At 60.4% G+C, this 115343-nt stretch carries 83 protein-coding genes and 2 tRNA genes (1 of these 85 running past the window's edge); 43 read left to right on the top strand and 42 right to left on the bottom strand.

Annotated elements, in window-relative coordinates; all coding sequences use genetic code 11:
- The 4 genes from JIN81_RS02095 to JIN81_RS02110 all read left to right on the top strand — a co-directional run.
- Window positions 1-591, top strand: a 591-nt coding sequence (locus JIN81_RS02095) for a helicase-related protein (RefSeq protein ID WP_234044413.1), incomplete at its 5' end; no start/stop codon positions are given.
- 119 nt (window positions 592-710) lie between these two features.
- On the top strand, window positions 711-926 hold the full coding sequence (locus JIN81_RS02100; protein ID WP_200275830.1) for a hypothetical protein: 216 nt from the start codon (window positions 711-713) through the stop codon (window positions 924-926).
- Window positions 927-1005: 79 nt separating this feature from the next.
- The gene (locus tag JIN81_RS02105) at window positions 1006-2598 is read left to right on the top strand and encodes a c-type cytochrome domain-containing protein (RefSeq protein ID WP_200275832.1); all 1593 of its coding nucleotides are present in this window, start codon (window positions 1006-1008) and stop codon (window positions 2596-2598) included.
- Window positions 2599-2707: 109 nt separating this feature from the next.
- Entirely contained in the window at window positions 2708-4336 is a 1629-nt protein-coding gene (locus tag JIN81_RS02110; RefSeq protein WP_200275834.1) for a peptide chain release factor 3, read from the top strand.
- A gap of 270 nt (window positions 4337-4606) precedes the next feature.
- Here the strand turns inward: JIN81_RS02110 and JIN81_RS02115 are convergent, their stop codons facing one another.
- Window positions 4607-6001, bottom strand: a complete 1395-nt coding sequence (locus JIN81_RS02115) for a FecR family protein (RefSeq protein WP_200275836.1) — start codon at window positions 5999-6001, stop codon at window positions 4607-4609.
- On the bottom strand, window positions 5998-6615 hold the full coding sequence (locus JIN81_RS02120; protein WP_200275838.1) for a sigma-70 family RNA polymerase sigma factor: 618 nt from the start codon (window positions 6613-6615) through the stop codon (window positions 5998-6000). The genes JIN81_RS02115 and JIN81_RS02120 overlap by 4 nt, the downstream gene beginning before the upstream one ends.
- A gap of 129 nt (window positions 6616-6744) precedes the next feature.
- On the opposite strand from JIN81_RS02120, the gene JIN81_RS02125 reads away from it, so the two are divergent.
- Together JIN81_RS02125 and JIN81_RS02130 are read left to right on the top strand one after the other, a co-directional pair.
- The gene (locus tag JIN81_RS02125; RefSeq protein WP_200275840.1) at window positions 6745-9045 is read left to right on the top strand and encodes a sialate O-acetylesterase; all 2301 of its coding nucleotides are present in this window, start codon (window positions 6745-6747) and stop codon (window positions 9043-9045) included.
- 139 nt (window positions 9046-9184) lie between these two features.
- Window positions 9185-9958 (top strand): LamG-like jellyroll fold domain-containing protein, encoded by a 774-nt coding sequence (locus JIN81_RS02130; RefSeq protein ID WP_200275842.1) that lies wholly within the window; start codon window positions 9185-9187, stop codon window positions 9956-9958.
- Between the two features lie 408 nt (window positions 9959-10366).
- Here the strand turns inward: JIN81_RS02130 and JIN81_RS02135 are convergent, their stop codons facing one another.
- From JIN81_RS02135 to JIN81_RS02165, 7 genes are all read right to left on the bottom strand, one after another.
- Window positions 10367-10966, bottom strand: coding sequence for a hypothetical protein (locus tag JIN81_RS02135; RefSeq protein ID WP_200275844.1), 600 nt, complete (start codon window positions 10964-10966; stop codon window positions 10367-10369).
- A gap of 151 nt (window positions 10967-11117) precedes the next feature.
- Window positions 11118-14468, bottom strand: coding sequence for a hypothetical protein (locus tag JIN81_RS02140; RefSeq protein WP_234044414.1), 3351 nt, complete (start codon window positions 14466-14468; stop codon window positions 11118-11120).
- Window positions 14469-14807: 339 nt separating this feature from the next.
- Window positions 14808-15662, bottom strand: a complete 855-nt coding sequence (locus tag JIN81_RS02145) for an alpha-1,2-fucosyltransferase (protein WP_200275849.1) — start codon at window positions 15660-15662, stop codon at window positions 14808-14810.
- Window positions 15659-16825, bottom strand: coding sequence for a hypothetical protein (locus JIN81_RS02150; protein ID WP_200275851.1), 1167 nt, complete (start codon window positions 16823-16825; stop codon window positions 15659-15661). The genes JIN81_RS02145 and JIN81_RS02150 overlap by 4 nt, the downstream gene beginning before the upstream one ends.
- Window positions 16826-16828: 3 nt before the next feature.
- Window positions 16829-18379 carry an MBOAT family O-acyltransferase gene (locus JIN81_RS02155; protein ID WP_200275853.1) on the bottom strand — a complete coding sequence of 517 codons (1551 nt, stop codon included), beginning with the start codon at window positions 18377-18379 and terminating at the stop codon, window positions 16829-16831.
- Window positions 18380-18382: 3 nt separating this feature from the next.
- Complete coding sequence (locus JIN81_RS02160; RefSeq protein WP_200275855.1) at window positions 18383-19258, bottom strand: hypothetical protein; 876 nt, start codon at window positions 19256-19258, stop codon at window positions 18383-18385.
- Window positions 19255-20178 (bottom strand): FkbM family methyltransferase, encoded by a 924-nt coding sequence (locus JIN81_RS02165; protein WP_200275857.1) that lies wholly within the window; start codon window positions 20176-20178, stop codon window positions 19255-19257. Before JIN81_RS02165 ends, JIN81_RS02160 begins: the two co-directional genes overlap by 4 nt.
- A 97-nt stretch (window positions 20179-20275) precedes the next feature.
- On the opposite strand from JIN81_RS02165, the gene JIN81_RS02170 reads away from it, so the two are divergent.
- Window positions 20276-21433, top strand: coding sequence for a metallophosphoesterase family protein (locus JIN81_RS02170; protein ID WP_200275859.1), 1158 nt, complete (start codon window positions 20276-20278; stop codon window positions 21431-21433).
- Between the two features lie 25 nt (window positions 21434-21458).
- Here the strand turns inward: JIN81_RS02170 and JIN81_RS02175 are convergent, their stop codons facing one another.
- Together JIN81_RS02175 and JIN81_RS02180 are read right to left on the bottom strand one after the other, a co-directional pair.
- Window positions 21459-22376, bottom strand: a complete 918-nt coding sequence (locus JIN81_RS02175) for an NAD-dependent epimerase/dehydratase family protein (protein WP_200275861.1) — start codon at window positions 22374-22376, stop codon at window positions 21459-21461.
- 24 nt (window positions 22377-22400) lie between these two features.
- Window positions 22401-23522, bottom strand: a complete 1122-nt coding sequence (locus tag JIN81_RS02180; RefSeq protein ID WP_200275863.1) for a phosphotransferase enzyme family protein — start codon at window positions 23520-23522, stop codon at window positions 22401-22403.
- Window positions 23523-23734: 212 nt separating this feature from the next.
- Between JIN81_RS02180 and JIN81_RS02185 the strand changes: the two genes are divergently transcribed.
- The 3 genes from JIN81_RS02185 to JIN81_RS02195 all read left to right on the top strand — a co-directional run bounded on the left by JIN81_RS02185 (window position 23735) and on the right by JIN81_RS02195 (window position 27192).
- A complete protein-coding gene (locus JIN81_RS02185) occupies window positions 23735-24346 on the top strand; it encodes a helix-turn-helix transcriptional regulator (RefSeq protein WP_200275865.1) in 612 nt (203 codons plus the stop codon).
- A 77-nt stretch (window positions 24347-24423) separates the two neighbouring features.
- The gene (locus tag JIN81_RS02190) at window positions 24424-26676 is read left to right on the top strand and encodes a DUF6600 domain-containing protein (RefSeq protein ID WP_200275867.1); all 2253 of its coding nucleotides are present in this window, start codon (window positions 24424-24426) and stop codon (window positions 26674-26676) included.
- A 54-nt stretch (window positions 26677-26730) separates the two neighbouring features.
- A complete protein-coding gene (locus JIN81_RS02195) occupies window positions 26731-27192 on the top strand; it encodes a peroxiredoxin (RefSeq protein ID WP_200275869.1) in 462 nt (153 codons plus the stop codon).
- Between the two features lie 16 nt (window positions 27193-27208).
- Here JIN81_RS02195 and JIN81_RS02200 read toward each other — a convergent pair whose 3' ends face one another.
- The 10 genes from JIN81_RS02200 to JIN81_RS02245 form a co-directional block, all read right to left on the bottom strand.
- Window positions 27209-27913 carry an esterase/lipase family protein gene (locus JIN81_RS02200; RefSeq protein ID WP_200275871.1) on the bottom strand — a complete coding sequence of 235 codons (705 nt, stop codon included), beginning with the start codon at window positions 27911-27913 and terminating at the stop codon, window positions 27209-27211.
- An 11-nt stretch (window positions 27914-27924) separates the two neighbouring features.
- On the bottom strand, window positions 27925-28275 hold the full coding sequence (locus JIN81_RS02205) for a histidine triad nucleotide-binding protein (RefSeq protein ID WP_200275873.1): 351 nt from the start codon (window positions 28273-28275) through the stop codon (window positions 27925-27927).
- An 81-nt stretch (window positions 28276-28356) separates the two neighbouring features.
- Window positions 28357-30585, bottom strand: a complete 2229-nt coding sequence (locus tag JIN81_RS02210; RefSeq protein WP_200275875.1) for a glycosyl hydrolase — start codon at window positions 30583-30585, stop codon at window positions 28357-28359.
- A gap of 134 nt (window positions 30586-30719) precedes the next feature.
- Window positions 30720-31016, bottom strand: coding sequence for a hypothetical protein (locus JIN81_RS02215; RefSeq protein ID WP_200275877.1), 297 nt, complete (start codon window positions 31014-31016; stop codon window positions 30720-30722).
- Window positions 31017-31095: 79 nt separating this feature from the next.
- Window positions 31096-34917: a PHP domain-containing protein gene (locus JIN81_RS02220; protein WP_200275879.1), complete on the bottom strand. Its 3822-nt coding sequence runs from the start codon at window positions 34915-34917 to the stop codon at window positions 31096-31098.
- Window positions 34918-35121: 204 nt separating this feature from the next.
- Window positions 35122-36669: a Y-family DNA polymerase gene (locus JIN81_RS19235; RefSeq protein ID WP_200275881.1), complete on the bottom strand. Its 1548-nt coding sequence runs from the start codon at window positions 36667-36669 to the stop codon at window positions 35122-35124.
- Window positions 36670-36731: 62 nt separating this feature from the next.
- A complete protein-coding gene (locus JIN81_RS02230; RefSeq protein WP_200275883.1) occupies window positions 36732-37451 on the bottom strand; it encodes a hypothetical protein in 720 nt (239 codons plus the stop codon).
- Window positions 37452-37489: 38 nt separating this feature from the next.
- Complete coding sequence (locus JIN81_RS02235; protein ID WP_200275885.1) at window positions 37490-38266, bottom strand: TatD family hydrolase; 777 nt, start codon at window positions 38264-38266, stop codon at window positions 37490-37492.
- Between the two features lie 311 nt (window positions 38267-38577).
- Complete coding sequence (locus tag JIN81_RS02240) at window positions 38578-41046, bottom strand: DUF5060 domain-containing protein (RefSeq protein ID WP_200275887.1); 2469 nt, start codon at window positions 41044-41046, stop codon at window positions 38578-38580.
- A gap of 277 nt (window positions 41047-41323) precedes the next feature.
- Window positions 41324-41408: transfer RNA gene (locus JIN81_RS02245), tRNA-Leu, on the bottom strand.
- Here JIN81_RS02245 and JIN81_RS02250 point away from each other — a divergent pair.
- Genes JIN81_RS02250 through JIN81_RS02260 form a run of 3 tightly spaced genes read left to right on the top strand, consistent with a single transcriptional unit; the run spans window position 41379 to window position 45776 of the window.
- A complete protein-coding gene (locus tag JIN81_RS02250; protein ID WP_234044415.1) occupies window positions 41379-42617 on the top strand; it encodes an ABC transporter ATP-binding protein in 1239 nt (412 codons plus the stop codon). The genes JIN81_RS02245 and JIN81_RS02250 overlap by 30 nt on opposite strands.
- Window positions 42618-42621: 4 nt before the next feature.
- Window positions 42622-44085 carry an ABC transporter substrate-binding protein gene (locus JIN81_RS02255; RefSeq protein ID WP_200275889.1) on the top strand — a complete coding sequence of 488 codons (1464 nt, stop codon included), beginning with the start codon at window positions 42622-42624 and terminating at the stop codon, window positions 44083-44085.
- Entirely contained in the window at window positions 44082-45776 is a 1695-nt protein-coding gene (locus JIN81_RS02260) for an ABC transporter permease (protein WP_200275891.1), read from the top strand. Before JIN81_RS02255 ends, JIN81_RS02260 begins: the two co-directional genes overlap by 4 nt.
- Here the strand turns inward: JIN81_RS02260 and JIN81_RS02265 are convergent.
- Window positions 45766-47247: a rhamnulokinase gene (locus tag JIN81_RS02265; RefSeq protein ID WP_200275893.1), complete on the bottom strand. Its 1482-nt coding sequence runs from the start codon at window positions 47245-47247 to the stop codon at window positions 45766-45768. The two genes, JIN81_RS02260 and JIN81_RS02265, sit on opposite strands and share 11 nt — an antisense overlap.
- A 28-nt stretch (window positions 47248-47275) precedes the next feature.
- A complete protein-coding gene (locus JIN81_RS02270) occupies window positions 47276-48037 on the bottom strand; it encodes a DeoR/GlpR family DNA-binding transcription regulator (RefSeq protein ID WP_200275895.1) in 762 nt (253 codons plus the stop codon).
- Between the two features lie 103 nt (window positions 48038-48140).
- Here JIN81_RS02270 and pduL point away from each other — a divergent pair, with 103 nt between their 5' ends.
- From pduL to gap, 13 genes are all read left to right on the top strand, one after another.
- Window positions 48141-48815 carry a phosphate propanoyltransferase gene (gene pduL, locus JIN81_RS02275; protein WP_200275897.1) on the top strand — a complete coding sequence of 225 codons (675 nt, stop codon included), beginning with the start codon at window positions 48141-48143 and terminating at the stop codon, window positions 48813-48815.
- Between the two features lie 34 nt (window positions 48816-48849).
- The gene (locus tag JIN81_RS02280) at window positions 48850-49122 is read left to right on the top strand and encodes a BMC domain-containing protein (RefSeq protein WP_200275899.1); all 273 of its coding nucleotides are present in this window, start codon (window positions 48850-48852) and stop codon (window positions 49120-49122) included.
- Between the two features lie 33 nt (window positions 49123-49155).
- Window positions 49156-49431: a BMC domain-containing protein gene (locus tag JIN81_RS02285; protein ID WP_200275901.1), complete on the top strand. Its 276-nt coding sequence runs from the start codon at window positions 49156-49158 to the stop codon at window positions 49429-49431.
- Window positions 49432-49459: 28 nt separating this feature from the next.
- Window positions 49460-50656 (top strand): acetate/propionate family kinase, encoded by a 1197-nt coding sequence (locus JIN81_RS02290; protein ID WP_200275903.1) that lies wholly within the window; start codon window positions 49460-49462, stop codon window positions 50654-50656.
- A 4-nt stretch (window positions 50657-50660) separates the two neighbouring features.
- Complete coding sequence (locus JIN81_RS02295; RefSeq protein ID WP_200275905.1) at window positions 50661-50966, top strand: BMC domain-containing protein; 306 nt, start codon at window positions 50661-50663, stop codon at window positions 50964-50966.
- A gap of 18 nt (window positions 50967-50984) precedes the next feature.
- Window positions 50985-51296, top strand: a complete 312-nt coding sequence (locus JIN81_RS02300) for a EutN/CcmL family microcompartment protein (RefSeq protein ID WP_200275907.1) — start codon at window positions 50985-50987, stop codon at window positions 51294-51296.
- A 9-nt stretch (window positions 51297-51305) separates the two neighbouring features.
- On the top strand, window positions 51306-52793 hold the full coding sequence (locus tag JIN81_RS02305) for an aldehyde dehydrogenase (protein WP_200275909.1): 1488 nt from the start codon (window positions 51306-51308) through the stop codon (window positions 52791-52793).
- Between the two features lie 5 nt (window positions 52794-52798).
- The gene (locus JIN81_RS02310; protein WP_200275911.1) at window positions 52799-53059 is read left to right on the top strand and encodes a EutN/CcmL family microcompartment protein; all 261 of its coding nucleotides are present in this window, start codon (window positions 52799-52801) and stop codon (window positions 53057-53059) included.
- Complete coding sequence (locus JIN81_RS02315) at window positions 53059-53373, top strand: EutN/CcmL family microcompartment protein (RefSeq protein ID WP_200275913.1); 315 nt, start codon at window positions 53059-53061, stop codon at window positions 53371-53373. The genes JIN81_RS02310 and JIN81_RS02315 overlap by 1 nt, the downstream gene beginning before the upstream one ends.
- Before the next feature lie 6 nt (window positions 53374-53379).
- Entirely contained in the window at window positions 53380-54462 is a 1083-nt protein-coding gene (locus JIN81_RS02320) for a class II aldolase/adducin family protein (RefSeq protein ID WP_200275915.1), read from the top strand.
- A 13-nt stretch (window positions 54463-54475) separates the two neighbouring features.
- Window positions 54476-55402 carry a lactate/malate dehydrogenase family protein gene (locus tag JIN81_RS02325; RefSeq protein WP_200275917.1) on the top strand — a complete coding sequence of 309 codons (927 nt, stop codon included), beginning with the start codon at window positions 54476-54478 and terminating at the stop codon, window positions 55400-55402.
- Window positions 55403-55632: 230 nt separating this feature from the next.
- Entirely contained in the window at window positions 55633-56649 is a 1017-nt protein-coding gene (locus JIN81_RS02330; RefSeq protein WP_200275919.1) for a COX15/CtaA family protein, read from the top strand.
- A gap of 120 nt (window positions 56650-56769) precedes the next feature.
- The gene (gap, locus tag JIN81_RS02335) at window positions 56770-57819 is read left to right on the top strand and encodes a type I glyceraldehyde-3-phosphate dehydrogenase (protein ID WP_200275928.1); all 1050 of its coding nucleotides are present in this window, start codon (window positions 56770-56772) and stop codon (window positions 57817-57819) included.
- Window positions 57820-57958: 139 nt separating this feature from the next.
- Here the strand turns inward: gap and JIN81_RS02340 are convergent, their stop codons facing one another.
- The 4 genes from JIN81_RS02340 to JIN81_RS02355 form a co-directional block, all read right to left on the bottom strand.
- On the bottom strand, window positions 57959-58591 hold the full coding sequence (locus tag JIN81_RS02340; RefSeq protein WP_200275931.1) for a hypothetical protein: 633 nt from the start codon (window positions 58589-58591) through the stop codon (window positions 57959-57961).
- A 360-nt stretch (window positions 58592-58951) separates the two neighbouring features.
- Complete coding sequence (locus JIN81_RS02345) at window positions 58952-62149, bottom strand: hypothetical protein (protein ID WP_200275933.1); 3198 nt, start codon at window positions 62147-62149, stop codon at window positions 58952-58954.
- 141 nt (window positions 62150-62290) lie between these two features.
- Entirely contained in the window at window positions 62291-63394 is a 1104-nt protein-coding gene (locus JIN81_RS02350) for a transporter (RefSeq protein ID WP_200275935.1), read from the bottom strand.
- 168 nt (window positions 63395-63562) lie between these two features.
- Window positions 63563-63970, bottom strand: a complete 408-nt coding sequence (locus tag JIN81_RS02355) for a hypothetical protein (protein ID WP_200275937.1) — start codon at window positions 63968-63970, stop codon at window positions 63563-63565.
- A 115-nt stretch (window positions 63971-64085) separates the two neighbouring features.
- On the opposite strand from JIN81_RS02355, the gene JIN81_RS02360 reads away from it, so the two are divergent.
- From JIN81_RS02360 to JIN81_RS02375, 4 genes are all read left to right on the top strand, one after another.
- Complete coding sequence (locus JIN81_RS02360; protein WP_200276891.1) at window positions 64086-64706, top strand: redox-sensing transcriptional repressor Rex; 621 nt, start codon at window positions 64086-64088, stop codon at window positions 64704-64706.
- A 66-nt stretch (window positions 64707-64772) separates the two neighbouring features.
- Entirely contained in the window at window positions 64773-65324 is a 552-nt protein-coding gene (locus JIN81_RS02365; protein WP_200275938.1) for an RNA polymerase sigma factor, read from the top strand.
- A complete protein-coding gene (locus JIN81_RS02370) occupies window positions 65321-66574 on the top strand; it encodes a von Willebrand factor type A domain-containing protein (RefSeq protein ID WP_200275940.1) in 1254 nt (417 codons plus the stop codon). The genes JIN81_RS02365 and JIN81_RS02370 overlap by 4 nt, the downstream gene beginning before the upstream one ends.
- Window positions 66575-66605: 31 nt before the next feature.
- Entirely contained in the window at window positions 66606-67040 is a 435-nt protein-coding gene (locus JIN81_RS02375) for a deoxycytidylate deaminase (protein WP_325100828.1), read from the top strand.
- Between the two features lie 9 nt (window positions 67041-67049).
- On the opposite strand, the gene JIN81_RS02380 is transcribed toward JIN81_RS02375, so the two are convergent.
- The 3 genes from JIN81_RS02380 to JIN81_RS02390 form a co-directional block, all read right to left on the bottom strand.
- On the bottom strand, window positions 67050-67811 hold the full coding sequence (locus JIN81_RS02380) for a tetratricopeptide repeat protein (protein ID WP_200275942.1): 762 nt from the start codon (window positions 67809-67811) through the stop codon (window positions 67050-67052).
- 79 nt (window positions 67812-67890) lie between these two features.
- On the bottom strand, window positions 67891-68469 hold the full coding sequence (gene nadD, locus JIN81_RS02385; RefSeq protein WP_200275944.1) for a nicotinate (nicotinamide) nucleotide adenylyltransferase: 579 nt from the start codon (window positions 68467-68469) through the stop codon (window positions 67891-67893).
- A complete protein-coding gene (locus JIN81_RS02390; RefSeq protein ID WP_200275946.1) occupies window positions 68466-69212 on the bottom strand; it encodes an AraC family transcriptional regulator in 747 nt (248 codons plus the stop codon). The genes nadD and JIN81_RS02390 overlap by 4 nt, the downstream gene beginning before the upstream one ends.
- A 112-nt stretch (window positions 69213-69324) precedes the next feature.
- On the opposite strand from JIN81_RS02390, the gene JIN81_RS02395 reads away from it, so the two are divergent.
- The gene (locus JIN81_RS02395; RefSeq protein WP_234044417.1) at window positions 69325-72846 is read left to right on the top strand and encodes a proline dehydrogenase family protein; all 3522 of its coding nucleotides are present in this window, start codon (window positions 69325-69327) and stop codon (window positions 72844-72846) included.
- 108 nt (window positions 72847-72954) lie between these two features.
- Here JIN81_RS02395 and uxaC read toward each other — a convergent pair whose 3' ends face one another.
- A complete protein-coding gene (gene uxaC, locus JIN81_RS02400; RefSeq protein WP_200275950.1) occupies window positions 72955-74355 on the bottom strand; it encodes a glucuronate isomerase in 1401 nt (466 codons plus the stop codon).
- Between the two features lie 335 nt (window positions 74356-74690).
- Here uxaC and JIN81_RS02405 point away from each other — a divergent pair, with 335 nt between their 5' ends.
- The 7 genes from JIN81_RS02405 to JIN81_RS02435 all read left to right on the top strand — a co-directional run bounded on the left by JIN81_RS02405 (window position 74691) and on the right by JIN81_RS02435 (window position 83031).
- Complete coding sequence (locus tag JIN81_RS02405) at window positions 74691-75728, top strand: DHH family phosphoesterase (RefSeq protein WP_325100829.1); 1038 nt, start codon at window positions 74691-74693, stop codon at window positions 75726-75728.
- Window positions 75725-76459 (top strand): tRNA pseudouridine(55) synthase TruB, encoded by a 735-nt coding sequence (gene truB, locus JIN81_RS02410; protein WP_200275954.1) that lies wholly within the window; start codon window positions 75725-75727, stop codon window positions 76457-76459. The genes JIN81_RS02405 and truB overlap by 4 nt, the downstream gene beginning before the upstream one ends.
- 55 nt (window positions 76460-76514) lie before the next feature.
- Window positions 76515-77432: a bifunctional riboflavin kinase/FAD synthetase gene (locus JIN81_RS02415; RefSeq protein WP_200275956.1), complete on the top strand. Its 918-nt coding sequence runs from the start codon at window positions 76515-76517 to the stop codon at window positions 77430-77432.
- Between the two features lie 116 nt (window positions 77433-77548).
- Window positions 77549-80029, top strand: coding sequence for an Amuc_1098 family type IV pilus outer membrane protein (locus JIN81_RS02420; protein WP_200275958.1), 2481 nt, complete (start codon window positions 77549-77551; stop codon window positions 80027-80029).
- A 44-nt stretch (window positions 80030-80073) separates the two neighbouring features.
- Window positions 80074-81606 carry a hypothetical protein gene (locus tag JIN81_RS02425; RefSeq protein ID WP_200275960.1) on the top strand — a complete coding sequence of 511 codons (1533 nt, stop codon included), beginning with the start codon at window positions 80074-80076 and terminating at the stop codon, window positions 81604-81606.
- Window positions 81607-81681: 75 nt separating this feature from the next.
- Complete coding sequence (locus JIN81_RS02430; protein WP_200275962.1) at window positions 81682-82845, top strand: hypothetical protein; 1164 nt, start codon at window positions 81682-81684, stop codon at window positions 82843-82845.
- Between the two features lie 111 nt (window positions 82846-82956).
- A tRNA-Asn gene (locus JIN81_RS02435) sits at window positions 82957-83031 on the top strand.
- Window positions 83032-83819: 788 nt separating this feature from the next.
- Here JIN81_RS02435 and JIN81_RS02440 read toward each other — a convergent pair.
- From JIN81_RS02440 to JIN81_RS02450, 3 genes are all read right to left on the bottom strand, one after another.
- The gene (locus JIN81_RS02440; protein WP_200275964.1) at window positions 83820-87896 is read right to left on the bottom strand and encodes a hypothetical protein; all 4077 of its coding nucleotides are present in this window, start codon (window positions 87894-87896) and stop codon (window positions 83820-83822) included.
- A 109-nt stretch (window positions 87897-88005) separates the two neighbouring features.
- The gene (locus JIN81_RS02445) at window positions 88006-88740 is read right to left on the bottom strand and encodes a PEP-CTERM sorting domain-containing protein (protein WP_200275966.1); all 735 of its coding nucleotides are present in this window, start codon (window positions 88738-88740) and stop codon (window positions 88006-88008) included.
- Window positions 88741-88769: 29 nt separating this feature from the next.
- Window positions 88770-91805 carry a beta strand repeat-containing protein gene (locus JIN81_RS02450; RefSeq protein WP_200275968.1) on the bottom strand — a complete coding sequence of 1012 codons (3036 nt, stop codon included), beginning with the start codon at window positions 91803-91805 and terminating at the stop codon, window positions 88770-88772.
- Window positions 91806-91945: 140 nt separating this feature from the next.
- Between JIN81_RS02450 and JIN81_RS02455 the strand changes: the two genes are divergently transcribed.
- Window positions 91946-92515 (top strand): RNA polymerase sigma factor, encoded by a 570-nt coding sequence (locus JIN81_RS02455; RefSeq protein WP_200275970.1) that lies wholly within the window; start codon window positions 91946-91948, stop codon window positions 92513-92515.
- Window positions 92512-94077, top strand: coding sequence for a LamG-like jellyroll fold domain-containing protein (locus JIN81_RS02460; RefSeq protein WP_200275972.1), 1566 nt, complete (start codon window positions 92512-92514; stop codon window positions 94075-94077). The genes JIN81_RS02455 and JIN81_RS02460 overlap by 4 nt, the downstream gene beginning before the upstream one ends.
- A gap of 225 nt (window positions 94078-94302) precedes the next feature.
- Here the strand turns inward: JIN81_RS02460 and JIN81_RS02465 are convergent, their stop codons facing one another.
- The gene (locus JIN81_RS02465; protein WP_200275973.1) at window positions 94303-95592 is read right to left on the bottom strand and encodes a Gfo/Idh/MocA family protein; all 1290 of its coding nucleotides are present in this window, start codon (window positions 95590-95592) and stop codon (window positions 94303-94305) included.
- A 609-nt stretch (window positions 95593-96201) separates the two neighbouring features.
- On the opposite strand from JIN81_RS02465, the gene JIN81_RS19240 reads away from it, so the two are divergent.
- Entirely contained in the window at window positions 96202-96924 is a 723-nt protein-coding gene (locus tag JIN81_RS19240; RefSeq protein WP_267907939.1) for a prepilin-type N-terminal cleavage/methylation domain-containing protein, read from the top strand.
- 235 nt (window positions 96925-97159) lie between these two features.
- Here the strand turns inward: JIN81_RS19240 and JIN81_RS02475 are convergent, their stop codons facing one another.
- Genes JIN81_RS02475 through JIN81_RS02505 form a run of 7 tightly spaced genes read right to left on the bottom strand, consistent with a single transcriptional unit; the run spans window position 97160 to window position 111534 of the window.
- Window positions 97160-98611: a sulfatase family protein gene (locus JIN81_RS02475; protein WP_200275974.1), complete on the bottom strand. Its 1452-nt coding sequence runs from the start codon at window positions 98609-98611 to the stop codon at window positions 97160-97162.
- A 37-nt stretch (window positions 98612-98648) separates the two neighbouring features.
- Complete coding sequence (locus JIN81_RS02480) at window positions 98649-100121, bottom strand: sulfatase (RefSeq protein ID WP_200275975.1); 1473 nt, start codon at window positions 100119-100121, stop codon at window positions 98649-98651.
- Between the two features lie 60 nt (window positions 100122-100181).
- On the bottom strand, window positions 100182-101555 hold the full coding sequence (locus JIN81_RS02485; RefSeq protein WP_200275976.1) for a glycoside hydrolase family 99 protein: 1374 nt from the start codon (window positions 101553-101555) through the stop codon (window positions 100182-100184).
- On the bottom strand, window positions 101552-102910 hold the full coding sequence (locus JIN81_RS02490) for a Gfo/Idh/MocA family protein (RefSeq protein WP_200275977.1): 1359 nt from the start codon (window positions 102908-102910) through the stop codon (window positions 101552-101554). The genes JIN81_RS02485 and JIN81_RS02490 overlap by 4 nt, the downstream gene beginning before the upstream one ends.
- A gap of 45 nt (window positions 102911-102955) precedes the next feature.
- The gene (locus JIN81_RS02495; protein WP_200275978.1) at window positions 102956-107956 is read right to left on the bottom strand and encodes a glycosyl hydrolase family 28-related protein; all 5001 of its coding nucleotides are present in this window, start codon (window positions 107954-107956) and stop codon (window positions 102956-102958) included.
- A 58-nt stretch (window positions 107957-108014) separates the two neighbouring features.
- Window positions 108015-109214 carry an alkaline phosphatase D family protein gene (locus JIN81_RS02500; RefSeq protein ID WP_200275979.1) on the bottom strand — a complete coding sequence of 400 codons (1200 nt, stop codon included), beginning with the start codon at window positions 109212-109214 and terminating at the stop codon, window positions 108015-108017.
- Between the two features lie 43 nt (window positions 109215-109257).
- Window positions 109258-111534 carry a glycoside hydrolase family 38 N-terminal domain-containing protein gene (locus JIN81_RS02505; protein WP_200275981.1) on the bottom strand — a complete coding sequence of 759 codons (2277 nt, stop codon included), beginning with the start codon at window positions 111532-111534 and terminating at the stop codon, window positions 109258-109260.
- Between the two features lie 560 nt (window positions 111535-112094).
- On the opposite strand from JIN81_RS02505, the gene JIN81_RS02510 reads away from it, so the two are divergent.
- Both JIN81_RS02510 and JIN81_RS02515 read left to right on the top strand, forming a co-directional pair.
- Entirely contained in the window at window positions 112095-114965 is a 2871-nt protein-coding gene (locus JIN81_RS02510) for a beta strand repeat-containing protein (RefSeq protein ID WP_200275983.1), read from the top strand.
- A 168-nt stretch (window positions 114966-115133) separates the two neighbouring features.
- Window positions 115134-115343, top strand: the beginning of a protein-coding gene (locus tag JIN81_RS02515) for a LacI family DNA-binding transcriptional regulator (protein WP_200275985.1). It continues 816 nt past the right edge of the window; only the first 210 of its 1026 coding nucleotides appear in the window; the start codon lies at window positions 115134-115136; its stop codon lies beyond the right edge, outside the window.

Genomic DNA, 115343 nt, shown 5'->3' on the forward strand with positions numbered 1-115343 from the left:
CTCGAGCTCGAGGCACGTCCCTTCCACTACCTCACCGGCCAGACCAAGGACCGGAAAGGGGAGATCGAAAGCTTCCAGACGAGCAAGGATGCCTCGGTGTTCATGCTTTCGCTGAAGGCGGGCGGTGCGGGGCTGAACCTGACCTCCGCCTCCTACGTGATCCTTTACGATCCATGGTGGAACCCTGCGGTGGAAAACCAGGCGATCGACCGGACGCACCGGATTGGTCAGAAGAACAAGGTCATTGCATACCGCCTCCTTACCCGCGACACCGTCGAGGAGAAGATCCGGATCCTCCAGCACCAGAAGACGCAGTTGGTGACGAACGTGCTCGGCGACGAGGGCTTCGCCTCGAACCTCGGTCTCGACGACCTGCACTTCATTCTCAGCCACGGCGGAGAGGAAGACGAGGATGTCGCTGGTGAGCAGAAGAAGAAGGCGAAGGCCGAGGAACCTGCGGTGAGCGGTCTGCTCGACGAGATTCCAGCGGCTCCAGCCAAGAAACTTCCAAAGAAGCTGCCCAAGAAGATCGCGAAGAAGGTAGCCAAGAAGGTGGCCAAAAAGGCCGCGAAGAAGTCGGACAGCAAGTAGCCATTCCGGTCCCCGCAAGGGAAGGGGAACGAATTTGAAGGGGGGCGTCGATCGTAAGGTCGACGCCCCTGCTTTTACCGGCATGATTGATTTTTGGCCGGGGCCGCGTATCCTGCGGCATGAAAAAGGCACTTGCTCTGGTTCTCGCGACGGCGTCCGGGATTGTTTTGTTCATTCCGGATCCGATTCCGTTGATCGATGAGGCGACGGCGCTGCTGATCTTCGTGAGTTCCCTGGGTGCTTTGGGAATCAATGTTTCCCGCTTCCTTCCGTTCTTGGGGAAGAAGGTTCCGAAAACCAAGGGTCCCAAGGAAGGTCCCGTGGTGGACGTGTGACTCAAGGGACAGGAATGGCCGGATTTCCTCTCCATTTCTGCGAAACATCCCTGCGGTGCCTACGTAATGATCCGCATCCATGTCTGACCAAGAAGCTCCCTCCGCCAAACCGGCGATTTTCCTTACTGTCGTCGGTCTTTTGACCATCGTCGGCATGGTGGCCATGCCTTTGCTGGCGGGCGAACCCGACGGACAGACGGCCACCCAGTGGGTCCGCTATCTGGGACGTTACCATTTCATCATCCTCCACCTGCCGATCGGCATGCTGTCGTTGGTGATCCTGATGGAGCTGGGCAAGCTGTTCCGTTCGGAGAAAGGGAGTTCGACCTTGGTGCCGGCATTCTTCACCGCGGTTTCGGCGGTCGTGGCCGTCGTCGTAGGCTTCCTTCTCTACCAAAGTGGCGATGACAACTCCGAGCTGATCCAGAACCACATGTGGTGGGGCATCGGATTCGCTTCGGCCACGATCGTGGCGTTCTGCGTGAAGAACTGGGTCGACCTCGCCGGTGGCAAAGGGGGCTTCGTCTACTTCCTGAGTCTGCTCGCCAGCGCCGGCGTGATGACGGTGGCCAGCCACGATGGCGGTGAAAGCGTGCATGGGAAGGGGTATTTGCGGAAGGAAGAGCCACCAGCTCTTCGCGAATGGATCAATCAGCTCCCCGGCGCCGAGAAGTTGCCGATTGAGGAGGACGGGTCTTCGGACGAGCCGGCTGAGGGTTCTGGGGCCACCCAGGAACCGGTCGGCGTTCCGCTCGAAGAGCAAGTCGTTTACACCCATCTCATCCAGCCGATCTTCGATCAGAAATGCGTGTCCTGCCACGGTGAGGACAAGCAGAAAGGCAAGTTGCGGATGGATACCTACGAACTGACCCTCGCAGGAGGGAAGGAGGGCGATGGCTTCGAACCGGGGAATGCCGAGGACAGCAACATCGTCTATCGAATCCACCTGCCGTTGGATGACGACGAGCACATGCCGCCGGAGGACAAGAAGCAGATGGAGGATCATGAGATCGCCGTGCTTGAGTGGTGGATCAATGCGGGTGCCTCGCCGGACCTGAAGGTGGTTGACGCCGAGATGCCTGCTGAGGTGAAGGAAGCGGTTTCGAAGCTGGTTCCGCCTGAAGTTGCCGCAGCGGAAGCGGCTGCAGCCACCTCGGCGCAGGAGGAAGAGGCCAAGGCGCGCGAGGCTCTGGCAGCGGAAGTCGAGAAACTCCAGGAGGTGTTCCCATCGGCCTTGAATTTCGAGTCGCAGCAGTCAAGTGGCGTGACCTTCACCGCCGTCAGCATGCGCAAGAATTTCGGCGATGAGGAATTGGCCAAGCTGGCGCCCTTGGCACCTGCCTTGGTGTCGGTGGACCTGTCTGCGACCCAGGTCACGGATGCGGGGCTCCTCTCACTGGCCGATGCGTCGAAGCTGAAGATGCTTCGGCTGTCGGAGACCCAGGTCACCGACGCTGCACTCGAGGCGGTCGCTGGCATGGTGGCGCTGGAGTCATTGAACCTTTACGGTACGAAGGTGACCAACGAGGGCGTGCTGAAGCTGGTCGACCTGCCGAACCTGAAACGTCTCTACCTCTGGCAGACCGCGGTGGATGCGGCTGGCGCGGATGCGGTCCGTGCCAAGATGCCGGACTGCGAAGTGATCCTCGGCGTGGAGGTCGGTGGAGAGTGAACCTGGCTTTGCCCGCCACCGTGACCGTGGGGCTTGAGTCTCCGTTCGTGGCGGCTGGCAAAGGTCGTCATTGAATTCTGTGCCGGGGCACCCTACGCCCTCGGGCCGCATGTCCTCAGTCCCTGCCTCCGAACTCAAACGCGAAGTTTCACGTCGCCGGTCCTTTGCCATCATTTCCCACCCGGATGCCGGCAAGACGACGCTGACCGAGAAGTTCCTGCTCTACGGTGGTGCCCTCAATCTGGCGGGTAGCGTGACGGCGCGGAAGAATCAGCGGGCGACGACTTCGGACTGGATGGAACTGGAGAAGCAGCGGGGGATTTCGATCAGTTCGACCGTCCTGCAGTTCGAGTACAAGGACTGCGTGGTGAACATCCTTGATACCCCCGGGCACAAAGACTTCTCCGAGGATACCTATCGAGTGCTGACGGCGGTGGATGCGGCCATCATGGTCGTGGATGCGGGTAAGGGGATCGAGAGTCAGACCCGGAAGCTCTTCGAGGTGTGCCGCAAGCGCGGTGTGCCGATCTTCACTTTCATGAACAAGCTCGACCGGCCGGCGAAGCCATCGCTCGACCTCCTCGATGAACTTGAGAGTGTCCTCGGCATCGCAGCCTATCCGCTCAACTGGCCGCTCGGCGATGGTCCGCGCTTCCGTGGCGTCTACGACCGTGAGAAGGGTGAGGTCCACCTGTTCGAGAAGACGCCGGGAGGGGCCTTCAAAGCGCCTGAAGAGGTCAGCGATATTTCCGATCCGCGCGTGAGGGAGAAGCTTGATTCCGATGTCTACGAGCAGGTGAGCGAGGAACTTGAGTTGTTGGATGGCGCGGGTGCGGACTTCGACCTCGATGCCGTCTCATCCGGCGAACTGACGCCGGTGTTCTTCGGCAGTGCCGCGAACAATTTCGGGGTGCAGCTTCTGTTGGAGCGCTTCATCGACCTGGCCCCACCGCCGGCCGCGCGCCTCAGTGATGGCGACCGGATCGAGCCGACTTCTCCGGAGTTCTCCGCCTTCGTCTTCAAGATCCAGGCGAACATGAACCCGAAGCACCGCGACCGGGTCAGCTTCATCCGGATTGTCAGCGGCAAATTCGAGCGGGACATGAACGTGATCCACACCCGCACCGGACAGAAGGTCCGCCTCTCGAATTCCATGAGCCTCTTCGGTCAGGACCGCGAGACCGTGGATGATGCCTATGCCGGGGATGTGGCCGGGTTGGTCGGCAACCATGATTTCCTGATCGGAGACACCCTGTCCTCAAAGAAGAACCTGAGCTTCGACGAGATTCCGCGTTTCGCCCCCGAGTGCTTTGCTTATCTCCACAACTCGAGCACCGCGAAGTTCAAGCGCTTCCGCTCCGGCCTTCAGCAGATGCTCAAGGAAGGGGTGGTGACGGAGTTCAAGCCGCTCGATACCACCGGTGCCTATGTCCCCCTTCTTGGGGCTGTGGGGCCGCTGCAGTTTGAAGTGATGCAGCACCGCTTGCAGGGCGAGTATGATGCCGAGACCCGGATCGAGCCAGCCTCGTGGAGCTACGCCCGCTGGATGCGCAAGAAGGAGGGTGAAACCACCCCGGAGGATCTCCCTGAGCTATCGATGGATGTCCGCCTGGTTCGTGATGCGCATGGGCACCTGGTGGCATTGATTCCCAGCGAGTGGACGCTTCGCACCTTCACCGAGAAGAACGAGGATTGGGAGGTCAGTGAGTCTCCGTTCTCGGCGCCTGCGGCAGAATAACACGTTGGCAAAAGGAAAGAGTCGGTCAGGACCCCATACACAGGCTCCCCACAGACAGCGGGTTGCGGAATCGTTCGCCGATGGACCAAGGTCCGAACGTTGCCAGAAAATCCGAATGGCTTCAGTTTTACTCCTTTTGGTAAACCCCGTCCGGCTGCCTGATCATCAGTCTGCCCGGACTTCGCAGGGTCAAGATGGGCGAGTTCAATCTGATCTCGAAAATCGGACCCTCTGTGTCAGCAACCAACTCGTGGCGAATTGATGCGACCTCTATTGTTGCCCAGTCAAGTGACCAAATACATCGATCTCTCGCCAAACAAAGGCGTTGTCAACGGAACCCTCCACGTGACTGGCGGTGAATCTTATGAACTCGATCCCGCCAGCCAGCACGCCATCCTTGTGCGTCAGGGTGACTTTGGTCGCCCCTCCGCCGTTAAGCGCCTGCAGATTGAGCGGGTGAAAGCTCACGGTGTGAAGAATACGGTAGTCACCACCGACGGGCTTGACCTCCACAGTCCATGCTTGGTTCCCGAAACCGGCATTGTTCCAGGAGGCGATCGACTGAATCGAAGTAATATCATAGCCCCGTCCGGTCGCACCTCGTCCAAGCTCGTATTCCGCAACGGCGCCAACCGTGGTCCACGCACCCTGAACCCTGTCACCGGGTACGACATCATTGTGATCTCCATGCACACCATCCGTGAGTTCAAGAGGTGAGGCATCGTTCTTCTGGTTCCAGCCAAAGGTGCGGGCTTTCAGGCCATGCAGGAGGTCAGAATTGCTGACGTCATCGACAAAGGCAAACTGTGCATAGCTCGATTGTTCATGGGTCAGCACCTCAGGCTGGGTTTCAGTGATCGGAAGCTCATTTAGGAAGTGGTCGGGGCGAATGGGTATTTCTTTCCATCTTCCCGCCAGACCAGCGAATCGGGCCTGACCTTCTGTAAGCAACTCTTTGGTCATCAGCCCACTGCGGTTCTGGACTTCGACCATGCCGCTGAAGACATGAACCTCATCAAGAAAATTGGGAGCCGAGACGATTCCGAACTCAGTGCCGAGATCGGTGAGGAGTAAGTCTGGAGTGTTGACCTTGAAGCCAATCGCCTTGGCTGGCACCTCAAACCAAGCAGTCCCACTGGAGAACTCCAGGAGATCCTCCCGCTGAAGCGTCAGATCGGCCGGACCTCGGACAATTCCGCGAACCCCCGACGTGAAATCGAGCTCCACCGTGCCACTTTTCAGCTGAAGACGGGACCCTGGCTCCAGCACAAGCCCGTTGGGAGCTTCATCTCCGAGTCTTTCATGACCAATCGTGAAATCGGTGCCCGGACTCGCTGCAACGGACAGGGTTGGGGCGGGCGCCCGTGTCAGGATCAGTGCCATGGTCACTCCAACCAGAACGAGCAGCGCGGCTGCCGCCAGGCCGGCCTGCCGCAGCGTCCGGCGCTGCCCTCGTTCGATCACACGATCCATCGGCACCACGTTGAGTAGGTCCACCCCTGAACTGCGGAACTTCAGGGAATGATGGAGATGAAGATACTCCCGGTAGGCCTCGCGAGCTGATGTATCCTTTCTCAGAGCAGTCTGGAGTTCTTCGAACGGAGCGCCTGTAAGTCGCCCTTCGAACAAGTCCTGCAGATGAATCTCAAGCTCTCGACGGTTCATGATTGGGCGCGGTAAAGCATCATTTCGCCGCTAATGCACTTCTTCAAGCCAGCTCTTACCCGGTAGAGTGTCACACGTAGGGTTTCAAGCGACTGACCTCGCACTGCGGCGAACTCATCAAGGTTGGCATCCGAAAAGTATCGATGCTCCACCAGGCTCCGCTCCCGTTCCCCCAATCTCCCCATACACTTCTCCAGGGCTCTCAGGCGAAAATCGAACTCGGCAGGTTCAGCGGCGCACTCCGTCGCGAGCTGCTCAGCCAATTCATCGTCAAACATCTGAAAACCAAGCTTGGCGAGCTTCCGCCGATGTCCCATCACCTTGAAACGCGCGATCGCACAAGCCCACGCCCGGAAATTCGAGCCCTGTTCGAAGGAAGTACGCTTTCCCCACAGGACCAGGTTGGTTTCCTGAAGAACATCGTCGACCCCATCCATTCCCGGCATCAAGGAAACAATGTATGCATGTAGGGCAGCCTGGTGGCGGGCGATCTGGCTTACAAACTCAGCTTGTTGGGCGGCGTCTAGCTCCATATCAATGCTAATGTATTCTGGAAACTGGCGACCGTTAACGACAATCTTTGAGAATTCTTCGGAGTCTTGGGCGGAGCTCATCTAGCTCAAAGGTGAGCCGGTAGGCACTTATGTCTGCCAAATGAACAAATCAGACGAAAGTTGTTAACGCGACTCGCTGAGGGCGGATTGATCAGTAGCTCGATTGCCCGAGACCTGATTCGGACAACGATGGTTTACTTATTCGCACTGCCAGTGAACGCCAGCTCGCCAACGTCTATGAAACACCGTTCTTTACTTTTGCTCCTCATCTCCTGTTCGACGAACGCTTGGGGAGCCTTCCTCTATCACGACAGCGCATCTACGAATGGAGGGGAATTCAGTTCTGACTACCCGATTGAGAACCTCAAAAACGGTGGATATAGTTCGGCCGCCGACACCGAGAACGCCTCCATTCGGGCTGGAACCCGCTCATACGCCACGACATCTCCTCCAGCAGGTGGATACCCGGTGACAATCACCTTTGAGTTCGATGTAGCCGTGTCCCTTGATGCCTTTCATCTATGGAATCATAGCAATGGTGCTAGCGCCGCCGCCAACCAAGGTGTGAATGCCTTTACCCTGACATTCTATGACGGGCCCAACGGCACCGGAAGTCAGATCGGATCACCCTACAGCAACAATGCGGCGAAGGCTCCGGCTTCCGGTTTGTATCCAGCCGAGACTTTCAATTTCGGAACGAGCTACAAGGGAGTTCGCTCAGTGACGCTTACGGCCGATAACCACAATCCGGGTTCGCTTTTTGTAGGAATCCGGGAAGCTGCCTTCGAAGGCTCCCAGAGTTTCCTCTATCATAGCAGCGCTTCTACGGATGGCGGGGTGTTTGTCAGTGGCAACGGGCCCTTTCCTTTGGAAGATCTGAAGAATGCCAATCATTCCTCACCCCAGGACCTTGAGGACGCAGCCCTCGCCGGTGAGTCATATGCCACGACCGATCCTCCCCTCGGTGGGTTCCCCGTGAACATCATGCTGGAATTCGATTCTCCAGCAATCCTGGAAGCGTTCCACCTATGGAATCACACGAACGGAAATGCGGTCGCAGCTCCCGGCAATGGTGTTGGGGATTTTTCCCTTACCTTCTACGACGGCCCTGGCGGGACAGGAAATCAAATTGGGTCGCCATTCAATGGGAGTGCCTCTGCTGCCCCGGCGACGGGATCTTCCCCCGCACAAACCTTCGGCTTCGGAGCTGGCTACGAGGGTGTGAGGTCAGTGCTATTCCAGATCACCGACAAAGCGAACAACACCACTGAGGGGTTTGTTGCCATGCGAGAGATTGGATTCGGCGGTTCGACCGTCCTAGTTCCACCAGCCAACCCGGACAGGGTCGTCGTGTATCTAGTGGGAGGTCAATCGAATGCGGACGGATACGGAGTCACAAGCGAACTTTCCGGCGGGCTTGAACTGATCCAGTCGGATATTGATCTCTTCCATGGCAATGGGGGCGGCAACAGTATGCTCCCGGCGAACCAGTTGATCCGCTTGCAGCCCGGAAGTGGTTCAATGACTGGTAATGCCGGTGGCTTTGGGCCTGAACTCAGCTTTGGTGTCGACATTCACGATGCCCTCGGCTCCGAAAGGGCCCGCATCGCTATTATCAAGCATACTCTCGGTGGCACCAGCCTCCACAGCAACTGGTTCCCTGGTGGTGACGGCACCACTGCAGGTGATGGATCGATCTATCAGAACTTCCAGACCACTGTTTCAAGTGGTCTTGCCGCTCTCGCCTCCGTCTACCCTGGGGCTGCCATCGAAATTGAAGGAATGATTTGGCATCAGGGCGAAGCTGACGCAGGGAGCAGCACCAATGCCGGCAACTACCAGACTAACCTGACCAACTTCATCGCTGACGTCCGGTCCACCTACGATAGCGATCTCAAATTTGGTATCGTCCAGCTCTCCGACAATCAAACGGCGCTTGATCCGGTCAACCGCGCGACAGTGAAGGCGGCGCAAGCTGCGGTGGCCAATTCCGATGTGCTAAGTTATCTCGTCGAAACGGATGATCAGTCGATGGGCGGGTCCAGTAGTATCCATTTCGGAACCAGCGGAAACCTGGCAATTGGATCGCGGCTCGCTACCGGAATGCAACAGGTCGCAATCAAGGATGTTGAGGAGAATGGTCTCGATGACGACTGGGAGGAGCTTTACTGGGGAATTGGGAATACCGGTCAGGATCCGGCCGGGGATGATGACAAGGACGGTCTGAGTAACTTGGAGGAGTTTCTTTGGCTCACCAATCCTTTGGTTTCCAACGTGGTTGTGTCGCAGTTGCAGACTTCACCGGTTACGACCCTGACGTGGCCGTCGTCCCCGGATCGCCGATACCTGATCGAGGTCAGTTCGGACATGCAGGGGTGGACGCGACTCGATTCCTTCATCCCGGCAGGCATCGGCCCAAGCACCAGCTATTTACTTCCAGAAGATCCGGTTGAAACTCGACGATTCTTCAGAGTTGGCGTGCATCGATAGTCTTCTCCGAATCGCGTCGAGAGGCATTTGAATGGTCCTGAATTCAAGACCCAATGGGTGCTCCTCGACGTAAATCTCCTCCTATCTGTCTCCCGTCCCGCGAGGGATCAATCACAACAAATACATACGAAATAATACCATGAAGATTGAGTGCATACTAATGATTATGGGCCTGACCGGTTTGGCCTCTCACGCAGCGGTGCTGAGTCACTACTCGTTCGATTCCGATTATACTGATGGTTCTGGTAATGGAAACGACGCCACGCTGACGGACGTCGGCACCGTTGGTAACTCAGGGATTACGACAACCATCGGAGAGTCTGTGTTTGGTGGTGGAGCGATGGAGTTCAGCACGGATCGGGATTATCTGGCATTTTCTGCCCAAGCTTTGAATGGCGATTATACCATCAGCTTCTGGGCACAGCAAGATGACGCCGCGAGGGGGTGGAACATGGCCATTGGCGAGCGTGATACCAATGTCAGCTTCATCAGTTTGAGAGGGACGGGCGATGACGTCGTCCGGTGGCGTGGTTCAGAATGGGTGAATACAAGTCCGGCTTCGTCCCAAGAGGAGTTTGCCTCCGTTTCCGACACCGCGTGGCATCACTACGCGGTTGTCGGGGCCGGTACTACCATCAGTCTCTATCGAGATGGCACCCTTGTGAATACCGTCGCGGGGGAGAATACAGATTTCACCGTTGATACGATTGGCGCGGCTTTCTTTTCTGCGAATGACTTCGACTTTGAAGGACGCATCGACGAAGTCTGGATACTGGACGAGGCTGCAGATGCCACCACAGTCTCAAATCTCTACACGACGAATACCCTGAACGGAGTGCCGGAACCAAGGACAGCCATGCTTGCGTCTGTTGCGGTTCTTTTTCTTGCTCGTCGTAGAAGGAAGTCAGTCTGAACCAGGCGTTTCTTGGCGCATCTGGCTGAAGGGAGGCCGCCGACCACCTCATCTGCCGTGCGCTGGGGATTTCATCTCAAAAGGGTTTGGTAGTTGTGCCGCCTCATCAAGCAACCATGTTCCTTCCGAGTGGTGGCGTGTTGGGTCTTTGAAAAGTTCTGATAATCAGTCATTTCAGAGTTGAAAACACGTCATTTCCCTCCGCTCCGGGCGTATTGAATGGCCAACTGGGCACCTGGTGGCATCAAGGGTCGTGCCGCCAAGGGTTGATCCCCCAGTACGTTTCACAGGCTGGAGCAAACTCGTGCTGTTCTAGGTGCTACCTCGAAAGACTTCCACGTTCAAGAAGGGTTGTGTCTGTCACCCGGCAGTCTTCCTTGCTGGCCGAGCTCGGCGCCATCATTCGTCTCACGGGAACGGAGCATATTCCCGGAAGGATAGATATCCAACCGAGTTTCGATTGGGGTCGGGAACAAAGAATAGGTAGATCCGGGCACTGCGTGAGATCGGCCAACGTGTGTCGTTGAAGATTCGAGCCTTCCCCTCGAATTGGAAGTAGAAGCGGCTTTGGTAGACCCGTGCTCCCGAGGGGGCTGGCAGGGGTGTGACGATTTCCGATGCATTCGGTGACAGGTTGAACTTGGCTGTGCCGAGAAGCCCTCCGATCTGAAGTGACGTAAGGTTGGAGAGATAAAGGTCAGAGACGCCGAACCTCTGATCGTCGGTACGGATGAGCCTGTAGAGATAAGGTTGCTCTCTCTTGCCCCCAGGCGCGGGAAAGAGCACGAGAACAAAGCGTTTGCCAGATTCCGGGATCTTCAGATCAAGCACCGGAGCAACACCACTCTCGGTTTCCGAAGGTTCTTCTCGAGTGATCAGCAGATTGCCGCGTGCAATGGGTAGGGGGTCACTTGTGAGGGGCGCCGATAGGTCGAGTTCGTGCAGAATCTTCTTGCCTTGAATGATCTTGAGTTCGCTCGCGCCATTCACCCCTTGTTTGCACATCACCCTCAAGAGAATCGCTCCGTCGTTTCTGGCTTGCGCTTGTTCTGGTTTCTCCTGACATCGTCCTGAATCGGCAACTGTCAGAAGAGCGACCACAGTCGCCAAAAGGCAGGGCAGGCTCCTGAAGTTGCGAAGATTCATTGGGTTCTCAATCTTAGATTTCATCAGAAGTCAGCCAGCGGAAGCCAACCAGGTCCAGCTTCCTGCCGAAGACGCGGTTTGCTGCCGAACTCAGCAAAGACTGGGATGTGCCCGGTGCGTCGGTCCCTTCGATGTAGTCCGGGACTCTTTGAACGATGGCCTCGCACCAAGCCCGGGCGATGACAGCGCCATTGTTGTCTGTGGCACTGCCGTATGCGCGAATCGTGAAGGTGTCCGACCTTGCCTGTAACGTAGGTCCTAGCGGGGTAAGCAGGTCGGCCTGCCCGATATAGCCCGGCATCCCAGCTGCTTTGGAGCCCTTGCCGGCATCGGGGAAGGGCACTGAGGCTAGTGGTCCCGTTGTCCGAGTTCCTTCTTCGAGCTCCTGATTGATGCCTGAGCGTTCGATGGCAGCCTGCAGGGTGCCTTGGCGGGCAAAGGCAGTGTTGCGCCCTGGACGCCGATTGATGAAGTCAGACAGACATAGAAATGGACCACGAAGTTTGATTTCTTCGACGAGGGACTCTGCAAGTTCACCGATCTCACGATCGTCGAGAGTCCGGAATCCTGTCCACTGGTTTGGCTCTTGGGGGTCACCTGACGGCTTGGAATATGGGCCGTTGGCAATGATCAAGCCGTTCACCACGGTTTCGGCATATGAACCGGATTCAAGCCTGACGCTGCGGTCACCACGATCACGCCGCACCGCATTGTGGCCGCGCAAACTTCCCAGGATTGCCTTCCACGCGGTAACAGAGGTTGAGTTGACGTTGAAGGCTCCATCAACCATCAAGTGACCGGCGACCTGGCGATAGGCGTCATCGGAAGCTATGCTGTTGCGAATCAGCTCTTGGGGATCCTGGTTCATCGTTCGGTACGGACGCATACGGGCTGAAGGCAGTGGGACAGGCTGTTTCTCGGCAGTGTCAGTGAAGAAGTCGTCGAAGACCTGTTGCAGATCACGCCGATTGTCGCCGTAGGCTTCCACCGTCTGGGGAGCGAGAGAGGAAAAGTACCATGAGTCCCAGAGTGCAGCGTTTGCGAGGTAGGCGTGGTCGGCGATCGTATGATTGCGTGCGGCTGAGGAATTCTTATCGCCGAGATGAGCGAATAATTCGCCATCCGTGCGATCCTCCGCGATCAGTGGGTGGGCAAACGAATTGCCGATCGCCTTTGAGACTTTTGGTGCCAGATACTGGTATCCGTCCAGGCTCTCCGCATCCTGTGGGAATGTGCCGGGTCCGCCAGTGCTGATTGGGCTGTCTTTCCAATAGCGGCGGAAACCATTCGCGCAAGAGTGCTGTAGGGCAGCGAGTGATAGCGGAGGCGTGAGCGGGATACTGCGATGGGTGAAGAATGGGACGCCGAAGTCGGCTCTCACACCACCGCCCCAGTATGCCTGGTTGTCTGGGGTTACCTGCACATAGGGGTTCTCCCATGTGTCGATCCCTACCACCTTCATCTCGAACTGACGATGAACTCGACTCGAGATCGAGCCATCGGCCGGCCAGCGGTAGACAATGGCGGGATTGTTCCAGATCCAAGGTCGAGACGCCGTTTCGGTGTCGTTCTCGGGGCGAAGGTAGTAGCTGAACAGCATGAGTGGCACCTTTTCCTCGTTTGTGATCGTTGATACGCTGTAAGCCTGAGGTGTTATGATCTCGGGTAGTGTCTTGCCGATCACCATATCCTGCCAGAGGGAGATCGTACCTGCCTGAAGCGCTGGGTCCGGCGAGCGCGGTCCGAACCAGTAGGTGATGTAATCTTGTCTTGTGGACGCCACAGGCTTCAACGTGACTTTGACCCGGTCCTGGGAACTCAAACCTGTCGGGAAGGTCGAGTCAGAGAATAGTGCGCCAGTTGTGAAATCCCAGCCCGACTCCAGATCCACGGTGATGGACTTGCCTCCTGTCTTGTCTGCCGCAGGCGAGAATACACGACTCTCGCCAGGTCCGAGCACGATGCGGTGCGCCTTCCCGACTTGTGCGGCCACTCCATTCACGGTGGAGAAAAAGTTGCTGAATGGAACGGCGGTCGTTTTCGAGCCTGCGCTACTGCTCACTTCGAACACACACTCATACGGCAGTGAAGAGAACCCGACGGTCGAGTAGCCGCCGACCTGATACTCAAGTGCCACGTTATTGGGGTTCCACAGCACAACGACCGGATCCACGGAGATTCGCAAATCATACTTACCCTGTTCCACACTGCTCGGAACAGTGGCGAGGGAGAGGATGTACTTCACTTGTGAGAAGATTTTCCTCTTGTAGATGTAGAATCGGTCGCGAATCACATCGTCGCGGGAGTTTGGCGAAAGCAGGGTCGGGTAAGCTGCGGGAAGTACTCCGACCTTCATGTCCTCACTGGAAGGGCGACTATACGCAACCTCCCGATAGAGGTTGTAGTACAACCAGAGCTCCTCCATCGTGATGCCCGAATGTTCGTCGAGCGTATCCCAAAGGCTGGCATCTTCGGAATCGGGTGAAAAATTCACGGTTGAACCACTTTGGACGTCGTAGAGCGGTTGGCGCAGGCGCCTATCAAATTCTCGCCCTAGATAGAGCGAGAGGTCGCGTTTCAGGCCTCCGACCCGAACGTCCGTGAGCACCCCGAATGACTCAGTGGTAATGTCATGGAAGTTGCTTCCGACATTGCCATTGCCCCCTGATAGAAGATCAGCCGAACCAAAGGACACAACCTTGGATCGCAAGTTGTCGCCCAGGTCCCAATCTGCCCTTCCTGTTCCGTTGACGCCGGCGAGAGAATCGACCAATTGGAAGCCCGTCCCCGGCGCAGATTGGGCAGCATGCTGGGCGAGCAATTCAGGGCCGACCTCTTCGGGCACACGCTGCCCTGCCGTAATCTTGGCCTTCGAATTTTCATCGCCGACCCACCACGCATATTGCCCGACTTTTTCGCCGTCGTCATTCGTCATCGGAATTAGCCCAGCCACAACCTGTTTGTGTGGCTCCGGAGTTCCGAGAGTTCCACTTGAGACCAGTTCAATCGACTCACCCGTCAGCTGTTTGGCGGCGGCATCCCGCTCATGCATTCCTTCTCCTGATACCAGGTAGCCGCGGAACTGATTATCCAATTCCGGGCGCTCCGATTGATCGGAATTCCATGCATCGTAGACGCCAAGCCAATTGCCCTGGCCTGAGAGGGCCAGGCCGTCGATTCCGCTTTGGCAGTTGATTCTCCGGTCTGGGCCCAGCTCTCGTTGTAGTTCGCCAACAGCCAGAAGCAGAGCAAGTCTTGCATTTGATCTCGCCTCTGCCGCCGCCTTGCCCGCTGTTGTTCCTCGGAGAGAAATGCTTGAGAGCGAGAGCAGTCCTACGGCGAGTAGGACCAGAATCACCATCATCAAGATCGTCGCCACCAAGGCAAAGCCGCCAGAATGAGGTTCACAATTTCGCCCTCGCGATCCGATGTTCACCGTTCGAGTTGGTATGAAGGTAACGAGATTCTTGTCACACATTCTTACCTACATATCTTCGTCGCACGTTCCACGTTAACGGAAATTCGAGCCTCGGTGTGCCAGATCGCCACTAGATCTTTGATTGTCCCGTAATCCCGGACGCAATGAAACGTAGAAAGGCCGTTTGAGCGAAAGGTCTCAATAGGGCGCGGGGATCGTTTCTTATGTGGGGTCAGTCGGGGTGTGAGTGGTGAGAGGTCACCTGCTCTCGGTCGCAACCGAAAGCTAGCGAATCAGGTCCTCATGAGGAACCGCCATCCAGCCGGCAGCGGGTTTGACCGGCCAGCCGGGGTCGGCGGGCGTGCACACGATCTTTTCCTGATCGGGGCGGATCCATGCCGCCCACCAGCTGAATGAACTGTTGGCGACGATGGCGTGTCGACACGAGGACATCAGTCGGTAGTCGCGGAGTTCGTCCGAGTCCTCGCTGTCGTGAAAACGGACGTCGTGCTCACCGAAGTCCAATGCCCTGCGGGCCCACCCGATGTCATCTCCGAAGACCTCGAATCGGGGGCGGCCGAGCTTGTCCGCCATCATGGAGATACTGGATTGATAGTAGTCGACCGGCAGGGCGGGGGAATAGCGCACCCGGCGGACGTGGACGAAAACCGATGGACTGAGGGCGAGCTCGGCTTCCAGCACTGGGTCGCAGACCGGTGGCGTCAATTCATCCCGGATGATTCGGGCGTGGTCCTTGAAGTATTCCTCGGATTGCCAGTAGCCGTTCAGGTGGACAGCGGGGGCGGTGGAATCGAAGTCCAGCAGTTGCTCGGCCCCCTTGTCCGGGCATTCGCGCAGGTAGCTGCGGCGCTTTCCGGGGAGACACTTGTTCCAGGTTCGGGTCCACTTGTGGTGGATCGCCTTGGGGTCCCCGAGGCGCAGCTTGGCCGGTGCTGGCTTGGCCGAAATGGGAAAATGGTTGAGTCGGAAACTCCGGCCATATCCGTCCCGCAGGAAGCCTGAATCGTCGTCGATGAAGAGCTCGCGGCCGCTCCGCTCGGCGAAGGCGCGGGCGGCGGCATAGGAAAAGAGCTGGTTGCCCAGTCCTCCCTTGATGATGGCGACGACACACGGGTTCATGGTTTCGGGCGGTAGCGGTCGAGGGATTTCTGCAGGAAGGCGACATCCTCGGGTCGGGTTTCCCGGTAGGCTGCAAGGCCAGCGCGGATGTCCTCAAGGCGGGCGTCGATGGTGTCGGTGGTCAGCCTGACACCGAAGTCGCCGGGTTCGCCTGCAATGCGATCAAGCATGAGGTTTCCCACCTCGGGAGTGGCGTGGAACAGGTCGATCCAGTAGCGGAGGTGAGCACTCGATGGTTCGGCGGGCGGCAGGGGCTCCGAGTTGATGGGGTGGGCATCGAGGAAGTCCCAGACTTCCACCCCGTGGGTGGCTCGCTCCGCCAGCGCGCGGCGGTCGGCTTCGAAGATGGGGTCGGGATCGCCGAGTTCCTCGTAGCTGAGTTGGAAGAGTCCGTGATTGGGAGTGAGGAGAATGACGAGCCGGCAGTCTTCCGTCCGACACCTTTCGATGACGTCATCGAGCAGGTCCAACTTGGTCGGATCGAGTTGGCCGTATCGGGTGCGCCCTTTCACCATGCGCACGGTGGTGGCGAGGTAGAGGCCGGCGATGAGTTGGCGTTGGTTGTCGGGGAATGGGGCGTCGCGCCGGAAGCCCTGCGGAGTGTGCTCGGCGGGTTTGTGCTGAAGTCGGCGCTGGATGGTGTCGAAGGAAGCAGCGAGGGTCGAGATGCCTTCGCGGTAGCGGAGTTCCCGCTCGATCGGATCGGCGTCGGGATTCAGCGGGGACAGCGAGAAATCTGTCAGGTTGAAAGTTGAATGGGGTGTGGTGAGGTCGCCGGGGTCGATGGCGAAGACGAGCAACTCGGGATCGTGGTGATCCATGAAGTAGCTGAAGATCCGGTGGTTTTCGGAGATGCTGGCGGCGTTCAGGCCGAGGTTGGCGCAGTTCCTTCCCTCGAACAGTGAGTGCTCGGGGTCGAAGGCGATGTCGACCCGGGATGAACCGAACAGGGCGGCGTCCCAGTCGCCGGATGCGGCCAGGCCTGCCTTGGCGGTGCGGTTCCATTCATTGTCGATGGCCCGGTAGTCATCGAAGGCGGCCGACGACCAGGCGGTCGGGGTCACTCGCCATGGATTGACCCAGGTATTGAGCGCGTAGCCGAGCACCGCCGTGCCCATCACGAGGATGAGCAGGAATTGTTGGTAACGGAGCAGGGCCTTCACGGATCAGAATTGGAAATAGATGAATTCGCTGACCTTGTCGAACTGGCGCCCGATGACGACCAGAAGGACGACGGTCGCAAGCGCGTAGGGAAGGGTGGGGCGCCATTGCCACCACGCCGGTGAGGGTCGCGTGAAGCGGGTGATGGTGGGGCGGTAGCGGGCGAAGATCTGTTGGGTGTTCGGCAGGATCCAGCAGGCGATGGCCGGGATCAGGATGAGCAGCGGATCGCGGCTGGCGATGACCCTTTGGGCCTTGTCAGGCAGTCCTTCGAAACCGTGGAAGCCGAACATGGAGGAGAAGATCGAGCGGCTGGCGCGCAGGGCGTCGCCGGTCGTGCCGGCGGGATCGAGTTCGAAGTTCCCTGCGCGGAAAGGAACCCATGCGATGACGACCGCGATGAAGGTGAGACCGATGGCGACCGGTTTGGGCAGGCTTCTGAGCTGGAACTTTTTCTTCAGGTGGATCCAGCCGTGGTTGATGCAGAGGTAGGCTCCGTGCAGGCCGCCCCACAGGACGTAGGTCCAGCCGGCGCCGTGCCAGAGACCGCCGAGAAGCATGGTGGCCATCAGATTGAGATAGCGCCGCGAGGGACCGCGTCGGCTGCCTCCCAGGGGGATGTAGAGGTAGTCCCGGAGGAATCGGGAGAGCGTCATGTGCCAGCGGCGCCAGAAGTCGATGATGGAGGTGGCCTTGTAGGGGGAGTGGAAGTTGAGCGGCAGGCGGATGCCGAACAGCCGGGCGGCACCGATGGCCATGTCCGAGTAGCCGGAGAAGTCGAAGTAGATCTGCATGGAGTAGGCCACGCCTGCGGTCCACGCCTCGCCCATGGTCAGCTCCCTTCCGCCCTCGGCTGCGGCGGTGGCGAAGAGCGCGTTGGCGATCACCGCGGAGGGGTCGGCCACGACGACCTTCTTGAACAGCCCGATGGCGAAGATGCCGAATCCGATGGGGAGATGACGGTGCCAGCCGATGCCGCCGCGCATCCTGAACTGGGGCATCATCTCCTTGTGGTGGACGATGGGGCCGGCGATCAGCTGGGGGAAGAAGGAGACGAACAGCAGGTAGTCGCTGAAGTGATACTCCTCGGTTTCGCCGCGGGCGGCGTCGATCAGGTAGGCGATCTGCTGGAAGGTGAAGAAGGAGATGCCAAGCGGGAGAATGAACCCGGGTGCTGGAATTCCCGTGGCCCCCAGCCACTCCGCGGTTTTGGCGAACAGGCCGGCATACTTGAAGATTCCCAGCAGGGTGAGGTTGGCGATGACGCCGAGGATCAGCAGGGGAGGCTTGCCGGAGGGCGGGTGCGTGCGGCGGGAGGCATGACGTGCGAGATGCCTTCCGATCAGGAAGTTGAAGACGCAGGAGCCGAGGATGAGGCCCAGCCACTGAGGTGACCACGGGGCGCCGGGATCGGGATTCCAGTATCCGTAGTAGGCGAGGCTGGCGAGGCCGAGCCAGACCACGGTGAGTCGATACGATGAGCGCCGTAGTAAGAGGAATCCACCGAGGGCGAGCGGCAGGAAGAGGAGCAGGAACGTGTAGGAATTGAACAGCATGGCCTACACGGGCACGCAACCTGGCGGCAGATAGCCGATCTCGGCCAGCTCCCGCAATGCCAGGGGCATCAGTCTCTGGGAGAGGTGGGTTCCATCGTGGAAGAAGCTGGTGTCGGGTTTGGCATCCCTCGGGTGGTATTTCCCGGCCAGCGCGACAAACGGGATTCCGCTGATGTTGCAGCGGTTCCGGAGCTGCTCGATGTATGAGTAGGTGATGTCCCGGCGCATTTCCCAAGGACCGACGAAGGGAAAGGACTCCGCTTGGTTCTCGTCGTTCGGAATGATCTGGGGTGGTCCCCAGACCAGCGGGCGGTAGCCGATCGACTGGATCCACTGGGGAAGCCGGATGAACTTGTCGGCGGTGGCCGCGGTCACTCCCTCGATCTTGCGCCCGCCCTTCACGGCGCGGGCCATGTGGATCCGGCAATCGATTTCGCCAAAGGACAGGATGACCTTGGAGCCGCGTGGAACGTCCCGCTTGAAGAGGATCTCAAGCTTCTCACGCGACCGGGTCGAGGATCCGGGGTCACCTGCTTTCCAGGCGGTGGCGGGGCCGACATGGAACACGCGGAAAACGGGAAGCAGGTCCAGACCGCGGTTGATCCAGTTTGGTTTCAGCAGGGCGCTGCGGCGGTAGCGGATGAAGCGAAGCCGCTCCGAGCCGGCGAAGAACATGGTGTTGCTGTCGCCGATGCAGTTGATGGGCTTCAGATCGGCGGGCGGGGTGTCCTCGAGGTATTTTCCCAGCAGGAGACGACGTCGGTCTTCGAGCTCGGGCGCACCCTGACGCGGACGCTTCGTCAGAACGGCGTCGAGATCGTCGGAAAGGCTGTCAATCTCCGCACGCAGGGCGTCGGAGAGCGGGGGATACGCGTTCATGTGGCGATCGTCCATTCGGGTGCCAGCCAACCGTCGGGTGTCTGCTTGGCCACGAGGATGAGGTCGACGTGGACGCGGTTGGCATCGCCGTGAAGTTTCGGGATTTCCTCGAAGCGGTCGACGGCGCGGATCGTCTTGCTCTTGATCGAGACGAGGCGGTAGGTGTGAAAACGTTCCTGGAGCCAATCGAGGTAGTCATTCGGATCCTCGCCGGCCCAGCGGATGTACTGGCCGTCGAACTCGATGAATCCGATCGCTCCGGCGGCCTGCTCGATGCAGCGGGTGAATCCCTTGAGCGCCCGGCTCTCGTAGCCCTCGATGTCCATCTTGAAAAGGATGGTGGCGTCCTTGGCGAGCTCCTCCGGGACGATGGAGTCGACGGTCTTGGCGGTCAGCTTGAACTCGATGGTGCGAGGTCGGTCATTCAGCTCCCTCACGGCGGATGAGCTGCCGCTCCAGTCGGGATTGACGAGAAAGGGCACGTCCTCGGCCGGGCTGTCGGAGACGAGGCAGTTGGTGAGGGTCATGCGGTCTCCGGCAGGGTGACCGTCGCGGCTCTTCTCGAGGTGGGGGATGAGGCGGGGATTCGCTTCGAATCCGAAGAACCGCACCTTGTCGGCGTAGTCGCAGCCGAACAGGCATTCGCCGTAGTTCAGCCCGACATCGACGATCAGGTCCGGGTCGAGGTGGCGGTTGAAATCGCGCCAGAAGATGAGGTTGTCGGAAACCTTTCGACGGAGGGGTTCGTGCACGACTTTCTTGATCGCGCAGGGGTCCTCCGGGTCGATGTAGATCCAGTGCTCGCTGCCGTGGAGGCGGGCACGGTCGGGCTTCAACGTGCCGTAGCGCAGGAGAGTGAGGGGCGTCAGATAGGCTTCCTTGAAGGCCTTCTCGAATCGCTTGTAAGGGGAAACGTTCATCCAGAGGTGCTGGAGGGATGCTGGACGAGGATCGCCTGTCTTGTCGACCCTTCATGCGGGCGATAGGGGGACCGGGGGAGGTGCGTAGGGGACCAGCATGAAATCGTTGGAATCGCTCCCTCGCGAGCTGGATCGCCGTGAGTTTCTGGGGCTTTGTGCCGGGGCTGTGGTTGGTTCAGGGGGGATCGCCAGCGGTCTTGAGGAGGTGGATGATTTCCCGGATCCTGCGACTGGCCCGGGTGAGGGCTGGTCGATGGTGGTTTTTCCAGACACTCAGAATTATGCGAAGTTTGCGAAGAATCAGGCCAATTTCAAATTGATGACGCGTTGGGTGGCCGATCACGTCGGGGCTTGGAACCTCAAGCTAGGTTTGCATGTCGGCGATTTTGTGGAGCAGAACGACATTGCGGTTGGTGGTGGGCGCGGTTGGGGAGACCAGAATAGTGCTGAGCAATGGGCGTCGGCAAAGCGGGCGATGTCGGTCTTGGACGGGGTGTTGCCGGTGGTGTGTGCGACGGGGAACCATGACTACGGCGAGCGCAATGCGGAGGATCGCAGGACTCGTTTCAACAACCATTTCGGTCTGACGGACAACCCGCTGGTCTGCGATGGCCAGGGTGGTGGGATCTGGAGAGAGAGCCCGCCGAACGTTCGCGGGGCGAGGACGCTTGAGAATGCGGCTTATGTGGTTGATGTCCCGGGCAAGCGGAAGCTCTTGGTGATTTCTCTCGAGTGGGGGCCTCGCAAGGCGGTGGTGGACTGGGCTCGTGAGCTGTTGACGCGGCCGGAGTTCAGCGGGCACTTGGGATTATTGCTGGTGCATTCTTACATGCATGATGACAACCGCCGTGAGGGTCAGCGCGACCGACCGGGGAATCCTCACCATTATGGGACGGGCAAAGGGGGAGATACGCACGACGGCGAGGATTTGTGGAAGGCGTTGGTTCAGCCATCCAAGCAGATCAAGCTGGTCATCAGCGGGCACGTCATGGGCAGGCATGTGGGGTACCGGGTGGACACGAATACGAGGGGAACGGAGGTGCACCAGATGCTGTTCAATGCTCAGGGGCTTGGTGGAGGGTCCGACGAGAAGGGCAATGGCGGCGATGGATGGTTGCGTCTGATTACCTTCTTGCCCGATGGGCAGAGTATTCAGGTGCGCACCTTTTCGCCGCTACGGCTTGCGCAGGGAAAGGATCCGTGGCTCCGCGGCCCGGGTCACGCATTTCGCATCCGGCTCGGCTCGCGAGAGTGAGATCCCTCAATCCGCGGTCGAAGAGCTACTTCGAACTGAAGAACTCGAGCGTCGTGGCGAGTGCTTCATCAAGCTCGTGCTTGGGCGTCCAGCCGGCCGCGCGGAGCTTGTCGGCGCTGGCGCGGGAATGGCGGACGTCGCCGGGGCGTTCCTCGGCGTGAAGCACCTTCGAGGTGGAGCCGGCGGCTTGGATGATGTGGTTGGCGAGATCGTTGATGGTGATCTGGCCGCCGTAGCCGGCATTGAAGACGCCGGTGACGCCGGGGGTTTCCACCGCGAAGGTGAGGGCTCCGACGATGTCCTTGACGAAGATGAAGTCGCGGGTCTGGCCACCGTCACCGAAGACGGTGATGTCCTCGCCCTTGAGTGCCTTCTCGATGAAGATCGGCACGGCAGCGGCGTAGGCTCCTTTGGGATCCTGGCGGGGACCGAAGACGTTGAAGAAGCGGATGGCAGCGGTCTCGAGGCCGCGCTCCCGGCAGAAGAGATCGAGGTAGTATTCGCCGTCGAGCTTGGTGATGGCGTACGGGCTCTTGGGCTCCGGGGTCATCGTTTCCAGCTTGGGAACGGTTGGGTTGTCTCCGTAGATGGCTGCGGAAGAGGCGAGGACCACCTTTTTGGCGCCCGTGGCGGCAGCGGCTTCCAGCACGTTGAGCAGGCCATGGACGTTGATGTCGACGCACTCGCCGGGCTTGCTCATGGACTCGGGAACGCTGACCAGTGCGGCCATGTGGAAGATGTAATCCACTCCTTCCGCCGCCTTCTCAACCAGGGTGCGGTCGGTGACCGAGCCTTCGATGAAGGTGTGCTTCAAGCCATCGAGGTTGTGCGGGTAGCCGGTGCGGAGGTTGTCGAGGACACGGATTTCCCCGGCGATGTCCTGATAGTGCTCGACGATGTGCGAGCCGATGAAACCGGCGCCGCCGGTGACCAGAATTTTCATAGAATGTGAACTGAGGAGCGCGCTTCAGACCACTGCCGATTCGACGCGCCCTGCGATGGTTTGCACCAGGTCTTCCATTTCAGGAAGCCTCTTCTCGATGGCCTTGACCAGAGCGAACTGGCTGCGGCAGCGGTCGAGGTTGTGGTTCGGGCGCTTGATCTTGAAGTAGACGTCCCCTTCGAGGAAGTCGGTGAGGAAGCGCATGCCACACTCGAGGGTGAGCAGCTTGCCGGAGAAGGCGAGGTGATCGATCTCGCACTGGTTGAGGAAGCTGGATGCGGAACTCAGGTAGCCCTTGAGCAGGGCTTCGAGGCGGTCGGTGCGCAGGTCGATCTTGCGCAGGTCGACTTCATCTTCGCGGGTGGTCGGGCAGGCGGTACGGATCATGTCACCGAAGTCGTAGAGCACCGAACCGGGCATGGTGGTGTCGAGGTCGATCACGCAGACGCCTTCCGAGGTGACATCGTCGAGGAGGACGTTGTTGAGCTTGGTGTCGTTGTGAGTGACCCGCTCAGGAACCGCGCCGCTTTCGATCAGGTCGGTGACCTTGTGGCAGTCGCCGGAGCGGGAGAGGGCGAACTCAATGAGGTCCGCGGCGGCCTCACGACGATCCGGGTCGGCCGCCACGATGGCTTTCTCGAGGTTCTCCAATCGAGTCGGAGTGTGGTGGAAGTTGGGGATGGTTTCGTTCAGGCGCTCACCACCGAGGTCGGCCGTGAGCTTCTGGAATTCACCGAAGGCCTTGGCGGCTTCCTGCGCCTGCATCAGAGACTCAATCTCGTCATAGCCGCGTGCGCGCTCGATGAATGGGTAGGTGCGCCAGCAGTTGCCATCGGCATCGAATGCCCAGGCGGAGCCGTCCACGGATGGGATGCAGGTCAGGGTCCGGCGATAGGCTTCCGGATGATTCGCTTCGAGAAGGCGGCTGAGGGCATGTTGGGTGACCCGTTCCACATTTTTCATCAGAGCGACGGGGTCCTTGAAGACGTTGTGGTTGATCCGCTGGTGGATGAACCGAACCCGCTTGCCAGAGAGATCATACCACGCGCAGTAGGTGTCGTTGATGTGGCCGGATCCGTAGGGGTGGGCGTGAACGAAATCGGCCCTCATGTCGAAGAGGGAGGCGATGGCGCGCAGGTCGTGCATGCCGGATGGTGACGGAACAATGCGCATCATTGCACGCATAAAGTGACTTTGGCGGCATTTTCTCGCAAAACACCATGGGGCATGAGGTTTTGAGCGCGTTCGGGAGGGCTGAATTCGCTAATTGGATTGATTCCGGGGCGACACGCAATGAGCCTGCGCTTGTGTTCGTACGGGGATTCCGAGATTTGGTCAAAAAGCAGTGGGTTCGCATTGTGGACGAGCTGAAGTGCTCAGGAGGTTTGCCGGTTCCGGAGTTGAAGAGGCGGCTCGGCGGCAGCTACATGGGGATCAAGGATCAGTGTGAGGCGTTGAAGAAATTGGGCTATGTGGAGACCTGGCGCATGCCGCGGGTTGGGATCGGTCGGCCGGAAATCATGTATCGTCTGACGCCGAAGGCGGACTGCCTGTTTCCGGATGCCGGTGGGGATCTCTCGTTGAGGATGCTGGAGACGGCGAAGCAGTTGTTCGGCGATACGGCTCCGGAACGGATGCTGATGCTCCATTTTCAAACCCTTCGGGATGAGTGGCGTCCGCGGATTTCGAAGGCGAAGTCGCTGGTCGAGAAGGCGACCCTGTTGTCCGCGTTGCGGGAGAAGGTCGGGTGTTTTGGCCGTTGCAAGTATGACCCGGAGGAGGGCTTCAGGATCGAGGAATTCCACCATCCGCTGATGCCGATCTTCGAGGCCTACCCGAATGCCATCCAGTTCGAGGTGCGGATGATGGAAGAGCTGCTGAGCACCAAGGTGGTGCGACGCGAGATCCCTGGCGGTCGTGGGGGTCCGGCGCGGGTTGACTACGAAGTGGCGACTCTCGGCGTGCGGTAGGGAGCCGCCCTTCGGGCAGAAAGGTTGAATAAGGAGGGGCGGCGGCGAGTCTGAGGATAGATTCCTCGGATTTTCCCATGATGCGCTTCCCCTTTTTCCTGCTTGCTCCTTCGCTGCTGATCTTTTCCGCGTGCAAGCGCGAGGCGGATCCGGACCCGGCGGTCGAAGCGCTGAGGGAGACGAGGCGGGAGCTTCAGGTGATGAAGCGTGACTTGGAGCGTGCTCAGGATGAGATCGAGGCCGAACGCAAGCGGCTGGAGGATGAGAAGGCGGCGGTGAGGGAGCGATTGGCGTCCGTGAGCGAAAGCCAGATGCAGACCTATGAGGGGCAGCTGGCCCGGGAGGAGGATCTGGATCTGCGTTCCGATGAGTCTGAGGTGCGGGAAGAGGTGTTGAAGCAGTGGGAGGAGACGCTTTTCGAGAGAGAGAGGGAGGTGGCGGGGCAAGAGGCTCTGGTGGATTGGATTCCAGAGGAGCCTGTGGAATTCGAGGAGCCTGTGGCGGACTATGGGTTGTTCTACGACGAGCTGAGCGACTACGGAAGTTGGTATGAGAGCGCGGATTACGGGTATGTGTATCAGCCCTTGATTGTGGTTCAGGACAACTCGTGGCGCCCCTACACCTGCGGTCGCTGGGTATGCACGAGCCAGGGGTGGTGCTGGGTATCGGACGAGCCTTTCGGGTGGGCATGTTATCACTACGGGAGATGGTGTGAGATCCCACGGCGGGGATGGTGCTGGGTTCCCGGGAAAAAGTGGGCGCCATCGTGGTGTGCGTGGCGGGAGGGGAACGGCCACGTCGGATGGGCGCCGCTGCCGCCCGAGAGCATGGCGGGACGGGGAAGGGCCTGGGGGCGTGGCGCGGATCGTGAACTGTGCATTCCGGATGAGGCCTTCTGTTTCGTCGAGTCCCGGCACATGGCCGACAGCGCGTGGAAGCACTGCCTGCCCCGAGGAAGAAATGCTTATTTGAGAGCCCGGACGAAGTGCTGCACCAACCTCCATCATCGAGGTGGGCGCATCATCTCGGGAGGGCCGAAGTGGTGTCTGCTTCGCGAGGCCGTGGGAAGACCGTGGCCGATCAATGAGCTCGCGTTCGATCCCGTTGGCGGCCTGCGCAGTGAGCGTGCCCGACATGGTTTTTCGGAGGGACGGACCTGGAATGTTTTCAATCCGAGTGTGGATGTTCCTTGGAATCTCCGGCTGGGCCCGGATCGGGTGGCTGGCCGCATCGAAGAGATTCCGAGTCCGTTGGAAACACGGTCGGAATCGTGGCTGGCCCGGTACCGGGATGATCGGCGTCATGAGTCCCAGCAGGCCGATGTCTGGCAGGGTCGAGACAGCTCGGAGCTGGAGGCCAACCGCAAGGCGGTGGCGACGGCCCAGTTGGCCTACCGTGACCGGATGGCTGGACTGAAGGAATCCTTGTCAAAACGACCGCGGACGCCCGTCGCGCCGCGTGCCTCCGCTCCGGTTGTGGTGGATCGTCGGCAGGAGCCGACGAGGCCCCGGGCGAATGTGCCGCCTGCGCTGGGTGAACTCCTGCCGCCCGGCGTGGTGGCGCTTCCGGAGGAGGGACGGAGTGCAGAAGAATCCATCGTGGCCCGTGCTGAGCCTCTGGGCACCGGTCGCCGGTCGGTTCCAGTGGTCGGACAGGTGGATGAGCGCGCCCCTGAGCCTACTGCCAGCCGGGGCCGGGAGGGTCGAGGTGAAGTGCCCACAGGTCCGGTTGCCACCATCGGGCGTCCCCTTCCCGAACCTCAGCCCCGGCCGCGGCCGGTCCCGGGAAGCTCGGCTCCGATGGATGGGGTTGCCGAAGCTGAGAGCGTGAGTCCTCCAGTGGCACCGCCGGTGGCGGCGGGGAATGGACGGTCCGCGAATGGTCAAGCCGCCGTGAATCCGCGTCAGGCCCAGCTGAAGGAAGCGATGGTCCGTCAGCAGCAAGCCATGCAGGCGGCCTGGGCTGCGCAAGCGCAGAGAGCCGCCCAGCAGCAGACGACGACCAACCGCCGCATGCAGCAGACTCAGAACCAGACACGGGCGGGGATCGTGAGCCCATCCACACCGCTACCGCGAGTCACCCCAACGACCCGGGCCAACCCGAGTTCCGGTCGAAATCAGAGCCGTCCACCATCGACCGCGGGGAACCGGGTGAATCCGCCGCAGGCCGCTCGTCCGGTGAGTCCTGCACCACGGGCAGTTCCCTCATCAGGGAACTCACGTGCACGTGCCACGACGACAAGCCCGGCGCAGCGGGGGCGTGGTAGTACGGTATCTCCCGTATCCCCGATGTCACCGACCACGCGTTATTCCCGCAATCGGGCGAGGTGAACCTCGACGAGGAGTGGCTTGGCAAGGTGGGCTTCCTGCTTCAGCGTTGGTTTCATGAGACCCCAAGTAGGTGACAAGGCACCTGATTTTACGGCTGAGGTGGTGGGCGCTGAAACCGGTGAAGTCAGCTTGGCTGGCTTGAAGGGCAAGCGCGTGGTCCTGGTGTTCTATCCGAAGGATGCGACGCCGGGGTGTACTACTCAGGCGTGTGCGCTGCGGGACGGATGGGACGAGCTGAGAAACAAGGCTGAGATTTTCGGTGTGAGCGTGGATGATGCGAAGAGCCACGCCCGCTTCATCGAGAAGCAGCAGTTGCCTTACCCGCTCCTCGCCGATCCGGAGAAGAAGATGGTTGATGCCTACGGCGTCTGGGTTGAAAAATCGATGTATGGCCGGACCTTCATGGGCACCGAGCGGACGACCTTCGTGATCGATGCCGAGGGGCGGGTCGAGACGGTGCTCGCCAAGGTCAGGCCGAAGGAACACTTCGACAAGTTACTCGCCGCGCTGTCCTGAAGGCCGGACGAGAGATTCACCGCCGGTGAGGTGGACCCATCACGGTCCGCGTCTTGATCGGTGGAGCCACCCGGGGAAACTCGAAGCGGGTGAATAGGTCGGCTCTGACCTGATCCGAGTCACTCATCAGGGCATGGAGCGGGCAGCGGACCACCACGTTCTCCGCCCGGTCCCATTCGGCATTCCGACTCGGCACAATGACGAGGTCCATGGGGGTGCGATAGGTAACCACCGGAAGGTCCCCCAGAACATCCTCGGTCTGAGCGAGCTTGCGAAGAAACGGGCTGTCCGGACGCATCTGGCGCGTGCCCTCTCCGGGGTGGAGGAATGCGGTGCGGGTTCCTTGATGGGGTGAGGAAATGGTGACGAGGGCCTGACACCTTGAGGCTCCTTCGAGACTCTGAAGGTAGGCCCGGCTGACGATGCCACCCATGCTGAAACCAATCATGAGGAACTCCTGATCGGGGCCGAAGGCGTCATCGATTTCCGACTTCAATTGCTCGGCGAGGGGCATGAGCCCGTTGTGGGCGGTGGCCGGTCGCAGGCTGGGGACGAGGCATTCGACGCCACTAGCCTCGAGCTGCTTGCGCAGATCGGTGAAGGTATACTTCCCACTCTCCCAGATCCCATGCACGAGGACGGCATGGGTGACGTGCGGGCGCGCCTCCTGAGCGAGGGCAGGTCGGAGCAGAAGGGTGAGAACGAGAAGGAAACGGATCATGGAAATGAGGGTCAACCCGGAGGCCATTCGAGGGGGCGTCCCGCGAGGATGTGAACGTGAAGGTGGGGCACGGCTTCTCCGCCATCGGGACCGTTGTTGATGACCAGGCGGAATCCGCTTTCATCGAAACCCTGCTGGCGGGCGACCTGCGCCGCGGTAAGAAGCAGGTGTCCGAGGACGTTCCGATCTTCAGGTGAAGCCTCGGCAACGCGTACGATCGGTTTGCGCGGAACGACCAGATAATGGACGGGAGCCTGGGGCGAGATGTCCTTGAAGCACACGCAGAGGTCGTCCTCGTGGAGGATCTCTGCGGGGATCTCTTTGTCGCAGATCTTCTGAAACAGTGTCTTTTCGTCCTCCATTGAATTGCACGGAAGTTGACACGGGCCTGTTGGTTAGGCAAGTGGGGGATCTACGAACAGACTGGCTCCGGGAGAGATCGGCTAACGGACGAGCGTGAGTTGTGCCGGCGCGGCTTGGAAGGTCTTGCCGTCGGAGCACCGGATCTCAATGGGCTCGGAGCCGAAGTTGTAGGCCGCGTAGGTCTTGCGGCCGTCCTTGATGAAGACATTCAGGTAGGGGTGGTCCGACATCACGGAGGCATCGAGTGTGCCCAGCTCATTGAGGGTATGGATCCAGTGGGACATGAATGCATGGGTGTTTCCGCCCTCGAGTTTGCAGTCCGGATGGTCGCGAAGGTGGTCGGCGGCCATCTTCGGGTCGCTCAGTGCGTTGAACATGACGACGAGATCCCCCCAGCCGGTATTGTAGTCATCGCGTCCGGGCCGTTTCTCGACGATGCGGTCATGGTTCCTCTTCACGTAGTCCGGGTGGCGTCCCATGTAGATGGATGCCGGGGTGAATGGGAGCCAGTTGATGCCGTGGATGCAGTCGATGTCTCCGGAGAACCAGGTGGCGAATGCTCCCTTGCCGCCCCAGACCATGCCGAGAGCGACTTGCGGGAATGATTCAGGGAAGGTGGTGTCCGACACGTCGAACCAGTATTCCTCCACGGCGGTGCGTTCGATGTTGTAGAGCGAAAGCCCGAGGTCGCGGATGGTGTCGTTGCCAGTGACTTCCCCCCAGAGGGTGAGCCCATACCAGGCGTTCATCGATTCGGAGGATGACTCCTGGTTGTTTCCATCCGCGAAGTCCGCGTGCCCCGAAGCCCAGGAGTGTCCGGCATAGGGGTCGAAGCAGCGGATGTAGGGAAACATGGGGTCGTTCCGGTCGGGGGAGGCGATGTCGCGGATCAGGAGTTCCACCATGGGGCCCCACTTCCGGGCCCATGCAGGATCCCTCCGGGCGACCTCGGCGGCAGCCCGGATGAAGTATCCATAGTGGAAGTGGTGGTCGTTGAGTTGTTCGTCGCTGCCGTAGGACGGCTTGTTTCCGATCAGGGTGCCCCAACGGGAGTTGTAGTAGAAGAGGGGTGATTCTTCGCCGACGCCGGCGGTGAACCAGTTTTCCAGCCGGAGCTTGATCTCATCCATGTAGGCGGTCTCGATCTCCTCTTCACCCATGGCTTCGGCAATGCCGCCCAGGGTCGCGAGTTTGCCGAGGTGCTTGCCTTCCCAGTAGGTGTCGCTGAAGGAGGGGCTGGTGGTCGGCTTGACTTGCACGAGGTAGGCGAGCATCTGCTCCCGGTCGGGGATGCCTTCCTTCGGGAAATGCGGGAGCACCCCCTGGATGGGAATGCGGGTGGTGAATGACTCGCCACGACCGAGTTTCATCGGGCCCCGGACGGATCGGTATCCGGAGTCGGTGACGGGAGTCTCCGTGTATTTCCACTGATGCGGGTAGAGCGCGAAGAAGGTGTCGGATCCCTTGCCTTCCATGGGCTCGATCACGAAACGGAAGTTGGATTCGACGTGCCCCTTCCGGATGCGGTGGTCGACGCGGGTGCTCACCACGTGGTGGTGGGCGACTTCCCGAAAGGCAGCGAGGGTTGCGGGTTGCTTGTCGGGAAGAAGGGCGACCGAAAAGTAATCGGACTTCGAGTGGTTGGTCAGTGTGGTGGGATCACTGAATTTCCATTGCGATTGGGTGGGGCCGAAGAGGGCGTAGTGGTTTCCTCGGATGGTCACACCGAGCACGGCCTCGCCTTCCTCGCCGGACCATACCTGGGGTTTGTCGGTGAATTTCACCGTGGGTGAGCCGCCCTGCTGACGACCGTAGATGAACGGACTGCCGTGGCCGAAGCTGGTGGTGAGGCTGGCGTCTCCCTGTTCGAAGTGAGCGGTGATGAACCAATCCGAGCTGGCGGCCAGTTTGGCATCAGGAAACGCCTCGCCCTTCGAGTGTCCGATGATGAAGTCGCCCGTAGGGGTCACGCCTCCGCCCATGATGGCGGTTTCCGCGCCCACGATGCCTGCGCCTGGGTAGGTGACGGCGAGGCCTTGCTCATGGCAGACCATGGCCAGTGGGTGAGGGAAGAGGTTCTGGGAAAATGGTTTCCAGACCAACGAACTCCACCATTGGTTGGTCGGGGTGGGGCCCTTCAGTGACTCTACCTTGTGGATCCGGGTCGGAAGCGGCTTGCAGGAGGACGGGCGCTCGTCGGTATAGCTGCCAGCTCCAACGCTGACCTCCTTGGCTGAAGCCAGAAGTGAGAGGAGGAGGGTGGTGGACCCGGTCAACCGGAGGATCTTGTTCAGGGAATGAAATTTCATGGGGGAGAGAGCTGAATGGAAGCCGATGAGGCAAGGTCGACCGCAATCGATGCCCGCCGCGGACGCTGGCAGTGATCCCAGCAGGGGGGAACCCTCTATATGGGTTTCCTTGGTGCGGTGGAGTGGGGAATGGCTCAGTCTGATCCCAGCTTGGTAATCCTGGCTGAGCGCTGGCATTCCGGGCAATGGAAGACCCTCCAGCTGTTTCCGTCTGGATCGTGAAGGTCGGGCCGTCGTTGAAGCTTGTTCATCCCGCAGTTCGGCCGGGATGGGCGTGCCATCGTGGCCCGCCAAATCAACCACCCCATGACGAAGAGTCCGAGGCCACCGCCGACCCAAGCGGATACGGAGTGGAAGGCTTCGGATTCGATGACATGAGCAATGCCCGCATAGATCAGACCGATCATGATCGCTGCCAGCGCCACCATCATGGTGTGCCTGTGGAATCCAGGGTGCGAGTTGATGAGCTGGTATATGGAGGGGGGAATTCTGGCAAGCGAAGGCCGGCGGTCAGTGGAAGTCGTGGGAGGGGGCTGGGGTGGTATGGTCGCTGCCGGGAAGGGGTTCGATGTGGGTGATGTAGACGGTGGGCTGGTTGCCTTCGGAGATCTGCAGCCGGCCATGACAGAGGAGGAAGGGCTCGGTGGTGATGGTGAGCTTGTGCTGCTGGAAGGTGTCGCGGGGGACGAAGAGGTTGGCGATGCCGGTTTCGTCTTCGAGGGAGATGAAGCAGTGGCCTTTGGCGGTGGACGGGCGCTGGCGGCAGATGACCATGCCGGCGACGCTGATCGGGGTGCCGTGGCGAAGGTGGTGGAGGTCGGTGGCCGCCTTCGGCGGAGTGGAAAGTAAAAAGTGGGAAGTAGAAAGTGATGATTGGTGGTGATTGGCGCCGGGGGTGGGGGGCTCGGGTTGGAGAGGGGCTTGGGGGCTGGGGCTGGCTTCCTCTTTCGCCGACGCTACGGCGGACAGGGATGCTCGTGGTCCGGTGGGTGCGGGGTGGGGAATTGCTTGGGTTATGGGGCGAGCTGAAGCTCGCGGTCCGGTGGGTGCGGGGTGGGGAGCGGCTTGGAAAGCCGCGCTCCATGATTTTCGCCAGAGGGCCATCGGATGGGGGCCGGTGGTGGATCCGGTGAGGGTGAGGTCGGTGGCGAGGCGTTCTGAATCGGACATGGGGGGGAGGGGGCCGCCTACGGCGGAGTGATGAGTGGAAAGTGGAAAGTGAGAAGTGGAGGAAGGTGTCGCTTTGCGACGGGGGGAGGGGCGCTCGGGTTCCGGGGTGCGACTGGAGTCGTGCGGTCCAATCGGCTCGGGTTGTGAAGCGGGTTGGAAACCCGCGCTCCATAGGTCGTCGTGGAGGGGGAGTTCGGATTGCCAGAGGGCGTGGCGGCGGTGCTCGATTTCGGGAAGGGGATTGAGGGCACCGGAGGCGGCGAGGAGGCGGCGTTCCTTGTCGTTGGGCTGGACGCGGCGGAGGAAGTCGGGGAGGGATTCGAAGGGGGCTTCGTTTCGCTCGTGGACGATGCGCTGGGCGGTGGATTTTTTGAGGCCTTTGAGGCGGTGGAGGCCGAGGCGGAGGTAAGACGGGGGCTGTGGAGTTTTTTCACCGCCAAGACGCGAAGGACGCAAAGTTTTTTGAGGTTGTTTTTCTGGGCTTTTGATTTCCGGGTCCTCGACGGTGGTTTGGTAACTACTATGAACGACGGAGATGGGTCGGGTGCGGACGCGGTGGCGTTTGGCGTCTTCGAGCAGGGTGTTGACGGAGTAGAAGCCCATCGGTTGGTTGTTGATGAGGCCGCAATAGAATTCGGCGGGGTGGTGGACCTTCAACCAGCAGGACAGGTAGGCGATGAGGGCGAAGGAGATGGCGTGGGATTCGGGGAAACCGTAGAGGGCGAAGGAGCCGATGGACTGGATGACCTTCTGCTGGGTGGGCGCGGGGATGTTTTTTGCGGTCATGCGCTGTTGGAGTTTGTGGGCGACTTTCTCCATTTTTTCATCGGCGCGCTTGAAGGCCATGGCGCGACGGAGTTCATCGGCCTCGGCGCCGGTGAAGTCGGCGAGGGTCATGGCCATGCGCAGGACCTGCTCCTGGAAGAGGGGGACGCCGAGGGTGCGCTCGAGAATGGGGGCGAGATCGGGATGGATGAGGTCGACGGGTTCGCGACCGTTGCGCCGGTTGAGGTAAGGGTGAACAAGGTCGCCGACGATGGGGCCGGGTCGGATGATGGCGACTTCGATGGCGAGGTCATAGAAGGTCTGGGGGCGCATGATGGGCAGGGTGGCCATCTGGGCGCGGGACTCGACCTGGAAGGTGCCGATGGTGTCGGCGCGGCAAAGCATGTCGAAGACGGCGGGGTCGTTCTTGGGGATGGTGGCGGGGTCGATGGGGTGGCCGCGTTTCTCGCAGAGGTACAGGGCGTCCTCGATGGCGGCGAGCATGCCGAGGCCGAGCAGGTCGACTTTGACGATGCCGAGGTCCTCACAGTCGTCCTTGTCCCACTGGACGATGGTGCGTCCGGGCATGGTGGCGGGTTGGAGTGGGACGATGTGGTCGAGTCCGCGGTCGCAGATGATCATGCCGCCGGAGTGCTGGCCGAGGTGGCGTGGCATGGTGAGGACGGACTGGTAGAGGTGCAGGAGGGCGGGGAGGCGTGGATGGGTTCCGGGGATGCCGGCTTTGATGAAGACGTTGGTGAGGGCCTGCTGCGCAGGAGTGCTGAGTGTTGGGTAAAAAGTAGAAAGTGGAAAAGGAGTCGGTTTAGGCGCTGCCGGTATCGCTTGGCCTCTGACGCCTGACCCTTTTGCTTGGGTTGGGGGCTGGGGTTGCGTTCCTTCGCCGGGGCTTCGGCGGGTTGGTGGGGGGGGAGCCGGAGCAGGATGCTCCGGCGACGGACTGGAGCGGGACGCTCCAGCCACGGGGCCACCGCGGGAGAGTTCGGAGAAGCGGTCGGCGATGGCGGGAGGGAAACCGAGGACCTTGGACATTTCGCGGAAGGCGGAGCGGGGGCGGTAGGTGATGACGTTGGCGGTCATGGCGGCACCGCGTGGGCCGTATTTTTCGAAAACGTGCTGGATGACGAGTTCGCGTCGGTCGCCGGAGGGGAAGTCGATGTCGATGTCCGGCCAGGAGCGTCGGTTCTCGGAAAGGAAGCGCTCGAAGAGGAGGCCGCCGCCGACGGGGTCGACATTGGTGATGCCGAGGGCGTAGCAGACGGCGGAGTTGGCGGCGGATCCGCGGCCTTGGCAGAAGATGCCGTGGGCTTTGGCGAATTCCATGATCTCGTGGACGATGAGGAAGTAGCCGGGGAAGCCGAGTTTGTGGATCAGGTGGAATTCGTGTTCGAGCTGGGTTTTGACTTTTCTACTAATGCTGCCGTAGCGGCGGTGGGCGCCGGCGTAGGTGAGGCGCCGGAGGCGGGTGGTCTGCTCTCCGAGGGTGAGGGGGAATCCGTCGGGGGCATGGGCATCGGGGAAGCGGTAGCCGAGGTTCTCGAGGGTGAATTCCAGCCGGTCGGTGACGCGCTGGACATTGGTGAGGGCCTCGGGGAGGTCGGCAAAGAGGTCGCGCATTTGCCGGGGGGACTTCAGGTGACGTTCGCCATTGGGGGCGAGCAGGGCGCCGGCCTGATCAAGGGTGGTGTGGTGGCGAAGGCAGGTGAAGGCGTCGCAAAGCAGGCGGTCGGCCTTGGTGGCGTGGAGGGGGGAGTTGGTGGCGAGAAGGGGGAGCTTCAGATGGTGGGCGAGCTCGATGAGCAATCGGTTGATGCGGGCATCGTCCCGCAGGTGATGACGGGTGAGCTGGATGTAGAGGTTGTCGTGACCGAAGCGCTCGATGAGGAGGCGTGTGAAGTCCTCGGCTTCCTGTCTTTTTCCCTGGAGGAGAAGTCGGGAGAGGTGGAAGTCGCGGTCGCCGGTGAGGGCGATCACTCCGTGATCGAATTTCCAATTTTCAATGTTCCAATGATCAATGAGGAGTGTCGCTTTGTGAGGGGGAGAGAGAGCAGGAGCGAGACGCTCCTTACACGGACTGGAGCGAGACGCTCCAGCCACGGTGGTGAGGTGCTGGCAGAGGTGGGCGTAGCCGGTGCGGGTGGTGGCGAGGGAGCTGACGAGTGGGGTGCCTTCATGGGATTCCAAGGTGGTGCCGACGAGGGCGCGGATGCCATGCTGACGAGCGGCGGCATGGGCGCGTGGGCTGCCTTGGAAACCGAGATGATCGCAGAGGGCGATGGCTGGATAGCCAAGTTCGGCCGCTCGGGCGACGAGGGTTTCAGGTTGGCTGGCTCCGCGCAGGAAGGAGAAGGCGGAACGTGCATGGAGTTCGGAGAACAAGGGAGATTTGGAATTTGAACTGCGGAGGGCGTGGGGATTGCGGGAGCGAAGTGGGGGAGAGGGAACTGCGAAAAGGGCGCTAAATTTGCTGGGGTTGTGTGCTGGGGTTGTGAAGCGGCTTGGAAAGCCGCGCTCCTGATTTGACTGGCATCGCTTGGGCCGGGAGCCTTGGCCTCTGCCCCTGATGGAGTGCCTTGGTTTTTCTCACGAATAGCGGCCTTGGAGCTGCCAGGTTTTCGGTGGGTGGTGGGCGAGGCGAAGCAGGTGGCCGGAATCGAGTTGGAGGTCCCATTCCAGGTGCTGCCATTGCTTGTCGGGATTCCACCATTCGCCGGAGAGTGGAAACGGGCCGTGGAGGTGGGCGATCTGTCCTCGGTGAGGACCGGTCAGCAGGGCCAGGGGGTGTGGGTGGCGTCCCCGTTTCTCACTGGCGACGGCGACCTCTGGAGGAGGGCGGAAGCGCTGGAGCGGTAGACTGAAGTGGTCTGTGGAAAAGTGAGCGGGAGGGGGACTGGGACGTTGGAAGAGGGACTGGGGTGGTGTGAGGTCGAAGCTGTCCGGTCGGTGCGTGAAATGGGGGCGGGGGAAGCCGATGTGATCTTCGCCGAGAAGGGCGGCGAGGCGTACGAGTGTGTCGGCAAGCCGGTGAGGTTGGCGGACGCCACGCTCGAAGAGATCGTGCTGGCCGCTGGGGGGCTCACAGGGGGTGAGGCTGATTTCCAGGCCGGTGACGGGGGCCCCGAGGGTGAGCTGCTCAAGATGGGTGGCGAGGGGGCGAAGAAGGACTTCGAGCGTGTTGCTGGGTTCAGGAAGCCGTACCCGGTAATGGTGTTCGGGGGGCTTCTCGAGAATCAGTTTCAAATGAACTTCAGAAATGAAGCGATAGTTTGAATTGGCGCGGGAAACTAAAGTTTGAAGGATTCTCTTTGCTTTGAATATCAGTGATTCACAGTTCTCCAACGAATGTTCCAAGTGGATGCATGAAACAAAAGATTCCAAGGGTTTGAAGGTGTGAAGCAGTCGTTGTTGGTCTTGGAGGAGGAGGGCGTGGAGTTGGTGGATGGAGGGGCCGAGTCGTTCGCTGAGTTCCTTTCGTGGGAGGCGGGCGAGGTCGCCGAGGTGACGGATGCCCCAGGGCTCGAACAGTTCGATGGTGGCTGTGGGGATCTGGAGTGATGGCAGCTGCTGGATGAGTTGGAGAGGGAGGAGGTCGAGTTGATCGAGAAGGGGAAGCTCGGGGTGTCGGGGGGCTTTCCAGCGGAACTCGGGGCCGCGGTAGATGAGGGCGTGGCTGGTGGCTGGGGAGAGGGCGAAGAGGTGGGCGAGATCGGGAGTGGGGGCGGTGGCGAATTGGGCGGGGAGGCCGAGTGGGGGGAGTCGCGTGCGGGAGAGGGATTCGGTGGCTTGGGTGGAGGTCCGATGGAGGTCGAGGATGAGGGTGTCGGGGGTGGTGAGTTCGAAGTCGGGAGTCAGGGATTCGGTGAGGGTGAGGAGGTCGCGGAAGGCTTGGATTTCGGCCTCCGGGTCACGGGCGATGAGGGCGAGGTCGGGGCAGCGGGCAAGGGCTCGGGTGATGGAGAGTCCGGAGCGGACACCTTGGGCGGTGGCGCGTCGGTTCGGGTGGAGGATGTGGGGGGCTTGGTGCTGGTTTCGGGGTGATGAAACGGTGGCGCAGGGGGTCAGGCGGTTCTGCGGTTGGTGGCGCAGGATCGCTTCAAGGGGGAGGGCGGGAAGGTGGAGGGCGAGGAACAAGGATTTCGGATTTCGGATTGGGGATTTCGGATTGGGGATTGGGGATTGGGGGGATTGGGGGATTATCCGGCGATGCGGGTTTTGGTGGTGAGGCGGGTGGTCCGGGCGGTGATGGATTTCTGGAGTTCGGAACGGGGCAGGAGGAGGTCGGCGAGGGTGAGGTGGTGGGACAGGGTGAGTCGCAAGGCGGTGCCGGGGATGAAGGGGGTGGGGGTGAGTGCGAGCAGGGTGGTTTGGGTGGACTCGGCCAACTGGCGGAGTCGGTGCCAGGAGGAGCGGGGGATGCGCTGGAGTTCGCGCGGGGGCAGGGAGGAGAGGTCGAGAAGGACGAGGGGGAGGTTGCCGTCGCGCAGCAGGAGGTCGGCGGACTTCAGGGCCAGCTGGGTCTCGTGGCATCGGAGCCAGAGGATTTTCTGGCAGTCCTCGGTGCTTAAGGATCCGGGGTCGAACTGGTCGCGTGCGTCGATCAGCGCGAGTGGGAGTCCTGGGTGGGGGGCGTTGTCTTCCTCGGAGGCGAGAAGGGTGCTGACCAGCAGGGAGATTCCGCAGGTCGGGTGCTCCGGTGAGATTTCGGTGATGGCGCCGGAGGGGAATCCGGTGTCACGGGAGCACCAGGTGTGGAGAGGAAGGTGGGCCGGGTGGTCCCGGGGAGCTTCGGGTGGAAGGTCCCGAGGGTGGGGTGGAGGCCGGCGTTCCTGTGTGGAGGCGGGGGTGTTGCGATGAGCGGCGGGGAATTTCTCCCGGAGCTGTTTTCGCAGGTTGATGACCGTTTCGCTTGGCATGAGGTGCGACGGGCATCTTGGCGGGGGATTTCAAATGTTCAAGTGAACAGTAAAAGGTGCTGGGTGTTTTCTGAGCACTGGTGGATGAGTTTTTCCGGATCCTGTTTCAGGTGGCTGGCGAGGGATTGGCCGATGGCGGGGAGGTTGGCGGGGTGGTTCCGGGCTTCGGACAAGGGGTGGGTGATGCTTTCCTCAGGGGGAAGCATGTCGGGGGCGTCGGTCTCGAGGAGCAGGCGGTCTGGGGGGACGTGTTTGAAGGTTTCGAGGACTTTGGATTTCTTCGGCTGGAGGAAGTAGCCTGAGAAGGAAAAGCGCGCTCCGAGGGGGAGGAGTCGGTCGATGAGTTCGCGGCTACCGCCAAAGGAGTGCATGAGGAATCCGCGCTTGGGTGGTGGCTCCTGCTGCAGTGCTTCGAGCAGAGGGCCCCAGGCTTTCAGGGCGTGGATGGTGAGGGGGAGTTGGCGCTCGCGGGCGAGTCGGACCTGCGGCAGGAAGACATCGAACTGCTCGGTGGTGGTGGGGTGGTCGATCCAGCGGTCGAGTCCGCATTCGCCGATGGAGGCGTGGGGGTAGCGGTCGAGGAGGGCCTGGAGGGTGTCGAGCCAGGTCGAACTACGCTGATGGGCGAACCAGGGATGGAGGCCGAAGGCGGGGTGGACGAAGCCGGGGTGGGCATCCGCGAGGGCGGCGACCTCGGGCCAATCGCTCTCCGAGGTGCCATTGACGATGCAGCCGGTGATCCCGGCGGCCTTCATCTCGGTGATGATGCGGTCGGGATTGGGAAATTTCTGAAGGTGGTTGTGGGCGTCGAGCACGGGTGGGAAGATGGAAGCTCAAAGTCGGCACGGCGCAAAGGAAGATGATTCCGCTATGGGTCGGGGCGATCCCGGGTGGAGGATTGGCGTTCTAACAGCTTTCGGGCCGGATCCGAGGTCGGCATGGGAGCGCGGCAACTTGATGCCGGGAGCTCAGGCAATCATGGATGCCTGTTGCTCCGTTCGATCAAGGGCTGGAGATGTCTGCGTTGGGTGTTGCGCAACCCACCGGCAACCCATCGATGTCCGCTCCGATCTGGAGCGGAATCTCTGGGGAGTTCTTCCGGGTGATGAGGGCTGGAGAGGCGAGGTTATTTGCGGATGACCGCCAGCCAGTCGTTCTTGTCCGGGGCTTGGATGGTATTTCCCTCAAGTGCGGATGGCTGGGCCATGGCTCCGGTCCGGGGATTGAACCAAGCGATGTTGAACGACTTGCCAGAGGGGAGTTTGATCTGGGCCGATCCGCCGTCGGGAAGGTAGACGAGGTAGATTTCGCCTTCCTTGGCGAAGCAGTAGCGGGAGTTGTCGAACTTGGTGTTGCCGACGAGTTCATCCTGACAGGTCATGTCCTGGAAGGGGATGTCCTGATCGCGGAAGAATTCGAGAGCGTGGCGGGCGTAGTCCCAGCTCAGGTCGCGGGAACGCCAGTCTTCCGCGATGAGGTCGTTCTCGGGGAGTTTGTAGCCGAAGTAGTATTCCACGCCGCCACCTCCTGCGAGGATGGTGCCCCAGAGGGTGTATTTGCGGACGTCATCGACGGTTGGAGCTTTCGCGGCTTTCCCGGATTTCCTCAGTTCCGCCATGTTGGCGTAGCTGTCATCGGGTGGCATGCCGAAGCCGGCATCGCCGGGTTCATCGAAGCTGACGACCCATGGCTTGCCTGCCTTGGCGGATTTCCGGGCCCACCTGACCACCTGCTGGTGGCAGTGTTTCACGTTGCTGTTCTGGAGCGAGAGGCCGTGAAGGTTGGAGTTCTTGCCGAGGTGGGGTCCATAGACCTTGTCCTGCTGGGGTGGGAAAGTATGCAGGACGATCGGGTGTCCGTAGGCGTCCATGGCCTCGATCCACTCCATCATGTCTTTCTGCTGTCGGGTTGTCTGGGTGTTTTCCTCACCGAGATTCCAGTTCAGTGCGAGGTTGTGGCCGTAGCGTGCGATGATTTCCCGGAGATAGAGTTTGCGTTCCGGGCCGCAGTCGCCGCCGTCGAGTGACTGGGCGGCTCCAGGGCCGTTGAGGTCATCGTTCTCGGTTTCCTGCAGTTTGAAGTGGAGGAAGAGTCCCTTGTTCGTGCCGTGGTCGAAGACGATTCCCCACTGGTCCAATTTACTGCAGTCGTAGTGGAGCTTGTCGTTCCGTTCGACGAAGGGCCAGACGTTGTCTCCGTCGCCGCCGGCGTTGTAGGGCAGGAAGGAGAAGGCGTTCATGCCCTTTCCGGAAAGGTAGTTGAGCGCGCCGATGAGTCCCTTGCCCTTGTTCTGTTTCCAGGTCGGGTCACCGGGTTGCCAGTCGGCAAGGTGCTTGCTGAAGGTCTTGAGTGGCACCTTTCCGGGTTTGTTGGCGCGTGTGTTGTCGAAGTCCGTGTAGCCGAGAAGGGTCTCGGGGGCATCGGCTCCCGCCTTCAGGAAGTAGCTCTTGTCTTCGGCGAACTGCAGGTGGTGCTTGCCGACATAGCGAAGGCGGCCGCGAGCGCGGAAATCGGGGAGTCGGGCGTCGGATTGGCTGACGGTGAAGCGACCGGTTTTGCCGTCGAATGGCTCCAGTGCGGTTCCTTCCTCGCCGAGGGCATCGTGCCGGCCGCGGGAAAAGTGGATCGTGTAGCTCCATTGGCCAGCCTTGTCGGGGGAGAGGTGGGCGCGCCATGTGGTGCCGGATTCCGCCGAGCTTTCCCCGGCATTTCCATCGGCAGCGAAGTAACCGGGGATCCGGTAGGTGGGGGCGCCGGATTCATGGGTGAAGGTCACACTGAAATCGTGGTCGGTGAAGGCGTTCGGCTGGTTGTCCAGCTCGTGGGCGTAGGGGCCGTTGAGGTCGACGGTGACCTTGTGCCATGTCTTCAGGTCGCCGCTGATGGTTACGGATCCGTCGCCGTCGGGTTGGCGGGGTTCGACAAGCGGGGGACCGGAAGGTTTGCTCGGGTTTTTCTTGGCGACCTGCGGCTTCGGCATGGCGGTGAGGGCCTTGGCGGTCTTCTGGTCCGCGGCGGTGAAGGTGAGTCCCGACCAGCGCGCGCGGGATGACTGGTTGGCGCCGATGGATGCAATGGTGGATCGCACAGCGATGATGTCGTCCCTGCCGAGTTCGACGTTCTTCCAGGTCTTGTTGTAGGTGGGGCCCTCTTCGGTGGATTGCTTGGCGAGTGGTGCGGTGAAGGAGCCGAGTGCATCCGAGCCGATCTTGACCTGATAGGTCGAGCGGCCGTCGTTTTCGCCCACGGCGTGGAGGGTGATGTGGTATTTGCCCGCGGGGATGCGCGATACCGTGTTGGCTTCGGCCGTCTTGTGCTTGTCCGGGTCGATGGCGAGCCACTTGTTACGGTCCACGTAGTAGCCTTCACCGGCATCGAAGTCCTTGGCCGGGACGGTGTATGCTGCCTTGCCGGGTTTTGCCGACTCAGCTGCCTCCGTGGCGATCAGCAGGGTTCCATCCGGAAGGGTGGCGGGGGTTGCTGATGGGATTGGTTTCCTGGTGGGCTCCAAGAGAGGTTGCTGGACGGAGTCATCTGCATGGAGGGTGCAGAAAGTGACGAAGACTGCCGTCGTGAGCTGCAGGCTGGGTTTCATGGTGGTGATGGTGTTTTTGGAGAGGTCAGGAAGGGTTTCCTGTGAGTCGGTCGACCGGGATCAACGTGGAAGGATTACGGTTTCTTGCAGGTGTCTTGTGTCAGCACCCTTCAAGGGATTTCGATTCCGGCGGATCGTGCCACGGGGAACCGAGGTTGGAGGGATGCGAGAGCATCACGATAGGTGACATTTCGAGGGTGAGCGGGTGGATGCAAGCCCCTGGACGCAGAAACGGCCCGCCGTGATGGCGGGCCGTTCTCTCCGGATTTCCAGAAGATGGTGCTCGAGGGGGGAATCGAACCCCCACGGGTTACCCCACATGATCCTTAGTCATGCGCGTCTACCAATTCCGCCACCCGAGCCGGTTGTGGAAATCGTGGACGGCGGAGATAGGAGGGAAGCCCGGTATTGGCAAGAGAATCTTTGACGAAAATGTGGAAATTCTCATCCGCTGCGATCAGGGCTTGCCACTGGGGGCTGGGCGACAAGCATGGGCGGCGATCATGGATGCGATCCGCGCCGACAACGTCGTAAAGAAATTCGGGGACGTGACGGCCCTTGATGGGGTGAGCGTTGAAGTCGCAGCAGGGGAATTGTTTTTCCTGTTGGGTGCTTCGGGCTGTGGCAAGACCACGCTTTTGCGCTGCATTGCGGGACTGGAGCAGCCGACGTCGGGAGGGGTGTTCTTTGGAGACGAGGAGGTCACCGGGCTGCCGCCGCACAAGCGGGAAGCGGCGATGGTGTTCCAGAGCTACGCGCTGTGGCCCCACTTGAACGTGGCTCGGAATGTCGGCTTCGGGCTCGAGGAGCGCAAGGTGGCCCGGGATGAGATCAAGCGGCGTGTCGATGAGGCACTGGAATTGGTTCACCTCGGGGGCATGGGTGAGCGTGGTGTGGATCAGTTGTCCGGTGGTCAGCAGCAGCGGGTGGCGCTGGCGCGTGCCTTGGTGGTGCGTCCGAAGTGTCTGCTGTTGGATGAGCCCTTATCGAATCTGGATGCCAAGTTGCGGATCGAGATGCGGCGTGAGATCCGTCGGATCGTGAAAGAGGGTGGGTTGACGGCGATCTATGTGACGCATGATCAGGAGGAGGCGTTGGCGATGGCGGACCGGATGGCGGTCCTGAATCGGGGGACGATCGCTCAGTTGGGCACACCGCAGGAGATTTACAGGGAGCCGCGCACCCCATTTGTCGCGGGATTCATGGGCGAGACGAACCTTCTCAAGGGCAAGGTGCGTGAGGTGCGTTCGGGATTCGTCATGGCTGACACGGAGGCGGGAGCATTCGTCGGCCGATTGACGGACCCTTCATGGGAACCCGAGGCCGGTGAGTCGGTCCGGATCTCGGTGCGACCGGAGGCCTGGTTGTTGGACTCTCCCTCGGGTGGGAATACGCTGGTCGGGAAGATCGTCGAGCGAAGCTATCTGGGGCAGTGCATTCAGTATGAAGTCGAGACCGCTCTCGGCAGGCAGGGGGTGGTCGAGCTCAACCCGATCCAGGTCCGGGATCCGGGTGAGGCAGAGGTGCGTCTCACCGCGAGGCACGAGGATGTGGTCGTCATGAAGTCCTGAGGTCATGTGGAAACGAGCACTTCCAATACTGATTCTGCTGATTGTGGTCGTGGCGGCGCCGCTGGTGCTTCGCCGTGATTCTGAAGTGGCCGAAGCGGGGCAAGGGGATGACCGTTTGGTGATCATCACTCCGCACAACGATTCGATCCGTGCTGAGTTTGGAGAAGCCTTCGCCGAGCATTGGATGGAAAAGACCGGCCGCAGCATCCACGTCGACTGGCGGGCGCCGGGTGGTGGTGGCGAGATCCGGAAGTTGGTCAATGGTGCCTTCGAAGCGGCGGAGGATCTGGGCAAGCAGGGCACCGAGTTCGATGTGTTTTTCGGAGGCGGGACGAAGGATTTCATTGGTCAGGCGAAGCTGGGGCATCTGGCGGAGCTGACGGTCTTTGAGGATGAACCGCAGTGGTTCCGCGATGATTGCGTGCCGGCTTCGTTTTCCGGGGAAACCTATTATGACCCGGACCACCATTGGGTGGGTGTGTGCGTGTCGCAGTTCGGCATTGTCTACAACAAGGACGCGGTCGAGTGGATCGATGTGGCGTCACCGCAGCGCTGGGAAGATCTCGGGGATCCGGCGTACTTCGGACGGTTGGCTCTGGCAGATCCCACCAAGAGCAGTTCGGTGACGCAGGCATTCGAGATGCTGATCCAGGAGCAGATGCAGTTGGTGCTGGCCGAGGAGGGAGACTCACCGGAAGCGCGGGCCAAGGGATGGAAGCAGGGGCTCAATCTGTTGCAGCGATTGGGGGCGAACGCGCGCTACTTCACGGATTCGGCAAGCAAGATTCCTCATGACGTGGCGCTGGGTGATGCGGCAGCCGGGACCTGCATCGATTTCTACGGTCGTTCGTTCGAGGACTCGGTGCGTTCACACGACGGTGAGAGCCGGCTGAAATGGATTTCGCCGATCGGCGGAACTTCGGTAAGTGTGGACTCGATCGCGGTGTTCCGGGGAGCTCCGCAGATGGAGATTGCGCAGGAGTTCGTGAGGTTCTGTCTGACCGAGCGTGGCCAGCTGCTCTGGAATTTGAAGCCCGGGGTGGAAGGCGGACCGAAGAGCCGGTCTTTGCGTCGTTTGCCGGTGAGAAGGGATCTCTACACTCCGGACCGCCTGGCCCAGTTCACCGACCCGGATGCGCTGCCGTTCGAGCGCGCGGGAAATTTCGTCTATCAGCCTGAGTTGACCGGGGCGGCATTCGACGCCCTGAGGGTGATTTTCCGTGCGATGTGCATGGACCCGCACGATGAGTTGAAGGATGCATGGGAAGCGGCGGCCATCGATGGTCGGGGCAGCCTCGAGCGACTGTTTGATGTCGAGGTGGTTTCCTACGAGCGGGTCATGAACGAATTGCTACCCGTTCTCGATGGTGAGGATCGACTCGAATCGGCCCGTGCCATGACTGAGATCTCGAAGCACTTCCGCAAGCAGTACCAGCAGGTGGCCAAGGGTGAAGGAGGGAAACCATGAAGCGTCGCAATGCCCTGGGAGTCACGGTGGTGGTCTCGATTCTGTTTCTTGTGTTCTTCATCTATCCGGCGCTGTCCGTGGTGGGGGAGGCATTCAGGACGCCTGACGGAGGGTTCACGCTGGGCTTCGTGGTTGAGGTGTTCAGGAATCCGGTGTATGTCGAGGGTTTGTGGAATGCGTTGTTGCTTGGTGTGGTCAGCACCTTGGCGACGTTGGCGATTGCGTTTCCCTTGGCCCTGCTTTCGCACCGTTATGACTTCTTCGGGCGCAAGATCCTTGGCGCGTTGATTCTGGTTCCACTTGTTCTGCCCCCATTTGTGGGAGCGATCGGCCTGACCCACATTCTGAGTGTGACCGGGTCCTTGAATGCGCTGCTCATCGAGATCGGTCTGATGGATCCGGCGGATCGCATCGACTGGTTGGCTCGCGGGCGGTTCTGGGGGATTGTGGCGATGAACGCGCTGCACCTTTACCCGATCCTCTACATGAACATCGTGGCCTCACTGGCGCAGCTCGATCCGGCGATGGAGCAGGCGGCGGAGAACCTCGGGTGTTCCCCCGGTCGCCGGTTGTTCCGGATCACGCTGCCGTTGGCCATGCCGGGAATCTTTGCGGGGGGATCGATCGTATTCATCTGGGCCTTCACCGAGCTCGGGGTTCCGCTGGTCTTCAATTACAGTCGGGTGGCTCCGGTTCAGGTCTTCCACGGCATCAAGGACCTTGGGGGGAATCCCGCGCCCTATGCGCTGGTGTCCGTGATCCTGTTGATCTCGGCGCTGGTCTTCGGTCTGACAAAATACTTCTTCGGGCGGGGAAGCTCGGTGACCCAGCCGCGGCCGAAGGGACGGAATGCGGAGAAGAAGCTGACCGGGCTGAACTCGCTCGGTTGTGCGATGATTTTTGCCGGGGTGTTCTGCGTGGCTTCGATCCCCCACGCCGGTGTCATCCTGCTTTCGCTGTCGGAGGACTGGTATGACTCGGTCATGCCGATGGTTCTGACGCTCGATCACTTCCGGGAAGCGCTGGGCGATCCACTGGTGGTTCCCTCGATCGAGAACAGCCTGATTTATGCGTCGGTGGCGACCATGATCGCGGTGATTGTGGGTGTGGCCATCGCCTGGGTCGTGGTCCGCAGTGACATCAAGGGTCGTGGGTTGCTGGATGCGCTGGTCATGTTGCCACTCGCCGTGCCGGGGCTGGTGATGGCCTTCGGGTATCTCGCGCTTTCCCGTGAGGGAAAGCCATTGCATTTCCTCATCGGTGCGGGCGGGAGTCCGGCGCTTCTGCTGATTGTCGCGTATGCCGTACGACGTTTGCCGTATGTGGTCCGGGCTGCGGTGGCGGGGCTGCAGCAGAGCAATCCGGCGATGGAGGAGGCGGCTCGTTCGCTCGGGGCCAACCCGGTGCGCACGCTGCGGAGGATTTCGCTCCCATTGATTGGAGCGAATCTGGTGGCGGGCGGCATCCTTGCGTTCGCCTTTTCGATGCTTGAGGTCAGTGACAGCCTGATCCTCGCCCAGCAGGCCGAGCATTTCCCGATCACCAAGGCGATCTACACCCTGTTGAGCACCTTGGGGAACGGGCACGAGTTGGCCGCGGCCCTCGGGGTGTGGGCCATGGTGTTCCTCGGGATCGCGATTGTCGGTGCGGCCGGGATCGGCGGCAAGAAGGGTGGCCTGTTCAAGATGTAGCGCCCTTCAGGACGGCATCGTAGCGCTCGCGGGCGGCAACCCATGAACTGCGGTCCTGCGGGGAATACTGCTGGAACTCGAAGGAGTCGCGAATCAGCTGGCGCCCCGCGGCGAGGTCGGGGATGTGTTTGGTGGCAATCATCTGCACGATGATGTTGCCGCAGGAGGTGGCCTCGATCGGCCCTGCCGTGACATCGATGCCCAAGGCACTGGCGGTGGCCTGGGCGAGGAACTGGTTCTGAATGCCGCCGCCGCCTGCGTGCAGGCGATCGAAGCTCTTGCCGGACAGGGAAGTGAAGCCATCGAAGACGACCGAGTATTTCAGAGCGAGGGACTCGGTCGCGATGCGGAGAATGGCGCCCTTGGTATCGGGAACCAGCTGTCCCGTCCGGGCGCAGTAGTCGCGGATCTTTTCGGGCATCCCACCGGGAGCTGCAAACACCGCGTCATCCGGGTCGATGAATGCCGTGTGGGCCGGTGCCTCCATGGCGAGATCAGCCAGTTCGGCGTAGCTGAGGTCCTCACCATCGAGTGCCCACTGGCGTTTGCACTCTTGGATGATCCAGAGGCCGGAGATGTTGCGGAGGGCACGGACCGTCTGGTTGGCTCCCAGTTCGTTGCAGCAGCGTGCATCGAACGCTTCGTCGCCGAGGATCGGGTCCGGAGTTTCGAGTCCCATGATCGACCATGTGCCGGATGACAGCCAAAGCTGGTTCGGGCCGGTCATCGGGATACCGGCGACGGCGGATGCCGTATCGTGGGATGCTGAGGCGATCACGGGAATCTCGCCGAGTCCGGTTTGCTTGCGGACTTCATCCCGAAGGGGGCCAAGCACCGTACCGGGATCGACCAACTCACCGAAGATGTTGCGCGGCAAGCCAAGGGCGTCGATGACTTCCCATGCCCAGTCCCGGGTGGATGGATTGAGGAGCTGGGAGGTGGAGGCCACGGTTCTTTCCACGGCCTTGCGACCGCACAGCCAGTAGCTCAAGAGGTCCGGCACGAAGAGCAGGGTGGAGGCCGCCGCCAGAGCGGGGGATTCGTTGCGCTTCTCAGCGAGCAGGTGGACCGAGGTGTTGTAGAAGTTCGTGGCGATGCCGGTGTGGCGGTGGATCTCGGCCTCCGACATCAGGCAGTGCATCTTCTCGGGGATTCCCTCGTGGCGTGGGTCCCGGTACTGATGGGGCATGCCGAGTAGGCGACCATGTTGATCGAGGAGCCCGAAGTCGCAGCCCCAGGTGTCGACCGCCATCGAGACGATCGCGTCACCGTATTTCTCGGCGGCGAGGTGAAGGCCGGTCTGGATGTCGCGGAAGAGCCCGATGATGTTCCAGTAGGATCCACCGGGGAGGTCGGTGCCCGGGTTGTCGAAGCGGTGGACTTCTTCGAGCGAGATTTTACCGTCGCGGTGAATGCCTGCAATGACGCGGCCGCTGCCGGCGCCGAGGTCGATGGAGAGAAAAACGTTCATGTGGGAGTGGTGTCAGGGTTTGAGGGTGTCAGGGGGCGAGTATCACCTCGGTGCCGATTTTCTGTAAGGCGGCAACAAAGGTGGGGTCAGCATCGAAGTTTGTAATCAAGGTGTTGATTTCGCGGGCGGAAGCAAAGAAGAAGGATGCCATCGTTCCGAGTTTCGAGGAATCCGCGAGAAAGCAGACTTCGCCGGAGCAGGGGATTACCCGTTCCTTGAAGGCGGCTTGCCGTGGGTTGGTTTCCGACACGCCGCGTTCCAGGTCGAATCCGGTGGCGGAACAGAACATGCGGTTGATGTTGTAGCGCTTCAGCGAGGCTTCGGCGGAAAGGCCGACGTATGACTTGGACCGCATCTCGTAAAGACCGCCGGTTGAGAATACCTCCAGATGATCCCGACCGGACAACGCGGTGACCACGTTGTGGGCATTGGTTAGAACCGTGAGCGGGACTTCGGGAAGAAATTCCGTGAGGGTGAGTGCGGTCGATGATGCGTCCAGGAAGATGATTTCCTTCGGCCGGATGCGCTGAGCGGCTTGTCGGGCAATGGAGCGTTTGGCTTCGAGGTTGACCTTCTGCCGTTCCGTGAGGCTCAGGTCCAGTCGCGGGGTGGAGGGGGGGACGGCGCCGCCGTGGACGCGAACGAGTTCTCCGCGTTGTTCCAGTACCTCGAGGTCCTTGCGAATGGTCTCGTCGGTGACCTCGAACGCCGCCGCCATGGCAGTCGTCCGCAACGCGCCATCGGCAGCGAGGCGTTCCAAGAGTTGGGCGTGGCGTTCGGTGGCTAGCATTTCAGAGTGGAATTGGGAAAATCTTTGGTTGGGTTGGGAATAATTGGGAAAATAATTGACGATATCCGAAAGGCCAAGTAAATCTTGCCCAGCTTTTCAGGAAATGCTGCCAAAATCCAATACTCCCCGAGCCGTTGTCGAGCACGTCGTGCGTGAGCAGGTCTATCGTTCCATGGGGTTGACGCCGCCCGCTTCGGCGGCTGCGCCCAATGCGTTTGTGGTCAATGTCAGTGCCCGCCACTGCCACCTTTCCCCGGCTGCGGTCGAGGCGCTGTTCGGTCCCGGCTACGAGCTGACCCCGATGAAGTGGCTCTATCAGGAAGGTCAATACGCCGCCAAGGAGACCGTCACATTGGTCGGTCCACGCAGCCGTGTAATCTCCAACCTCCGCATTCTCGGTCCTTGCCGTGACTTCGATCAGGTCGAACTCGCCTACACCGATGCGATCGCACTCGGCTTCAACATTCCGATGCGCGCTTCCGGCGACACCGCGGGCACTCCCGGCTGCATGCTGATGGGCCCGCACGGTTTCTTCGAAATGAACGAAGGCGTGATCCGCGCCATGCCTCACGTGCACATGCACCCGGACGATGCGGCCTTCTACGGAGTGGAGCACAAGGACATCATGAAGATGAAGGTCCACGGCGACTGCCCGGTCACTTTCGACAACATCCTCGTTCGCGTGGACGAGAGCTTCAAGCTGGAGGCCCACATCGATACCGATGAGGGCAACGCCTGCGGTCTGAAGCCCGACACCTTCTGCGAACTCATCAAGTAATCAACCAACTAGAATCCCAAACCAAACCAATACCATGAGCCAAGCCCTTGGACTGATTGAAACGAAAGGCTACGTGGGCAACGTGGAGGCATCCGACGCGATGACCAAAGCTGCCGACGTAGAACTTGTGAAGCAGGTGCAGATTGGCGGCGGCTTCCTCACCATCCTCGTGCAAGGGGATGTGGGAAGCGTGAAAGCCGCTGTCGACGCCGGAGCCGAAGCCGCAAGCCGTGTCGGTGAGCTGGTCGGTTCGCACGTCATCGCGCGCCCCCATGAAGGACTGCTGAAGCAATTCGGCCTCGCCTGATCATCTAACTGAACTCTCCAACAACCATATATTATGGCCAAACAAGCACTTGGAATTATCGAAGCCAAAGGACTGGTTTCCCTCATCGAAGCCTCTGACGCCGCCCTCAAGGCCGCCGACATCACCATGGTCGGCTGGACCAAGATCGGTTCCGGCATGGTGACCGGTTTCTACGAAGGTGACGTGGCTGCCGTGAAGGCAGGCATCGACGCCGGAGCAGACGCTGCTTCGCAAGTCGGTGAAGTTGCCTCCGTGCAAATCATCCCTCGTCCACACGACGATCTCGAGGGCTTCGTTCCGTTCGTCTGACCTGACTCCGACCCACTGTTCCGGATCCATGCTCGTTCTCATCGCCAATCTTGGTTCGACCTCGTTCAAGTACCGCCTGTTTGACATGGCGGACGGGGATGGTCGCGTCCTGGCACAGGGTGGATATGAGCGGGTGACGGACCATGGGGAAGTCATTGAAGACGCGCTGAAGGAGCTCGAATCATCCGGGGCGGTTTCTTCCCGTTCCGAGATTGATGCGGTTGGATTCAAGACGGTGCTCGGACGGAACCTGAGCGGATGTGTCGAGGCGGACGACCGGGTGCTTGAAGCGCTCGAGGGTTTTGCCGACGTTGCACCCGCCCACAATCCACCGTATGCCGCGGGGATCCGCCAGTTTTCGAGGATCCTTCCCGATGCCAAGCTGGTCGCCCTTTTCGAAACCGCCTTCTACCAGTGGGTCCCTGAGGAGGGAGCCCGGTATGCGGTGCCGGAAGCGTGGCACGAAGCGGGCATCCGTCGCTACGGATTCCACGGCGCGAGCCACAAGTTCATTGCCGAGCGCTCCGCGGAGTTGCTGGGTCGTGAGGATGTGGCGGCCTGCGCACGCGGTCTCTATCAGGACGGGCCTCAGCCCATCGACAAACCGCTCCGCGTGATCTCCTGCCACCTTGGTGGCAGCAGCTCGGTCACGGGCATCCGCAACGGAGTGGCTGTGGGCACCAGCATGGGGTTCTCGCCCCAGAGCGGGTTGCCGCAGAACAACCGGGTCGGTGATCTCGACTCCGGCGCGATTCCCTACGCCGCGAAGGTGCTGGGTCTCGAGATGCCGGAAATCGAACGCCAACTCACCAAGGAAGCAGGGCTTCTGGGGGTCTCGGGTGTCAGCAATGACCTCCGTGACATCCATGATGCCGCCACCGCCGGCAATGCACGTGCCCAGCTGTCGATCGACATGCTGATTCACGAAGTCCGGCGTTGGGCCTCCTCCTTCCTTTTCCAACTCGGCGGCATTGACGGCTTCGTCTTCACCGCAGGGATCGGAGAAAACGGTCCACTCCTTCGCGAGAAGGTCTGCGCCGGCCTGGAAGAGTTCGGAATCAAGATCGATCCCGAACGCAATGCGGCATGTGCCGCGAAGGAATGTGAGATCAGCACCGCGGACTCGCGGGTGAAGGTCTTCGTCATTCCCGCCAATGAGGAACTTGTTCTCGCGAACGAGGTCTTCCGCAAAATCTCATCAAACAACTCAACTCAAACACAATAGAACCATGGCTAAACAAGCAGTAGGACTCCTCGAAACACGCGGCCTTTGCTGTCTCGTTTCCGGTATTGACGCAGCCCTCAAGTCGGCTGACGTGAAGCTCGCCGGACCAATGAAGAACGTCGGCAGCGGGCTTTGCAACGCCGTCGTCTCCGGTGACGTGGCTGCCGTCAAGGCAGCGATCGACGCCGCCGCTGATGCCGCCTCGCAACTTGGTGAAGTCGTCAGTGCCCACGTGATCGCCCGTCCTGACGACGCGACCACCGGCCTTGTGACTCCTGAAGCCAAGCCTGCAGCAGCACGCCGCAAGTAAGCACCCGCCCGAATTCCGATGTTTCTGGCAGAAGTCATCGGCCACATTGTGGCCACCAAGAAGGACGAGAGCATGAAGGGGCGGAAGCTCCTCTTGCTCCGGCCCCGGCTTGTCGACGAAGCCAAGCCCACCCAGTTCCGCAACGGCGTCAATACGATCGTCGCTGTGGACACGGTGGGGGCGGGTGAGGGGGAACTGGTCATGTTTGCCCAGGGAAGCTCCGCGCGTCAGGCACAAGGAATGAAGACCCTCCCGGTCGATGCCGCCGTGGTGGCGATCGTGGACACCGTGGACGTGCTGGGTAAGCGCATCTACGGCAAATCTAGTTAATAGGAACCCATGAGTGGATTGGATCAACAAGCCCTGAAGGGGGTGGTGGAAAAGGTGCTCGCCGAGCTCGGCAAGACGGGAGCTGCTCCGGCGGCTGCCGCTCCGGCACCCGCCAAGGCAGCGTCGGGCGATTCCTGCGGATGTTCGTGCAATGGCACGGGTGCCGGTCAGGAAGGCGTGTTCGGCTGTGTCGACAAGGCTGCGCAGGCTGCGCACGATTCCTTCCTCCAGCTGAAGAAGCTGGGAGTGGAAGGCCGTGCCCGGGCGATTGAGATCGTCAAGGGTGTCTGCGCTTCCAACAAGGAAGCCTGGGGCAAGTTCGAACTGAACGAGACCGGTATCGGCCGGCTCGATCACAAGATCGCCAAGCTCGACATCATGGACCGCGTGCCGGGTGTGGAGTGGCTCCGTCCCGACGCCATGAGCGGCGACTTCGGCATCACTCTTGAGGAGTTTGCTCCTTATGGTGTGGTCGGTGCGATCCTCCCCGTGACCCACTCGGTTCCCACACTGACCGGCAACGTGATCAACATGGTTGCAGCCGGAAACTCGGTGCTTTTCAATCCCCACCCGGGCGGTGCCAAGAGTGCTGCGATGGCGGTGAGGGAATACAACCGCGCGATCAAGCGTGAGTTGGGCATCGAGAACCTGATCTGCACGATTGAGGAGCCTTCGATCGAGTCCTTCGATCTGATTTGCAAGAGCGAGCAAGTGGACATTCTGGCCATCACCGGCGGCCCTGCCGTGGTGAAGGCTGCGATGAAGTCCGGTAAGCGATCGATTTGTGCCGGTCCGGGCAACCCGGTGGTTGTCGTGGATGAGACCGCTGATCTTGCCCGGGCCGCACGTGCCATCATTGAAGGTGGTGCCTTCGACAACAACCTGCTCTGCATTGGCGAGAAGGTGGTGTTCGTCGTCGGATCCGTTTTCACCCGGTTCATGGAGGAACTTGAGAAGGCCGGTGCCGGCCGCCTCAACTCCCAGCAGCTCGAACGTCTCACCGCTGAGGCCTTCACCTACAAGGAAGATGGCGGTGGTTGCTCCCATCCGGTGCTCAACCGCGACCTCGTGGGTGCCAGCCCGGAAGTGCTTGCCCAGCGTGCAGGTGCGTCGATCCCATCCGGCTGCGAGCTCCTGTTCGCCGAGACCGATGCCGATCACGCCTACGTCCAGGAAGAGCAGATGATGCCGATGATGCCCATCGTGTCGGTTCCCGACTTCGAAACGGGTGTCCGCGAGGCCAAGCGCGCCGAGCACGGCTACCGTCACTCCGCGATCATTCACTCGACCAATGTGGATCACATGACCCACATGGCGAAGGAGATGGATACGACCATTTTCGTGAAGAACGGAGCCTGTGTCACCGGCCTTGGTCTTGGTGGCGAGGGTTACCTCAGTTACTCGATCGCCACGACGACGGGTGAGGGCATCACCACACCGAAGACCTTCACGCGCATTCGTCGCTGTGTGATGGTCGAGAACCTCCGCATCATCTAACGCCCATGCTTCTATGCCGTGTCGTTGGGAATGCGGTTGCGACCTGCGCTCATCCCAGTCTGAAAGGATTCACCATGCTTCTCTGCCAGAAAGAAGATGAACAAGGCGTGCCGGCCGATGAGCCGCCATTCGTCGCCATCGATCTTTTCGGCGCGGGGATGCACCAGCGTGTATTCGTCAGCACCGACGGCATTGGAGCCCGGGGGATCGTCAATGACGACCATTCCCCGATTCGAAACTACGTGCAGGGAGCACTCGACGACTGATGAGAATCGGGCAAGTCATCGGCAAAGTGGTCATGAGCCAACAGGATCCTGCCTTCAAGGCGGCGCGTTGGTTGGTGATCAGTCCGGTCGACAGCGCCGACCTCTCTACGGCCTGCAAGAAGACTCCGCCCCTCGGCAAACAACCCTCGATCATCGCCTACGACCAACTCGGTGCCGGCATGAACGACGTGGTCGGATTTGTGGAAGGTGCCGAAGCGACCGCGCCCTTTGACAAACCCACCCCCATCGATGCGATCACCGTCGCATTGTTCGATCAAATTCACTACAGCCCCTACCCGGGCAAAACCGCTTAAACGACTATGAAGAAGGTATTCACAGGAAAAGATGTTGAAGCCCTGCTTGCTGCAGGGAAGGGCCTGAACGCCATCCCGGCGGGAGTGCTCCTGACTCCTTCCGCCAAGGACGCGATCCGGGAAGCGAAGAAGTCGACATCGACCGGCTCGGCCCAACCGGCCGCGGCCGTTTCACAGGAGCCGATCCTTCCCGACTACGAGTATCACTGGACTCCCGGTGGTGATCCGAAGTCCCCGGCCGAGATTCAGGCGTTCTTCAACTCTCCGGAGATCACGGTGATCAAGGAACGCATGGTGGAGATCGGCGAGCGGATGTGGGCTCGTGGATACACCGATGGCAATGGCGGCAACCTGACCGTCCGTGTCGGTGACAACCTGGTGCTTTGCACGCCGACCTTGGTTTCCAAGGGGTTCATGACCGTTGAGCAGATCGCTCTGGTCGACATGGAAGGGGTGCAACTCGCCGGCAAGTTCAAGCGTACGAGTGAGTGCATGACGCACCTTGCGATCATGAAGCGCCAGCCGAAGGCCAAGGCCTGCTGCCACGCCCACCCGCCGCACGCGACTTCGTTCGCCGTCGCCGGTGTCCGCCCTCCCACCTGCATGATTCCCGAGGCCGAGGTGTTCCTTGGTCAGATCGGGATGGCGCAGTACCGCACGCCCGGCACTCCAGCGAATGCCGAAGTGGTCGGCGAAGAGGCGGTCAACCACATGTCCGTCCTGATGCTCAATCACGGCGTGATCTGCTGGGGCAAGGACATCGAGGATTCCTACTGGAAGATGGAGAACACCGATGCTTACTGTCAGACGGTGCTTCTTGCCACCCAACTCAAGGGTTCCGACCTGCTCACCATTACCGGTAGCCAGGCGAAGGAACTCATCGATCTCCGGGGCTCCCTCGGCATGGATGACAAGCGCAAGGATTGGAAGGAGTGCGAGCTCTGCGACAATGCCGAGTTCCGTCCAGGGGTCGTTTGCCAAGTGCCCGATGCCACTGCGGCATCCGGTGGCAGCGAGCCACGGGACGCGAATGCCGAAGCGGTCGTCCAGGCCGTGACCAACGAAGTGCTCAAGCAGCTCAATTCCTGAACCCTACCCGATCATGAAAGTAACCATCATCGGCGGCGGTGGCCGCGTGGGCTCGAATGCGGCATTCTGCATGCAGTGTGCCGGCATCGTTTCTGAAATCCAGATCCTCGATCACAATACCGATCTCGCTGACGGTGAGGCGCTCGACCTGCTTCATGGTGCTGCCTCCCTCGCGGATCAGCGGATCTATTCCGGCGACTACGATCGTGCCAAGGATTCCGATATCTTCATCATCACTGCGGGTCTCCGCCGCAAGCCGGACGAAACGCGTCTCGACCTGATGAACCGCAATGTCGGTCTGTTCTCGCAGATCATCAGCGACATCAAGTCGGCCGGAATGAAACGTGAAGCCATCGTCTTCGTCGTTTCCAATCCGGTCGACATCCTGACGCACCTCGCCGCGAGCTTCCTTGATCTGCCGAGCAGCCAGGTCATCGGTCTGGGGACGATGCTTGATACCGCACGTTTCCGCTCGCTGATTGCGAATGATCTCGACCTCGCACCGACCCAGGTGCGGGCCCTGATCCTGGGCGAACACGGTGACAGCATGTTGCCGGTCTGGTCGTCCGCCACCGTGGGTGGTCTGCCTCTCACCGAGGTTCCCGGCTGTGATTCGAACTACCAGCGTCAGATCTTCGAGCGCACCAAAAAGAGCGGTGCTGAAGTCATCAGCCGCAAGGGGGGTGCAGGTTGGGCCGTCGGGGCGACCATCGCCGAGACGGTTCACGCCATTGCGCTTGACCGGAAGCAGTTGCTGCCGGTGTCGTCGCTTCAAAATGGTTGCTACGGGCTCAAGGACGTATGCCTGAGCGTGCCGACCGTGGTCGGTCGCGGTGGTGCGGAGAAGCACATCCAGCTCAAGCTCTGGCCGAAGGAAGAGCAGGCGCTCAAGGCATCGGCCAAGGCGCTGCAAGCGATGCTGTCCAAGGTCGGCAGCTGACCCGGAATCCGATACGATCAAGCGTGCCACGAAGAGGCATGGCTTTCGCCAAGCGGGGCTCCCATCCAAGGGAGTCCCTGTTTGTTTCCTACCGAGCGGCACGGCATGGCGGTGGGGCGTGGGTTCAGGTCGCGGGAGTTGATCGACGGAGGGCGTCCGCATTCGATGGGTGACAAAGTCCTGGTAATTCGACTGGCATTGCCGTGAGTCCGTATCACTGTGCCGCGCAAATGAACCGCTTCCAGAAACTTGCCGCTGCCGCGCTCGTCTCGGTCCTGATCCTGATCTTTGTTGGAGCGATCGTCCGGGTGACCGGAGCGGGTCTTGGGTGTCCCGATTGGCCGAAGTGCTGGGGCTGCTTGATCCCGCCGTGGAAGGTTGAGCAGGTGGACATCAGCAAGATCGATTTGGATAAATTCCAGCAGAAGTACAAGCGGATGGGCGGAGATGTCTCGATGCTCACGGAGGAGAAGATCCTCGAGTCCTTCAACCCCCGCCATGTGTGGACGGAATTCATCAACCGGCTGTTTTCGCTCCCGGTCGGGTTGTTTTCCGTCGCCACGATGATTGCGGCCTTCGGCCGGCCCCGCGACCAGCGGATCGTCTGGTGGACCTCGCTTTTGTCCCTGTTGCTGGTGCTGATCAATGCCTGGATGGGCGCCCGAGTGGTATACAGCGGCCTGAGTCCGGGGGTGCTCACCACCCACATGGCGCTCGCCATGCTGCTGATTTGTCTGCTTTCGTTCACGGTGTGGCGGGGTCGGCAGAACCCGGCTTCCCTCCCAATTCGGCCCGGCCAGTCCGGGAAGATCCGGACCGCGGTGGTGGTTTTGCTGCTTCTGGTGGTGGCGGAGGGCATCATGGGCACCCAGATCCGCGAAATGACCGATGAAATGGCGAAAAGTCACGATGGTGAGCCCCGCGAGCAGTGGATCTCGGAACTTGAGCAAAGCGGCCTCTATCTTGCCCACCGCAGCTTCTCGTGGGCGATTCTGGTCGTCACGGTGCTCGCCTACGCGTGGACGCGGGCGGTGACGGGCGGCAGGCCGGGGGCCGCGGCCAAGGTGGTTCTGGCAATGGTGCTGGTGCAGATGGTCCTGGGCGTGGTCATGGCCCAGATCCACATTTACGCCGCCGTTCAGGTCCTTCACGTCGGATTGGCGGCGGTTTTGCTGTCCGGGGTGGTTTTCTGGCTCTGTCAAACGGTGCGGATTGGTTCACAAAATGCACACACAGTGGGCCATTGACGGCGGGCCGATCCGGTGGATAATCCCGCCCGCCTTGCGGGAGCCTCCTGCAAGTCATCCACATACTCCCTGGCCGCGGGTGAAATCAGCGGCCGCATCAACGCTGAACAGCTAATTACCATGACCAATATCGCCATCAACGGATTTGGACGCATCGGCCGCCTCGTTTTCCGCGCGCTCGTCGAGCAAGGCCACCTCGGAACCAAATTCAACGTGGTCGCCGTCGGCGACATCGTTCCGGCCGACAACCTGGCATACCTTGTGAAGTATGATTCCATCCAAGGTCGCTTCGACGGCACCGTGGAATCCAAGAAGTCCTCTCCTGACCTTGCCGAGGACGACGTGCTCGTCGTCAACGGTCACGAAATCAAGGTGGTCAGCGCCCGCACTCCTGATGGCCTTCCTTGGAAGGAACTGGGTGTGGACGTCGTCATCGAGTCGACCGGCCTTTTCGTCGAAGACAAGCTGGCACAGGGTCACATCACCGCTGGCGCCAAGAAGGTGATCATTTCCGCACCCGGCAAGGGCGACGGAGTCTCCACCTTCGTGCAGGGTGTGAACGATGGCGACTACGATCCTGCCAAGGATCACCTGATTTCCAACGCAAGCTGCACCACCAACTGCCTTGCTCCTCTTGTTCACGTGCTTCTCAAGGAAGGCTACGGCATCGAGGAAGGTCTGATGACCACCGTGCACTCCTACACCGCGACCCAGAAGACCGTTGACGGTCCTTCCAAGAAGGACTGGAAGGGTGGACGTAGTGCTGCGATCAACATCATCCCGTCGACCACGGGTGCCGCCAAGGCCGTGGCTCTCGTTTGCCCGGAAGTGAAGGGCAAGCTGACCGGCATGGCCTTCCGCGTGCCGACTCCGACCGTCTCCGCTGTGGACCTCACCGTGAAGACGACGAAGGAGACTTCGCTCGATGAAATCAAGGCATCGCTCAAGAATGCTTCCGAGACCTACCTCAAGGGCATCCTTGCCTACACGGATGATGAAGTGGTTTCGTCCGACTTCATCCACGACGCGAACTCCTCGATCTTCGATGCGGGTTCGTCGATCGAACTCAACTCGACCTTCTTCAAGCTGGTTGCTTGGTATGACAACGAGTGGGGTTACTCGAACCGTGTGATCGATCTCCTTACCGACGTCGTCGACAAGGGAATCTGATCTTCCGGTCAGGACCAATTTGGAAGCGTCCGCCCTTTAGGGGGTGGGCGCTTTTTCGTGTCTGGACGCAGAACGGCCTTCCGATCCGTGGGGGCGGATTGGAAGGCCGATCGTTGCGGTTCGTCTGCTTTCGGGGGAGTCAGCGACGTCGCCGCAGAGGAAGAAGGGATCCGAGGACCAGGAAGATGGCGACTGAGGGTTCCGGAAGAGGATCCACAGGCACGACCGAAACAAACGAGTCACTTTCGTTGGCTGCATCATCCAGGCCTTGGGCGTGGACCGCAACCCGGACGGTCCCTTCGACAATGGCAGTCTCGAAGTCGTCGTAGGAGCCGGCGTAGTTCACTTGAAAGGCTCCCGTCTGATCCGGGCCAACGCTATGGCTTGGGGGATTCGGGGAGTCGGCGTCGAAGCTGTAGGCGGTGACGAAGCCTGCGATGCCCGGGGGATGGGCAGGATCGCTGGGGTCGTCGAACATGACATTGGCCGAGGAGTGAACCGGATCAAAGGAGGCTCCAAGGACGGTTGTATCAGGTCCTTCGAAATACACGTTCCGCAGGAAACCCGCAAAGGTGTCACCACGACTTAGTTCGAAGAGCGCCATTTGGGCGCCCAAGTCGGTGACTTCGAGTGCAATATCGCCTGCGATGTCGTCGTCGGCGTTGTCGGTGACTCTTACAAAGAAGAGTGTAAGAGCCTGAGCGGGGAGGCTGATCGCAATCAACGCGATCAAGCTACGGGCCGCTGGCCCGAGGGGGGAGTTGCGTTTCATGGCTTTGGGGGGTAAAGCCCTTTTCAGAGCGATATGGACCTTAGCACCCATCCCGAGGCGTTTCGATGGATTCCGGTTCGGGAGAGGGACGCATTCGGGGCGGAATCGCGAGGGTCTTCACTCTGGTTAATAAGTAGGTTACGTTAACCATCTCTCCGCTGGTCTTGATGCCGCCAGCCATTGAGAATCAGCGGTTCACACGTTCTTCGTGCTTGAGAATCGCTGTGAATAACTTGCGAACAATCGAGAAAATTCCCCCAGCAACACCGTGCCGTTTTGTTCACTTCTCTTGAGCGTTATGCAGGCATGGCAGCTCGTTCGCGGTTGCGTGCTGCCTGCACTTTGGCAAATGCGATGCCCTCAAGGGAGCAGCCGAACCCGATAGAACCGGGTTGCTCCGGATCGCTGCAGCGTCGCATTCATCGAGAGATCCGAGGCACCGGCGGTCACAGGGCTGTCCATTACATCGGACCAGTCTTCTTCCGAGAGCGAGGTTGAAGACTGCACCTGATAGGAACGGCCCGGAAAGCAGTTCCAACTCAACCTCAGCCCGTCGACCGTTTCTGCGAAACCGGTAACCACAAAATCGCGGTTGGGTTCCAGCCGGTCAAAGGTCCCATTGGCGTCTTCGTCTCTCAATGCCTCAAGCGGGATCCCGAGATATTCGTCAGGATCCACATTGCCGTCATTGAGCGTGGGGGCCGGCGCTTGTGACCCGAGGAGGCCCGCATCCGGTGATTGATAGGCCAAGGCGGCGAGGTAGATGGTTTCAGGGAGATCACCCATCGCGGCGGCAAGATCGATGGTGGCCTCCATCTGTCCGCCGGGGTTGCCCCGGGTCACTTTGGCGTCCGCCCCGTTGCTATTGAACCAGCCGACATAGTCATTGTCAGCTTCCGCACCGACAAAGGGGGAGCCCGGAGGCAGGGCTGTCATGCCTTCCTTGGCCCATGGAGAAGGAGTGGATGGTCCCGCTTCCACACGGTCTCCGACGCACAGGAAGTGGTCGTTGCCGAAGTCTCCCGGCGCCCAGGTAGCCAGATAGAGAGTGGTTCCCCGCAACGCGGCGTAGATGGTCATGCCGGGGTTGGACAAGAGATAGCCCGATGAGTCCACGGTGCCATCCAGCACGAACGGAATCGGTCCAGTGAGCGTCGATGTGGTCGCGGAGACTTCACTGCTTGGTTCGGAGCGGCCACCACGGTTGGTGGCCACGACCTGATAGGCATAGTGGGTTGAGGGTTGGAGGGATGTGTCCAACCAGTCGGAGTTCGGGCTCGAACCGATCTCGAGCCCGTCTCTCAGAATCGAGTATGAAGTGGCCCCCTCCGTGTCGTCCCAGTCGAGGCTGACGGTGGTGGCCGCGGATTGGATCACGGCCAATCCGGTGGGTGTCATCGGTGGATCTACAGGTTCTCCGCCACCGTCGTCTTCCACAAAGACGTGCTGGATGTCCGACTTCCGCACATTCCCCAGTTCATCCACTGCCTCGATGTAGTAGTCGAGCAATCTGCCGCGAAACCCTGGAAGGGATGACTCATCGACCTTGGCGAAGAAGTAGTCGGCGAGTTCGGGGGGCGTGATGAAGTAGTTGATCTGGCCGTTGTCGGCGGCGGAGTTGAGGGATTCCCGGTCGTTCGGCAGCACGCGCCGTGTCATCGTGATTGATGCCCATGGTCCGACGTCACTGCCTCCTGCATAGGTCTCGTTGTCGGTCGTCGACAGGGAATTCGTGCCGTCGGCATCGATCCGTAGTTTCAGGGTCATGCTGTCGATGCCCGAAAGGTCGTATCCGTGGGTCCAGATGTAGAACTCCGATGGCATTTTCTTGAGATAGTTGTCGTCGCCTCCGGGTACGGAGTTGAACCAACCGAAGGTGTAGCCTCCCGGATTGTAGGGGAAGCGCTGGGGCTTGAGGATGGAGGGCCCGGTCCGGTCGTTGGTTCGGCGCTCCGAAGTCATCCATGGGCTCAGCTTCTGGATCGCCCGCGTGGTGGCGAGAGCGGGTTTGACTTCGTCGTCGTTGCCGAGCCCGCCATAGTAATTGAACCCGGAGTCCAGTCCTCCGAGGTAGATGTGCCAGGCGAGTTCGACATCATTCGCAGCGGTGTCGGTTCCGTCCCAATCGTAGGGCGCCTGGATTTTCCATGCCTGCACGGAGCCACCTTCATCTTCGAGGATTTGTTCGGCGGTCTCGCACCAGTTCGCTCCAGTGATCACTGGAGCCCATGACCAGAACTTGAGCGCAAAACCCGGCGTTTCCATGTCGATCAAGGTATCGGCAAACCGGTTGGCCGGGGTGGCGGATACGGGGGGCTCGATCCACTTCAGGAAGTAGGGAGAGCCATAGTCGGATTCCGGGAAGATCCACGCGCCGTCCTCGATATGGATGGTGCCGGCCGCATCGCCGTGATCGTCGACGAACTTCTGGACGGGTGTCGGGGTGTAGCCGGAATTGAAGAACTGCGGTGTCGCCTCCATCCATGAGGAGAATCCGCCGCCCCATGCGTTGTCTCCGTCCGTCGCCGGCATCACGAGCGCGGGTCGCGACGGGTCGGTGGCGTGGGGCGCGATGTGATAGGAGATCTTCTGGACCCCTTCATTGGCGTAGCCGTAGCGGTATGAGAGCACGTCGTCGGACGGGACCGCGATGATGGATCGGGTGGTACCGGTCTCCGGGTTCACGTATTCCACCTTGTGAAGCTGGTAGGCGAAGGGGGAGACGTTCCACGCGGCGTTGCCCGGATTGGGCTGGGAATACCACCAGCCGGACGTTGGTGAGGGGCCGAGGAGGTCGGCTCGGTTCGGTGGGCTACTGAAGATCCCGTAGTTTCCATTCTCCAGGTCGAACTGGTCGAAGTAGCTCGGGCAGGTCCGGGAGAGGTGATGGCTGGCGACGATGGACCACTCATATCCCTCATCGACGAGGACATCGACGATGTGTCGGGAGAACGCCATCTCGGTGGGGAAGAATCCTTTTGAATGGTCCGAGAGATCGGGATTGCCGCCCCATGCCTTCCAGTAGGCTTGCTTGAAGATCTGGATCTCCTTGCGCAGGACTTCCTTGGGGATCAGTGGTGCGAGGGAGTGGTGATAGGTGAATCCGACGAGGTCGAGACGGCGGTGCCCTGAACTCGTCGTCCAGTTTCTGGCTGTCCGGTTCCCGTCCCACCAGCCGTTGCTGTAGTTCAGGTGTCCGCCGCCTCCGAGCTGGCGGATATTGTCGATCAACGAGCCTGAGTAGGAGACGCAGAAGCCTCCTTCCTGATGGCTCGCGGCCAGAGAATCCCTGGGGCGGGATTGGTAGGCGGAGCGCCGGTCATCGAGTCCGAAGATGTCGCTGAGGTTGTTCTCGGGGTGCTGGGAGTTGCTGCCGGCATAGGACCGGTTCGGCTTGAGGGAGATCGAGTCCCAGGCGTATTCGACCCGGTTTGTCTGACCGCCGTTGGTATTCCACTCCGGCCAGTAGAGCGGCTGGTGGTTGTGCCACATCCGGGAGACGAACACCGTTTGAGCGGCGCATGGTCCCAGGAGCAGGAGAAGGATGGAGAGACGCATGGGTTTTCCGGCAGCGGGACGGAACATCCACCCTGCCTACCTTCCACATGGCGAAGTCACCGTCATGGTTTACCTCGCAGGTGGGAAGCGAATGGCCGGTGGATTCCGAACCGGCCATTCGCCAAGCGTCTCAAAGCGGCATCAGAAGGAGCACTGCCAGCCGATGGTGAAGGTGTAGTCCGTGCCGAGCCCGTAGCCATTGCGGTCCTGCCAAAGAGGGACGCGGAGGTCGGCGGCCAGACGCTGGCCTTCCAGTGGTCCGGAAGGGAGCAGGAAGTTGGCGCCGATGAGGGCCTCGATCCGCTGCCCGCCGTAGTTCGTTCCGAATGCGGTGGGAACCGTGAGTCGGGCGGGGGCAAATGGAGGGCGGAGCATCACATCGCTCTGCAGTCCGGCGAGCTCGTCTTCCCAGAGGTAGGACACCCCACCGCTGAGCGACATCCAACTCGCAAGGGAGTAGGAGAACCAACTGTCGATGCCGAAGCGATTGCCGAGGCGATAGTCGTGGTGGTTGGTGCCGGTCCGGAGCGTGGCATGGGCCTGGGCTCCTGCTGTCCACCGGTCGGCCGTGTAGACGTAGGTCAGGGAAGGAAGGACGTCGAAGGTGCCCGATCCCACCTGCATGGACGCGGGCAGTTGGCGCGGCAGCAGGCCCCCGGGTCCCGGAACGAGGTCCTTCTCGCCAATTGAGGCCGTAGGTAGGCTGAAGGAGAGTCCTCCATGAAGGTGGTTCGGACCGTTGTCGAGGATGCGGAAGAGAGCTCCAAGTTTGAGGTCGCCGATGCCGCTGCTCTTCGTGGTGAAGGTGCTGCTGCCTCCGTTGAGCATGACGAGCATGCCAGCGCGGGGATCGATGCGGTGATCCATTTCCATGGTCGTGTAGGGCATCATGGCCATCAGCGTGACCTTGTCTGAGGGGGCATACATCAGGCCGAGCATGTGCATGTCCATCTTCATCCGGGTGGGACTGACCACGTAGCCGGCGTTGTAGACTTCGGCCGGAGAAATGGCGTTGGATCCCTGATACATGCCGTCCATTTCCATGAACATGTAGCGGTAGGAGACCATCCACCCGCCCGCTTCGTGCATGTGGTCGCCCATGATGGAAATGGGAGCATGGCTGTCGGGCCTGAAGTGATCGTGATGCTGGTGGTGATCATGATCGCAGCTCTCGGTAATCGTGGGGGCTGCGGAGCCGGCGAATGCGGCGGAGACAAGTGAGGTGGATACAATAAGAGATTTCATCTGAAATTAGTGGTATTGAAGTTCGGGCGGGAATCCGCCCTTGGTAGGTCAAGTCAGGGGACCCGAAACGGCGGCATATGGGCGCGCTGCGGGTGGGCAACAACCCGTTGGAAGAACGGGTTGAGTCTTGTATGGAGCCGGCCAATGAGGACGGCGGTAGGCGTGGACTCAAGCGTGCCTTGGTGGCGGCGAGTCGGGGGCGCTTGGCAGGAGCGGGGTGCTTGACGGGGGGCGAGGTCGCCCGGCGATGAGAAGGTCTTGCTCCGATGGGCTCTTGAGGTCCCAAGGACTGATGAGCGGGCAGGGTTTCAGTTCCAGTCCGGTTTCGAGTCCCCGGTGTCGCGGCCCCGGGCTGTCGGGGCCGTTGTCCTGCTGCTTGGCATCGGCGATGGCCACGCACAAGTCACAGGGGTGTTCACCGTCAAAAGTCCGCCTCGCCCCCTCGACCCAGCCTTCGTCGGCGCTGTAGGTGATGAGCATCTGGGTCCAGGCGACTCCCTGAAGCACGCCGTAGTGGCCGCCGCACAAGTGTAGGCAGCCGAGGAGGGCGACAATGAATCGGACAGGTGAACCCATGGGCGCGGGAGGGCATAGGTCGGGCATGGGGCTTCGCAAAGTGAAAATCGGCACGATTTGCCGGATTCGCTCCGAGCTTGACCCCGTCGGCGGTGGCGGGTTCTCTGCGTCGCCCGTGGAACGAATCGATATCCCCAAAAAGGCGATCTATCGCCTGTCCATCTACCATCGCTGCCTGAAGCGGTTGGTCGAGTTGGGCGAGGAGACGGTGAGTTCGTCAGCGCTGGCGAAGGCGGCCGGGGTGAAGCCGGCCCAGTTGCGGAAGGATTTGGCCTACTTCGGCCAATTCGGCACCCGTGGTCTGGGCTATCCGGTGGAGGCGCTGGCGGCGATGATTCGGGATGTTCTGGGTCGGGAGCGGCTGCAGCCGGTGGTTCTCGTCGGCGCCGGCAATCTGGGATCGGCGCTGCTGCGCTACCAGGGGTTCCAGAAGGAGGGTTTCGAGGTGGTGGCGGCATTCGATGCCGATCCGGAAGCTGCGGTCTCCCGTGGCGTCCAAGTCCCGGTGTTCTCCGAGAAGGAAATGGAGGAGAGGCTGCAGGCCGACGGCGTGCGTTTGGCGATTCTCTGTGTGCCCGGGCCCATTGCCCAGTCGCTGGCGAATCGTCTGGTGGCGGCCGGGGTGACGGGAATCCTGAACTTCTCTCCGGTCGTCCTCGAGGTCCCGGAGGAGGTGGTGGTCAACAACGTCGATCTGGCGCTGGAGCTTGAGCACCTGAGTTTCTTCGTCCGTTGAGCCATGAAGGGTTCCGGGAAAAACTTTTCCCAAGATCCCGGAGCGCCGGACGTTTCGAAGGATAGCATGGCACGAACGCCTGCGGATCCAGAGATGGTCGAGACCCGGGAACAATTCATTGAGCGCACCCTCGCCGAGTACGAGTCGCCGCTGATTGGATACGCCTATGGGTTCGTCCAGGATGTGGACCGTGCGCGGGACGTCGTGCAGGACACCTTCATCCGGCTTTGCAAGCAGGACATCGAGAAGGTCCGCGACGGTGTGAAAGGCTGGCTTTTCACGGTATGCCGGAACCGGGCCCTGGATGTCCTGCGAAAGGAATCGCGGATGTCTTCGCTTGAGGAAAGTACCCACGAGCGAACGGCATCGGCCTCCGCAGGGCCGGATCAGGTGGTCGACAAGGATGAGCGGATCCAGGAGCTCATGACCTACATCGACCGGCTGTCCGACAACCAGAAGACCGTGATCCTTATGAAATTTCGAGACGGACTCAGCTACCACGAGATCGCCGACGCCACTGGGCTGACGAGCGGCAACATCGGGTTCCTGATCCATGCGGGTGTGAAGCGCCTGCGACAACTGCTGCCACCTGACCTCATGGAGGGCCTCGACCGATGAAACTGACCCCTGAAGATCCAAGATTGTCGGCCTACTTGCTCGGCGAGTTGAGCGCAGAAGAGGCTGCGGAGGTGGATCGCGCGGTGGCGGCGGATCCCGCGGTGCGGGTGAGTCTCAACGAGCTGCAGAAGACGATGAATTTCCTGTCGGGGGTCCTGGGTGGGCCGACCGAGGAGAAATTGTTGCCTGCGCAGCGGCAGGCGGTCCTGCGTGCGGGACGCGATGCCGATGATGCTGGCAAGGTCGTCGAGTTTGTCTCGGCGAAGAAGAGCATTCGCCCTTGGTTGACCGGGATGGCGGCAGCGGCAGCGATTGCCTTTGCAGCTGTCCTGCTCAATCAGATGGGGGGTGAGCGCGGTGGGGCCACGAACGAATGGGCGGACGAGATCGCCCTCCTGCCGATGCCCGGGCCGGGCGGAGCCGAGGGCTTGACGAACCCTGCCAAGGGGACCGCCGTGGAGTTCGAAATGCAGCGGCAGGTCGAGCAGCGCGGCAGCGCGTTCCTCGGGGAGGTCGCACGCAAGCTCGAACAGGTCCGGTTGCCTGAAGTCGACCGTTTGCCGGCGCCGACGAATTTGTCCGATTTTTCCGAGGCGGCCTCGGTGCGCCTTCCGGTCCTGGTGGGTAAGAGCAGCCCGGTCTGGGTGAATCGTTGGATGCAGGAGCATGGCGAGTTGCCTCCGAAGCGGCTTGTCCGTGTCGAGGAATTCATCAATTCGGTGTCCCTGCGCACGACCGATGAATTCGCTGGCCTCGGCTACGGCTGGGCGGTGATGGATTGTCCGTGGAATGCGGACAGTCGACTGGTGGCGGTCCAGGTCTCGGCGGGGAATGCCTCGGTGAAGGATTTGGAGCTGACATCCGTGTCGACTCAGCCGAGGCGGGTGTTGGGATCCTTCTCTCGCCGCTCTGACGAGTCATTGCCTACGGTGCTGCCTGCGGGGACCCGGACGCTTGTGATGATGGAGGTTCGTGCGAATGCTGCGTCGCTTGGGGAGCTTCAGATTCGCCATGGTGGCTCCGACAGGGTGCTGTCCTTTCCGTTCCCGGATGAGGAGATGGCGGTCTCGGCTGAAATGGCCCGAGCCGTGACGATGGCCGGCTACGCGTTGTGGCTGCGTGGTGAGATCGAGAGCGAGGAATGGTTGCGGACCATCGACCGGGCGCGCGTTGTCGACCCGGGAGCGATTCATCGCGAGTTGCAGCGAAGCATCGAGCTTGCCAAGTCCTTGGCCGAAGCAGGGCGTTGACCTTCCGCGCTCGGGAGGATTCAGTGGCGCTGTGTCCCGACTGACGATTCCCGAGTATGCCATGGCGCTCGCCCATGTGGCGTCGCTGCGATCCGAAGATCCCTACCGCAAGGTGGGAGCGGCGGCCCTCGACTTTGACAACCGGGTGATCGGCACCGCCTACAACGGGCTGGCTCCGGGAGTCGATGCACCGGTCGGATTCTGGGACGACCGGGAGGGGAGACAGAAGTTCATGCTCCACGCCGAGGTGAACCTGTGCAGCTTGTTCCGCCGCGGCGAGGCCAAGCTGGTGGCCAGCACGACGATGCCGTGCACGGCCTGCATGCAGACGCTCTGTGCTTACGGCATCAAGGAGATCTACTATCGCGACGTCTATCAGGCATCCGATGCGCCTGAGATTGCGGAGCTTTACGGAGTGAAGCTCGAGCGGGTCGCGGACTACCCGCTCTCGATGGCCCAGTTGTAAGCTGAGTGCTTACTCGGCGCCTTCCCCGATGTCGCCACCGTAGAAGCTCTTGATGTAGCCGAATTCCATCAGCGTATCCTTCCAGGGAGCGATCATGTTGGGGTTCCGGAAGATGCGCCCGGCACGTGCGAGGGCGATTTCGGCCTCGACCTCTTCACCTTGTTGGAAAGCCAGCGCGGCTTCCGCATAGTAGGGGAAGGGAGAGTCGTCCAAATGGTCATGACGGCCGGCGATTTCCTTGGCGGCATCCATGTCGTTGAGCTTGATCTTGCAAAGGAGCAGCTTGAACTCGACCAGGCGACTCATCTGCAGTTGCCGTTTGTCTTCGTCCATCATGGGGAGAATCCGCTCGAGGTAGCGTTCGCAGTCCTTCCACTCCTTTTTGACAAAGTGGACTTCGGCGATGTTGAAGAGGACGTTCGGGTTGTTCGGAGCCAGCGCGTTGGCCTTCTCGAAGTGCTTCATCGCCTTGTCAAAATTGCGGAATTCGACCTGGCAGGCACCGAACATGTTCTCGACGTCGGGTGAGTCGGCGAAGATCGACTCGGCATTCTTGAGTTCCTCGACCGTCTCGAAGATCCGCTTCTGTCCGAACAGTTCGCGGGCCTTCGTGAGGTGCTCGGCGAACTTTTCGCGACGATCTTCCGGGAGGTTCAGGTAATCCTGCTCCCACTTCTGCAGATTGGGTTTGTCTTCGTTTCCGCTGTTCTGAGCGAATGCGGGGACGGCAAGAGCCAGCAGGGTGACGGCGAGGAGAGATTGGATTTTCATGGATCGAGGAAGATGTTCGGAGGAATCTAGGCGGTTTCCCGTGGATGGGCAAGCGAGGGCTTTCGTGGGAAGTAAGGCGCTAGGACTGGTAGAGCTGGTGCTTGATGATCAGTTCCTCCACGCCTTGGGGCAGCCATTCCGTGGGGATCTTCCCGATGCGCGCACCGTCCCGGATGGCGGACGACGAGGCGGGTTGGTCGCCATGAATGGGGTGCATGCGCCAGCCGTCCCGCGGCTCCGGCGGGGCACCGCGGGAGAACACGATGAATTCAAGGAGCTCGCAGAGCTTTTCGGGTTCTCGCCAGCGCGGGAGCGACTCCCACTGGTCGGTCCCGACCAACCAGAACAGGCGGCTGTCGGGCTCCTGGTGATGAATGCGCGCCGCGGTCTTGCAGGAGTACGATGGCGGAGGTTGGTGAAGTTCGGAGTCGTCGATGGTGGCCCAGGGAAGGTTCGCCAAGGCGACCTTGAGCATTTCCAGGCGCACGTCGGCCGGGGCCGGTGGATGGTCCAGCTTGTGCGGTGATACGCGGCAGGGGATGAATCGGACTTCATCGAGATCCAGTGCCTCAACGGCCTGTCGGGCGATCTCAAGGTGACCACAGTGGATGGGATCGAAGCTTCCTCCGAACAGAGCGACTTTTCTGGCTGGGATCATTTTTCCTGAAGGCTGCGGGCGTGTTCCCGAAAGGCGGCGGGTGGCATCCCGACGGTGGCGCGAAACTGCCGGGTCAGCGCGGTCTGGTCCCCATACCCACAGTCCAGGGCAATCTCGGCGATGGCGCGTCGGGTGGTGCGAAGCTGGTCCGCGGCATGGGCGATCCTGATCTTGCGGACGAACTGGGCGGTCGACAGGTGGAAGACTTTCTTCATCCGGCGGTCGAGTTGGGTTGGAGTCAGCCCGGCGATCTCAGCCAGCGTCTGGCTGCGCAGTTCGGAGTCGAGGTGGTTGCGCACGTGGTCGGCCACCCGGGCGATGCCGGACATTTCCAGTTCACCCGCTTCCGGGGTGCGCAGGTCACGGGACACGGAGGCGAGGCCGATGATCTCTCCGGAGCGGTCCTTCAACGGCACCTTGGTTGCAAGGTGCCAGCCGCTTCCTCCGCGTCGCTTGGTCACCAACTCGAGTTCGTTGACCAGGGATTTGCCGGTGGTGAGGACGTGCTGGTCCTGACTCTGGTAGGTGGCGGCGAGTTCCGCGGGGAAAAAATCCTGAGCACGCCGATGGAGCAGTCGCGAGCCATCCTTCAGCCCCAGTCGCTCGGCGAATGCCCGGTTGGCGGCCCGGTAGAAGCCGTCCCGGTCCTTCATGCAGAAGAGCACGTCCGGGAGCACGGCGAATAACGACTCGCAGAATCCAGGCGAGTCGATGCGATCCAGAAAGTCCCGGTCAGCGGCCATGACGTGAGACAAAAGCAGGCCGGTGAGGCCTCGGCAATCCCCGCCTTCTGACCGCAACCGACGGGGAGACTGTCGATTTCGGTCAAGACCCCAGGGTGTATATTCGTAGGCTATGGAGATCGGCAAAAAACGTCTGACCAAGGTGCGCGAATCATCAATGACCCATCGGGAACTGGCATTGGAAGCCGTGGAGCTTGCTCGTGAGCTTCTGGAAGCCGCCAGTCGGGGACGGCGGGTTTCCGAGCGGATTCAGTCCCACCAGCTTGCCGCCATGATGGATGACGGACCGGGGAAGGCATTCACCTTTGCCATGGCGGACCAGGTTTTCCGCCCCCCCAGTGCAGTGCGGCAGGCGCGGCGGTTCCGCGATCTTGTCGACGACTACGGGGCGCCTGTTTACCTGCCGACACCAGCGAGGGTGGCGATGAAGGCTGGAGAGTTGGCGTCCTGGGTGGCTCCAGATCTGGTGATGCCCCAGGTCGCCGGGCAGCTACGCCGCGAAAGCGCATCGGTCATTCTCCCTGCCGAGCCTGAAGAACTCAACCGGCATGTCGCCAAGCGCCGGAAGGCGGGAATGCGGTTGAACCTGAATCAACTGGGGGAAGCGGTGCTCGGGGAAGGGGAGGCCGCCAAGCGGTTGAATGCGAATCTGGAACGACTGGAGGACCCGAATTGCGACTACATTTCGGTCAAGTTCTCGGCCATCTACAGTCAGATCCACGCGGTGGGTTTTGAGGAAACGCTGGTCGAGCTGAAGCATCGCCTCCGTTTGCTCTACCGGGCGGCGATGAAGAATCCGTCCAAGGACGGAGCTCCGAAGTTCGTGAATCTCGACATGGAGGAATACCGTGACCTCCGCTTGACCTGCGATGCGTTCCGCCAAGTACTGGAGGAACCGGAGTTCCACGGCCTGGAGGCCGGGATCGTGCTGCAGGCCTATCTTCCGGATGCCTGGTCGGTGCAGAAGGAGCTGATCGAATGGGCGAAGACCCGGGTCGATGCCGGGGGTGCCGGAATCAAGATTCGCTTGGTGAAGGGAGCCAATCTGGCGATGGAGAGGGTGGATGCCGAGGTCCATGACTGGGCGCTCGCACCCTACGGCAGCAAGCACGAGGTGGATGCGAACTTCAAACGCATGCTCCATGAAGGCTGCAAGCCGGAGAATGCGAAGGTCGCCCGCCTCGGGGTGGCGAGCCACAATCTGTTTGATGTCGCCTACGGGCTCCTGTTGAGGGCAAGCGAAGGGGTTGAGGAGCAGGTCGAATTCGAGATGTTGGAGGGGATGGCCAATCATCAGGCTCGTGTCGTCCGGGATGTGGCAGATGGCTTGTTGCTGTATGCGCCGGTGGTCCGGAAGGAAGACTTTCCGAGTGCCATCGCCTATCTCGTGCGTCGTCTGGACGAGAATACGTCACCGGAGAACTTCCTGCATGATCTCTTCGGCATGAAGCCGGGGGATGCAGCGTGGGAGCGGCAGAAGCAGCGGTTTTTGCAGGCGTGCGAGGCGATCGAGTCGACAGGCTACGGGCCGAACCGCCAGCAGGATCGCTCGACGGAAGCCCCCGCTTCTCTCCCGTTGGACCATCCGTTCCATAATGAACCGGACACTGATTGGTCGCTGTCGGCCAATGTCGAGTGGATCCGGGATAAGGTCGAGGCCATGAAGGCGGGGGAGGTGGAGCGAATCCCGCTTCAAGTCGGCGGACAATTCGAGCAAGGGGCGGATGAGACCGAGGTGGCGGATCCTTCGCGCCCGGGAGCCCCCGCCTACAGTCATGGGCTTGCTGATTCTACCGGGGTGCAGGAGGCGCTGGACTGCGCAGTGGCGGCAGGTGCGGCGTGGGACGCGCGCGGGATCGATGAACGGAGCCAGGTTCTGGCGGCAGTGGCGGTCGAATTGGCGGAGGTGCGGGGTGAAGCGGTGGCTGCGATGGTGATGGATGCCGGAAAATCGGTGATGGAGGGCGACGTCGAAGTGAGCGAGGCCGTTGATTTCGCAAACTACTACGCCCGTAGTCTCAAGGATCCGGGGTGGTTCGATGGATCGGACATGGAACCGGTCGGCGTGGTGGTGGTGACGCCCCCGTGGAACTTCCCCTTCGCCATTCCTTGCGGAAGCGTGCTGGCTCCGCTGGCGGCGGGATGCACGGTCATTCTCAAGCCGGCTCCAGAGACCGTGCTGTCCGCGTGGGTGATGGTCAACGCGCTATGGAGTGCCGGGATTCCCAAGGAGGTTCTCCAATTCGTGCCATGTCCGGACAATGAAATCGGGCGCTCCCTCGTCACCGATCCACGGGTGGGTGCCGTGGTGCTCACGGGGGCGTATGAGACGGCCCGGATGTTCCTTTCCTGGAAAACCGACATGCGCCTGCTGGCCGAGACGTCGGGGAAGAACGCGCTGATTGTTTCTGCCGCGGCCGACCCGGATCTTGCGGTGAAGGACCTGGTGCGGAGCGCATTCGGGCATGCCGGTCAGAAGTGCTCGGCGGCATCGCTGGGTATCATCGAGGCCGAGGTCTATGACGATCCGGATTTCCGCCGCAGGCTGAAGGATGCGGCGGAGTCGCTGAAGGTCGGGCCTTCGTGGTCGTATGACTGCATGGTCACACCGGTCGTCAGGCCTCCTGGCGAGGAGTTGCACCGCGCACTGACCACTCTGGACGCGGGGGAGTCGTGGCTGTTGGAACCTCGAATGATCGACGGCAATCCATGTCTGTGGTCACCGGGCATCAAGCTGGGTGTAGAGCCCGATAGTTGGTTCCGGCGGACCGAGTGTTTCGGGCCGGTGCTGGGACTGGTGAGGGCGCGCGATCTCGATCACGCCATGGCCATTCAGAATGACTCCGAGTTCGGGTTGACCGGCGGGATTCATTCGCTCGACCCTGCTGAGGTCGACGAGTGGCGCGAGCGTGTGGAAGTCGGGAATGCCTACATCAACCGTCCGATCACCGGCGCGATCGTGCAGCGTCAGCCATTCGGCGGTTGGAAGCGGTCGAGCTTTGGTCCGGGGGCGAAAGCAGGAGGCCCGAACTACGTGGCCCAGTTCGGCCGCTGGAGAGACGCTTCGGAACCCCAATTTCGCAGTGGTCTCAGCAAGGACGTCGAGGAATTGCTCAAGCAGATGGGAGACGAGTCCTTGGTGCCCGCGGCTGAGAGCGACGCCTTCTGGATGAAGCGGGAGTTCGGGATCGATCACGACCCGAGCGGACTTCGCTGTGAGCGCAATGTCTTCCGTTACCGGCCGATTCCCCGCGTGCTGCTTCGCGCTTCAAATGAGAAGGACCTCGCCCGGATGTGCTTGGCAGCCTCGGTCGCAGGTTGCGAGGTCGAGCTCTCTTTGGATCCATCAATGGCTCGTCCGAGTTGGACCAAACGATTCCCGATATGGAGTGAGTCAGAGGCGCAGTTGGCGGACCGCTTGCGCGCCGGAAGACATGGGCTGGGTCTGCTCCGTTGCGACCAAGTGGGAGCGAAATTGGTCGAGTCGGCACTCGATGAGGGCATTCGTTTGGTGTCTGGCGCTCCGGTGATGAACGGAAGGGTCGAAATGACTGCGTGTTTCTACGAGCAATCGGTGTCTGAGACCCTACATAGGCATGGATCAGTATTGCCCACCGCCGAAGAGCTGGCATAGTTCTCGCGCTTCGCCTCGGTGCGGGGTCGGGTGATCTGGGGGGAGAGCTCGATTTCTGCCCGGGGCGAAGTCTTTTATTTTCAAGGCTTCGCCCCGCTTTTTTGAGCCTTAATCCTGATTAAAATGACGCTCTGCGTTCTCGGATGAGACATGGCGGACCAGATCGGCCAGCGCATCAAAATCCTCCGGCAACTCGCCCCGATCGGCCTCTGAACCGATCAAATTGCACAAAATCCGGCGAAAATATTCGTGTCGTGGGAACGAGAGGAACGAGCGCGAGTCCGTGAGCATGCCGACGAAGCGGGAAAGTAGTCCGGTGCTTGAAAGGGCATTCAGTTGCATCTCCATCCCTTCCTTCTGGTCCATGAACCACCAGCCGGAGCCGAACTGGATTTTCCCGGCCACGCTGCCGTCCTGGAATGCACCGCTCATCGCGGCGAAGAGGTAGTTGTCTGCCGGGTTGATGTTGTAGAGCACCATCTTCGGCAGGGCATTCTCGGCGGCGAGGGCGCCGAGGTAGTTCACCAATCCGGGACCTTGTTGGAAGTCGCCGATGGTATCGAATCCGCTGTCGGGTCCGATCTTCTCGAATCCGTTAGGGTTGGTATTCCGGAATGGCCCGAGGTGCAGTTGCTTCGTCCAGCCGCGGGAGGCATCGAGTCGTCCGAGGAAGAGCAGGAGATAGAAGCAGAACTTCTCCTTGTCCTCCGGCGAGGCTGCCTGACCACTCCGTGCGTTTTCGAAAATGATGGCGGCATCCGCGTCGTCACAACGAACTGCCGGACAGGCATCGAGCCCGTGGTCGGAAAGCCGGGCGCCAGCTTCGTGGAAGTCGTCGTGACGCTTGTGGATCGCGGTCAGCAGATCGCCGAGCTGGGTGATGTCGTGGTCGGTGACGGCTTCGAGTCGATCGACCCACTCATTGAATACCGCGGGATTGTCGACGGTGAACACCTTGTCCGGGCGGAAGGTCGGCCGCACGGCGATCCCGAGGTCACTGTTCGTGATGGCTTCGTGGTGCTCCAGCGAGTCGACCGGATCATCGGTGGTCCCGACCATCCGCACGTTGCACTTCTTCATCAAGCCACGCGCGCTGAAATCCTCGTCGAGCAGCCGTTCGTTGGCCCGCTGCCAGATCTCATCGGCTGTCTCAGGGCTGAGGAGCAGGTCGATGCCGAAGAAACGCTGAAGCTCGAGATGCGTCCAGTGGTGAATCGGGTTGCGCAGGGCGCGGGGAATGGTCGCCGCCCAGGCCTGGAATTTCTCTTCGGGCGAGGCGCTGCCGGTGATGAACCGTTCGTCGACGCCGTTGGCTCGCATCAGGCGCCACTTGTAGTGGTCCCCACCGAGCCAGATCTCGCTGAGGTTCGACCAACGCTGGTCGTTGGCGATTTCATCTGCTGGAAGGTGGCAGTGGTAGTCGTAGATCGGCAAGCCATCGGCCACTTCGTGGAAAAGGCGCTTGGCGGTCGGCGAGTAGAGAAGGAAGTCCCGGTCAGGATAAGGCATGGGAAAGCTCACCACAGGCACGCCCAGGCAATCAAGCGAAGTTGTCTGACAGATGGGTTGTCGTTAGAGCGCTTGCTTTGGGGTCCGCCTGATTCGAGCGTGGGGATGGCGTCGACCATCTGGCAGGCTTGGTCCTCGTTGTATTACGGATGGGGAGGCATGGACACTTCGCCCCAGACGCCGACGCCGTCATAGTAGGATGAGCCGTGCTGTTCACGCTGGGTGACTGCTGGGTTCGCAAGCGAACCTGAGACAGAATCTTGCACGTCCGTCCGGTCAATCTGGTGGCCGGACGGGTTCCGGGAGGCTTTGTCCTTGCCTGAGCGGGGTGCATCGTGAGAATCCGCGCCCCCCGACGGGGAAGCGTCCTTATGGAAACCGAAGAACTCATCGCCGGGATCGGCCGCTGGATTCAGGAATACGATTCCTTTGTCCTGCTTAGCCACGTGCGTCCTGACGGCGACGCGATCGGTTCGCAGATTGCCCTCGGTTTCGCGCTGGAGGCTGCCGGCAAGAAGGTGCGCCTGATCAACGAGGATGGATTACCCGGCAATCTGGGCTTCATGAGTGGATCGGACCGGATTGAAACCCCACCTGCCGAGCCCATCGAAACCGATGTGGTGATCGCACTGGATACGGCGACCCAACCCCGTCTGGGTGAGCGATCCTTGGCGGCGGTGGCCGGTTGCAAGCGCTGGATCAACATCGACCACCACAAGTCGAATCCCGGCTACGGGGACTTTCCGTTGATCGATGCGGGGAGTCCTGCGACCGGTCAGATCGTGTATCGCCTGATTCGTGAGTTCGATCTGCCGATGCCGGATGAGTCGCGCGACGCCATTTATGTGGCGACATCGACGGATACCGGATCATTCCAGTATCCGAGCACGAATGCGGAAACTTACGAAATGGCGGCCGATCTGATCCGCCGGGGTGCCGATATCGGCACGCTCAACTCACAGACCTACAACAGCCATCCTCTGCGCCGGGTTTCGCTGATGCGCGCTCTGCTCAATACGATGGAGCTCGTATGCGACGATCGCGTGGCCTACTGGTCGCTGACCCGGGAGGTGATCGATGATCTCGGCATCAAGCCGGAGGACAGCGAAGGCCTGATCGACATCATCCGGGGGATCGACACGGTCATCGTTGCGATCTTCTTCGAGGAGCTGGCGGACGGGAAGATCCGGGTGTCGATGAGGTCGAAGGACCCGCGGGCCGACGTGTGCCGGATCGGCATGAAGTTCGGCGGTGGCGGGCATTCGCTGGCGGCGGGAATCCGCATGCCGGGGCCCATTTCCGACGCCCGGGCGAGGCTGCTGAGCGTCGTGGAGGAGGAAATTTCAAAGATCGAGAACGAAGCAACAACATGAGTCATCCCAATCCTGTTTCCGGTGTTCCCAGCGGCGTGCTGCTGGTCGACAAGGCCCCTGACATGACGTCCCATGACGCCGTCGCGATCGCGCGTCGGTCACTGGGTACGAAGAAAATCGGTCACTGCGGAACGCTGGACCCGATGGCCACCGGGCTGCTGATGCTGGTGATTGAGCGCGGGACCAAGATCCAGGACCTCCTGATGAGTGAGGACAAGGAGTATGAAGGCACCCTGACGCTGGGGGCTACGACATCGACCCAAGACAGGCAGGGCGAGATTCTGGAGGAGAAGGAAGTCGGCGACTTGAGTGACGAGCAGGTCGATGAGGCATTCGGCAAGTTCACCGGTGCCTTCGAGCAGATTCCTCCCATGGTTTCGGCGATCAAGAAGGACGGTGTGCCGCTCTACAAACTCGCCCGCAAGGGCAAGGTGGTGAAGCGTGATCCGCGTCCGGTCGAGGTCCACGACTACGAGATCCTTCGTACTGAGCTTCCCGAGGTGGATTTCCGGGTCAAGTGCTCGAAGGGGTTCTACGTCCGGACGTATGCCCACGACATCGGTGCCGAACTGGGTTGCGGTGCACACCTCAGTGCGTTGCGGCGCACCCGCTCCGGGAAGTTCACCCTCGACCGTGCGGTTTCGGTCGAGACCCTGAAGCACGGCGATCGTGAGGACCTTTTCAAGGCGATGATCAGCCTCGCTGAGATCTCGCTCATGCGTGGCGCTTGAGCCGATCGAAAACTCCGGCTTGGCCCCGGGCCCGACAACGGGGCATGGTTTCCCCGTGAGGCGCCTGACATCCATCCACCAACTCGAAGGCCCGGTGCATTTGGCTCTCGGGGTGTTCGATGGGGTGCATGTCGGGCACCAGGCGGTGATCGAGCGGGCGGTGCAGGCGGCTGCCGCGGAGGGGGGGCGTGCCGGTGTGCTGACTTTCGATCCTTACCCTCTGTGGGTGCTGGCACCTGAGAAGGCGCCGAAGCGATTGCTGGCCTCGCTCGACCACAAGGCGGCGATCCTTGAACCGATGGGAGTGGATTTCCTGTTGGCGGTGCCCTTCGATGAGGAAAGGGCGCGGGTGGAGGCAGTAGATTTCGTCCAGGAACTGATTGATGCCGGGACCCGGACGCTTGCCGCGGGCGAGGATTGGAGATTCGGCTACAAGAGGGAGGGCGACCGAAATCTGCTGCGTTCGCTGTCTGATCAGCTGGGTTTCCGTTTCGAAGCGGTGCCTCCGGTCATGGTCGATGGGGAGCGGGTGAGTAGTACGCGGATCCGCCAAGCGGTCAGGGATGGGAATCTGGATGCGGCGGCGAGGATGCTGGGGCGGCCCTACACGGTGGCTGGACGGGTGGTCGAGGGGCAGAAGCTCGGTCGGCAACTGGGATTTCCCACGGCCAACCTCGAGCGCGGCGACGAACAGTATCCGCCCGACGGAGTCTGGGCGGTGCGCGCGATGGTCGGGAGGGAATGCCACCCGGGGGTGGCGAACCTGGGGAATCGACCCACGGTGCCAGGGGACGAGCGGACGCTTGAGGTCCACCTGCTCGACGGAGAGAGGGATCTGTATGGCGAGATGATGGAGGTGGAGTTCATCGCCCATTTGCGCCCGGAGCAGAAATTCGACTCTCTGGAGGCCCTGAAGGCGCAGATTTCACAGGATGTCGACGCCGCCAAGGGGCGTCTGGCTGGACTCCACTAACGGACACCGGCGAATGAGGTAAACACCTTGTGGTTACGGGGTGGAAATCAGGGAAAATTCCCGGATTTTCGGCTTACGCTTGGGACGATCGGTCCCTATACATCCCCAAAACCCGAATGCGTTTGATCGAACCTTCGTCCCCATTTTCAAGGCGGCCTCTGAGGCTGCTGCTGACCGCCGCCCTGATGGTGCCGCCTGTGCTGCATGCCCAGAGTTCCTCTTCGGACCTGGCGAGAGCCGAGCTGCAGCGTCGGGCCAACGCTGTCTCCGAAGCTCAGGAACTCATCAAGCAGGGCGACGAGGCCTATGAGGCGGCTCGCTATGCTGAGGCCTCAACGGCTTACCGTGGTGCGCTTGACTTGATGCCTGCTGGTGCTCCGGTGATTGCAGCGCAGCGGGAGGCGACCCTTCAGCGCTACGTTCAGGCTTCGGTCGAGGAAGCAAAGGAACTGCGCCGATTCGGCAATCTCGAAGCGGCCAATGCAGCCGTCGAGCGTGTGCTGGTCGATGACCTCGCACCTGACGCGCCGGAGGCCCTGGCCATGCGCGAGCAACTCGCCGACCCGATTCGCACGAATCCAGCGAGTTCCCCCGAGCATACGGCCGACATCGAAGAGGTGCGTCTGCTCCTCTACAAGGCGGATGGTGCGTTCATGCTCGGCAAACTGGATGAGGCCAAAGCCGTTTACGAGGATGTGCTCCAAGTGGACTCGACGAACTCCGCCGCACGTCGCGGCATGGAGAAAGTCGCAGCCGCAAAGTCCGACTACTACCGGGCGGCCTACGATCAGACCCGTGCCGAGATGCTCTCCATGGTCGATGCGGAGTGGGAATTGTCCCTGCCTCCCGTGGGTGACCTCGGCACCGCCGGTGACTACCGGACGAATGTCGACACCTCGACCTACATCGACAAACTTTCGCGGATCGTCCTGCCGATCGTGGTGATGGACGATATCACGCTGCCTGAGGCGATCGACTTCATCCGTCAGCGTGCCATCGAGCTGGATACCTTTGAATTGGACCCTGCCAAGCGGGGAATCAACATCGTGCTCGACCTCGGCGGACCCGACTCGGAAGTCGGGAATCGAATCCGTGAGAAACGATTCAACCTGAATCTCCGCAACGTGCCATTGAAGGAGCTGATCGGCTACCTGACCGAGGCGACCGGCACGGTTGCCTTGGAGCAGCCATTCGCTCTAGTCCTCCGGCCCGCCGGTGCGGATTCGCCGGACATGGTGGTCAAGACCTACCGTGTGCCCCCGGATTTCCTCACCTCGGGAGGAAGCGGCGGTGACGACGGCGGTGCGGACCTTGACCCATTCGCCCAACAGCCTGACCAGGGTGCACTTCCACGGCGTCTGACCGCTGAGCAGGTCCTGAAGGATCGGGGGGTGAGTTTCCCGGAGGGGGCATCCGCCAACTTCAACGCCGCTACGAGCACACTTCGGGTGCGCAATACGATGACGAATCACTCGCTCGTCGATCAGGTCGTTGATCTGCTGGCGAATGAAGAGCCCACGGCCGTGATCGTCGACGTGAAGATGATCAAGACCACCCAGTCCCGGCTGGAAGAACTCAGCTTCGATTGGCTTCTCGGTGATTTTGGCTTCGGGAGTGAAGGCGGGGTTCCAGGCGTCAACAAAGGCTTCCTGACCGGCGGTACGCAGGGCAACGGCGGCGACCTCGGGGATATCCCGGTGCCACTCGCGTTTGCGAACAGCGCCAGACCGGTCACCGCAGGGAACCGGAGTGGTCCGGGCGCCATTGCGAACAACTCCATCGACGATTTGCTTTCAGGTGGTGGACGGGGCTTTGGCGCTTCGAGCGCACGAGCTCCGGGTGCGCTCTGGGTGAATGGACAGTTCAACAGCACCCAGGTCTCGATGCTGATGCGTGGTCTCGACCAAAAGACCGGCATCGATCTGGCAGCCGTGCCATCCGTGACCACCCGCAGTGGCCAGGCCGCTTCGGTGCGTGTCACACGCGAGTTCATTTACCCCACGGAGTACGAACCGCCTGAACTTCCCAACCAAGTCGGCGGGACGCTCGTCGATCTGGATACCGGCGAGTTGGTCGACCAGGACGTTGGCATTGTGCCCGTGACTCCGGCGACACCGACCTCGTTCGAGATGCGGGAGGTCGGGATCGTGCTCGATGTGCTTCCGACCGTGAGTCAGGACAAGAGCTACGTGGACATTAGTATCAAGCCCGACATCACGGACTTCGATGGCTTCATCAACTACGGAACTCCCATTCTGGCCGGTCAGACCACCACGATCAACCCGAACCCGGTCAATCTGGGTGGTCTGTTCCAGACATCGGACGTGGTCATCACGCCGAACGAGATCCTGATGCCGGTCTTCTCGAAGATCGGCACGGAGACCTCTCTCACCGTGGCGGACAAGGCGACGGTCGTGATCGGTGGCCTGTTGGAGGAACGTTCGCAGAACGTGGAGGACAAGACTCCCATCCTCGGCGACATCCCCGTGGTCGGCCGGCTCTTCCAGAGCAAGGCGTCCAGACCCGTGAAGACCGCCATCATCTTCCTCGTCACGGTCCGGGTGGTGGATGGTGCCGGTCGTCCGTTCAATCCGTAATTGGAAGCCGGGCTATCTTGCCTGCTTCTCCATCTTGATTTCGCATGTCCGACTCCGACCAGGAGAGCTACTCGCTCGATGAGATGATGAACCGCCTGCGATCGCAGGGGGAGCAAGCCGCCGAAGGGGACGAACGTCTGGTCACCCGACCGGACGGCACCCAAGTGGTCAAGGTGCGCAAGCGCAAACGCCGTTCGCACCAACCCCACAAGGAAGAGGAAATGAAGCGCCGCAAGCGCAGCCTGGTCGTTGCGGCTCTGGTGTCCGTGGTGGTCGTTTCCCTCGCTCTCGGGATCTTTGGCTGGGTGCTTTACCTGAATGGCTCGGGGTATCGCGATCAGGTGGTGGCTCGCGTGGAGCAGTGGACCGGTGCCGAGGTGGAGATGAGATCGTTCCGCGCCACCCCGGTGAGCGCCGCTGCGGATCTGATGCAGCTCTCATGGCCCGAGACCAGTCCGGTGGCGCGTATGAAACTCAATGCCGTTCGCGGCGACCTCCGTTTGAGCAGTCATTTGAGTGGCACCTGGAGGGGGGAGCGCATGGTGGCGGGGTCCGGTGAGATCGTGCTGCGGGCTGCTGCTGCCGCGGGTGAGGAATCGACGACTTTGGTGGACGAGGAATTGCCCTTCCAGTCGCCCATGCAGGTGTCACGACTGAATGTGGTGTTCGGCGACGGCGAAAGGGCTGCTCTGGCTCTCCGCGAGACCCAGGCACTCATGACGGTGCCGGATCCGGCGCTGCCATCATCCAACATCATTTTTGAAGGTGGCACGACGCGCCTTGGTCGATGGGGATTGTTCGAAGTGGATTCGGCCTCGTTGAGCTTGTCCTCATCGGGGGTGCGGCTCGGGAACCTGCGGCTCGGATCGGAAGCCGCCCCGGAAGCCGTGATCCGCCTGAGCGGCGAGAATTTCCCGGACATCGCGGTCCGTGGCGGACCTACGGTGCTGGGCCTTGAGGTCAGGGAGATTCCGTCCGCACTCCTGCTTGGACCCAGCATGGGGACATTGATCGAGGGCCGATTCGAGACTCCCGACGGGGACGATTCCAGTCGCTGCGAGCTGGATGTGACCAACCTGGAAACCCTCAGGATTTCCGGTGCAGTGCACAATACTAAGGCCACTTCGCTCAAGTTGTTCCGACTCCAGATGTTCGATGCACTTGCCGAGATGATGGACAATCCCCGGTTTACCCAACCGCGGTTCGAGAAGCGCTCGAGCTTGCGGTTCGAACGCACCATGACGGGAGTGAGACTCAGTGAGATCAACCTGGATTCCGATGGCATGCTGCGTCTGCGCGGCGAGATGAGCGAGGCCAATGGCAAGCTCTCCGGGGCCCTTCAGGTCGGTATTCCGGAGATCCTCATGGCGGCGGCGCCGTCCCGGGAAGTCCCGCTGGTTTTCCGCGAAAGCAGCCAAGGCTATCGCTGGTGCACCGTCCGGCTCTCGGGGACGACCTCCAAGCCCGTTGATGACCTGGCCAGCCAGTTCCAGCAGGCGAGAGAGGGGAGTTCACCCACCACGACTGGAGCCCGCGGCCTCGACGATGAGTTCCGCGACCTCACCACGCCGGAGTAGTCCGACGCCTTCCGGTGTTCTTTGCTTGTGGCGGAACCCATGAGGTTTCACATTGGCGCAACTTCCGTAGTGACCATGCACGCATCCTCCCTGCAACCGTTCTTTGAGAACTTCGGCCAAGCTGGCGCCCCCCACGCCTCAGGAGTCAATTCCTCGGCTGGAGGACGATTGGAGAAGATGCTGCAGGCTCCCGTGGACGCCCCGGGCCGGGGTATCCTCCTGCGCTCACCACGGGCTGGATTCGGCAAAACCCATTTGTTGGAACAGCTCCGCCAGAGCATGGCCGGGACTCACGAGTTTCTTCCGCTTCGCCCGCTCGACGGTCGCCATGTCGATCCCTCGGCCGCCATCGAGGATGCCATTCGAAGACTGACCAAGCAGTTGCCTGCGTCCGGAGGCCTGACTTCGCTGGACCTTCATGCCCGCCACATTCTGGCCAGTGGGCTGCAACCTTTGGTGATTTCCGGGGAAGTGCCCTGTCAGGATCGCGAGACTGCCGCTGCCGCGTTGCAGAAACGTCCCGTCGAGACCTTCGACTTCCATCATCCCCAGGCCGTCACGGCTCACTGGACGCGCGAGAACTTCGAAGTGCTCGGTCCTCGCCTAGCCCTTGAGGTCAGTCGCTTGACCGGTTGCTCGCTGAATCAGGTGGCCTTCTGGGTCGCCGCCTTCTTCCGCTACGCCGTGGCTTCGCCCGAGCACCCCGGTCGGGCTGGTTCGCTGATGGAAACGGCCGCGACCGGTGCCGACGCCGAACGCTTCGGCACCCTTCTCGCCTTGCTCTCCCGACTCCGCCGCGTGGTCCTGATCATCGATGACCTCGAAGGAGTTCACGGTGATCCAGATGGAGCTCGTCGCGTCGCTGGTTTTCTTGCAGGGGTTCGTCAGGAGGCACCCCGCGCCGACCTTGTCGTCTCTGTGAATGACGACGTCTGGGAAAGCGCCTTCATTCCCGCTCTCAGTGGGGGCTTGCTGGACCGGCTTTCCGAACAGACCGTCCGACTCGATCCGCTCAATGATGACCAGGTGGTTTCGTTGCTTGCGTCCCGTGGACATGGCGATGGACGCGCACTTCTCGACCGTCTTCGCCTCAGTCCGGAAGACCGCTACGCCCGCCGCGTCCTGCGTCTCGCGTCCGAGTGGTTGGAAGCGAATGCCCCTCATAGCACGCCGGAATCCGCCGATTCCGAAGGGGGGGAAGGGGAGGCTGCAGGTCAGTCCACCGAGCCCACCCAGTAACCTTGGCAGAGGCCTCCAAAAAGGAATGGTTTTCTGGCCATTTTCTCCTTGCCAGAACCGCACGGTCGATTGCATCTTCCGCCCGCCCTGCGAGGGGCAACCACAAATCATTCCGGTGTAGCTCAGCGGTAGAGCGGGTGGCTGTTAACCACTAGGTCCTTGGTTCGATCCCAAGCGCCGGAGCCAAATGAAGGCCTCATCCTTATACGGATCGGGGCCTTTTCCTTTTCTCGGGTCAATCCACTCGAAACCCTACTGGGAGGAAGTTCCTCCAGAGCTGCCAAGGATGAAATCCCCAGTGTTGCTTCTGCTTTCGGACAAGCGTGTGAGAAGGTCACCCTCGGCGGAGCGTTCCGAGCCAGGTTCGATGGACACTTGGTGGTTCCCCGGGGAACGGGGGACACAGAAAACCCCACCCGGTTCTGGGTGGGGGCTGGCGATTGCTTGCAGGGAATCGGCGACCACCCGGGACGGGTGGTCCGATGTCCGGTAGCTCGTAACCTTTGCTCCGGGTCGACTGTGTATCTTGGTGGCCTCGTCTTTACCGCGATCGGTCGCGGGGTGGCCCCGTTCTTTCGGGTTGAGGGGGCCATCCCGTGAGTCCAACTAGTGTCACTGTAGTAGATTCGCTTGATATGCTCGCCGGCTACCGTGCCGAACAGGGAACCGTCCCGCCAATACGAAATCGATCGTGGTGTCCGGGTGCTGCGTTCTGGCGCCTGACGGGCGGGGGACGCCATCCCGTAGTGGACGGGAGTTGGAGTCGGATCGATCCAATGCGTCGCAGTGTGGATTGGGTTCCGCACGGCGAGGCGGATTGTGGATCGTGTCGTGGGTTTCTGTGTGGGCTTTTGACACCGACCAGAACATCCACCGTGGCGACGGGGCGATTTTCCAGTGAGATCAAGGCTCGCATGAAGCAGGTCGACAAGGCCGGCGGCCTATTCACCCGGCAGGCCGTCGGAATCAGGAATTCAGCTCGACAGCAAGGATGACATTGCTGCGACGATCCTTACGAAGCGTCTCGGCTCAGACGCAGGATCGAACGCGAAGATCCAGCGGGTGAACCCGGAAGGAACATCGGATTGATCAGCGGCAGGGACGGCATGTTCGTTGTCCGGAAGCCAGGACAGGAGGTCGATACACGATTCAAAATCGACGACGATGCCCCCGGTCGGAGAAAGGTCACGCAGGACTACTTTCATGCCTGATAGGTCGATCGAGAGAGGCCACGAGTTCGGGGTGGTGGGATCGGTGCCAAAGACAAACTCGGCGAGGTCGCTGAGGTTGTCGTCGTCGCCGTTCGCCGCAGCGAGAGCCGCGCGACCCCCAGCGGTCGGGAGCCCATTTTCCCGCGCCCAGTCGATGAAGGTGTCGCGTTGATCGGCGGGGCCGTAGGTGAACTGGGCCGTGGCGGTCGTGTTGGTGTCAGAGATCACGCGAACCCAGTGTGCATTGAACCCGGCCGGGAACAGGTGGTTGAGCGTTTCCCCGGCCGCCAAGGAGAAGGTCTGGTAAGTGGACCACGTTTCGTCGGCGAGGAAATCAACCTGAACGGTGATGGTGGCGGCGTCGGTGACGGACAAGGTCAATTCCTTGCGGTCGTATCCATACATCAGGTAGGGATTGGACGGGGTGTTGGCGGTCACGGCGGTATCCTTCCACGGACCACCCTTGCCGCGCGGCTCGCCCATGCGCCAGATGTCATCGACTTCGCCGAGCCAGAGGCCGGCACCGGACGGGCTGCGTACGAGCGAATCACTGGCAGGGGCGTCGTCGAGCACCCCGCTGAGGACGAGAAGCCCACGCCATGAGGTGAAGTCGGTGATCCTTTTGCCATGAGTGGCCAGAGGACGCATCAACCGTTTGCCGCCGGAATTGTCGCGGGGGACCTCGTAGAACGTACCATGCAGGTTGAAGAGCTTCCTTTCGGTCACGACCTCGCGCTCGCCACGGGCCCAGCCCGCCAAGAAGGGGGAGTCATAGAGCGGATCGAGCATCGGCAAGCGGTAGCGTGTTCCCCCGTCATCAATCCAAGCGGATGCGGCATCGCTGCCGAATTCCTTGTTCAAGGCGCCATCCGCCCGCAGATCGGCCTCGGCGGCACTGTTGGAAACATCTTCCAATTCCATCGCGCCGCCGATCCGGTGATAGCCGCTGTCAGACGCGAACTCGAGCCTCAGCGAATCATCCGCCATCACACGCAGGATGCCGTCGGAATGGGGAGTGGTCGTATCCCGGATGTCCGCGAGCGCCGCGAAACGGTCAGTGCCGATCGAGGCCACTGAGGCATGCGGGTAGGGATTGGACATGTGGATGAAGGCCGTGAAACTGGTGCTCGACCCACTGGCGACAAGGCGAACCCATTCCCCGGGCAGGTCACTGATCAGCTCGTAGAGGTAGCCTCCCGGTGGCACATTGACCGTGGATTGCGTCGTCCAGGTTCCATCACCGGGAGAAGTCTGGACCTCGATATCGACCGCGGCAGCACCGGCGTTGCGGAGGTGCAGCGTACGCTGGGAGAAGCCGTTGATCAGGAAGGGCTCCGAAGTGTCGCCGTTTGCCACGGCCTCGTTCAGCCACACCGAACCATGGCCCGATGGTGCTCCCCATTGATTGAGATCCTCCAGCTGACCAAACCAGAAGTTCGACTGGGCACGAAGGGCCAGGGCATTGTCGAACTTCGAAGCGTCGTTCTTCGCCATGACGAGGCGACCATCGAACATGCAGTAGTCCACTGGCATCTTGTAGTAGCCGCAGATCGGCGCGAGACCCGAGAAGTCGGTGGGAGAGAAGGTCGGCGGGAAGTCGAAAAAGAGTCCGTGCATGTGCATCAGGTAGGGCGACCCCGGCGTCGAAGGATCGAGCTGCCGGATGCGCGGCCACTCGGTATGCCAGCCGTGGGAACCATCATGGCTGTATGAGGCCTTCGGCAGTCTCCAGGTGTTCCAGGTTCCTCCCTCGAAGACCCGCAAGACGACGGATTTTGCATCGAAACCGGTCGCCCAGACCGGGTCGGTTGCCGGATTCTGGTTTCCCCGGATGCCGCCCGGCCCCGTCACCTCGCAATGCTGGACCGTGAAATCCTGGGTCCACCCGGCAATGTAGTCCGGCTGCCCGGCCACCGGACCGGAGTTGTGTTCGTAGGTGGTGTTGCTGTTGATCGCCGGGAGTGACAGGTAGCTGTTGCCGTTGTCCGCATAGGTCGTTCCATCCCACCGGGCGAGAGCACCCGATGGGCCCAAGGGCGTGCCTTGTCCTCTGGGGCGCCCATTGTTGGCGACGATCAGGTGGCCCTGTCCGGTGAAGGCACCCTTGCCATGGTAACCGAAGAGAAACTTGTCACCCGTGCCCTGCACGTCCGGATAGCGGGTGATGAAGGACAGGTCATTGACGTTCACATCGTAGACTCCATCTTCCATCGTGAACATGTAGATCCGGTTGTCCGGGTCGGTGAGGTGCGCGGTCGTCGCCGTGTGGCGGCCGGGTGCGGCTGAGTAAGGCAGGTTGCGGACGTTGCGTGAGGCGTCGATGAAGTGCGGACCGATGATCAACTGGTTGGACGGCTCGTGGATGAAACGGTTGGCAGGCGTGCCCCCGAGGGATTCGGGGCGTGTGATCCGAGTCAACTGATCATCAATCTCGTAAAGCTTGTTCGTCGAATCTCCATTCGGGATATGAGGACCGTAGGTGATGGCCCAGAGCCGATCCGCCCACGGTACCACCGCTCCGATGCCCACCTCCAGATGGGAACTTGAAACAGCCAGATGGGGATAGACTCCGGAAATCTCGACCACCTTTTCAGGGGCGGGCGGCTCGACGGGAACCCCGGTGTCGACAACCGAAATGTCGTCCCAGGTCGCCCCCCCGGAAGCGCTCTCCAACCGAATGGTTTCGAAATTCAGCCCACTGCCGGACCCGTGGAACCCGCTTATCGCGGCGCTGGTCGTGAAATTCACACCATCGGTCGAAAGACCGATGGTGTAGCTGCCAACCCCCGATCCGCCACCGAGCGTATCACTGCCCTGGATCCGCAGGTGGTAGATGGTGCCGGAAGCGACCGGGTAGGCGAGCGCCTGCGCCCACGAACCCGAAAAGCGGTCGATACCCGAAGTGCCGATTCGCAGAGTGATGAAATCGCCCGCATTGGCATCGTCACGCAGCCGGATCCGCTGGGTCTGGTTCAACGAATCCAGTCGGAACTGAAGATCCACGCGGAAGTCGGAAAGCGCGTCGGCATCGGTCGGAGCGAAGTCCTGATGGATCGATGCAGCCAAAGCCGATGTGGTCTCGGCCATTGGCGTGCCGGTATTGGCGGAAGACGTGCCGCTCCATCCGAGATCGTATGGCGTGGCTTCGAATCCGGGATTCTCGATGAGATTGGCGCCATCGGCCGGCTCGACACTGGCATAAACCTCATAGAAGTCCGCTGCGTTGAGATCCCCGATCATGATGCCGGAGATCGGGGTTCCCGGTTCCAGGTTGCTACCTGAGGCGTCCTTGAGATCCGTGAAGTCAAAAGCAACACCGTCAATCGACCGACCGCTGAGTCCATTGGTGACGAGCGTGCCGTCATTGCGCACCGTCGACCAACCGGAGAGGCTGACGGCTTCGCCAAGCGACCCGTCGGCAAGGAGTGCCTGGACTTGCACGTCGTCGTTCCCCCCATCCTCGAAAACGAAGAAATCGGGGTCGGCATCCGTGTCGGTGAAGTTGCCGGCGTCCGATCGGAGCAAGAGGACGCCCTGACCCAGATCCAAGCTTCCCGCCTCGCCGGTGAGAACGTTGTTATCATGGACCGCGGGGCCCGGATGGGGAGTGGTTCCGGCAGGCACGCTGGTTCCCGCCACATAGGGAAAGCCGGCGAACTGGTCGCCCGACGAGCCTTCTGCGGTGAGCGACGCGGTGCCTCCGGCGTAGGAAGAACCGGCCACGGTTGCGGACGCGAGTGAGCCATCGGGATGCAGGACGACCGAGTCGATCCCGACCCCAGCCGCAAGGGCTGCGGCAGGCGCGAGGAGCAGAGAGATGACGATGTTTCGGGAATTCATGAGATGCTGATGGGGTAAGTACGCACGGTCGGAGCAGACCGGAAGGGCCTGCCGGTGGATTCGCTGTGCAGGGAAATTTCGGATTTCGGGTTGGTCGACCGCCCAGGTTCTACCTCCGCCGACGGAGCAGTCCGAGAACTCCAAGTCCACCAAGCAACACGATCGAGGGCTCGGGAACCACACTCACCGCGTCGATCCGCAGCGTCGAGGTGCCGGCCTCGAAACGAATTGTCTCGAAGTCCACACCAGGCGAAAAGGCGTGGAACCCGGTGATGTCGCCGCTGGTGGTGTAGTCGACTCCATTGGTCGAATACCCGATCGTATAGCTACGGCTTGCCAGATCGAGGTCGCTCCCGATCACGCGGATGTAGTAGGTCGTCCCCGCAGCAAAGGCGGCATCGATCGCGGTGTTCCAGCCTCCGCTGAAATAGCTGAGCGCGGCCCCTCCGCCGGTCGCGGCTGTCTCGAAACCGAGCGTGATCAGGTCACCGGCATTGTTGTTGTCGCGGAGGCGGAAGCGCTGGTCGGAGGTGGTGCTTAAGGCACTCGTTCTGAAAGCGAAGTCGAGTTGGAAGTCATAGTTCTCGGCTGTCGCGATCGTGCGGGGATCCCCGCTGAAGTCCTGCGTGATCGAATTCCCTGAAGTCAGCAACGCATCGTGACTCCCGGAGGCGAAGCCGCCGGCATCCGATGCGGAGCCCGTCCACCCGGTGGGGAAGGTGCCACTGGTGTCCTCGAAGTCACCGTTGACCAGAGAGTAGGCAGCTGAAGCCGCTTGGGGAGTGATCCCGATCGCCGCAATGGCGATGGGAAAGATGTGGAGGAGCCTGTTTCGTGATTTCATGAGTTGGATTGATGGAGAGGTTTCGGGGGTCATTCGGTCTCGATGCGGTAAAACGCTTTTCCTGCAGGTGCGTCAGAACCTGTTGCGGTGTAGGTGCCACCAGTGATCCCTGAAGCGATCTCCTGGAAGGTCTGCATCCCGTCGGTGGAGAGCATGACGCGGCACGCTTGGCTCGCTGGCACCGTCGTCCAGTTGAGGGTGAAGGAACCTGGACCACCGCTGACGCTTTCGACAGAGATCTCAAGGTCCGGGTTGAGATTGAGGTCGACGACGACGTTATCGACGGTGTAGGTCCCGCGCCCGGCATCCGTGCGTCTGAACTGCAGCCCGCCCAGTTCCAAAAGCAGCGCATTGCCGTGGAACTGGTCGAAGCCAGTCAGCGAGGTGTTGATCGCCCCGCCAACGAGATGGACATCGTAGCTGGCGGCCGCCGTGCCAACCCCGTGAAAATCGAGGGTGAGGTTGTAGTTTACCCCCGTCGCGATCCCCGTGATTCCCGTCGTCTGCCAGCCGTCGGGTCCTTCCCAGCCCACACCGTTGAAGAACTGCAGCTCTCCGGCACTGGTCACTCGTCCGGTAAGCAAGTCGCCCCCACCCGGAGGATTCAGTCGGAAATGCAGACTGCGATCGGTGCCAGCCGAGTCGATCCTGAAATCGAACGAGAGCGATCCGTTGCTGATGGTAAGATCGCCGAAAGTCTGGCCGAAGTCTCCCAAACCGGTCGAGGTCGCGGAGTGAACGCCGGTGATCGGGGTCGTCGACTCGATGCTGAAGCCCGTGCCTGTCCAGCCTGACAGATCGCCGGTTTCGAAGTCGCCATTGGCCAGCAGCTGGGAAGGATCGATCAGTGTGCAGGTCCAATCGAAGCCGTCGGGGCTTGAAGCGGGAGTGGTCGTCAATCCGATGGATGTCGAAAGCGGGACGCCAGTTGTCGCCGAGCTGAGATCACACGCGATCTCAACCACTGCAGTCGCCCCCGGGTTGAGTGTGGCTGGCAGCGACGGAGAGACGACGGAAAAGGTGGGGTCGCCGAAGGTCACCGAATCGAGATCAATGGAGGCTGTCGCACCGTCGTTGCGAACCGTGAAGGTGGCACTTGCGGTCGTGTCGGGAAGAAAGGCCTGAGCGTCAGTCGGAACCGCGAGAACCGACAGCAACGGATCCGGGGCGGTGCCATTGAAGAAGCTGGCGTCATCCACCCAGAAGGAGGTCGCGAAACCGCCATTCGCATTCGAACTCGCGCTAAGGTCGGAAGTGATGAAGGCATGCCCGGCAGGTGTGGACGTCGTCCCGTTCACGCCGTGAAAGGCAGTCAAGCCGGTGGCGGTTCCCGACGAAAAGCTGTCCGCTCCGGAGACTTTCTCCACGTTGATCTCATAGGAGGCACCCGGCGTGCCGAAGCCGCTTCCGGTGACGGTCAGCCTGTAAACATTGATGACATCCAGAGGGTCGCTCGTGGGGTCCAGCGCTCCGTCACCGGCGGAAGCACCGTTGTCAACCGAGCCGTCGATGGCTCCGATCCCGAGAGGAATACAGGAAACTCCGTCGAAGACATGGAAATCCGGAGTGCCGGAGGTGGCATTCCCGTCGGGAAGATAGGCCAGATTGATCAAGGTCGAGCCTGCTTCGGCATCTCCGAAGCCGGGATTCGGCGCGGCAGCGTCATCGGCGAAGAGCACCCATTGGAAGGTCCGGTCCTGAAACGAACCGTCCGCCGCGTTGCCGGTATAGTCCGCAAAACTGGCTACGGAAGTCGGAGTGAAAAAGGCCGTAACCTGGAAGTCGCTCGAGCCGTCGGGAATGGTCGTGCTTTGCGCCAGCGCGTCCGGAGCCCCTGCTTCAGGGTCCATGACGCCCTTGATCCTCGCCATCCCGGCCGAGCCGGGTGCGATGCCGGGAGTGACGGAAGTCGCCCCCCCGTCCCATCCAGCCAGCGAGACATCCATGTAGGGATTGGTTCCGAAACGTTGTCCCACCGCGTAAATGGTCGAGCTGAGAGGAACCTCGGTGTCATAGCCGTCGGCCGGTGCGGTGCCAACGGTTGTCGTGTCGATGACAAGCGTGCCGGAGAAGGATCCTGCGGTCGATCCGTTCGCAATCACCTCGATGCTCAGGGTGTCACCGTCTCCGAGTGTGGAGCCGACGGCCGGGTTGATCGTGCCAAGCGTGAATGCACCCGAGGAATCAGGAGCGGGGAGGACGGAGATCGAGTCCACCGTGACCGTTCCGGTTCCCGATCCACTGGTAACCTCGTAGAGCAGCGTGCGGGTCTGATTTCCGCCGGTCTGGTAAACTGCGGGGAAGGCAAGGTCGGCGTCCGGGGATGCGACCGAAAGCCCGAACGTGGGATCCACTGAATTGACCGAGTAATCGATGCTCAATGAGGCATGACGCGCCGTGTTGGCCGACCGGTCGCTCGTGATCGATCCGAAGCTGGAGTAGGTCGGGGATTGCAGGATCAGGTTGAGGGTTCCCGGGGTCGCTGCGTTCTCGATCGCGGTGGACAGCGCATTGACATCAAGGGGCAGACTCGAGTTGTCATTGTCCGCAGTCGCATCCCACCCAAGCACGGCATTGGCCAAGAGGGCGCCGAGCGTCCCGCCGGCGGTCGTGTCTCCTGTCGCCGGGCTGCCGTCACCGTCTGGGTCCGCCCAGGTGGAGGACAAGTCGATAAAATCGAAGTCATAGCTTCGGACGTTGAGGCTCCCTGTGCCCTCAAAGCTCCGCCCGCGCCGCTCGTAGAGCGTGAGCGTTGCGGAATTGATGGTCAGACTCCCGAAATCACCGCCGCCAAGATTCGCCACATCGTCGGTGAGCTGCGACACGTCGAAGCCGAGTAGCGGCCGGAGTTGGTCGACTGCGAAGTTCTGCCCGACCAGCACCTCGTTGTCGGCGTCGCTGTTCTGAGGAGAGGTGCCCCCTCCCGCATCGATGCGGATGTAGGTATCCTGCGATACGGTCACGTCGAGGCTGGCGGCCGGAGCGATGCCAGTGCCCAAAGCAAGGGCCAGAATGAGTCCGGAGACGCAAGGGCGGGGTGGAGACAGGAGGAGGTTTCGGGACATGGTTTGGGAGTTTTTTGAAGCGAACACAACGTCCGCCTGAAATCGGGGTGTTCCCACCTGCGCGGGCTATCACATGAAATTTCGAAATCTTTGATTTTGTGTGTGATTCGGCCCTGGTTGTGACACTCAACAGGTAAGGAATGAATCCCGAACCTCCACAGACCGCCGAACTGATCGGAACCGCACGCCGCGGCGATCGCGGTGCATTTGGAGAACTTGTCCGACTCCACGAAGGCTGGCTGCGGGCGTTCCTCCGCGCGCGCCTCCGCGACTGGGCCAGTGCCGACGACCTGGCTCAGGAGAGTTTCATTACCGCATACCTCCGGCTGAAGCACCTGCAGGACGACAGCGCATTCGAGCCGTGGCTGCGTGGCATCGCCGTCAATCACTTGAGAAATCACATCCGCAAGAAACGGGAACTGCACGTCGGCGGGACTGAAGACCTGCAGCCGCTTTGCGACGAAGTGTTTTGGGGTGGGGAGGACACGTCTCGTGAGGGGCCGCGCATGGACGCCCTCCGGACCTGCCTCGGACGGATTACCGGCCCTTCCAGGGAATTGCTCGCCCAACGCTACACGGTGGGAAAGAGTGTCCGTGAGATCGCGGCAGAGAGCGGCCGGGGATACTCGGCCTTGTCAATGCAGTTTCACCGACTTCGGGAGAATCTGGCGAACTGCATCCGGCAGGAACAGGAAGGAGGCGAGGCATGAAGAACCACCAGGACAGAATCGCGCGCTTCATCGACGGTGATCTCGGCGAGGACGAACTTGCCGACCTCCGACGGCTGGCCAAGTCCGACAAGGAACTCGCCACCGTCATCGCAGAGCACTCCTCGGTCGACGCGTTGATGAGTGTCGCGCTCCAGGACGACCTGTCGCGCGAACGCTGGATCGAAGCGACGGAAGCCCGCAGCCTCGATGCCGACCGCGAGACATTCGTTGACGGTGTTGAGCGAGGACTCGGACGACGAATCGGACGAACCCGCCTCCAGTGGTTTGCCGCGGCTGCGGTGCTGCTGCTTGCCGCCGTGCTCTCGTGGAACCTGCTTCTCAGACCCGAACCGGTTGGAACCATCGTCAGCCGCGAATCGACCGATACGATCCTCAACCAACGTGAAGAGACAAAGATTTTTGCCGGGGAACCCTTCCGGATCGCCCGTGGTCTCGTGCAGATCGAACTCGAAGGTCGTGGCACCATGATCTTGGAAGGTCCGGTCGAGATCGAGTGGACCGCACCGATGAAGGCGTCCTTGTCGTACGGGCGGCTGCACATGAGGGTGACGCCCTCCGGGCGGGGCTACGAGGTCCTGACACCAGGCGGACGTGTGGTCGACCTTGGCACCGAATTCGGAATTTCGGTCGATCATGCCAGCGGGATGGTCGAGACCCACGTACTCGATGGTGAGGTGGAGACTTCGGTCGGTAGCGATTCTCCCGTGCTTCTTGAGAAGGACGACGCGCTGCGCTTTGGCACGGGTCAGAGTGAGAGGATCCCCGCCGACCCGGGACAGTTCTATTCTTCCCTACCTGCGCGTTCCCACGGCGAGGTCCCCCATGTTGCGTGGCCGATGGACTTGCTCGACGGCGGTATTTGCACGGCGATCGACAGCGGCATGGGCGGGGAGAACTCCGACCTGATCGCCCACGCCGCCGTTGGTAGCGGCGGGCCGGTGGCAACGACCGGTGTGCAGGGCGGGGCGGTCGCGCTCGACGGACAGGGAGCCTATCTCGAGAGCGGTTTCCAGGGAATCGGCGGGACGGACCCACGAACCGTGACCTTCTGGCTGAGGGTCCCCGAAGACCTCGAGAGCGATGAGGGATTCGCGATTCTTTCGTGGGGCCGTTTCAGGAGTCCGGACTGGGGCTCGGTGTGGCAGGTTTCCATCAACATGCTCGACTACGACGGGCCTCGCGGACGTCTCCGGCTCGGCACCCATGGCGGGATGGCGATCGGCACCCGGGACCTTCGGGACGGAAAATGGCACCATGTGGCGGTGGTCCTCTATCCCGCTCTGAGGCCGGACGCGGGCAAGCACGTGCTCCTCTACGTCGACGGCGAGTTCGAACCGGTTTCCCAGCGGGTGCTGGGCGTCATCGATACCGAGATCGACCCGCAAGGCCACGGCGTGTGGGTTGGCCGGGACATCACCCACCACCCAGCCGACCCGGGCCGACCACGCTACTTCCGCGGCGATGTTGACGAAGTGGAGATCTTCGGTGGGGCGCTTTCGTCGGAGCAGATCGGGCGAGTCATGACCGGACAGTCTCCGTGACACCCTGGTCGTCGTCGTTCTTGTGACCTGGCGATTGTTAGGGTGGCGGGAGTGCGATGGGGAAGTCCGTGCTGGTCCAAGCGGGACTCGTAGGCGGTGGGCCTGGAGAGGGGGTGCGATCGGCCGATCGTTGTCTCCTCGGGAATGGGGAAACGAAAAACCCCACCCGGTTTCGGGTGGGGCTCGGCAAATGCTTGAAGAGAACCGTCAAGCACCCCGGACGGGTTATCCGATGTCCGGCAACTCGTAGCCTGCGCGTCTTGGACGGCTCTGCATCTTGGCGGCTTCGGCATCGTTGGTGATCTTCTCGGCGACGGGATCCCACTTCAAGGGGCGCACCAGTCGCTCGGCGATGCCTGCCAGTTGACAAATGGATCCACTGCGGTGGCCGACGGTGGCCGGGCAGATCGTCGGCTTGCGGGACTTGATGGAATCAATGAAATTCCTGCGGTGGTCCTTGGACTCGTAAACCTGGATGTCGTTCGCGCCGAAGCGGTGGCGCACCAGGTCCTTGGGAAGGCTCTCGATCTTGCCGCGGCTGACGTGCACTTCGCCTTCGGTGCCGATGAAGCGGATCATGTGGCCGTGATCGGGCTTCTTGTCGCGCCAGACCGTGATGCCGTCGGCGTAGCGGTAGTGATGGTGCTTGTTCCCGTCATATCCTGCCGGGATGAACTCGACCGGACCGGTGTCGTCGCGATCCAACGCCCACTGGACGATGTCGAAATGGTGGGCGCCCCAGTCACCGAACTTGCGGCTACCATAGTCCCAGTAACAACGCCAGCCGCCTCCGTAGTGTCCCCTCGTCCGGTTGTCCGAATACTCGTAGAATGGGGTGGGGCCAAGCCAGCGATCGTAGTCGAATCCTTCCGGAACCGGGACGATCTTCTCCTTCTCCGGGGGCTGCGGGAAGCTACCAAGCCTGCAGTAGACCTCCTTGATGTCACCGATCAATCCGTTGCGCACAAGATTGGCCGCGATCCGGAAATGGACGGACGAACGTTGCTGGGAGCCGACCTGAACGATGCGGCCATACTTCTTCTCGGCCTCGACCATCTTCTGGCCTTCTTCGATCGTCAGAGTCATCGGCTTTTCGACATAGACGTCCTTTCCGGCCTTCATCGCTTCCAGGGCGATCGCCGCATGCCAGTGATCGGGGGTCGTCACGCAGACGACGTCGATGTCCGGGTTTGAGATCACTTCCTCGTACTTCGAGGTCGCTTGCAGGCCCTTGTGGCCTCGGTCGGCGAGCTTCTTCTCCGCATTCTGGAGGGCCGACTGCCGGACGTCGCAGATCGCGATGGGTTGGACGTCCTTCATGCTGGCGAAGCTCACCATGTGTCCCTGCGAGATCTGTCCGACACCGATGAAGCCGATGCCGAGGCGCGAGTTGGCTCCGGCGGCATTCTTGTTGCCGAGTGTCTCGGCACGGACGATTTGCGGTCCTGCAACGGCAGCTCCAAGGGATGTCTTGAGAAAGCGGCGACGGGACGAATCGGAAGGGTTGTATTTCATCGACACCAGAATGATCAAGCGATGGCCAGTTTCAAGTTGGATTCACGTCTTCACAGAGTGTTCAAAGTAGAGTGCGATGGATGGTGAACTGTCCAGTGAATGAGTGTGCAACCGCGAGGTCTCGGATGATCGAGCTCGGGTGATTGCTCAATGCTGTTAGGCTGCGGTCTCCCAGGCGAGGTTGTCGGATTGGTTCATTGGTGCCCGCCGAGTGGAGCGCGTTGACGAGTGGGTGGGCCTCCTGCTCTGTGTGGAGGGGACGGGGCGCTTGCACCAGCGGTCTAGGGAGCAAGAAGTGGTAGCGGGTTTCTTGAGGCCAGCTGGGAACCCACAACCCTTCACTTCACCGGAGGGACGCGCCAAGGGAATAATGATCTCAGCGCGTCGGGGGCCTGGTTGCTCGCTGCTTTGCGCTGATTGCCCTGCAATGTTCGAGCGGTCCCAGCCCGGTTTGGCGATTCTCGAAACCCAGTTCCTGGCTTTGATTGCTTGACGGCTGTGGGGTGGTGCCGTTTGATTACTCCAATGGTGCAGCGGATGGGTATTTTCATGATTGCCCATCCCGTCAGGTTTCTACCGTAGATCGCTGCCTCAAAACCTACACAATCCATGAAAAACAACCCAGATGATAAAAGGTTTAAGCAGACGGGCGTCGGTTCGCTGAGACGGCCTGGGGTGACCCTTCTTGAGCTAATGATCGGGATCGTGATCATCGTGGTACTTGCGGCCCTCTCGCTTCCACTGGCGCGCAAGATGAACGGGGCGGCCGAGGCCGCAACCTGCATGTCGAACGTGCGACAGGTGGGCGGCGCGATCTTGATGTATGCAGGTGACAACCACCAGAGGTTGCCTCCCTTGCAGCCTGCGTTCGATCGTGAGTTGGGCAAGCGACCTCCGATCTGGACGGTTTATCTCGCGAACAAGGGCTATCTTTGGGATGGCGTGGGAACGCTGCCTTGCGGCACCGGTGTTTGGACCTGTCCTAGCTGTGATTTCATGTCCGATGCCTATGGAGGCTACGGCGTCGTTGAAGGAAGCATCTTCGTCTACGAGGAGATGCGCCCGGAGGGGGTCAGGGAGCCAGGATCGCTGCGTCTCAACCGGATCAAGCGGCCGGCTAGTACTTGGTTGGTGGGGGATACTTCTCCAAGTGCCGACGAGTTGAACAAAGGTTGGTATGCCCTGTGGCCGAACCCATCTCGATGGAGTGGTCACGGACCGGCAGCGCGACATGGGGGAAAGGTCAATGTGTGCATGGCGGATGGCCATGCCGAAGCACTAACCGTCAGGGAGATTGCCGAGCGCGAGATCACCTTCGATGTGATCCGGTGATCAGTTGTGGAATCAGAGGATCGAGCCCCGGCCATCCGGCAGGAGAGTAGTGTATCCGTTGCAGCTGGATGCGGCGAACGACCTTGGTGAATCAGCGCCTGCTCAGAAGCTTCTGTGTAATCTCGTAGACCCGAATAATTCTCCCGCCATGGAGTGTCAGTGGATCGCTGTCCTCTCAATTATCAATCGCCAAAGCTAAGGGCCAAGGAGGAGTTAGCCCACCCAAGCTTCAGTTTTACGGACTCTTCCGATGACTTGGGGTGTTCACGATCCTCTGCAGTTCCTTCCTCAACCGACTGACCAGTTCGGGGTGGGCGGTGACTTGGTTAACCTGCTCAGATGAGTCCTTGATCATGTCGTAGAGCTGCTCTTCAGGCTCGTCCAATGCCTTGGGAGGGTCCTCAGAAAAGCCACCTGAACCAGCCTTCGAGATGAATTTCCAGCGGCCGGAGCGGATGATCATGGTATCCTTTCGTGCCGCCTTCATGACCAGCGCTGGCCGCACCGATTGATTGGCGTCTTGGCTACCATCAAGCAGGGGCAGAAAGCTGAAGCTGTCCGGACCTGCTTCGTCTGGAAGGCTGAGACCAAGAATGTCGGAGAACGTTGCCAATAGATCGGTGAAGCCGATCGTTTGTGAACATTGCGAGTTCGGGTTCACTGCTCCAGGCCAGCGGACCAGGAAGGGCACTCGGTGTCCTCCTTCCCAGGCGTCACCCTTCATGCCCCGAAGGCCTCCAACGGCGTCGTGATCGAACTTATCGACATCCTTCTCATACCAAACCGGGCCATTGTCTGACGTGAAAAGGATCAAGGAATCGTCAACCATGTCGGCCTTGTGCAACGCGTCGAATACGCGTCCGACCTCATGATCCACCATCGCGACAAAGTCGCCGTAAAGTCCGGCACCGCTCGAACCGATGAACTGTTCGTCAGGAAGCCAAGGTGTGTGTGGTCCCGTCAGGGCGAGGTAAAGGAAGAGTGGCTTGCGTTCGGGTGGTTCGCTGGCTGCATGCCTGCTGATGATGCTGCAGGCATTATCGGTGAGAGTGGTCAACACGGTCGATAGATCCAGTCCCGGAGCACAGCCACCTTCCCGCCAGAACTTGCCCTGTATCGGCGACCAGTCTTTCGATCTGCTTGCCCGGATGTCGTCCGTCGGCGGAGCGACCGGCCTGTCGTTACGGATGAAGAAATAGGGTGGAATGTCGGTGGATGCCCTGAGTCCGAAGAACTCGTCGAATCCGCAGTCGACCGGACCACCGGGAAGAGGTCGGTCGTAGCCTTGTTCTTCAAATCCGAGATGCCACTTTCCGACCATACTGGTGTGGTATCCGTGCTCTTTGAGCAGGCTCGCGAGGGTCATCTGACCCGTCTCGATCAAGGCATGCTTTGGCCATCTGGTGACGTCTGTGCGAAAGGGGTAGCGGCCAGTCATCAAGCCGTAGCGTGAGGGGTGACAGAGTGGGCCGGCAGCGTGGGCATCCGTGAACCTCATTCCCTCTTTGGCGAGACGGTCGATGTGAGGTGTCGGGATCTTCGATCGAGGATTGTAGCAACCCACGTCGCCGTAGCCCATGTCGTCTGCGAGAATGACGATGATGTTTGGTGATCGGGCGGTGACCGTGGACTCTGCGAGGAATATCAGCACAAGAAGCCGCAGAGCCTGAGGGACGAAAAAGTTCATGCTTTGAAGTGGTGGGAAGTTGCTTGATTGGCACGAGCTAGCGTTTTTCGGGGAAACCCTTTGCGAGTAGTGCCTTCAAGCGCTTCACAAGTTCCGCACGCTCCGGGTTGCCACCGAGGTTGTAATACTCTCCCGAGTCGTCCTGATGATCATAGAGTTCGATTCCCTTTTCACCGTGCGGACCCCATTCCGTGTAACGCCAGCGGGCGGTTCGCACACTCCTTCCGACGGTGCTTCCCCGATTGACCTGAGAGTAGGCGGCGGCTTTGCCCGGTTTGCTTGGATCGTCCAGAACCGGGCGCAAGCTCTGACCCGAAAGTTTATGCGGAGGCTCCAGACCGGCGTAATCGATCAGGGTTGGATAAAGGTCGACGAACTCGATGAGTGCTTCAGTTGGTTCTCCCATTCCCTTTGCCCCCGGAACCCATGCGATCATCGGTGCACGCGCGCCGAGTTCGTGAACGGTGACCTTATTCCACCACCCGTGCTCTCCGAGATGGTAGCCATGATCTCCGATGAGAATCACCATTGTATTGCTCCATAGATCCAAACGGTCCAAGGACTCGAAGACTCTTCCAAGTTGTGCGTCGGCGAAGCTGACACAGGCCTGATAGGCACGCTTGAACTCCCGGCGCTCCTTGGCAGTGAAGGAAGAGAAGTCTTTAGCATTGGGGATGGCGTATTGGACTTGCCGGCTCTTGTCGCTTGGCTCTTCGGGGAGTTTGGTCGAATCCTCGGGATAGAGGTCGAAGTATTTTGCTGGTGCGATGAACGGGTCGTGAGGCTTGTGCAATCCAAGTGCGAGGAAGAACGGTTGACCATGGCGTTCTTCGAGAATCCGCAGAGCCTCGCTGGTGTTCAGCCCATCGGCCTGACCATTGTCATCACCCTCAGCAGCGAGCCATTTGCACCAAGGGAGTCGCCCGTTTGTAAGGTCCCTGCCGACACCGGTCTTGCCGATCTTCGGGGCATTCCGCATCCCGTCGTAGAAATGATCCCATGAGAGTGGATCTTCAAAAAGCACGGGACGGGCTTCCTCATCCTGACCCAGGTGGAAGATCTTGCCGATTCCTGCCGTGTAGTAGCCGTTCTGACGAAAGAGCTGAGGCAGGCTGACGGTGTCGGGCAGTTTGGTTCTGAAGGGGACCTTGTTCGAAACAACGCCGCTCTCATCCGGTCGCAGGCCTGAGAGAAATGATGAACGGCTCGGATTGCAAACCGGGTACTGGGCGTAGGCACGATGGCAAAGCATTCCCATCGCGGCGAGTCGGTCGAAGTTGGGCGAAACCACCTCGCTGACACCATAGCATGCAAGTTCGGGCCTCAGATCATCCACCACGATGAAGAGGACGTTGAGCGGCTCATCGGTCTTCTCTGTTTCAACAGCGTGAGTAGATAGGGTGACGCTGAAAGCCAGTGCGATGATCGATCCCGTGGTTCTGATCGCTTTGATTGGCCATGGGGTCGTCTCAGGGAGGCTGGGGAGCCGGGTGCCGGATGGTCGTTTCATGGGTGGATCGAAAGACTGAAGAGTGGATCTGGGGCCGGGTGCTGTTGGGGACGGAGGGAACTACTCAGGTATGGCCTTGCTTGGGCTGATTTCGCCACGGATGAGTTGACCTGCTTTTTCGGCAAGCCGCAGGTAGTGATCGGATGGAAGGCCTTCCATGCCCAGCAGCCTTGCGCCATTGCCGGTGGGGGGAGTATCAGTGCATTTGAAGATAGCGGTTCCCTCGTCGACTTCGTCAAACATGGCGACATAGATCATGCTGGCCCCTGCTTCCCGGCATGCCAGGACCTGATCCCACATGAACCTTCCCTTAAGGCGGGGGATGGCGTTCAGTTCTCCCTTGTTCTGATTGTGCCAACTGAATCCGGGGAAGACGACAGGCATGTAGGTGATGCTGTGTTCCTTGGCCCAGATGATGTCCGGTGCCCAGTGGTTCTTGGCATGCCTCTGCACGCCTTTGAGATTACCGAACCTTCCGACACTCCAAGGACTGAGGATATCCGCCAATAGGAGCACTTCGTGAAGTCTGTCGTCGGTGAGAGCATCGCGTTCTCTGGTGCGCCAGCCAGTGGGAATGCCCAGCATGATGCTGCAGCCATCGGCTTTCAGTTTACGTATCAATCGTTCACCTGCCTGGAGGTCAGGTCGACGTTTCGCGTCGTCCTTGAAACCTACGCCCCAAATCGTGACCAAGGGCTTGCCTTCATGATGCTGATAGGCCGGATCATCGGTGATCTCCATTCTCTGACGCAGCATTCTCCAGTCGGAGAATACGGTCTCCACTGCTCCTTCACGGATCCCGCTGAGGTCATACATCACCGAGTAGGTCCGGCCATGACGGTTCGCGCCTTCGCGGGCGCTCGACAAGACCATGTCCTTGTGGTGGCGCAGATCAGCGTGATTGAGCCCATTGGCAAATCGCTGGATGAACGCACCATCAATCCCATATTGCTGCATCCATTGGAAATGCCGCAGGACTGTTCGCCGGTCATAGGAAGAGAACACCGTTGCCGGCGTCCCCCGATCATCGAGGAAACCCGTCTCATAGAGCTCGTCATCGGCGAACTCCGAGACGTCAGGCCACATGTCGACGCCGATGTTATCTGGAGCAAATGGCTGCCTTCGGTTCTTGGCCCAATGGGTCCATCCGAGGTCGGCGCCGTCGCCCTCGCAGTTGAACCATCCTTGATAGCCGGTCATTACCTTGCCTTCAAGGGTCGTCGGGTCCGTGCCGCGGATGCTTGGCCCCGTGTAGGGTTGAAGAATCCCGGTATCGGCCTCCTTTGAGAAAGTGTTGAGCGCTAGCAGGCATGTCATCCCAACTGCGAAGAGCGGATTCATGCTGGAGTTGGATGCCTTCATCGACGTGGGAGGCTGGTTCTCATCAGGGTCGTGGCGCCAGATGGCTGGAAGGGTGCCATGGCTTTGAGTCATGTGAGGTCGGGTTCCCAGCCAGTGCGATATTCGCGTTTCAGAAATGCCCGCACTTCGGGGAGCCCACGTGCTTCCATACGCTCCATGTCCCAATCGATTTTCTTTCCGACCCGCACCGCGAGGTTTCCAGCAAGGACCATTTCGGTAAGTGGTCCGGCGTGGTCCTCGAAGTTTGAGACCGGTTTGGGGCCTTCCCCACGGATTGCACGGCAGAGTTCCTGGGTGGGTCCACCTTTCACACGGGCGTAGACCTTCTTGATCGTTCGAGCCTTTTTCTTCAGTTCAGCAGGGAAAAGAATGGGTGCCGTGTTGCAGTAGGCGTCGTTGAAGAAGATCGTACCCTCGGTGCCGACGAAGACCTGACCGAACTCGCTGTTCAGTTTGAGGTCTTTCGGAAGACCGGGGGGACGCACGAATTCCTTGTCCGTATTCGGATCGGCGACTCCGTCTTGCCAGATGATCTTGACGGGTCCGCGTTCTCCTTTCGTGGGAAAGTCGTAGACGATGGTGGCACGCTTCGGTGCCATCGTTTCATCAAACTCCGATACTTTGCTGGCTTCGACCACGAAGTCTCCTTTCAAGTCGAGTGCCCAGAAGGCCGAGTTCATGCTGTGGCAGCCGATGTCACCGAGGGCCCCGCATCCGTAGTCCCAGAAGCCCCGCCATTTGAACGGATGGATTTCCGGGGTGTAGGGACGCTCGGTAGCGCAGCTTCCCTGCCATACCTCCCAGTTGATTGTGTCAGGCACCGGGCTTCCGGGGAAAGTCAGGCCCGTCCCTTGGGGCCAGATCGGACGGTTGGTCCAGTAGTAAACCTCCTTCACTTCGCCGATCAGTCCGGCTTCAATCCATTCCCGGAGCAAGCGGGTTCCCTGCATGGTTGCCCCTTGGTTTCCCATGACGGTCAGAACACCCTTCTCCTTGGCGAATTTCGCCAGTGCGCGGGTTTCCCAAAGGGTGTTGCACATTGGTTTTTGGACCATGACGGGCTTGCCATGCTTGATTGCTTCGCAGGCGATCGGGAAGTGCATGTGATCCGGGGTGGATACGGTCACCACGTCGATCTGATCAGCAACTTCAGCGAACATTTCCCGGTAGTCCGAGAAGTAGGGTGCTTCAGGAAATCTGGTAATCGCTTTCCGGGCCTGATTCTTGTCGACATCGCAAAGGAAGCTCACGCGATTGCCTGGGGCGATTTCGGAAATGTCACTCCATCCTTTGCCTCCGCAACCAATGGCGGCGACATGGAGTTCGTTGAGCTTTTTTTCCTGCCCTAGCAGGAGGTTCGGTGCGAATGCGCTGCCAGCGAGTGCGGTGGCGGATCTGATGAAGTTTCGTCGGGATGGATTCTGCATGATGAAGTTCGGGATGATCAGAGTTCTAGAAGAATGAAAGGGAGATCAGGGGTCAGGGTAAGCTACGGTGAGTCTGAAGAAGCGGGCCCCCGTGGCCGCCGGCAGCTCAAAGATGATTTGGTCGTAGTAGATGTCGTGCGGTTCCAGGTCGATCTGAGTGAGATTTGTTTCCTGCCATGAGCCGTCGGTTAGATCGTGGCTGGCTTCGATCTGGTAGATCAAAAGAGGGTCGCCCTTCCTGATCAGGTGACTCAGGGTGAGGGGGCTTGTTGTTGAGATGCCGGGAGCGATCCCACGGTTGGATGCATCCGTAGGGTCTCCGTTGAATGCGTATTCGTAAAAGTTGCTTCGTCCATCTTTATCGTGGTCGTGATCGCTGGTGCCAATATCGGCTCCCCAGGTGTCCGCCCACACTTCATAGCCTGTTGTTGGTGGGGTCGCGGTGACCTTTGTGATGTTGGACTCGAGGTCGTATTCGACGAATACTGTGCCGGTGCTGCCGTAGCCGGTTATCTTCCCTGCGGTGACGTAGTTGTTGATGTCGATGGTGCGATCTCCCGGTAGCGTCATGGAGCCGACCTCGATATCGATCACCGATGCCCCCTTGATCGATGCGGTGGGGTGAAGATCAGAAAGCATCAGGGTGCCTCCGTCGGAGATGCGGACCGAGCCTGTGCCATCGATCCAACCGAGGCCAAGTTGACCCGCGACGGTCACCGTGCCCCCCTCAATCTCCAGAGAACCGTTTGATGGATTGTGGAAGCCTATCCAGAGGTGGTCCTCCACAGAAAGGGTGGCCCCCGAAGTGACCTTCACCGTGGCATCCCGGTTATATCCCACTGCCGTCCATCGGGTTTGCCCATAGGGATCGAGGCCGGCGACAAGATGAGCCCCGGATGCGAGTGTGAGAAGGTTTCCATTCAATGTGCCATTGTCTCCTGCCACGAGCTGGGCAACCGTTGCAGGTGCGTCCAGCGTGCACGCAGCAGCACCCTCTACGTTGAACACCACCTTGAGGTGCTGGGCTTGATCAATCGGAGCCACGTTGCCCGTCCAGTGAGTGTCGACGCCCCAGGCTTCGGCTCCGGTCGCATTCCATACCGTAGCCGTCGGTTCCGGTGGAGTGCCCGTGATCGTGGTTTTGCCAGCGTTGGTGATGTCGAAGTCGAAGGAAGGAAGCGCGGTTCCAGCATGAGTTGTGAGCCATCCCTCTTCGATGTAGTGGGTGAGAAGTTCCCGATGATCCCCATCGAGGATGAGCAGGCCGTCGGTGAGGTCGAGACTTCCACCTTCGCTCATGGAGAGTGCCGTGGCGGACAGGGACCCAGCAGAGAGGATGACTGTGCCCGTTGATCCAGGGAAGGGGGCAATGACAAGGCTGCCGACGATATTTGTGTTGCCCCCGTTCACGCGGAAAAATCCTTGGCCATCGTATCCAACAAACAGGTCGCCTCCGCAGGTCGCTTGCCCATCGTTGATGTCGAGGGTGCCGGCGTGGTTGGCGTCGTCACCCAGGATGATCCATTCAACCGTGTTCAATGAGCCGCCATCGATCAGAAGGGGAGACGTTGCGATTGCCGTGGTGCCGATGTTGAGATTCCTTGATGTGGCTGAAGTTTCCGGGTGGATCACGGGAGGCGTCGAGGATTGATCGTTTACCACGGCCGAAACAGTTCCATCAGGATGTTGGTTGGTCCAGTTGCCATCACTGTTCCAATCGTCGTTTCCCTCGGCATTGGTCCATATGGTGTCGGTTCCTGAAGGCGCTTCATCGATACGGAGGTTCGCGATGCTTGTCACATTGGACGTGTTTGCCGGCATCTGACCGGGGACGGTGTTGATGATGTTGCCTGTGAATGTCGCCGATGCCGACGGATCGATGATGAGGTATGGCCGTCCATTGGGAAGGTGGTTTCTCAGGTTGCCACCGATGTTCGTGAGTGAGGCGTCATCCTGAAGCTTGAAGGTTCCGGCCTGCCCGCCGGGAGCGATATGGAAGAGTTGCAACTCAACGTCCCCGTCTCTGAGTACGGAGCTGAATTGATGAGAACCCCAACCGGCAAGACTGAACATGGTGAAAGGTCGATCCAGTGAGGTCCCGGTTTCGAGATAGCGACCGGCCGTTGCGTTGACGGTAACGATTTGCGAATTAATCGGTGCTAGATCGCTGCCGCCAACTTGCTCGATGAGCATGGCAATGGTGCATTGATCGACGCCCATTCCGAGGCAGTGGCCGGATGGACCACCCGTGCCTTCAGCGACGAGATGAAATCCCCTTGCCCCTCCAAAGACAAAGTTCTGGTGGAGAACCTGCCCCGTCATGTCCCCGAAAAGGTAAGGGGTCGCGTCCCGCCAAAGGATTTCATGGATGTCGTCCGCGGTATCGAACGGGATGCTTTCGTAGTAGTTTCCGGCGTGGGTGTAGGCGGATGGATTGAGTTGGCAATTGTGGATCTGTCCGTCGGTCGTTCCGTTTCCGACATGAATGCCGGTCTTGAGCGCTGTGGAGAAGATGTAGTCGATGTAGTGCCGGTCACACCGATGGGTCGCGAGATCGAGGAGTTGGTAGGGGATCGTTGCCGACAGGTTCAGGACGTGGATGTCGGGTCCCAATCCCCGCAGAAGGTAAGGGTAAGGGACCTTGCCGTAGTTCACGGCATCATTCTCATCATGAATTTGATCCGGATAGTGAAACGAGATTCCGCGCAATCCAGACCCACCTTCGAGTTGGATGAAGGGGGTGCCGTCGGCGTTGTCGTACCCCGAATGAATGTTGAGCAAACTACCCTTGACCTTGGTGTCGTGAGGAAGATCGAAGACACCCCGCAATTCCACTCCGCCAGGGATTACGAGAGGGCTGTTCATCCGGTAGGTGCCCCCCGGAACGAATACTGTGCCACCACCTTGATTCGCGGCTGCGGTGAGCGCGGCTTGGAAAGCGGGGGCATCGTCCGCGATGCCGTCGCCAACAGCCTGGTACGGTAGATCCGTGACCACGAAGAGGTCGGTTGAGACCGGGCGGCGAGGATCGCTGGGCATCCGGTATTCGTAATCGGGGAGGGGTCTTGCGCTGATCGGGTTGTGATCGATTAGCACAGGAAAGGGTGACCGATTTACAATCCGAGAAGGTCCTGCGAAACGATTTCCAAGAATGGACGCGCCACGCACCCCATCTCGCAGTTCCAAGTGAATCGGTGAGGTCCCGGCGAAATCCGAGTCGATCAGAGAGAGGTAGCCTCCACTCAGTCGGATGGGACCCTTCTGGATGTCACAGCTCATCAGGGAGACTCTTGCTTCGCCATCGCTACGGATCGCCACCACGTTCGCATCAATGCTGCAGGTATGGAAGGAGTTGGCCTCCGAGGCCCCGGAGGCGATGTGGATGCCAATCTCGGCATCGGTGATGGAGAATCGCGTGAACTGATAGCCGGCGTAGGCGCTGGCCTCGACGAAAACCCCGGTTCGGCAACCTGCGAGATCGAAGCCGTAGGACTGGCCGTTCGGGAAGTGGCCGTCATGCCGACCGGGTCGAAGCGCAAGCCCGATGTGATACCCTTCGATCCTGACGTAGCACGAGTAGGACCAGTCAATGCGGCGAACGATGATGCCGGTGGCCTCATCAAGAAGCCACGCCTCATGCTCGCCCGAAGCAGGAGCTCCAGGCAGGCCGGATCCGGCCCAGAAGTCAGGTGAGAAATGGACGGATTCGATGCGGCCGATGTCGGCAAGGCAATCGAACTCCAAACCGGTCTTCAGTGGGGTGCCGTAGATGTGCCGAACGAAGGGGCGTGCCGTGGTACCGTTGATGAACGTTGTGAATCCAAACCAGGAGTTGAGTAGCGTGATGTTCTCGATCGTGGCGCCGCCGCCGTTTCCGAGGGTAGGAGGGTAGGGTTGCGGGTTTCCTGAGACCTGTTCCGGATACCAGATGGTGATTCCGCGGACGCCCGCACTGTTGTTGAGTTTGATGAACGGAGGGGCGTTCTCGTCGCCACGCCCAGCGTAGGCATTCAGCACGGTACCCACCACTGCATCACCCGCTATCGGAGTTTTCCAATCCCCTCGGAGTGTCACCCCTTGAGGGATGACGAGATTGCCATCCAGCCGGTAGTGCCCTGCCGGGAGGAATAGCGCTCCTCCTCCAAGATTTCCCAGCATGGTCAGGGCGTCCTGAATGAGTTGGGTGACATCAGTCACGCCATCGGCCACGATGCCGAAGTCGTTGACTGCATCGAAGGGAGTGATGACCCAGTCGGTCGTCGGATGGATGGTACTTACGACTCTCCATTGTGCGGGGATCGGCGTTGCAATTGCCCGGATCGTGGTCATGCCCGGATGACTGACATCGTAATCGTAAATTGGGGTGCCGCTTCCGCCGTATCCCGTGATTTTTCCTGCGGAGATGTAGTCGAGGATGGCAGTTGAACGATCACCCTGAATGACAATCGAGCCTTCGGCGATATCGACAACCGAGGTTCCGCTGAGCGAGCGTGTGGGATGGAGTTGGTCGAGCTTGAGTTGGCCTCCGTTCTCGATGGTGATCGTGCCTGTGCCTCCTTCCCAGCCGAGGCCCAACTGACCGGATACTTCGACGGTTCCTCCGTCGATGTGCAGCGTCCCGTTCGCTCCGGAGTTGAATCCGATCCACAAGTGGTCGGCGAAGACTGCGGTTCCGCCGCCTTGAACGACCAGTCGGCTGCCCGCCTGACTGTAGCCGATGGCGGACCAAACGTCTCCGGTGGTCAGCGTGCCACCATCAAGAACGTGCAATTCGCTTCCAGAACCGTCGACGTCCATGACAAGGTGATGGATGTCTTGGAGAGCGTTGATCTCGCAGGTCGCTGCATTGCCGACGTTGAATACCCCTTTGGTTTCAGCAGGAGGGGAATCCGCAGGGATCCCGTTTGTCCAGTTGCCAACGTCTGCCCAATCTCCGGTGTCGGGAGCAACGACAGGAGGTGCGTTTGCCGCTGGGTTCCAGACAGTGTCAGCGAAGGATGAGCCGGCAAGAATCAGCAGTGAAATGGAGCAGGAGCGGATATTCATGATCGGGAGTCGCCGTGGCCGGGGCAACGATGGAGGGCGCGAGGCGGAAGGGTTGCCCTCAGGGATGTGGAGTGAGTTCGCTGAGCGAAATCCGGTGGGTTTCCTCGAGCTTCTCTTCGGCGAAGAACCGCGCGGTCAGAGTCGGGTCGGCAGAGGTCGTATCCACGTCGATCATTGCCCATGGGCGGATTGGGTTGCGTGCAACACCAGAAGAGGTGATCTGGGTGACCGGATAGCCCATTCCATGGTCCTGTTGTTTGAATTCGTTGCGATGGATGTCGCCGGAGTGGAAGACAACCCCGGGAATCCGGTTCTGGTTGATGTAGCGGCTGATGACCTTGATTTCATCTGGGTAGCGTGAACCCATGATGTCGTAGCCGTTGACCACCACTTTGAAAGTGGCCTTCGATTTCTTCAGTCCTGACAGCAGCCAGTTGCGCTGTGCTTCACCGAACTGGGTCTTGCCCTTTGGTTTCGGGGTATGTTCGTCGTCGCGATGGTAGCGGTCGTCCATCACGAAGAACTGCACATCGCCCCACTCGAAGCTGTAGAAAACTCCTGGGATCTCCTTGGTGCCGTAGGTGGGGTTGGCCCAAAGATCCTTGAACGCCCTGAGTGACTCTTCCTTCCCGGGGGTGAGCCTGTGAGAGTCGTTCGGGCCGTAGTCATGATCGTCCCAGGTCGCATAGGTCGGAACGTTGGCGATCAGTGAAGCGAAGTTCGCGATACGACGCTGCTGGAAGTGGTGGTCGCGAATGATGTGATACTTGGTGCTGTCGGAATAAGTGTTGTCACCCGCCATGATGTGGAAGGCCGGCTTCTGGCGGATGGCCTCATCCCATGCTGGCTGTTGAGGGAAGCCCTTGGCGTCCATGCAAGACGTCAAGAGGTAGCTGAATGATTGGGGGCTTGAGGGCCGAGGAGCTGTCGTGAAACTTCCTTCGGAAGGCTCTCCACCGGCCGGACGCATCGTGTATTGGTATTGGGTCGATGCGTTCAGTCCCGTGATCTCGTGGCGGTACACGGCGGAGCCTGCACGGACCGGACGGGCGATCGTTTTCTCGGCTGCCACTGAGTCCGAGGTGGCTGGCCAATAGGAAAGTTCGCAGGAATCAGCCTCCGAATCATAGGCCCAGAGCAGGCAGCCGGTTGAGGTGGTGTGGCCCACCATGGGGCCTGACTCGAATGATGAGGCTTGCTGGGTCAGGGCAGCGCTCGTCGTAGCCAGAACGATGCGAAACGTGATGAAGCGGAGCATGGGTTTGCCGATTGGGTTTCGTTCTTTCTCCGTCGCCCGAAGACTAGTCCGGGCTCTCCTCCCAGTTCCGGCCTTCGTCGGCGATGGTGTCGAGGTGTTTCATGAAGCCGAGGCTTCGGGCATGCGGGATATCCGGAGTCCACAGTCGTCGGGGTGGTGCGTTACCCCATGCAGGACGGTTCATGCCGACGTAGTGGTCGAACAGGACAGGGGGTTTTGCCTGGTGAGCGGACGAGTGTTCACACCGTGTGGGGTCGAAGGATTCGTCGAACCGGAGGATGAAGTGAAAGTCGTGCCAACCTTGGTCGGAAAAGCGTCTTGAGAAGGCTGGTTTCAGTTCGGAGTCTCCGGTCCATGCCATCAACGGTGAACGTAGTAGAGTGAACTGCCATGTATCGCCGTCGAGTCGGGAGCTGTAGGTATCGGGTGTATGAAGTGATAGGGAAGCCCCTGGCATTTGGACGCTGTCCCAGCCGCAGAATGGCATTTCGTCGACGCCGGGCTTGCGGGTAACATGGCCGCCTGCCAGCCCGCTGTTCCAAGTGTTTGGGTAAGCTTGGAGGTGGATGGGGAGTTGCAGCAGCTTGTGCCGCTCCGAGAAGACGACATGGAGGTTGATGTGAACCTCGGGTTTCCCCTCGTATACGGTTACCGCGATTCGGATCTTGGAGTCACCCAGTGTCTGGTCGGCAAACATTCGGGCCCGGATCGGTCCCTCGTCTTCAAGTGTCCATTCCAGGTCGGTCAGATTGCCAGCAAGAGCTTCTTCAAATGCCGTATTGTGGAAGACCCAGGTATCTCCCTGATCTTCGCGCAGCTGAAGGCTTATGCCTTCCTTGCCCAGGAATTCCTTTCCGTTCCATTTCAACGAGCGGATTCCGTTCGGAGACAACTCGGCCGACAGCTTGCCATTGCTGAGGCAGAGGCCTTGTAGTCTGACCGGATCCACTGGAGGCGGGATCTCCCCTTCGGCGGCATCCAGCAGTTTCAGGACCCGGGACCCTTTGGCAGAGACCTCCAGCGGCAGGACGGCCCGGTGCATCATGGGGCCGGTGTTCGGTTCCGATGTAATCAATTGGTAGGGGACCGGGTTCCCTTCCTCGTCGGCGAACCAACGGGTTCCCCAATCATCGAAATCAATGAACGGTTCGCATTCCACATGGCCGTCGAACGAGTGGTCGGAGCCGTTTAGGATTACCAGGCGCTGCACGTCCTCGCAAGGTAGGTTCGCGCGTGCATGACGGCGCGAGATGCGGACGATCTCCTCTTCGCCAATAATCCCGGCCCGGCCCTGCATGTGACGGGTCGAAACGTAGGAGGACGGGACACTTGTGCCGGCCAGAATGTCGTGGAACTGCGTGAATGCGAGATCGTGCCAGGCAGTGTTGATTCGCTCGATCGAGTCGTGGGTGGATTTGCTGCCGGTGCAGAATGCGTGAGCCAACTCCTCGGCCTGTTCAAGCAACCTCTCAGTGCGGTGTTGAACCTGCTTCACATCGTGCATCACGCTGTAGCAACCGGGGAAGGTTTTCTGGAGTTCGTAGTCCACGATGGGAACGAGATCCCTCTTTGCCTCGGCCGCGGAGTAGAACTCGTCCACAGTGCTGAAGCGGAGTTCGACATCGCCGAATGAGTTCTGATGTTTCAACAGCCATTCAATGTTCGCTTTCGTCGGTCCACCTCCGTGGTTCCCAAGGCCATAGAACATCATGGTGTGTCCAAGGGCGGGGTCGGCTGCCTTGACGCTAAGATCGATCTGTCCCTCAAGGTCATCACTACGGGTGACGTAGGCTGGTGCGATCCGGAATCCCAGGATCTCGGAACCACCGGAACCACGCCATCGAAAGGTCTGGGCCGGCAGCTTGACCTGACTCTCATTCGGACGATGAAAGACATATCCGCGATAACCGACGTCGCACAGAATGTCAGGAAGGGTGGCTGGATGGCCAAAGGTGTCGACGTTATAGCCGATTCTCGGGCTCACTCCGAAACGGTCCTTGAAGTAGCGCTGCCCGAGTTCGATCTGCTTTTTCCACCCTGCTGCTGTCGGGAGGTTGGCATCGGGTTGAATCAGTTGCCCTCCAGCGATCGACCAGCGCCCGGATTCGATCAGGGCTCGGACCTCGTTGAAGAGCCCGGGATCCAGTTCTTCCACCCATTGGTAGAGCCATGATTCTCCACGTGTGTAGCGGAACTCGGGATATTCGTGGCAGCGATCGACCGCAGAGCGAAATGTGGCGAGTGCTTCATCTACACCTGCCTGCCAATTCCATAGCCAGATCGGGTCGAGGTGTGCATTTGCGATAAGGTGGACGACCATTTTGCTCATATTTCAGTGGAAAGTCTCTGTGAAAGGTGGCGCTACGCGTTTCTGCGACGGGGGACTTGGATTGGTGATACAGGTCTTGGAAGGGTGAGTAAACGATAAACCATGTCTTAGCTCAATTCTGAATCGTTGAATCCTGGATCGATTGTCCGGAAGAGAGGTAGAATTTTGAGTGCAGCGCTTGAGTTGAAGGTGCTATAAAATGCTGGCCATTAGTCGGTCATCTCACTGTTGCTGGTGTCATTGTCAGAGAGGGCGGGGGATTCCGTTGATGCATCGCGATCCACGTTCTTACTTCCTGTAGTGCAAAAAGAGCTTGGCATGGTGACGGAATGGAATTAAACGATTACGCAGCGAATGGAAATCGGTATTTGGATCGTATAGACGCGGTCGTATTCGAGTTCAATTCGCTGCGATAATGCTTTGAGGACCCGGTTTGGGTTGAGCGTGATAGATTGGCCTCCGAAAGGATTCTCTTGGTAAAACGTTTGACTCATGATTCTGTTTTAATTGAAGCCGCTACGATTGCCTAAACCCCAGAAAGACCAAAACCTATGAAACTACCCAATAACCTGAAGTCCTGGGCCCTGCCCACCATGGCCATGTCGCTGGCCTTTCCTGCAGTGAGCTACGCAGCTCAGCCAAGTGATACCGAATGGAACGCAGGGGGCGACGGGAACTGGGCGGATTCGACATGGACCGGGGTGATTCCCACCACCGGCAGTTTGGCGGGAATTCTGACGGGAGACACCGTGACCGTGGCTGCCCCTGCTGCATCTGATCTTGAGCAACTGGTAATCGCTGGATCTTCGACTCTGTTGGTGAATTCCTCGATTGGGATCGTTGGTACTGACAAGATCGACAACGACCCGGATCCAGATACTCCAGCGACAGGTCTGTTCGTCAGCGCCGGAACGTTGAGTATCAATTCAGGAGGTTCCTTGAGTGTAAACACCGGGGGAGAGTTCAAGGTCGCCGAGTCGAACACGGCGAATCTCAATCTGTCCGCGGGTGCAGCAATCACCACGGATAGGTTGGTGATTCTGGGGCTTGAGGGCGGAGCACTCGGGACTCTGACACAGACAGACGGAACCTTGACTCACACAGGCACTGAGTTCCGCATCGGAAACTTTGATGGAGTAGGGGTATACGACATCAGTGGGGGAACGGCCTCAATCAACACCCTGAAGGTCGGTTATGCAGGTCTTGGGAACGGAAGTTTCAATGTTTCCGGTGCATCGACCAATGTCACATTGAATGGAACAACGAGCATTGGGTGGGACTCCCGAAGCAGTGGTTCGATCAGTGTTTCCGACGGCACGGTCAACCTCAACCGCATTCGAATTGGTGTCGCTGGGGGAGTGCCCACTAGCGGAACGAGGACCGCGGCGTTCACTCAATCCGGCGGAACTGTGGACTTCAGCGACCGGATCGACATTGGCAGCAGTACGCCTTCCGCGATGTTGAACTCCTACAGTATTTCCGGCGGTTCCCTCACTGTGACCAACACGATCTCCGTGGGTGCAGGAGCTGAGGCGAACGGGACCTTCAATGTGTCGGGAACCGGTGATGCTGAAGCCCGCGTGATCATCGTAGCACCCGAGGCCAACAGCACGGGCAATGTGGTCGTGACCGGGGGTGGACTCACTGTGGTTGATGAAATTACCGTGGGCCCGAATCCAAGCCCGACTGCGTCGGCCAGTGTGACGGTGAGCGATGACGGGTTTCTGGAAACAGACAATCTACGACTTCGAAATGGATCGGTGACACAAAGCGGCGAGTTCAGCGAAGTCTTCATTCCCGCTGGAGGGGGTGGGTTTTTCGTGGGACTTGATACAACCGGGGATGCGACCTACAGCATGGAGGATGGCACGCTGACCAGCGAAACGCGGCTGAGGATTGGAGTGGGTGCGACTGGCACGAACCTCTTCGATCAGACCGGAGGTGAAGTGATCATCAATAACCGTCTTGATGTCGTTGAAAACGGAGGGGCAAGCAGCACCTACCAGATATCAGGAGGAACATTGAGCACCACAGGGGACGCCTTCATCGGTGCGTTTGGCTCTGGGACCGGCTTGTTCGACGTCAGTGGTTCGGCGGACGTCATGATTGGAGGAAACATGGCGATCGGGAGAAACAGCACGGTCGGTCTCGTCAATCTAACCAGTGGTGTGGTCACCGCAAATGAGATCATCCTGGGAGAGAATGCTGCCGGTGGCAGCATGCTGGATGTCAGCGGTGACGCGTCACTCAGTGGCACTTCGTTGAAACTTCAGAACGGAACGCTGAACCAATCAGACATTGACAGCCTCGTGGACATCACCGGCGAGCTGCGCATGGGCGCGGACGGCTCTGTCGATGCGACCTACAACATGCAGGGCGGAATGCTCGTCACAGGGAGCCGGATGCATTTCTCTTTCGGTGCGACGCCGCGGAACGTGACTTTCAATCAGACGGGTGGCGATGTGGAGATCGGTGCACGCATTGACATCGGTGAGGTCGCCGGCCCAACCAACTCTTATGACATATCCGGTGGAAGTCTCTCCCTCACGGGTGGTGACAGCCGGATCCTGGTTGGTGCTTTTGGTGATGGAACGGGATCGCTCAATGTCAGTGGAACCGCCGAAGTCGATGCTGGGTCAATCGTGCTTGGTGAGAGCCCGACTGCCGTGGGAACGGTGAATCTGGATGGTGGAGTCCTGATCACCGATCTCATCAAGACGGGAGGCGCGGCTGCAGGAACGCAGACCCTCAATCTCAATGGGGGAACGATTCGGGCTGCTTCCAACGTGACCGACCTCATCTCGGGCAATCTTCCAAGCAACCTCCTTGCAGGAGGAGTGACTTTCGATGTCCCTGATGCTTCTTGGTCGGTGATCACGAACAGCGTGATGACCGGGGTTGGTGGTCTGACGAAGATTGGTCCGGGCAAGCTGACGGTCACCGGGGTGCAGGCCTATACCGGAGACACCCGGGTGGAGGAAGGTGTCCTTTGTATCGAGGAGCCATTCTTGGATTCGGGCAGTAATGTCTACCTCTACACCGGAACCGAACTGGATCTTGTGTTTGATGCGTCCATGACGATCGGCACGCTTTTCATTGATGATGTTGCCCAGGCGCCTGGAACCTTCAATTCCTCGAATACTCCGCTGATCACGGGGCTGGGGGAGCTTGAGTCCACCACAGGGGGCACCTCGGCGGACCCGGAGATCGTCTCGATCACCCGGGTCGGTTCGACGGTCACCATTGTGATGACCGGAGAACCCAACACGACCTACGTATGTCAGAGTTCCCTCGACCTGAGTGGTTTCGCGCCCATCGCGACCACACCTTCCACCGTGACCACCGATGGCAATGGTGACGCCATATTCACCGTCGATGCGACGGAAGACCGGAAGTTCTACGTGGTTGAGGAAGCTCCATGATCTGAGGGCCCCAAGGGTCCTTTGGAGATTGTCTTTGACCTTCTAGCAAGCGGCGGGGGAGCTACCTCCCTCGCCGTTCTATTCCCAGACTTCCGGCGTTTGCTGCCCGCATCTTTCATCCTCTGGAAAATTTCTAGCAACATTCGACAAGCAAACTAAGATCAAGTCATGGCTGTTGGACGAGGTGGCACAAAGCTCAAGGACATTGCTGATTTGGTCGGATGTTCGTTGGCAACCGTCTCGAACGCCATCAATGGTCGAGGGCGGATGAGTGAAGACATGCGCAGGGAGATCCTCGCGAAATGTGCTGAGCTCAATTTCGTGCCGAATTCGGCAGGACGGAGCCTCCGCCTGCAGCGCGCCGATGCCGTCGGCGTC

The organism is Haloferula rosea (assembly GCF_016595525.1).
Taxonomy (GTDB): domain Bacteria; phylum Verrucomicrobiota; class Verrucomicrobiia; order Verrucomicrobiales; family Akkermansiaceae; genus Haloferula; species Haloferula rosea.

Bases quoted from the DNA above. Each gene is read 5' to 3' on its own strand.
- JIN81_RS02100 (WP_200275830.1), top strand. From the start codon at position 711: ATGAAAAAGGCACTTGCTCTGGTTCTCGCGACGGCGTCCGGGATTGTT.
- JIN81_RS02105 (WP_200275832.1), top strand. From the start codon at position 1,006: ATGTCTGACCAAGAAGCTCCCTCCGCCAAACCGGCGATTTTCCTTACT.
- JIN81_RS02110 (WP_200275834.1), top strand. From the start codon at position 2,708: ATGTCCTCAGTCCCTGCCTCCGAACTCAAACGCGAAGTTTCACGTCGC.
- JIN81_RS02115 (WP_200275836.1), bottom strand. From the start codon at position 6,001: ATGAACCGTCGAGAGCTTGAGATTCATCTGCAGGACTTGTTCGAAGGG.
- JIN81_RS02120 (WP_200275838.1), bottom strand. From the start codon at position 6,615: ATGAGCTCCGCCCAAGACTCCGAAGAATTCTCAAAGATTGTCGTTAAC.
- JIN81_RS02125 (WP_200275840.1), top strand. From the start codon at position 6,745: ATGGTTTACTTATTCGCACTGCCAGTGAACGCCAGCTCGCCAACGTCT.
- JIN81_RS02130 (WP_200275842.1), top strand. From the start codon at position 9,185: ATGAAGATTGAGTGCATACTAATGATTATGGGCCTGACCGGTTTGGCC.
- JIN81_RS02140 (WP_234044414.1), bottom strand. From the start codon at position 14,468: ATGATGGTGATTCTGGTCCTACTCGCCGTAGGACTGCTCTCGCTCTCA.
- JIN81_RS02145 (WP_200275849.1), bottom strand. From the start codon at position 15,662: ATGAACCCGTGTGTCGTCGCCATCATCAAGGGAGGACTGGGCAACCAG.
- JIN81_RS02155 (WP_200275853.1), bottom strand. From the start codon at position 18,379: ATGCTGTTCAATTCCTACACGTTCCTGCTCCTCTTCCTGCCGCTCGCC.
- JIN81_RS02160 (WP_200275855.1), bottom strand. From the start codon at position 19,258: ATGAACGCGTATCCCCCGCTCTCCGACGCCCTGCGTGCGGAGATTGAC.
- JIN81_RS02165 (WP_200275857.1), bottom strand. From the start codon at position 20,178: ATGAACGTTTCCCCTTACAAGCGATTCGAGAAGGCCTTCAAGGAAGCC.
- JIN81_RS02170 (WP_200275859.1), top strand. From the start codon at position 20,276: ATGAAATCGTTGGAATCGCTCCCTCGCGAGCTGGATCGCCGTGAGTTT.
- JIN81_RS02175 (WP_200275861.1), bottom strand. From the start codon at position 22,376: ATGAAAATTCTGGTCACCGGCGGCGCCGGTTTCATCGGCTCGCACATC.
- JIN81_RS02180 (WP_200275863.1), bottom strand. From the start codon at position 23,522: ATGCACGACCTGCGCGCCATCGCCTCCCTCTTCGACATGAGGGCCGAT.
- JIN81_RS02190 (WP_200275867.1), top strand. From the start codon at position 24,424: ATGATGCGCTTCCCCTTTTTCCTGCTTGCTCCTTCGCTGCTGATCTTT.
- JIN81_RS02195 (WP_200275869.1), top strand. From the start codon at position 26,731: ATGAGACCCCAAGTAGGTGACAAGGCACCTGATTTTACGGCTGAGGTG.
- JIN81_RS02200 (WP_200275871.1), bottom strand. From the start codon at position 27,913: ATGATCCGTTTCCTTCTCGTTCTCACCCTTCTGCTCCGACCTGCCCTC.
- JIN81_RS02205 (WP_200275873.1), bottom strand. From the start codon at position 28,275: ATGGAGGACGAAAAGACACTGTTTCAGAAGATCTGCGACAAAGAGATC.
- JIN81_RS02210 (WP_200275875.1), bottom strand. From the start codon at position 30,585: ATGAAATTTCATTCCCTGAACAAGATCCTCCGGTTGACCGGGTCCACC.
- JIN81_RS02215 (WP_200275877.1), bottom strand. From the start codon at position 31,016: ATGATGGTGGCGCTGGCAGCGATCATGATCGGTCTGATCTATGCGGGC.
- JIN81_RS02230 (WP_200275883.1), bottom strand. From the start codon at position 37,451: ATGCCAAGCGAAACGGTCATCAACCTGCGAAAACAGCTCCGGGAGAAA.
- JIN81_RS02240 (WP_200275887.1), bottom strand. From the start codon at position 41,046: ATGAAACCCAGCCTGCAGCTCACGACGGCAGTCTTCGTCACTTTCTGC.
- JIN81_RS02250 (WP_234044415.1), top strand. From the start codon at position 41,379: ATGCGCGTCTACCAATTCCGCCACCCGAGCCGGTTGTGGAAATCGTGG.
- JIN81_RS02255 (WP_200275889.1), top strand. From the start codon at position 42,622: ATGTGGAAACGAGCACTTCCAATACTGATTCTGCTGATTGTGGTCGTG.
- JIN81_RS02260 (WP_200275891.1), top strand. From the start codon at position 44,082: ATGAAGCGTCGCAATGCCCTGGGAGTCACGGTGGTGGTCTCGATTCTG.
- JIN81_RS02265 (WP_200275893.1), bottom strand. From the start codon at position 47,247: ATGAACGTTTTTCTCTCCATCGACCTCGGCGCCGGCAGCGGCCGCGTC.
- JIN81_RS02270 (WP_200275895.1), bottom strand. From the start codon at position 48,037: ATGCTAGCCACCGAACGCCACGCCCAACTCTTGGAACGCCTCGCTGCC.
- pduL (WP_200275897.1), top strand. From the start codon at position 48,141: ATGCTGCCAAAATCCAATACTCCCCGAGCCGTTGTCGAGCACGTCGTG.
- JIN81_RS02280 (WP_200275899.1), top strand. From the start codon at position 48,850: ATGAGCCAAGCCCTTGGACTGATTGAAACGAAAGGCTACGTGGGCAAC.
- JIN81_RS02285 (WP_200275901.1), top strand. From the start codon at position 49,156: ATGGCCAAACAAGCACTTGGAATTATCGAAGCCAAAGGACTGGTTTCC.
- JIN81_RS02290 (WP_200275903.1), top strand. From the start codon at position 49,460: ATGCTCGTTCTCATCGCCAATCTTGGTTCGACCTCGTTCAAGTACCGC.
- JIN81_RS02295 (WP_200275905.1), top strand. From the start codon at position 50,661: ATGGCTAAACAAGCAGTAGGACTCCTCGAAACACGCGGCCTTTGCTGT.
- JIN81_RS02300 (WP_200275907.1), top strand. From the start codon at position 50,985: ATGTTTCTGGCAGAAGTCATCGGCCACATTGTGGCCACCAAGAAGGAC.
- JIN81_RS02305 (WP_200275909.1), top strand. From the start codon at position 51,306: ATGAGTGGATTGGATCAACAAGCCCTGAAGGGGGTGGTGGAAAAGGTG.
- JIN81_RS02310 (WP_200275911.1), top strand. From the start codon at position 52,799: ATGCTTCTATGCCGTGTCGTTGGGAATGCGGTTGCGACCTGCGCTCAT.
- JIN81_RS02315 (WP_200275913.1), top strand. From the start codon at position 53,059: ATGAGAATCGGGCAAGTCATCGGCAAAGTGGTCATGAGCCAACAGGAT.
- JIN81_RS02320 (WP_200275915.1), top strand. From the start codon at position 53,380: ATGAAGAAGGTATTCACAGGAAAAGATGTTGAAGCCCTGCTTGCTGCA.
- JIN81_RS02325 (WP_200275917.1), top strand. From the start codon at position 54,476: ATGAAAGTAACCATCATCGGCGGCGGTGGCCGCGTGGGCTCGAATGCG.
- JIN81_RS02330 (WP_200275919.1), top strand. From the start codon at position 55,633: ATGAACCGCTTCCAGAAACTTGCCGCTGCCGCGCTCGTCTCGGTCCTG.
- gap (WP_200275928.1), top strand. From the start codon at position 56,770: ATGACCAATATCGCCATCAACGGATTTGGACGCATCGGCCGCCTCGTT.
- JIN81_RS02340 (WP_200275931.1), bottom strand. From the start codon at position 58,591: ATGAAACGCAACTCCCCCCTCGGGCCAGCGGCCCGTAGCTTGATCGCG.
- JIN81_RS02345 (WP_200275933.1), bottom strand. From the start codon at position 62,149: ATGCGTCTCTCCATCCTTCTCCTGCTCCTGGGACCATGCGCCGCTCAA.
- JIN81_RS02350 (WP_200275935.1), bottom strand. From the start codon at position 63,394: ATGAAATCTCTTATTGTATCCACCTCACTTGTCTCCGCCGCATTCGCC.
- JIN81_RS02355 (WP_200275937.1), bottom strand. From the start codon at position 63,970: ATGGGTTCACCTGTCCGATTCATTGTCGCCCTCCTCGGCTGCCTACAC.
- JIN81_RS02365 (WP_200275938.1), top strand. From the start codon at position 64,773: ATGGCACGAACGCCTGCGGATCCAGAGATGGTCGAGACCCGGGAACAA.
- JIN81_RS02370 (WP_200275940.1), top strand. From the start codon at position 65,321: ATGAAACTGACCCCTGAAGATCCAAGATTGTCGGCCTACTTGCTCGGC.
- JIN81_RS02380 (WP_200275942.1), bottom strand. From the start codon at position 67,811: ATGAAAATCCAATCTCTCCTCGCCGTCACCCTGCTGGCTCTTGCCGTC.
- nadD (WP_200275944.1), bottom strand. From the start codon at position 68,469: ATGATCCCAGCCAGAAAAGTCGCTCTGTTCGGAGGAAGCTTCGATCCC.
- JIN81_RS02390 (WP_200275946.1), bottom strand. From the start codon at position 69,212: ATGGCCGCTGACCGGGACTTTCTGGATCGCATCGACTCGCCTGGATTC.
- JIN81_RS02395 (WP_234044417.1), top strand. From the start codon at position 69,325: ATGGAGATCGGCAAAAAACGTCTGACCAAGGTGCGCGAATCATCAATG.
- uxaC (WP_200275950.1), bottom strand. From the start codon at position 74,355: ATGCCTTATCCTGACCGGGACTTCCTTCTCTACTCGCCGACCGCCAAG.
- truB (WP_200275954.1), top strand. From the start codon at position 75,725: ATGAGTCATCCCAATCCTGTTTCCGGTGTTCCCAGCGGCGTGCTGCTG.
- JIN81_RS02420 (WP_200275958.1), top strand. From the start codon at position 77,549: ATGCGTTTGATCGAACCTTCGTCCCCATTTTCAAGGCGGCCTCTGAGG.
- JIN81_RS02425 (WP_200275960.1), top strand. From the start codon at position 80,074: ATGTCCGACTCCGACCAGGAGAGCTACTCGCTCGATGAGATGATGAAC.
- JIN81_RS02430 (WP_200275962.1), top strand. From the start codon at position 81,682: ATGCACGCATCCTCCCTGCAACCGTTCTTTGAGAACTTCGGCCAAGCT.
- JIN81_RS02440 (WP_200275964.1), bottom strand. From the start codon at position 87,896: ATGAATTCCCGAAACATCGTCATCTCTCTGCTCCTCGCGCCTGCCGCA.
- JIN81_RS02445 (WP_200275966.1), bottom strand. From the start codon at position 88,740: ATGAAATCACGAAACAGGCTCCTCCACATCTTTCCCATCGCCATTGCG.
- JIN81_RS02450 (WP_200275968.1), bottom strand. From the start codon at position 91,805: ATGTCCCGAAACCTCCTCCTGTCTCCACCCCGCCCTTGCGTCTCCGGA.
- JIN81_RS02455 (WP_200275970.1), top strand. From the start codon at position 91,946: ATGAATCCCGAACCTCCACAGACCGCCGAACTGATCGGAACCGCACGC.
- JIN81_RS02460 (WP_200275972.1), top strand. From the start codon at position 92,512: ATGAAGAACCACCAGGACAGAATCGCGCGCTTCATCGACGGTGATCTC.
- JIN81_RS02465 (WP_200275973.1), bottom strand. From the start codon at position 95,592: ATGAAATACAACCCTTCCGATTCGTCCCGTCGCCGCTTTCTCAAGACA.
- JIN81_RS19240 (WP_267907939.1), top strand. From the start codon at position 96,202: ATGAAAAACAACCCAGATGATAAAAGGTTTAAGCAGACGGGCGTCGGT.
- JIN81_RS02475 (WP_200275974.1), bottom strand. From the start codon at position 98,611: ATGAACTTTTTCGTCCCTCAGGCTCTGCGGCTTCTTGTGCTGATATTC.
- JIN81_RS02480 (WP_200275975.1), bottom strand. From the start codon at position 100,121: ATGAAACGACCATCCGGCACCCGGCTCCCCAGCCTCCCTGAGACGACC.
- JIN81_RS02485 (WP_200275976.1), bottom strand. From the start codon at position 101,555: ATGACTCAAAGCCATGGCACCCTTCCAGCCATCTGGCGCCACGACCCT.
- JIN81_RS02490 (WP_200275977.1), bottom strand. From the start codon at position 102,910: ATGCAGAATCCATCCCGACGAAACTTCATCAGATCCGCCACCGCACTC.
- JIN81_RS02495 (WP_200275978.1), bottom strand. From the start codon at position 107,956: ATGAATATCCGCTCCTGCTCCATTTCACTGCTGATTCTTGCCGGCTCA.
- JIN81_RS02500 (WP_200275979.1), bottom strand. From the start codon at position 109,214: ATGCTCCGCTTCATCACGTTTCGCATCGTTCTGGCTACGACGAGCGCT.
- JIN81_RS02505 (WP_200275981.1), bottom strand. From the start codon at position 111,534: ATGGTCGTCCACCTTATCGCAAATGCACACCTCGACCCGATCTGGCTA.
- JIN81_RS02510 (WP_200275983.1), top strand. From the start codon at position 112,095: ATGAAACTACCCAATAACCTGAAGTCCTGGGCCCTGCCCACCATGGCC.